This window comes from Dendronalium phyllosphericum CENA369 (assembly GCF_016056275.1).
Lineage (GTDB): Bacteria > Cyanobacteriota > Cyanobacteriia > Cyanobacteriales > Nostocaceae > Dendronalium > Dendronalium phyllosphericum.
In genome coordinates this window covers 1-115,343 of the sequence record NZ_JAECZA010000228.1, presented here as the reverse complement: position 1 = coordinate 115,343, position 115,343 = coordinate 1, and the positions used below count along the sequence as shown (strand labels likewise).

The window sequence follows — 115,343 nt, the reverse complement described above, 5'->3', positions numbered from 1 at the left end:
CCAGCCAAAAGCTTTGCACTAGCAGCCTTAAGCAGTGAAACAAGAGGATTTTTCACTCTCGAAAATCGCTTACTACGAGTGGTCAGAGTGCCAATCGATGTTTCCCATCGTTGGCATCACCGTCAAATTGATGAAATTAATAGTGCAAATAGACGAGTTCTCACCCACACAAGGCCAGGAAAACCCTTATTAAAGCAATTTTACCAATGGGAAGTAGATACTAAAGTCCTCCCAGGAGATACTATTGCCTATATAGAGGCTACTGAAAATTTAGTTGCTCGTTCAGCACGACCTGTCACAAGTATCAGGCAATTGTGCGCTGCGCTACTTACCGGGATGACGCGGCGAAACCTACGTAGCAAGCTGACCCTGTTTTGGGAAGAGAGCAGCCAAACGCGTCGTGTAGCCTTTGTCAGTGGCATTTTCATCGTCATCCTATTTCTTTGTGGAACGCTGCTATATAAATCGCAATATCCTAATATCACTTGGCAAGATGCCCTAAATGTCGCCCTCGTTCTGAGCATTGGTGGTTACGATAACTTATTTGGGCAACTACAACTATCCTTTCCAATTCCCTGGTGGCTGCATTTGTTCAGTATCAGCCTAACTGTTGCGGGAACAGTTTTTGTTGGTATTCTCTATGCCATTATGACTGAGCGTCTCTTAGCTGCCAGATTCCAGTTTTCTAAGCGTCGTCCTCCGGTTCCCAAAGCAGACCATGTAGTGCTGATTGGTTTGGGGAGAGTAGGTCAACGAGTAGCACAACTGCTGCAAGAACTCAAGCAACCGTTGGTGGGAGTTCACGCTACCGACCTAGAACCAAGCGTACTATCCCAGATGCCGCTAATTTCGGGGAATATCAGAAATGCTCTAAATAGAGTCAATATTACCACTGCCAAAAGTGTAATTGTTGTCACCGATGATGAGGTAGCAAACTTAGAAATTGGCTTGAGAACCCATGCTGTCAACCCCACAGCCAATTTAGTCATCCGCACCTTTGACCCGCGTTTCAGCGAAAATGTGGCTCGGATGCTGCCATATGCCAGGGTTTTAGGTGCTTATGCAGTGGCAGCCGAAGCATTTGCGGCGGCAGCATTTGGGGAAAATGTCCTAAATTTGTTTAGCTTAAACAAGCAAACCACACTAGTCACGGAATATTATATTGAAGCAAATGATACCCTCAACGGCAAGTTGCTAGCGGAGATTGCTTACGGTTATGGAGTAGTACCAATTTACCACGCTAAAGCTGGGCATCAAAGTGCTAAGTTTATGCCTTCTGATGATACCAAGCTGATTGTAGGCGATCGCTTAGTAGTTTTGGCCACAATTGAAGGACTGCAACGAGTGGAACGGGGAGCGATCGCAGTTACTCAATGGTTTGTACGAGTTGAAAGAGCTAATTCATCAGAAGCGGTATTTGAAGGGGCGGCGATAATCTCTCGAATTGCTGGCTGTGATATGCAGATGGCAAGAACGCTGATGAACCAACTACCTGCAACGTTACAGTATCCGCTCTACAAACACCAAGCATATCGTTTAGCGAACGAATTGAGCAAATCCCAAGTTTCTGCTCGCATAGTTCGCACCCCGAACTAGTATAGCAAAGTGCTGAGTGCTGAGTAAAAACCCGTCTGCTGTAAGGCTTTGAGCAATCGCAATTGTCCGAAAGAGTGTGAATACGGCTATAGCCCTCTTTTGTCAACAAAGGAACAGATCGGCAGCAGAGGAGCAGGGGAAACAGGGGAGAATAACTACTGACTACTGACTATTGACTCTTATTTCAACAATCTAAGTCCACTGAGGGTAACTAATACTGTAGAACCTTCATGACCAATTACCCCGATAGGTAAGTTTATATTGCCTAAAAAGTTACCAACTAATAGCAAAACAATAAATCCCAAGGCTACGACTATATTCTGTTTAACTATACTTTGCGATCGCCTGCCCAATTTAATTGCGGTGGCAATTTTCTCTAATTTGTCTGCCATCAGCACTACATCTGCGGTTTCCAAAGCTACATCACTACCTGCTACTCCCATTGCAATACCCACAGATGCTTGAGCTAAGGCTGGTGCATCGTTGATGCCATCTCCCACCATTGCCACTGTTTGATACTGCTTCTGCAAACTCCGAATGACATCTAGCTTATCTTCGGGTAAAAGTTCTGCATACACTCGACTAATTCCAACAGCTTGGGCGACACTATCAGCAGTGCGCTGATTGTCACCTGTAATCATCACGATTTCTGCAATTCCCAGCTTTCGTAGTCGGGTAATACTTGCTACTGCTTCTGTTCGGATTGTATCTGCAATTGCGATCGCACCCATTACCTGTTCGGCTTGTGCTACCCAAACAACAGTTTTACCTTCCTGTTCCAGAGATTGAGCCAAATCCAATAATTCCTCTGGTAACTGGGTCAGATGTTGCTGTATAAAAGCTACCTTGCCTACAATTACTTTTTGGTTGTTGACAATTCCAGTAATTCCCTGTCCGGGTATGGCTTGCACTTCTACTCCGCGCACCCAGTCTAAATCATTAGCTGCCTGCACGATCGCCTTACCAATGGGATGTTCTGAAGAAGATTCTAAAGCTGCTGCTGCTTTCAATACATCTGCTTGCGAGTATTCACTAACAGCAATTACCTGGGATATTTGTAGCTGTCCTGTGGTCAGAGTACCAGTTTTATCAAAAGCGATCGCTCGGACTTTACCAATTTTCTCTAACTGCGCCCCATTTTTAAACAAAATCCCTTGTCTTGCACCATTGGCAATTCCCGACAGCAGTGTGGGCATAATAGCTGCCATCAACGCACAGGGAGAAGCTACCACCAAAAAAGTTAAAGCGCGATAAATTGTCGTTTCCCAGTCCCAACCCCAAATAAACGGCGGTAAAATTGCTAGCAAAATCCCAGCTAGCACAATTACTTTTGCATATCCCCGTTCAAAGCGATCGATAAACTGTTGGGAAGGCGGTTCTTCCGTTTGTGCTTGTTCTACCAAGCGAATTACACGCTGAATCAAACTACTTGCAGCTGGTTTGTGTACTTGAAGTTTCAGTGCCCCATAACCGTTGAGTGTACCTGCAAATACTTCTTCACCTACCGTCTTTTCTACAGGTAACGACTCGCCTGTAATTGCAGCTTGATTGAGAGTGCTGTAACCAGACACAATAATGCCATCTGTAGGAATTAGTTCTCCAGGTTTAACGACTATCTCATCCCCTACCCTTAGTTGCGAAATGGGAACTTCTTCTTCTCCTTGCTGGTGTAAAACTCTGGCTGTATCTGGTGTCAAACTCATCAAACTGCGAATACTCCGCTCAGTTCGCCGCATAGCGTAGCCTTCCAGTGCCCCACTAATGGCAAAGATGAGTATCAAAATTGCCCCATCAATAATTAGATGATATTCCCTACGCCACAAACCTAAGCTAGCAGCACCGACAGCTGCCACAATCATCAGTAAATCTACATCCAGTTCCTTTTCTTTAATTAGGGTAGTCAGTCCTTCACGGGCACTTTCGTAACCACCAATCACATAAGCAGCAGGTAACAGCAGTAATGCCCATCCCAAAGCGCCAAGATGCAAAGCAAACCAGCCGAGAAATAGTAATAACCCACATAATAGGGCTGCTAAGGTATCTGCATGTTCTCTAGTGAATTGGGTAAAACGTTGTGGGTAGAGCATGAGAGTTGAATTAACAAGGACATCTCTCAAGCTAAACCTTAACATTAATGTCAAGGTCAAGGCTTAAAATTAAAAATGCAAAGCATGAAAGATTTTAAAGTATTATTAAGACTCTAATTCGTGAAAATTAACAGCACAGAGCTAACAATTAAGCAGTTAACGCATCTAGTCGGTGGCGGTTTAACTCCGCGGATGGTGCGACATTACCATCAATTAGGATTACTACCGCAACCAGTGCGATCGCTCAGCAACTATCGCCTTTACACGCAAAAAGATGTCATCCGCCTGCAACGAATTGTGGCACTCAAACAGCAAGGGTTCCAACTCAACCACATTCGCCACATTTTAGAGGTGGAACCAGAAGCAGACGCTACAACCTTGACGGCACAACTTCAGCAACAATACCGCGCAGTCATACAGCAAATTTCTCAACTCCGGCAAACAGCATCGGCACTCGAAGGATTATTGGGACGCGATCGCCATTGTCAAATTATGCAGGCTGAGGTGCTGGCACAACTCAAGTTACTGGAAGTAGAAACTCAAGCCGGATTGGGAGGACTAGAAAAACTTTGGAGTGGCTTAGATGCACAAGTCCATACACATTCAGAAGCTTTTCAAGAATCGTTGCAACACTTGTTACCCGATTTATCTGACCGTTCGGAAATCGAACAACACCTGATTTCTCAGTTGGTTTTGGCTTGTGGCGATGTCAGCTTAGTGTCTTTTGTCAGATTGAGTCGAGATGCGATCGCAGCTAGTCGAGAAGCCCTCAAGTCAGGTTGTGATATTTTTGTAGATATTCCCACGGTAGCGGCTGCCCTAGACCAAACTAGATTAGTTCACTTGGGCTGTCGAGTTACAACGTTGATCGATAATCCCCACATCACTACTGCCACAGAAGCAGAACAGGAATTTTGGCAGCGTCAAGAATGGCAGGAAAAATTACAGCAAGTCACAAAAGATTCCGTGTTAGTCGTTGGTTACGCTCCCTCAGTACTGTTAGAAGCTTGTACAGCCATTAACAAACAAAAAATTCAGCCTGCGTTAGCGATCGCTATGCCCATTGGCTTTAGCCATGCTCCCGCAGCCAAGCGACAACTAATGCAACAAAATATACCTTACATCACAATTGAAGGCACATTAGGAGGTGGTTTGTTAGCAGCTACTTCCCTGAATGCTCTGGTTGAATCGTTGATTGAAAAGCCAGATTGTCATTGTTATTTAAAAGACAATAATAGTTAACCGTCTTACAGACAACAATAGAAGTCGGAGTGCGAGATATTAACTGCTCAACGCTATTCCGTTATGATTAGCAAAGTTACAGCTATAAGCATTTATGGATAACGATTTACTACCTTTTTTCGCGGGTGTTGGATTACTTATCCTTTATCTGATTTTTTCAGCATTGACTGAAATGGGTACTAAGCTACCTTGGAAGAAATAAGCTCATAGATAGAATTTCTCATTTAACTATTGAGTTTACACTTTTCAACCTAATGGAGCTTTAAAAAAGAAGCAAGCATCCTTTAGGCTGGGTTCAAGTACCGATAAACTGAGAAAGTGTCAAATGCGAGATCAAGAGAAAAACATTATTAAAATCGATCCCGGAACCTTCGTTTTGATTGTGTCTGTCCTTCTACTCTTGCCCCTTTTATTTGCTGGGTTTTTCTGGCAATGAGTTTGTTTACAGTCAAAAATCAACAATTTCAAGCTGAATTGTTAATTTTTTGTAGTTCCCTATTTACTTGATTTATTTCAGTTTGTGAGGAGATATTAAGTGTAGTTTTGCTACCATCTCAGTGCGAGCTGAAACTTCCAATTTACGAAACATCCTTTTTAAAGCTTGCTTGACAGAATTTTGCGTAATCCAAAGTTTTTCACCAACTTCGGCATTTGTTAACCCTTGTGCCACCAACTGAGCAATTTCTAACTCGCGGGGTGTGAGAGGGCTTTCTAAGAGAGTGTTAGGGATTTTTGATGGTGTTGCCCTTAGAGTGGCAAGTTTTGCTGATAAATGAATGCATAAAGCGCTTAAATCAGCTAAATCGTTGCCATTAAAGGCAGGATTTCCCCTGTCTCTGGCCAAATTAAGCGTGCCAACCAGACGACCATCACAAACTATTGGCCCGGTCATCACGTGTTCGTGGTCGTGGCGCGAGCAAAAATGCTTCCAGTCTCCTGGAGATAATATCAGTTGCTCGTGAGCGGGAGCGTGACGCTCAACCACATAGCGACCAACAGGATTGCTTTCTAAGCAGACTGCTGGAATGGCTGGAATGTTATCAACCTCAGTCGCTGGGTCGTCTAGAAAATAGATACCCCAATGTTGCACGCCAAAATGTTCGCTAATTTTGTCTGCTAGAGCTAGTTGTAATTCTTGCTCATTGCCAACATTAGCGATCGCTTGAAATATAGCGTGGAGAAAATTAGGCATAAGTGTACCCAGTTGGGGTCTATGCGAGACTCAACAATTACTTCTATGCTAATACCAGCAACGCTAAAACGCTAATCTAACTGGTAACGCTAGGAGAAGCACATGACAGTTACAAAACTCTCTGCTCAGGAACTTTTCCGGGCTGCTTATGAAAACCGCTACACTTGGGATCAGAATTTTCCCGGTTATACCGCAGATATTACTTTTAAGGATGACGATAAAGTAATTACAGGTCAAGTTCGCATCAATGCCAATCTCAAAGCTGAAGTTTTAGGTGTTGATGACGAGCAAGCAAAGCAAGCGATTCACGGCCAAGCGTGGGAAATCGCAATTCACCGCATCCGTCGCAGCTTTGAAGAAACCCACGGCGAAAACACTTTTAGCTATGGCGACACTGACTTAACAGATGCTGTAGAGATTTTAGTTGGTGGCAAGTCTGAAGGCGATCGCTACAAAGTCCGCAATAATGAGGTGTGCTTAGTTCACCGTCAAATTCACGGCGTTGTAGTGACAATTAACACTTTCAGCAGTCACGACACTGGCGAAGGCTACCTATCCCATACTTATGACTCTATATATCGCGACCCCAAAACTGGGGAACAGAAGGGAGGCAGAAGTGAATTTACCGACGAGTATGAAAAGGTTGGCAATTATTTTATTTTGAATCGCCGGGAGATTCGCACTGAAACAGCAGGTAAACTGTCAATTCAGGAATTTATCTTCTCAAACATCAAATTGTTAGAGTCTGCTGCTTAACTCGACTTCATTCATTTTCCAGGCTGCGATGCTCTTTGAGATCATCGCAGCCTGAATTTTTATCGTCGATATTCGTCGCCACAATCACCAATGAGTTGATATAAGTTACGCGATTTTTGAGATATGGTATCGATGCGATCGCTATCTTCAGCGTCTAAAGTAAAATTAAAGACTTTGGCGTTATCTTCTATATGTTCGGATACACTCAGCCTTGCACCAACTATTACACCTCCTACGGCTGGTTTATCTAAGATATAACGTACTGCCACATTAGAAATGCTAACTCTATGTTTGTCAGCAATTTGTTTGAGGATAGAAAGCAACTCCTGAAATAATTGCCAACCACCCCAAGCATCAATCATATTCTTATATTTTCGCAAGCTCACTGTGCTTAATTCTAAGCCTCGCGGTTCCGATTTTCCTAGATACTTTTCTGATAGCAAACCGCCGCAAACCGTACCATAAGTAAAAAGTTTTATATCATGCTGTTGACAAAACTCAAGCATATTCATTTCCGGACGGCGGTCAACTAGCGAAAATTGCACTTGATTTGAAACGATTTTAATGCCTGCTTCTATAATAATTTTCAAGTGTTCTGTATCAAAGTTAGTTAATGCGAGATGCTTAATTTTTCCCTCAGTTTGTAGTTCTGTCATATACTTGAGAGCATCCAGGTAGTTTTTATCTTGATATTCCCACCAATGAAATTGCATCAAGTCTAAGGATTCGACATCCATCCTTTTTAGGGAAATATTAATATTTTCCTCGACCAATTTTTTCGTCATTTTACCGGGACGAGGAACCCATTTTGTAAAAGCTTGGATATTAGCCAAAGCTTCTTTACCACGATTAGCAATTATTTGACGGCGAAATTCCCCAATAAAATCTTCTGCGGGGCCATAATGGTCTGCTAAATCCCAAGTTGTAAAGCCAGCATCCAAATATTTAAACATAGTTTGAATAGCTGCTTGGGAATTTATGCGTCCGTGTCCGCCAGACACTTGCCACATGCCATTTAATATCCGACAAATATTTAAATCATTGGTAAATTGAAGACGGCTTTCTGCTGGTAAATTCATTTTTTTATTTTTAATTCTTTAACGCCAATCTTTATTAGCTTGTTCGAGAACGTAAGCAGCAACATCTTGGATTTGCTGTTGGGTGAGACGGTCTTTATAGGCTGACATATTATTTTTACCATTGGTGACAATAGATGCGATCGCTTCTACCGAATCCATACCATATTTTTTGAGTGCTTTCTTTTTCAACGTCTTTCCCCGCCGAACAATATTACCGCCATTGACATGACAACCAGCACAATGAACGTTAAAGATTTCTGCACCGTTAACTGTATCTGCTGCACTTGCAGGCAAAGTAAAAGTAGTTGTGAATAATAAAAGCACCACTAGTATTAATGTTAGTAGTTTTTTCATTTAGCTTATCCTCAGATTTTTCTTGCTGTTTGTAAAAATCAATAATCGACAGAGGTAAGCTTACAAAGATTCAAAGTCAGTTGTAAAACCTACAAAATTTGCACAATCTTCCTGAAAAGCTTCAGCATCGCTGACATCTTCAATTTTATATGCCATAATCCGCGTTCCATCTGGCATTTTTTTAGAGGCAATACAATCAGCTTGGTATTTCTCAGCCGTCGTCTTAAAATCACTACCGTACTGCTTCCATGCATCGTTTGAGCAAGTGATATTTACCCGCCACATACTTAATTCTCATTTACTACCAACAGATACTAATCATCCCATGAATAGGCAACTGATTACACATCACCTGTTGCTGCATTTAAGTATCAGAGTAACTCAGCTAAAATACAGCGAGTTTCTATCTAAAGGAAGTGCCTGCTACCAAATGGCTACGTCATAATGTGGATAGAGCAGCATGTCTATAAATTTTTATCCAAATTAGTTAATTCTCCAGAGTAAAAATGGCTAACAACATCAAAGAACAAATTCAAACCGACCTCAAACAAGTTAAAGAAACTGGACAGTTAAGAACCGAAAGAATTCGTGAAATTGTCAAAGCGGCTGTTTCTCAGGTAGCATCTGAGTTTAAAGAAGGTTCCGGTGAAATTCGCGTTCTTGTCAAAGAAGCTGTTTCTGCTGTGATTGAAAGCTTGCAAGGTAAAGGCGCAGAAATTAAAGAAGATGTAACAGCATCCATCGAAGGAGCGCTAGAAGGTGTCAATAGTAAAAGACATGAATCTATTGCGAGAACTCAATTAGAATTGCAAAAATTACAAGCTCAACTTGATAGTGAAGAAGAACAACTTCAGCAAGATGTTGATGTAATTTTGGCTGAAATTGAAGAAACAGGCCAACAAAAAACAGATGGTACTAAAACTGTAATTGATTCAGCTGTAAATTCGGTCAAAAATAGCGAAGAAGTCTCTTTACTCAAGAAACGTTACGCTCAACTACAAGCGCAATTAGCTATTGTCCGAGCTAACTTAGCAGCACGTTATGGCGGACGCTCGGAGGAAGTCAAGGTTTATCTAGATGATGCCAAAAAATGGTACAATCAAGCCCGTCCTCAAGCCGAAGCTATAGCTACACAGGTAGAACAGAAGCGATCGCAGTTAGAAGATAAACTAGGTGAAGCTGGTACATCCATTGCTAGAAAAGAGCGCCAAATCAAGCAAACGTTGAGGGAGTTACTCCTAACAGCGGCTGATTTATTCAAAGATAAAGAACCTGCTGATAAACAACGCGAGACTATTCATAAGTAGACGGTTTCATACAATTGATTTCATAAGATAGGGTGGATAACTTCCACCCTATTTTAATGCAACAGATAAATTGGACTTCTTGCAGAAGTCGGGAAAAGGGTAAGGGGGAAAGGTGAAAGGAATAAGAAACCTTTACCTTTTCCCATAGGAGTGCAAAAGTTACTTTTGCTCATAGGTCTATTGAATTACAATTGCTCCTTTTCAAATAGAAGAATACTAAAATCTGTTTTATCTGGGGTAAAAGGTATTCTCAGTTAGTAACGCCATAATTTTAAACATAAAAAAGAGATAATTGTTAAAGCACAATTACCCCTTAATAAAATGGATTTTGCGGATTATGAAATACGTCCTTCTCTATTTAGTTGTTCTTCATGTTTGGCAATAACCCAAACTGCATGAATACTACCAGGAAGCCAACCGAGAAGTGTCAGCAAAATGTTAATAATCAAAGTTGGGCCGACTCCGACTGTCAAGAAAACGCCTAAAGGAGGCACTAACAAACCTAGAAGAAAATTGACTAATTTCATGATGTTGTTACTGTGACAAATTTGTGATTTTGTTTAATGACATTCTCTAGAAAACACCGAATGACGAAATTCATCTCATCAGTTATGTCAATTCGGAGATTTTACTTGGAGTAGAGACGCGAACGAGTTAGCGTTTCTACCCCTGCTGATACTTATCTAGAAGGTAATTCACCTTGGGTTTTTACATTCTGACCGCTAGTTAGAAGGTTTCTTTCCACAAAGTAGTTATTAATGAAGGTGTTAGCCAAAGATAGAATCACCGGCCCAAGAATAAAACCGATAATTCCATGAACTGAGAACCCAGGAACTAACACTGCTGCTAACCAGAAGCACAAACCGTTAACGATGAGCGAAAACCCTCCAAATGTTAAAAAGTTGAGTGGTAGAGAAAGAGTAGAAAGAATCGGTTTAAACGAACCGTTAATTAAACCAATAACTAAAGCAGCAATCAAAGCTGCGGGAAAATTAGCAATATCAACATTTGGAACAACTAAATCAACTATTAATAAGCTTAAAGCTGTAGCTAACGCGGTTAAAAATGGAGTCAACATTGTTTTTACCTAATAACTAGAGATTTTTTATTTGAACCTTCTGATCTCATCTTTAACAATGTGCTAGATTTTAACCTCTCTTGGAAGGTAGAATTCACTTCTACCGTTAGGTCTATCATCGAGAGAATTGTAGTAGTTATCGTATGCACATTTGACTGTGCGCCCCTACTCGTAAGTGCTATAATGCAGTATTTTTCAGGGTGCGTTAAATTTGTTTAACGCACTCAAAAAATTAAGATTAATTTAATGTTTACACAGCAAAAATTACTCAGATTTTCCAGACTCAGACTTATAATAAAGGGCTGATTCATATAAGACTTGTTCTTGATGAGTTTCTAAAGTGCAATCAGACAAGGGGTAAGTTACACAAGTAACAACATAACCAGCCTGTATTTCACTTGGTTGGAGAAATTTTTGTTCGCTTTGATCGACTTCACCGCTGATAAGTTTGGCAATACAGGCCGAACATTCGCCTTGTTTGCACCCAGATGGTAGACGAATGCCAGTTTCTTCTGCTATGTCCAGGATATATTGATCGTCGGGTACTTGAATAGTGCGATCTAATCCTATAGCAGGATTGATGAGTCGAACTTGATAAACTGTCATACTAATTCGTAATTCAGAAATACAAAAAGATATTTGGTAGAGATTGTTCTCTCTTACTCCCTACTCTCTATGATTGTTTGAGTGCTTTCATTGACAAACTAATCCGCTTTAATTTCGCGTTGACTTCCAATACTTTGACTTTCACAACTTGTCCAACTTTGACAACTTTTTTAGGATCGTCTACAAATCTGTCGGCTAGTTGGGAAATATGCACTAAACCATCCTGATGCACGCCAATATCTACGAACGCACCGAAGTTAGCGACATTGGTGATGATTCCCTCTAATTCCATTCCTACCTGTAAGTCGGTAATTTCCTTAATTCCTTCTTTAAAGGTGGCATATTTAAATTCCGCACGGGGATCTCTACCGGGTTTTTCAAGTTCGCTGAGAATATCGCGCAGTGTGGGTTCGCCGACAGTATCAGTAACGTATTTTTTGAGATTTGTCTTTTTAAATTTTTCCGCAATTTGCGTTACTTGATTTAATGGCACATTGAGATCGGATGCGATCGCTTCCACAACTGAGTAACTTTCGGGATGCACAGCTGTATTATCAAGAGGGTTGTCACCACCGCGAATTCGCAAAAAACCCGCCGCCTGTTCAAATGCTTTCGGCCCTAACTTCGGCACTTTCAAAAGTTGTCGGCGATTTTTAAAGGCTCCATACTGGTTGCGATAGGCGACAATGTTGTTGGCAACCGCTGCTGTAATTCCAGAAACAAAGGTCAAAAGTTCCTTGGAAGCAGTGTTTAAGTCTACACCAACATAGTTAACGCAGCTTTCAACGGTTTCATCCAGCTTCTTTTTCAGCAACTTTTGATCGACATCGTGCTGATATTGTCCCACGCCAATCGATTTAGGATCGATTTTCACAAGTTCCGCCAAGGGATCTTGCAAGCGGCGACCGATACTGATCGCACCGCGCACGGTAATATCTAAATCGGGAAACTCTTCTAGTGCCACTTTACTAGCAGAATATATAGATGCACCGGACTCATTCACCATTACTTTAATTGGTTTGCGGTCTATTGCTTGTAATACTTGCAAGACAAACTCATCTGTCTCGCGGGAAGCTGTACCGTTCCCAATGGCAATTAACTCAATTTTGTACTTTTCAATTAGATTCTTGATTGTTTGTGCAGCTTTAGTACGTTGTTCGGCTGCTTGGTGGGGAAACACCGCTTGATATTCTAAAAATTTCCCAGTTTGGTCAAGTACTGCAACTTTGCACCCAGTTCTAAAGCCGGGATCGATTGCCAAAGTCGGTTTCATTCCCGCTGGTGCAGATAGTAACAATTCTCGCAAATTAGTTTCAAATGTCTTGATTGACTCAACATCTGCATAAGCTTTCTTTTCTGAAATTACTTCCCCCACGAGTGAAGCCTTCATCAAGCGATTAAATGCATCTTTCAGCATAGCTTGATAAAAATCCCGAATTACCCGGACTTTTGTTTTAATTTCTTGGTTTTCTAGATAAGAAAGTACTAAATCTTCATCAAAGGCAATTTCATAGTTTAATACTCCCTCAGCCTCACCCCGACACAATGCCAACATGTTGTGAGGTGCAATATTATTCACTTTAGCTTGATAGTTACGGTACATCTCGAATTTAGTTGTACCTTCTGGATAATCATCTTTGATGCGGGAGATGAATACTCCATCTTCTAAAAGATAATCGCGTATATATGCTCGTAAATCAGCTTTTTCTGCTATTTCTTCCGCTAAAATGTCAGCAGCGCCTTTGAGCGCTTCCTGTGGGGTTTTTACTCCCTTTTCTTCCGAAATATACTTTGCTGCTGCTTCTTCTAGCGAAGCCGACACAGCATTTTTCGCATTCAAAGACTTGATAAATTCTGCTAGGGGTTCTAGTCCTTTCTCTCTAGCAGCAGTGGCGCGGGTACGTCGCTTGGGTCGATAGGGTAAGTATAAATCCTCAAGTTCAGTTTTTTGTAAACAGGATGCGATGTTCGTTTTCAGTTCTTCGGTGAGTTTACCTTGTTCGGCGATCGCATTCAAAATTACCGATTTCCGCTCTTCTAGTTCTGTTAAGTAAGTATAGCGTTCGGCCAAATCGCGCAGTTGGACTTCATCCATTTCATTGGTGCGTTCTTTGCGATAACGCGCAATAAAAGGAATTGTCGCACCTTCTGCCAAAAGTTCCAGCGCGTTTTGCACCTGATAAGGTTTGAGGTCTAGTTCAGTTGCCAGTAGTTGGGGAATGTTCAGCATCGGGTGTTTCAGTTGAAAAATTTACTCCTAAAGGTTATATGCTAAATCTTTCTCATAATACTAGCAGCGAGTGTTAAACTTATTTACCGAATAATTACCCGATCTTGACTTTACTAACGATTTATTTCTATAGACTGTTGTAACTAAAACATGCTTGGAGGTAGAATTAACCACAATTAGAAAAAACAGTCTTAATCTAGTTTGTCTCAATTTCTACTTTTAGTTCAGAGGTTAGTAAAATGCCTTTGTTTTTTTTAATTCCCCTCTTTACAGGTTTAGCAACTGGCTATTTATCTAAAAAGTGCGATCGCGAAATAGCTTATCTTATAGGTTTGTTCACAATTATCAGCCTCATTTTCAGTTTGATTTTGGCTCCTTGGCAGATCCAATTGATGTTATTAATTTTAGCGCTTGTTAGTTCTAATAGACTCTTACAAGAGTAGCGATCGCCAATAAAAAAGCTAGAATAACGGATTGGGTTTTTACCTTAAATAACGAGTAAAAAATCACACACGTAATGTTGGCTTCATAAGTGAAGCCAAAAGCCTTTTTATTTAACTTCTATAAACCACAGCCTTCATTTCTTAATAACTGCTGAAGTTGCTTTTCTGACCGTTACCCACTATCCCTAAGATATTTAACCGCGAATTTTTAAGATTATCTAAAGCTCTATCCAGTACAGAAGCATCTGTTTTGTCTATCTTTACCACCATTAAAATCCCATCTGTGTATGGTGCTAATAAAGTCGCATCAGCTAACCCACTCAAGTGGGGAGCATCATAAATCACTAAGTCAAAAGCATTATGGAACTCTGCCATTAATCGCTTCATCCTGTCAGACGAGAGTAATTGTGTAGGATCTGGTGGTATTGGCCCGGCTGTAATAGCACATAATCTACTCATATAAGGTAGCTGGCGAATCACTTCTCCTACTGGTGAGTTTGTAGAAATTAAATTACTCAACCCCCATAAGTTATTTAATCCTGATAAAGTATGAATCACAGGTTGACGAAGATTTGCATCTACAAGAAGTACTTTTTGTCCCATTGCTGTAGCTATTTGAGCTAGATGAAAAGCAACTGTAGATTTACCGTCACCTGCCATCGCCGAACTAACAATTATAGAGTTAATTTGCCGCTCGGCACGGAGCAGTTGAATATTCGCATAAAGTACTCGTAAAGCTTCTAAAAACTGATTAGAATAGTTATTGTAATCTTGTGCGGATACAGTAGTAGATTTATTAATACTCTCAATTAAGTGATTTGGAACTCTTGCTAAGGGGCTTTCTTGAGCAAAGGTACGTTCTTGATGTCTGGGAACTTGCTTTTCCCATTGATTATTTGTTAACAAAGACTCTTGACCGTTTTCTTTTAAAGAATGGGCATGAATGCGGTTTTGATGTCTGGGAATTTGCTTTTCAAATGGAATATTTCCTAATAATGGTAATTTCACCTTGTCTTTCAGAGCAGAAGCACTATGGTATGTATTGTCCAGCTTTTCTAATAATAAAGCAACGCCAATTCCTAAGAGGATACTTGCAACTAATCCCAATATAAAGTTGCGTTTAAGATCGGAAGCAGCAACAGGATATTCTGGTTTAGTAGGTGCTTTAAGTAACTGCCAACCTAGTTCTGTCTGAGATATTTGAATGCTCAGGGTTTCGCGGGTAGAGAGAAAACGATTTAGGCTATCAGTTGCAATTTGTAATTTGCTTTGAAGGTCGGTGTATTGCCGTGCTAATATCGGCCATTGCTTGCGTTTTTGTTCGAGTGTTTGTTCTGTTTTCGCCAGTTCTCGGCTCTGCACTTCTAGAGTCTGAACTTGATTATCTAATTCTGCAAGTTTTGTGCCTAAAACGCGTTGTGCTTCCTGGACAACTAAAGGTTTTAAGCTTTCCCTTTTTTCCTTCAATGCTTGGAGAGTTGGGTTGTCATCTTGGAAGCGCGTTGACTCAGTAGCAATTTGAACGTCTAATTGTCGCACCTGAGCAATCAACTGCTGATATAAAGAAGAGCTATTCAATGCTGCCAATTGACCGTTTTTTTCCTGGAGAATAGCAAGATTAGCACGAGCTTGTGCCAAATCTCGGTTAACGGCTTGTCGTTGCTCAGTCACAGCCCTAACTTGACCAATAACTAAGTCAACCTGGGTATCTGGATTAATAAAGTCATATTTTTGTCGGAACGTTTGTAGCTCTTTTTGTAGTTGATTGACACGATTTTGAGCCACTGGCAGTTTTGCTTCAACAAACTGAATTCCTTGACGCAACTTAGTCTGCTTTTTTTCTCGACTGTATTCTAAGTATTCTTTCGCAACTCGGTCTAGTACGACTTTAATTTGATTTGGATCGTTACTTCGATAGCTAACTTCTATAATTTTAGTTTCACCTAGCCGAGTAATATTGAGAGATGCCAGCAGAGAATCATAGTTAATTTCTGGATATAAGATTTGTAACTGCTTAATAACACTTCCCATTAATTCGGGACTCTTAAGAACCTGAATTTGACTTTCATAATCGAGAGTAGACTTGTTTGAACTAGTAGTGTCTTTGACAATATCTACCGTACTGCTGTCATCATTAACAGGTTCCACTAACAACTGAAAATTGCCTTCATATTCTGGTTGCTTTTGGTTGAGTGCCAAATTTATAACAACTGTTGCCATTACAGTAATAGCTACCCCGACAACGACCAGCGCTCGTCGTCGTAAAATATTCAGAAAATCTTGCAAACTCCAGTCGTCTCCTTGTCCTTCAGACCAGGGAACAGGTTGAGCTTGAGGAAATGGAGAAACATTGTGAGTGCGATCGGAATTTGAGGGTTGAAAAGGATAATCATCCATCGTTTGTTAATATTTTGTGACACTACTGACAAAATTCGTATATGCGAATTGCATGGATGCACATTAGCTTAACAGTTTTTAAAAGCTTGAGTCAGGTAGCTGAAAATATCAGAGGCTATGTGTAAATTATAGAAAAAATAGATTAATAAAGTCGTTCTGGTAGTTACACTGGATGGACTTGCGGTTTACGTATTTCTTCGGTTATACTCCACAGAAAGTGTTATCGTTGATGCGCTCCGCATGACTTTCATTACTCCTTCTCCTCGATCGCGGTAGGGGTAAGAAGAACCCAAAAAATAAGCCACAATCAGCTAAGGTAAGTGGTTTCAGTAAAAATCGCTGAGTAATTACCTTTTACATTTCTCGATTGAAAACCTTTTAATGTTCAGAATCAGCAGCTAATTATTTAGTATGAATATTTTACTTCGCTTTAGATGAGAAATACTTGAAAACTTACTAAATAGAAAATCTCAAAAATATACAAGTGTGAAAAAATGAAGTTGCCTATCCTGTGCGCTAACTCGATCTCAGGATATTCAAGTATTCTTCTTGCCAGTCAAGAAAATTTGTAATAAACTCACTATAAATATTGGCTATCAGTTATTATTAATAATAATTATACATAGGAAAAGATACAGAGTAAAATATCAATTTTGTAAAGATTTTGTTTAAAAAAAAACTAATAACATAAATTTTTGATGAAGTATAAGGGTTAAATTTGAAACATGGTATTCTAGGGTTCAAAATAGCATGTAGTAAAAAAATTAGGGGATAATACTCTAAGCAGAAACTACAATGTCCTTAAGAACAATAAAGCAAAAATAAGGTGAATAAACAGCAAACACAATCACATAACCGTAAAGTCCGAATTTTTCAACTGACAGTCAGTATTATTGCGAAATAGTGGTTGTTACTATTGAAGTATCTCTTTGGACATAAAAAGTTCCCTAGAAGCCTGTAGAACAGTTTGCGATAGGGAAAGCTGTATCCCCTAGCAGTAAACTGTACGTAGCTATTTTCAGACTTCGTTTTCCTCCTCGTTGTGTTTCTTGTTCCAAAGAGTCGCATCTACCAGATCCAAACAAGTACGCAATTTTGTCTTAATCAAGCTGTGTTACCAAGAAAGCTGGTATACACAAATAAGCCAGAAAAAATACTTGTATAGCAGTTGTTAAATACATTAAGCCTAGAGAGATTGAAAATTGCGATCGCTATCAGGCAAGTTTTTTGTGCAAATTATTCAGTTGTATTTTCAATAAAATTTCTAAATTCTAAAGTAGGGCACAGCCGATGAGACTTAATCAATGGATTAATGGAAAATTTTTACAATCCATTTCTACTCGGTTAGAAGATAAAAATGAGCATTGTAATACTATAAAAACTCAGCAATCACTCAAGTTATCTGTAGTGACTCAGTTTTTTCCTCCAGACTATGCTGCTACAGGACAGTTGATTGAAGAACTCGTAAAACAGTTAGGGCAGCAAGGTGTGGATATTGAAGTATTCACCAGTCAGCCTGGATATGCGTTTCAATCTCATACAGCTCCAGCAGTTGAACGAAAAGACAGAATCCGAATTCAGCGATCGCGCACTGCCCAACTCTGGCCGGGAAGAATTCGCGGTAAAGCTGTCAATGGTGTTTTATATACCTTACGTGCAGCACTCTATTTACTCAGAGCTTGGCGGCGCAATAACGTATTATTGTTGACCACAGCTCCCCCATTTTTGCCAATTATCGGATATCTAGCTTACTTGTTGTTCCGTCTACCTTATGTATGCATTCTTTATGACCTTTATCCAGATATCGCGATCGCGCTGGGAGTAGTGTCAAAGCGTAGCTGGGTTGTGCGATTATGGAAGGCACTCAACAGACAAATTTGGCTAAACGCTAAAGGTATTGTGGTTCTTAGTCCAGGCATGAAACAACGGGTAGTAGAAAACTGTCCGCAGATAGCCGATAAGATTTCTGTTATTCACAGTTGGGCTAACCCTGACTTGATTGTGCCAATCAGCAAGCAAGAAAATTGGTTTGCCTGGAAGCATAACCTAGTGAACACATTCACCGTACTTTATTCTGGCAATATGGGTCGCTGTCATGACATTGAGACCATGCTGGAAGCCGCCAAAGAACTGCAAGACGAGCCGATTCAGTTTGTGTGCATTGGCGGTGGAGCAAAACGCGATGAATTAATTCAGGAAGTGAAACGATTAGGGCTAAACAATTTCACATTTCTTCCATATCAAGACAAGCAGGTATTGCCTTATTCGCTGACGGCTTGCGATTTGTCATTAGTAAGTGTGGATGCATCTACAGAGAGTTTGGTTGTTCCTAGCAAGCTGTATTCAGCCTTCGCCACCGGAAGACCAGTAGCAGTAGTATGTTCGCCTTATTCATACTTAAAGCAACTAATTGCAGAAGCTGATTGTGGTGCTACTTTTGATAATGGAGATAGTCATGGTCTGGCTCAATTCATTCGCTTGCTTAGTCGCGATCCCCAACTAACAGAACGGATGGGTAAAGCAGGTCGTAAGTATATGCGATCGCATTTCACACCCAAAGTTATTTCTCAACAATACCTTGATGTTTTGCAGCAAGCAATGTTGTCTGATTCTGACGAGTTAATAACTATGTCTGAAAGCCCTACAAAATAAGCTTTTGGAATATTTAATCCAATGAAATCATCAATTTAACAGATTAAAAGCTGTGTGCTTTCAATTTGCTTCTCGTTAAGCTGTTGTGCATTATAAATACACAACAGCTTAACAGTAAGTAGCTCTTCAAGCTAAGTACCGTATTCCAGTTTATCTGCCCTTCCAGAATTTTTCAGGGGACAGTTCATAAAAGAAGGCATTTATTAATATTAGTTTTAATTGATTTTCTGAGTTTGGTGGCACTTTCTCTATAATTAATCCTATACAGATTAACTAAAAGAGAAAAATTCTTCTTTTAGAGGAACATTTACTTTTATATTTGAATCTAGGCTTTTGAATATATACTAATTCACTACTTTTACAACTATAAATTTTTTCTCAACTCCATCATAACAATTGTTACAGCGCAGAGCTTTGGGTTACTAGATCGGGGTACTGACAGTTGAACTCTAAGTTTTAGTGCCTTCTCTGTCTCTGCTGTCTGTTATCGAGAGCAATCTGAAAGATCAACTATCTTATTTGAAGGTTTAATAAAACTTTATCTCTGTTTAATAATTAGCAAAAACGAACATCTATTGTGACAGTAATTAAAAATTAATTCCTTAAATTTTTCATGAACAAGTTTGAATTCACTTTATAATATTTTCACAGTAATAAAAAATATTTTAATTTTAAACATTATATTAATTTTCTATAAAAAAATCAAACAGTGTCAAAACATGTTATCATTTGCGTATATACAAGGAGGCAAAAAGTAACAAAGTCATTCTATATATGAAATATTTTATACAGACAAATTAAACCGTACAAAATACTTGAATAGGAAACTTCTACGAGAGCCAAAAAATTAACTTCTTTTTCTAGAATATTTGTCAAGAAACAAAGTTACCAAATAAAGGGATTGATTTAATTCCTATACTTTAATAATAAACTGTAAGTTTTCGGAGTTGGGCTTCGATGGTCATTTCGATCTCAGTCCCTCCAACGTAACCTTCCTTGTTTTTTGTGTTGTATTTATATGGGAGGTAGAATTGCAGAGAAGGTGCGATCGCAATCGGAAACGCTCAAAACGAAGGGCTATCTACTGCCCAATTCATGGCTGCTATCTAGATAGCGTTAGTCAGAAATATCAGATATTTGCCGATCGACCAAGTCAGTTGCAGCAACGAGGTATGAGTCGGCGAAATGCATCAATGCTAGTAGCAAATAAAACCGCAGTGCCTATAGAAGGCGAGTGGCTAGAAGCTTTCTGGTGTGAATATTGTCAGCAGAAAAATTGGTATTACGTTCGTAAGTCCGACGGAGGTACTTACGAACTATCTTTAGCGCCACAAGAACTGTGGCAGCAGGTGACAGGAGTAATCGATCCTCAAGGCAACCCTTCCGTCAGCGAATTTACTCGCAGACATGCAAGGCTGGTTAGCTTTCATGGTGTGAAAGATTTCCAATTTATAGTTTAAACATTAAAAATAATAGTCTTCTTAATTAATAGTATGAGTAGTCAAGGTATGCCATCTGAGCAGGTATTGGTGATTGAGGCTGGGCGTGCTGAACGCCAATATTGGCAAGACCTGTGGCGCTATCGAGAACTGTTTTATTTTCTGGCTTGGCGAGATATTTTAGTGCGCTACAAGCAAACATTCATTGGCATAGCTTGGGCACTAATCCGACCATTTTTAACTATGGTGGTGTTCAGCGTAGTCTTTGGAAAGTTAGCAGGATTGCCTGCACCCACCGGAGTACCCTATCCAATTCTAGTCTTTGCTGCCATGTTACCCTGGCAGTTTTTTTCCAGTGCTTTAAGTGAGTGCAGTAATAGTCTAATTAGTAATTCAAATCTAATTTCTAAGGTCTACTTCCCGCGTTTGATTGTGCCCATTAGTGCTGTAATTGTTAGCTTTGTAGATTTCATGGTTTCTGGAATCATTTTGCTGGGGTTGATGGCTTGGTATAACTTTGTGCCTGATTGGCGGATACTGACACTGCCATTATTTATTGGTATAGCCTTTGCCGCTTCCATGGGGGTAGGGCTGTGGCTAGCAGCGTTAAACGTGGAATACCGTGACTTTCGCTATATTGTGCCATTTATTGTGCAGTTCGGGTTATACATATCACCCGTAGGATTTAGTAGTGACGTTGTGCCAGAGAAGTGGCGTTTACTCTACTCTATGAACCCAATGGTGGGCGTAATTGATGGGTTCCGTTGGGCTATTTTAGGTGGGGAGTCAAAAATTTACTGGCAAGGATTCATACTATCTTTGGGATTAGTTGTAATTTTGCTAGTAAGTGGTATCTGGTACTTCCGCAAAATGGAACGGACTTTTGCTGACGTAATTTAGGCTGGATATAGTATAGATGGCTAATAGTATAATTCAAGTAGAAAATCTGAGTAAAAAATATATCATTGCTCACCAGCAAGACGATTCAAGTCGTTATCGCTATAAAGCTCTACGGGATGTGCTTGCTAATAGAGCAATGTCTCTAAGCAAGAAATTTATTCAACCTAATGGTAAAAAAATGCCTAATCCCTCTCGTGAGGAATTTTGGGCACTGAATGACGTATCTTTTGAGATTAAACAAGGTGAAGCCATAGGTATTATTGGACGTAATGGCGCAGGTAAATCGACACTATTAAAAATATTGAGTCGTATTACTGAACCTACAAAAGGACAAATTGTCATCAAAGGACGGGTAGCAAGCTTATTAGAAGTTGGTACAGGCTTTCACCCAGAACTAACCGGGCGAGAAAATATCTATCTCAACGGTTCTGTATTGGGAATGAGTAGATTTGAGATTAAGAAAAAGTTTGATGAAATTGTTGCCTTTGCCGAAGTTGAGAAATTTTTAGATACTCCTGTTAAACGTTACTCTTCTGGGATGTATGTGCGCCTTGCTTTTGCCGTAGCAGCTCACTTGGAGCCAGAAATTTTAATTGTGGATGAAGTTTTAGCAGTGGGCGATTCTGCATTCCAAAAGAAGTGCTTGGGAAAAATGGGGGATGTAGCGACAAAAGAGGGGCGCACAGTATTGTTTGTCAGTCATACTATGCAAGCTATTGCCCAACTTACCAAGCGTTGCATACTCCTTTCTAAAGGTAATATTCAGTTTGATGGGGATACCGTCAAAGCTATACAGTTATATATCGCTGGACAAAAAACCTTTAACGAGCAATCAGCCTACTATGAAGCTCCTTTGAATAAAACAGGCAATCATGTAGCTTGGGCGCGAGTATATGCCTCGGAGGGAGACGGTATTCACTCTTGGGGAGAACCGATTACTTTCGAGTTTGCGTTACAGGTAACTAAGCCGCATGAAAGTCTGTGGTTCTCTTTTCAAGTGGTAAATGAGCTTCGACAAGCTATGTGTATTTTCTGGTTTTACGATCCTCAAGCACCATATCGTCGAGAGCCAGGAACATTTATTGTCCGATGTGAAATACCAAAGTTTAGGTTGTATATGGGTTCGTATACCGTAACAACATGGTTTTCTGAGCGTCGCAGCGATACTCTGCTAGAAAATCTCACAGAGATTTGTCCGTTTGAAGTTACCATGCACAACATTGAGCGTGAAGAATATCAATGGCAAGCTGATGAGTGTACTTATCTAGAAGACGCTGTTTGGAAAACTGTTGAAAAGTATTAATTGAGCTTTAGTGAAATAGGTAAATAAGTAATGGCAGTAAATGATGATGTCAAGTTGGGCAGTAACGTGAAAATTTTTCATCCCAATCTCGTCAATCTATATGGTTGCGCGATCGGTGATGATACGAAAATTGGTACTTTTGTAGAAGTTCAAAAAAATGTCACCGTAGGCAAACGGTGTAAAATTTCATCCCACAGCTTTCTGTGTGATGGGGTCATTCTTGAAGATGAGGTATTTATTGGTCATGGAGTGATGTTTACCAATGACCTTTATCCGCGTGCAACTAATGAAGATGGGAGTTTGAAAACTGAAGATGACTGGTATGCAGTCAAAACTTTAGTAAAGAATGGTGCATCTATTGGTAGTAACGCTACGATTTTGCCAGGTGTAACTATTGGTGAAAAAGCGATAGTTGGGGCTGGAGCGGTAGTGACTCTTGATGTTCCGGACTATACAATTGTAGCTGGAGTACCAGCTCGAGTGGTTGGTGATGTGCGCGATCGCTGCCAAAATGCAGAAATAACAGCTAGTAGTTTTAGCTAATACTAATTAGCTAGAAAATCCAACTATATAGTAAGCTGATTTCAACCTACACATTTGGCATTGAGCATATATCCACTCAAAATAAATATATGAACTTTTCTTCTTCAAATCATTACCAAAATAACAACATATAGTCAAGTATAGAAGGTACGATTTTTGATATTCTGTAATCAGTGAGATGTGAGATTACTCCTTACAATGATTACAGAAACAGGTTTGTTCTACCAAAATTTAATTAGCTCAAAATTAGTATTGGGTGTAGCTTCTGTTATTAGCTTTGCTGCTACCTTTGCTACTGTTACTCAAACTCAAGCTGCTCAGGTAAAATATCGTAGTCCAGGTAATGTAAGTGCCATTGATGGTTTAGTAGTTGATGGCATAACTTATGACGTTACTTTTAGGTTTGACACTTTTACAAACTTGTTTGGTTCTCCTGATAGCTCTAATTTTAAAACGCCGACATTTTGGAACAATTCCCAAGGAGCAACAAATACAGTAGATAGTTTTATATCTCTATTCAGTAACGAATCATCAATCCCCCAACAAATAAATAATTTTTCCTATGTTTTGGTTCCATATCAAAGCATAAAAGCTGAAGATAAATCATGGTATACCATCAACAAAATAGATGACTTTATTACAAATTGGTCTACTGTTAAAGGAGAAAGTAAAGACATTTTTGTATTAAGTAATGAAAAAGCAAACTATGCTTTATTTCAAGCTAAAGCATCGCCAGCAGTGCCAGAACCAAAATCATCAATAGTTGGATTAGGATTAGCATTAATCCCAGGGATTAAATATTTTAAAAACAGATGGATGAAAGTTAGACATAAATAATTTTATTGAGTAATCTAATCTCTTGAAAGGAGGTTAAAAATGAGATATTTTTAAATGCTTGTGAAAAAGCGATAAAACCCTTTTTGTTTTGAGATTTTGGATGAGCGAGTGTTTGCTGCTAAGAGGAAAGTATAAAATTATTTTACCCAACTTTTTGTCATATTTCAATCGTTTTAATACCTCAGATGTATTGGGAAACTGCTAGGTAATTCTGATATATGTTGCAAAGATAAAGTAAATTGAGTAGAAACCTTGTAAAATTTTGTACTAAACTGCGGTCAAATAGCGCTCGTCTAAAAAAACGACCACCTGCGTGAATAGTAGAGTTTACTAGTTCATTCAAAAGAGACTTCGATTAGTTAAAAACAATAAAAAACATGGTTAATATCGGTGTAATTGGCTATGGTTACTGGGGCCCTAACCTAGTGCGGAATTTTGCTGAAATTCCCAATGCTCAAGTCACAAAAGTCAGTGATTTTAAACCAGAACTTTTGGCAAAGGCGCAGGCCCGGTATCCTTCCATCCAAGTGACAACAGACTGTCAAGATATATTTAAAGATCCTAAAATTGATGCTGTAGCGATCGCCACACCAGTTTCAACTCACTTCGACTTAGCGTTGGCAGCATTGCAAGCAGGCAAGCACGTACTAGTAGAAAAACCGATGACAGCCTCTTCTGAGCAGGCAAAACGGTTAATTGAAGAAGCTGAAAAACGCAACCTAGTGCTGATGGTCGATCATACCTTTGTATATACAGGTGCTGTCCGCAAAATGCACGATTTAATCGCTAGCAATCAATTAGGAGATATTTACTACTACGATTCTGTGCGTGTCAATCTGGGACTTTTTCAGCATGATGTCAATGTGATCTGGGATTTAGCAGTCCATGACCTCTCAATCATGAACTACGTATTGCCGTCCCAGCCTTACGCCGTTTCCGCAACAGGTGTCAGCCATGTTCCCGGAGAACCCGAAAACATCGCTTACTTGACATGCTTTTTTGAAAGCAACTTAATAGCTCACTTCCATGTCAACTGGTTAGCACCAGTAAAAGTGCGCCGCACACTGATTGGCGGCAGTCAACGTATGATTGTTTTTGATGACTTGGAACCCAGCGAGAAACTCAAAATTTACGACAAAGGAATTACTGTTAATGGTAGTTCTGAAAGCGTCTACCAGATGCTGATTGGGTATCGCACAGGAGATATGTGGTCGCCCAAGTTAGATGTGACAGAAGCATTGCGGACAGAGGGATTGCACTTCATTGAATGCATCACACAAGGCAGTCGCCCCATTACTGATGGGGAAGCAGGTTTACAGACAGTGAAGATTCTTGAGGCTGCTACTCAATCAATGAAGCAGCGCGGTCGATTAATTGAACTAAATTTAACAGAGGTAGCAGCATGATTCCATTTTTAGATTTAAAAGCTCAATATTTAAGTATTAAAGACGAAATTGATACCGCAGTATTGAAAGTACTAGAGAGTACGCAATTTGTTTTAGGGAATGAAGTCACAGCCTTTGAACAAGATTTTGCAGACTATTGCAATGCAGATGATGGTATTGCCGTCAATACAGGTACTAGCGCCCTACACTTAGCACTACTAGCAGCTGGTATTGGTGCTGGTGACGAAGTAATTACCGTACCCTTTACCTTTGTTGCCACCGCAGCAGCAATTTGTTATACCGGAGCCAAACCTGTTTTCGTAGATATCGACCCCGTTTCATACACAATCGATGTTACCCAAATTGAAAAAGCTATAACCGAACGTACAAAAGCCATTTTGCCCGTGCATTTGTATGGTCAACCAGCGGATATGGAACCAATTTTGGAGATTGCCCGTCGTCACGGCTTGACTGTAATCGAAGATGCCGCACAAGCTCATGGGGCTGAGTACAAAGGGCAAAAGGTAGGTGCTATTGGTGATATTGGTTGTTTCAGTTTCTACCCTGGCAAAAATTTAGGGGCCTATGGTGAAGGAGGTATGATAGTCACCAACAATCCAGAATATGCCCATACTATGCGGATGCTGCGCGACTGGGGTCAAGAACGCAAGTATCACCATGTACTCAAAGGGTACAACTACCGTATGGATGGCATTCAAGGAGCAATCTTACGGGTAAAATTGCGCTATTTAGAGGAATGGACAGAGGGCAGAAGGGCACATGCGGCAAAGTATGATGCATTAATTAAAGACTCTAGCTTAACCGTACCCACAGTCATGCCCTACAGCCGCCACGTTTATCATGTCTACGCCATACGCTCGCCCCAACGCGATGAATTGCAGCAAAAGCTCAACGAGCAGGGTATCCAAACAGGTATTCACTACCCGATTCCCGTACATCTGCAACCAGCTTATGCCGATTTAGGGTATAAGCCAGGTGATTTTCCACACTCAGAATTAGCAGCCAGAGAAGTACTTTCACTGCCCATGTTTGCCGAACTCACACCAGCACAAATTAATATTGTTGCTGAAAATCTGCAAAACATTGTTAGGGGAGTAGCTGTTTAATGTACGATTCCCGCCCTGGTTTAAATTCCCATCGGCTTGTCAGGTTAATACAGCAAGCGATTGGGCGCTGCGAACTGCAACTCGATAACTTAACTGTATTTACAGAAGCAGCCACAGGAGCCTATGCAGTTACGCCTGTAGTAGCAGCGATCGCTGGAGCAAAAAAAGTATTTGCGATCGCTCGCAGTAGCCGTTATGGCACTCTAGAACAAATCAAAGCCCAGACATTAGAACTAGCTGAACTAGCAGGGGTGGGCGATCGGATTCAATTTCTCGCTGAGAAAACCGAAGATATTGTCGCCCAAGCTGACATTATCACCAACAGCGGCCATGTCCGTCCCATTAATGCAGAGATGATTGCTTGGATGAAGCCTACAGCAGTCATTGGCTTAATGTATGAGGCGTGGGAGTTTAGATCAGAGGATGTGGATCTGATAGCTTGTCGCCAACGCGGTATCAAAGTAGCAGGTGTCAACGAACGGCATCCTGGCGTGGATGTCTTCTCATTTTTGGGAATTATGGCAGCCAAGCTCTTGCTAGATGCAGGCGTTTCCGTTTATACCAGCGATATTTTATTACTGTGTGACAACCCCTTTAGCTCATTCATTGAACGCGGTTTAGTAAATGCTGGTGCTAGTGTAGACACTGTTGACAGTATCTCAGCAGCACCTACCGATCGAACCTATGATGCAATATTGGTGGCTTTACAACCGTGCCCGGAGCCAGTATTAACTGCCACAAATGCCGCTCTCATTGCCAAGTATTGGCCAGGAGCATTGGTAGCTCAGTACTGGGGAGACATCGAGCGTTCAGCCTTGGTCTCCCATCATATACCAGTGTGCCCAGAAATAGAGCCAAAACCGGGGCATATGGGAATTTTACCATCCGCAGTAGGCCCAGAACCGATTATTCGACTGCAAACAGGAGGGCTAAAAGCGGCGGAAGCGATTTGGCGAGAATCCTCACAGTCCAGTAAATCAGCTATGGAATTTGTGCAACTGCTGTAAACGTAGGTGGTGAATGGTTAATGTACTTTTGATCGGGATAGGTACGACTACTTTCAGCGCACTAGAATCTTTATTATCGAAGTGCAACGTGCAAGGAATAGTGAGAAATGTAGACAGTGAATCAGACCCTGTTGTCAGCCTTGCCCAACAAGCAGGTTTACCGATATTTTCAGATACTTCTCAGCAACAAATTAAATCGCTACTCTTAAAATTTCAACCGGATTGTGTAGTGGTTTCTTCCTATAACCAAATATTGCCAGCAGAACTGATTGAACTGTCTACATTTATCAACGTCCATTATTCACCCTTACCTCGTTATCGCGGTCGTGCTAATGTCAATTGGGCAATTATTAATGATGAAACAACTGCGGCGATAACTATCCATAAAATATCGCCTGGTTTAGATGAGGGAAATATCCTCTTTCAACAGCTAATTTCCATTGGTTTTGATGATACTGTCGCTACTATCTATGACAAGTTAAATGCAATTCAAGGGCAACATTTAGGAGATACAGTTGTTAAAACTTTTCATGGTTATGAAGGCGTACCGCAAAATAGTGCTGAAGCAACCTATGGCTGTACTCGTTTGCCTGAAGATGGTGAAATTAATTGGTCAGCTGCCACTAGAAGTATAGACTGTTTGATTCGGGCATTAGTATCTCCTTTTCCTGGCGCTTATACATACTTTAAAGGTAAAAAATTACTGGTGTGGCAAGCCAAGCCTGTAGGTAATCCTCCCTCTTATGTGGGACGCATTCCGGGTCGAATTATCGGTAGATCCAAAACAGAAGGTTTTGTCGATGTCCTCACAGGTGACGGCGTACTCAGAATTTTTGAAGTGCAATTTACAGGAGGAGAAAGAACAGCAGCAGCAAATATAATTAAGTCAGTAAAAAGTACTTTAGGCTTACGCACGTCTGATTTACTAAACCATATTCAACTTCTAGAAGAACAAATTACCAAACTAAAAGAAAATGCAAAATAGTCGAGTATTAATTACAGGTGGTGCAGGTTTAGTTGGCTCTCATATTGCCGATTTATTGGTAAAGGAAGGAGTCTCTGAGATTGTTGTTCTGGATAACTTCACTCGCGGACAACTGAGCAACCTTGCTTGGGCCAAAGAACACGGGCCTTTAGTAATTGTAGAAGGCGATATCCGCGATCGCAAACTTCTTGGGGAAGTCATGGAAGGCGTAGATATAGTCTTTCATCAGGCAGCAATCCGCATTACTCAATGTGCTGAAGAACCGCGTTTAGCATTAGAAGTTTTAGCAGATGGTACTTTTAATGTTTTGGAAGCAGCGGTAAAAGCCAATGTGAAAAAGGTAGTCGCTGCTTCATCAGCTTCAATATACGGTATGGCGGAGGATTTTCCCACCACGGAATCCCATCACCCCTATAACAATCGCACCATCTACGGCGCAGCTAAGGTTTTTAATGAAGGCTTATTACGCAGTTTCTACGATATGTATGGGTTGGACTATGTAGGATTGCGCTACTTCAACGTCTACGGCCCGCGTATGGATATTTACGGCGTGTATACGGAAGTATTGATTCGCTGGATGGAGCGTATCGTCGCCGGACAGCCACCATTGATTTTTGGCGATGGCAAGCAGACAATGGACTTTGTGTATATCGAAGACATTGCTAGAGCAAATATTTTGGCCGCCAAAGCTGATGTCACTGATGAGGTGTTTAATATTGCTAGTAGTGTGGAAAGCAGCTTGAATGACCTCGCCTATAGTTTAGCTAAAGTTATGGGGTCGGACTTGCAACCAGAATACGGCCCAGAACGGAAAGTCAACCCCGTACAGCGTCGGCTTGCTGATGTGAATAAAGCGAAGAAATTGCTGGGTTTTGAGGCAGAAGTGTCTCTAGAAGAAGGGTTGCGTAGATTGGTTAGTTGGTGGCGCGAACAAAAGCTGACAAAGGAAGCAAGCAATGTCTGAGAAAATGCAGTATATCCCGATCGCCAAACCCTGGATGGGCGAACCCGAAGCTGAAGCCGCCAAGCGGGCTATCATGTCCGGCTGGGTAACTCAAGGCCCAGAAGTTACCGCCTTTGAGCAAGAATTTGCAGCTTACGTAGGTTCAAAATATGCTTGTGCTGTCTCCAATTGCACCACAGCATTGCACCTAGCGCTATTAGCCGTAGGCGTGCAGCCTGGAGACGAAGTGATTACCGTCAGCCACTCTTATATTGCCACCGCTAACAGCATTCGTTACTGTGGCGCAGTACCAGTGTTTGTAGACATTGAACCGCAAACATATAATATCAACCCAATATTAATTGCAGATGCAATTAGCGATCGCACCCGCGCCATTCTTGTTGTTCACCAAATAGGAATGCCTTGTGACCTCAAAGCCATCTTAGATGTTGCCCACAGTCACAATTTACCAGTAATTGAAGACGCAGCTTGTGCGATTGGTAGTGAGATTCTCTGGAATGGGCAATGGGAAAAAATTGGCAAGCCACATGGAGATATCGCTTGTTTTTCCTTTCATCCCCGCAAAATCATTAGCACCGGCGACGGTGGGATGTTGACAACAAACAATCCCGAATGGGATAAACAGTTTCGCCTCTGGCGACAACACGGAATGAGCGTTCCCGACACTGTGCGCCACGGAGCCAAGCAAGTTATTTTCGAGTCATACCCGATGTTGGGCTACAACTACCGCATGACCGATATCCAAGCCGCAGTCGGACGGGAACAACTTAAACGCCTGCCGGAGATTGTAGAACGTCGCCGTTACTTAGCGCAGCAATACCAAGAAAAGCTAGCAGATGTGCCAGGATTAAAATTACCCACAGAGCCAGCTTGGGCAAGAAGTAATTGGCAAAGTTACTGTGTACGCTTGCCAGACAAGTGCGACCAAGTCGAAGTTATGCAGGTGATGCTGGATGCTGGCATTGCTACGCGACGCGGGATTATGTGCGCTCACCGCGAGCCAGCATATCAAATTGAAGCGTGGTCTTGTAGCACTAGTCGGGAAACTTGTAATTGCGAACCAGGAAGTTGTCAGCGCCTTACTGAGAGCGAACAAGCCCAGGATCGCGCCATTATTTTACCACTGTTCCATCATATGACCGAAGAAGAACAGAATCGGGTGGTTGAGGAGTTGAAAAAGGCATGTCAGGTTTGAGTTTAGAGTTAGGAAAGATTAGCAGGAGTGAGCATAATGGAAACCATGCCTAAAGATACACTCAGCCTTTGGCGAGAAGAAGGCAACCGCCTCATTCCACAAAACTTTGAAGTATTCCGCACCCTAGTTGCTCAAGCTCAAGACTTTGCAAAACGTGGTAAGTACGATATGGCAGCTGTGTATGGAGAAATGGCTGCCTTTTATGCTAATTGGAAACATTGCGGTCTTTTTGTCAGTCCAGAGCTAGAACAAGTCCTCCTTGATATTGGCAGAAAAGTTATACCATCGCACTCTCATCACCGAAAGAACAACTCTGCGTCTGAAAAACCAAAAAATATACTGCATGTCGCAACTTCTGTACAATCCATTGGCGGACATTCTAAAATGATTGGACGCTGGATTCAGCAGGATAGCGATCGCTGCCATTCATTAGTTCTTACAAGGCAACCCAGGAAAGACGTGCCTAAAACTATAGTAGATGCAGTCAACAATAGTGGTGGCAAGATATACAAGCTAAACCAGACAATGGGCAGTATTATCTCATGGGCAAAAAAACTATGGGAAATTGCCCTAGCAGCAGACATAGTGGTACTGCACATACATAACTATGACGTTATTCCTATTATTGCCTTTGCAAATAAGGAACAATCTCCACCAGTAATTTTATTGGATCACGCGGATCATGCATTTTGGTTAGGAGCAGGCATTAGCGATGTAGTAGCGAATCTGCGCGAGTCTGGTATGCACCTAGCACAACAGCGTAGAGGGATTGAACCAAAGCGCGTTGCACTTCTACCTACTATTTTGGAACCGATTCACAGAGAGCTTTCCCGCGAAGAGGCAAAGCAAAAACTGGGTTTTGCCAAAGACAGTATAATACTACTTTCTATCGCTAGGGCACCTAAATACAAAACTATTGATGGCATAAGTTATGCTGATGCTCATGTTCAATTGCTGAAAAAGCATGAAAAAGCCACATTGATAGTTGTTGGAGCCGGGAACCGAAAAGATTGGTCGCAAGCGATCGCACAAACACAAGGAAGAATTATTGCACATCCAGAACGGGAGGATACTGCCGTATTTTACCAAGCTGCTGATATTTATGTTGACTCCTTTCCTTTTATCTCAACTACATCGCTGCTAGAAGCAGGAAGTTATGGCGTGCCTTTAGTAAGTCGCTTCCCATATTCCAATGCCTCAGTGATTTTTGGTGCTGATATGCCCGGACTGACTGGTAATTTAATCGTGGCGCGTAATTTGGAGGAGTACACAGTTGTTCTATCACGTTTGATTGAAGATGAACAATTTCGGCTATCTTTAGGGGAATTAACTAGGAAAAAAATTGCAGATACACATTTACCAAACAACTGGCAGCATTTGTTAGAAAATTTATATATTTTTGCCGTTACTCTACCTAGGATAACTGCACAGTCAACATCGAGCGATCGCATGTTTCTTGACGAACCAGATATCTTCGTGCCTAGTATTCATGGCGGTACGGATTTCAATTTAGACTATTTAATCCAATCAAATCTCACAGTTATGCCACTGACCGAACGTTTACATTATTGGTTTAAATTTTTCAAAACCAATAGATTGAATAATAGCTTCGGTCGCTTTGGTCAGTTCAAATTACTAGTACCTGAATGGCTTTACTGTCGCTATGTGCGGTCGCGTTATGGTTCTTAAAATAGAAAAAATAGAAGACACTCTTCTCTTTGCTTTTATATCATAAATGAATATTCTTCATATTAATCAATATGACATTCTTGATGGTTCTGCCATTGCAGCCCACCGCCTCCATCAAGGTCTACTGAATCAGGGTATTAACTCACGATTATTTGTTGGTAGGGCTACAACTCGTGATGATAGAATTGCTGTAATTCCCGATAAATTCCCTATTGCTACAAAACTCAATCACTTGCTTTGGCATTTAGGTTTGAACTATCTTACTATCCTTAATACTTTTGATATTCCTAAACATAAATTTTATCAGGAAGCAGATATATTAAACTTTCACGATATTCTGGGCGGATATTTTAACTATCTGGCACTTCCTCATTTAACTACAGACAAACCTGCCGTGATGACACTCCACCAAATGTGGAGTTTTACAGGACATTGTAGTTTTAGCTATGAATGCGAACGTTGGAAAATAGGCTGTGGTAAATGTCCTTATCCTGATGAGTATCCACCTATTGGAATAGATAATACTCATTTGGAGTGGAAATTAAAAAATTGGATCTACAATCGCTCTAGCCTGACAATCGTGGCTCCTAGCAGCTGGCTGGCCGAGCAAGCACGGCAGAGTATGCTCAACCGTTTTCCCATTCATCACATTCCAAACGGCATTGATACAGAAGCTTATCAGCCTATAGATTCAGAGCAGTGCCGTTCATTACTTGGTATTCAGCCTGGGAAAAAAGTTTTGATGTTTGGTGCTATCGATCTCAACTATACCCGTAAGGGTGGCGATTTACTATTAAAAGCTATCCAAAGCTTGCCAGAATCGCTTAAAGCGGAAACTGTGTTGCTAATTATCGGTCGTGGTGGTGAGGCTATCTCAAAAGTTGTAGACATACCAACAGTAAATCTTGGCTACGTTAGCAGCGATCGCATCAAATCCATTGCCTTTTCTGCTGCTGATTTATTCATTTTTCCTACCCGTGCTGATAATCTTCCCTTGGTTCTGCAAGAAAGCATGGCATGTGCGACCCCAATGGTATCATTCAAAGTTGGTGGTGTTCCCGATATGGTGCGCCCAGGGATAACAGGCTACTTAGCTGAACCAGACAATGTCCAAGATTTATGTAATGGTATTATTCAACTGTTAGAAGACGAAAAATTGAAGGAGAGCATGAGTCAAAACTGTCGGGAAATAGCTCTTGCAGAATATTCTTTAGAATTACAAGTGAAAAGTTATTTAAAACTGTATATAAATATTTTGCAAAATTAAAACTGAAGAAAAATAATACAAAATTTTAACTTATTTATATCTTTTTCTCTCAAAAATACTCAAAATAATAATTTTACGATGCTCGTATAAATTTAGGTAATTAATATGCAAGTGACAGTAGTTATACCTATATATAATCGTGCCAGAATGCTGGCACAAGCTTTAGAATCACTCAGACAGCAAACTTACAAGGATTTTGTTGTCATTATTTGTGATGACGCTTCTAAAGAAAATCTTCAGGAAGTAGTAGACAAATTTCCAGATGTCAAAATCGAATACCACCGTTATGAAGCAAACGCTGGTCAATTTAGAAATGCTATGCGTGGTTTGGAACTCTGTCGAACTCCATTTATCAAATATCTAGACAGCGATGATTTGCTTTTTCCAGAAGCTTTAGAGAAGCAAGTTAAAGCTCTTCAGGAAATGCCTAATGCAGCCATTTGCTTAGGAGGAATGGTATCTTTTGAGGAACTTCCAGCAAAGAATCAAATTAACGTATTTGATTACACAGATCCTTATATTCCTGAACCAAGAACTCAGAGACAGTGGGCAAGACTTGAAGAATATAGAGGCTCTAATCCCAGTGCTTGTATGTATCGTACCGAGTGGTTTCGCAATCTTGGAGGCTTTAACACTGGTCTAGTTGGCATAGCAGATTGGGAGATATGTGTTGCTTTATCCTCAAAATATCTTGTTACCGCTGTTAACGATCCTGTTTGTGCTTATCGGATGCATACTGCTCAGATAACACAAAATTATTCTGTGAATTCCAATGCAGTGCTAATCAAAGATGTATTCTGGTTGACTTCCAACGCTAATCCTTATCGGGAACGATTAGGTATTCCCTTGTCTCAACAATTTTTCATGCGGCTGGATGTATGCTGGAGAGAACTGCGAATTGCTTTAGTATCGAATCAAAAAAATTTATTACTAAAAAAATGGTGGGAAATTGTTGTTTTAAATAAGATGCTGACACCATTTATTTTTTGTTTTCCTTGGTTTTTTATTTTAAAGTTAATCAGAAAGCCCAAATCACAAGCAAAAATATTTCATAGTTTCAATTTAGAAAAATACAAAAACTCTATTTGTTCTGCCCTCTTTAATGAAAGAGCAATTAGTTTATAAAGTATAAAAAAATATATGAAACTCTGTTGGCTAATTCCTGGCGACAAGAGCGGCGGAATATCTCCTGTCGCTTTGTCTTGTTGTCGGCAAGCTGCTAAAGCTGGATATGAGACAACAATGCTAATGCTTACTCAACCTAGCTGGATGAGTAGTAATGATGATTTTCGAGTATCATCTTTAGGTTTATATGGTTCTGCGCCAGAAACACCAAAAGTTCTGCTGCAATGGTTAAATGAAAATCCCCAAGATGTACTACTTTTTAATGCTTGTGGAGAGTTAGATGCTGTTATTGCCTACTTACCTCCCAATATTAAATGTGTTTTTGTCGTCCACGACACTATGCCTGGCTATTGGCAAAGAGCGGTGGCAGAGGAAGACAATTTAGAGGCGATCGCCGCTGTTTCGGAAACTGTAGCAAGTAAGTTCCGACATCGCTTAAAACAGAAAACGAAACTTTCTGTGATTTACAATGGCTCTGTATTTCCCGAACGGCCAGAATTAAATGTTACGCGCCCAAATAACTTAATATTTCTAGGTGGTGAAAATCCCACAAAGGGAGCATTTGATGTTCTCAAGTTATGGAAACATTTAATTAATTTAGGGTTCGCTGGTAAACTGCACTGGTTTGGTCAGGTGAAACCAGAATTTCAGTCTCGCATTAACCAATTACCAAATTCTGAGCGCATTCATGTTTACGGCCACGTCGAACGCGATCGCATATTTTCCACCGCCGCATCGGCAAAAGTTTTGCTGATGTTAAGTCGCGTTGAACCATTTGGTATGGCTACAATAGAAGCCATGAGTATGGGTTGTGTGCCAGTGGCTTGGGATGTTGAAACTGGTACAAAAGAAATTACTGCGGCGAACAAGACAGGACTGTTTGCTCCCTTAGACAACACTCAAGCCTTAGCTCAACAAGTTTTATCTGCTTGCGACAACTACGAACTTTTTCAGAATGCGGTAATCGAACGCGCCCGTTCTGATTTCGATGAGGCAGTAATGTGGAGAGGTTACGAATCTCTCATCAAACATATTTCCACCCTTGAACCAATTGAAAGAAGTAAAAAAGGTCAACAACCAGCAGCTTATCAAGCTCCTGTCTATCGGTTTCAGCTCCTACCCCCTGGTTTGCGTTCGGCAATTAGAGAATTGATTGGGCGATCGCCTGTTCTTGGCTACTGGCTGCGAGATATGCGTGGGTGGTAAATATATTAAAAACATACTATGGGAAAACTCAGTTTTCTATTTTTAGCAGCAAATAGTCCTTGGACTTATGGTCTAGCAGAAGCTTTAGCTCAAAATTATCCGACTCATGCCGTGCAATTTTATGATTGGAGAACTTACTATCCTCATAAACCTACATGGTCTAAAAGAATCCCGCCACCGTTACTAAATCGTTCAATTCATGTATTGCCTAGCGGTTATGCTGGGCGGTTAGAAAAATTATTTAGATTTTATTTACAACAGCTCATCCAAAACTGGTGTCGCCAACTCAACCAGAAATCAGGCGAACATCCTTGGCTGATAGTTCCCCATCCCGATTTTGCTCCTTGGGTACGCAAAATACCAAACGAGCGATTAATTTACTACAACTTTGATGACTATGTTCTTTATCGACCCGACCGTAAAACTAAGATTTTGGAGCAAGAAAAAGAATTAATTGAACGCGCTAGTATTACTCTGTGTGCTTCCAACTCTCAACTGCTGACTCTGAAGAAACGTCACGAGCAAAGTTCCTCCAAGATTCATCATTATCCACACGGATTTGTAAAGACTTACTTAAATTGCCAACCAGAAATCCCTCCAGAACCAATGACTGTGGGTTATGTTGGCAACTTAGGCGATCGCTTAGATTGGCAATTAATTTATCAAGTTATCAAAGCTTGTCCCGAAATCACATTTATTTTTGTTGGCGGTTTAGACGAGCAAATCATGCTAGACCAAGGAAATTGGCAAGCAATCCGCCAAGCAGTGCTAGCATTACCCAATGTTCGTCATATTGGGCAAGTACCGTCCGATAAAGTGGCAGAGTACTACTGGTCTTTTGCAGTCAATTGGATTCCCTACGTAGTAGATCATCCCTTTAATCAAGCATCTTGCCCTACCAAAATTATGGATGGTATTGCTAGCGGTCATCCGGTTCTCAGTACTGATATCCCGGAATGCCGTTTATATCCAGAGTGGATAAGTATCTTTAATTCTGCCGAAGATGCGAGCGATCGCATCCGCAAGCAATTCACCTTAGTAGAAAAGCTTGACATCTACGAAAAAAGCCTCAAGCAACTAGAGTTCGCCCGTCAGCATACTTGGCAAATACGCGCTCAAACTCTAGAGAACTGGCTATTGCAATTATATTAGTAAATAATCAGTATAAATAGTATTTACTTTAGGGTGATATGTCACAATCAAAACTAGTTCTAGTGACAGGAGCAACTGGCTTTATTGGTCGCTACATTGTACGCTATTTTTCCAAGCAAGGTTGGTCTGTGGTTGGTCTAGCTAAAACTTCTCCTGAGAATGCTCCAATAGCCGATCTACAAGCTTATCACTGTCTCGATTTACCCAGTACAGAATTGAATAATTTACTAGATAAATATCATCCCGATCTATTTATTCACTGTGCTGGACGAGCTTCTGTAGGTTTATCAATTACCACTCCTAGAGAAGATTTTAATGCTAATACTGCATTGACCTTTGAAGTGTTGAATTCTTTACGAACCAGCGCTCCTAATTGTCGATTTATTTTTCTCTCTAGTGCTGCGGTATATGGTAATCCTAATTCTATACCTATAAACGAAGATAAAGTTCTAAGTCCAATTTCACCTTACGGATTTCATAAATGGCAATCTGAAAACTTGGTTTTAGAGTTTGCTAGAGTTTATGGTTTATTAAGTGCCAGCATCAGAATTTTTTCGGCATATGGCCCTGGACTGCGGCGGCAAGTAATTTGGGATATTTGCCAAAAAGCTCTTACAGAAAAAGCTGTAAATCTTCAGGGAACCGGAACAGAAAGTCGAGACTTTATTCACGCTATTGATATTGCTAAAGCCATTGAAATTGTTGCTGAATCGGCACAAATGCAAGGTGAAGTTTATAATCTCGGTTCTGGTAGAGAAACAACAATCAAAGAACTAGCAGCATTAGTTATTGATGCGTTGGAATACGATATTCAGCCTCAATTTAATGGTAATATTCGCCTAGGAGATCCACTTAATTGGCAAGCTGATATCAGCAAAATCCAAACTTTAGGTTTTGAGCCTTCTGTTCCTCTCGAAAAGGGAGTGAAAAATTTTGTAAACTGGTGTAAAGCAGAATTACATATAATTTAGATTTTTTATATAAAACTACAATATTGTTAACATGAAAAAGATTTTAATTAGTGGCATTTTAGCAGGAGAAGGGGGAATTCAAACCCATTTAAATTGGCTTGCAAATGCTTTAGAAGAGGAAAAAATAGATACAGCTTTCATTGTCAAAAAGCCTATTGAAGAGCGATCGCGACAATATGCATTCGTGAAGTTCTTTTCCTTTGAGTCTAGTGACGAACAGCAAAATAAATCAATCATTTCATTTTTTCAAAAAATTAATAAAATTAAAACAATTATTGAAGAATTTGCACCAGATGTTTACATTGCTGTCGGCACTGGCTTTTACTCTGTAATACCTGTTTGTTTGGTAAGACATAAACCACGCACGATTTTTCATGAGGTGATGTCAGGTTTAAAGAGTGGTTGGAAAGATCCTCGGTGGATTGTCCGTTGGTACTTTGATGAAGTAGCTGCTCATACACCAACGGTTGCAGCAAATTTTGCCAATTGCTTTGGTTGGAAAAAAGAGATTCCCGTGCTTTCGGCAATACCAGTACCACTGGAAATTGTGACATCATTACCCCAGCCTGTTTATAAAAAAGTTCCTTTAGGACAAGCTAAAGCAGCACTATTCAGCCGTTTAGTTCCTCATAAGAGAGCTTTTTGGCTAGTTCAGCAGTGGGAATCTTTAAAAGATGTACTCAGCGAACTGCACATTCATGGCGGAGGGCCGGAGGAGCCTTTAATACGGGAGTATATTGAAGCACAGGGAATAGGCGATCGCGTCAAATGTTTTGGTCGCTATCCAGAAGGTCAAGCTTATGTAGACCTCATCAGCAGCTACGATTTGACTTTGTTACCGACTCTTGGTGATGAAGGCGCACCGCTTGTGTTACTAGAATCTTTAGCTTGTGGCGTTCCCTTTGTCACCTATGGTGTTGGAGGTATTGCCGATTATGGTGTGGGTAATCCAAATGTAATTATTGTTCCTCCAGAACCCTGGCAAAACGAACAAGCAAATTCTACAAATAACTCATTTATTAATGCTGTCAGAAAAATGCTATTCCAATTGGCAGAAGGAGAGATTAACCAAGTAGAATTGCAAAAATATTATCTGGATAGATATTCCTACTCCGTTCTCAAAAAAGCTTGGCTATCTTATCTGTGTGGTTGAAACGGAGAAATATATATGAAAATTCTGTTTTATTTTGGTGGATTTGCTCCAATTGGAGGAATAGAGACTTTCTGTAAAAATCTTCTCTGTTATCTTCAAAGTCGCAACTACGATTGTCAACTAGTCTGTTGGGGGCCAAATTCTTCTCTACTTCAGTCTATCGAACAAGCAAAAGTTAAAATTGTGCGTAACCCTTGGCAATGGGGTTGTCGATGGAATTTACCAGATTGGCTGTTGTTGCCTCTGGGAATTCAACAAATTAAACAAAGCAATATAGTCTTATTTGGTAAATTATTCCCCGTCGAAATTTTAAAAAGACTAAAATCACAAATTGGTAAGAGTACAAAATTTGTTTATATTACTCCCTATCAACCTTTACCTCCAACCACAACTCCAGAAAAAAACCAACTTTTAGAGGCACTAAATCTATTCGATTTAATCTTAGTACAAGCATCTGCATTTACAGAAGATTTACATCAAATTGGCTATCAAGGACGAGTTGAGGTTATTTCTTATATTCCCCAGCAGCCTAGTAATCTCAAACCATTGCCAGCAAACGAGCAACTAAGAATAGGCTTTCTCGGTAGACTCGTAGAAGATAAAAATATTCCCTTGTTACTAGAAACCTTTCGTTGCTTTCAAGAAAAATACTTACAAACGTCTATTGCTGATAATAAGCAAAAGCAAAAACCTAGCCTGCATCTATTTGGTGATGGTCATTTGCGAGAACAGCTAGAACAGCTAACCCAAAACCTTGGTATCGCATCTTCTGTGGTCTTTCACGGCAGCATTCCTAATAATGAAGTAGAAAATGCGATCGCCTCATGTCACTTATTTGCTTTTACTTCCCGTACAGAAGGCCAATGTTTAGCAGCTTTGGAAATTTTGGGTTGTGGTAGACCAATTGTGGCTACAAATGTAGGTGCTTTACCAGATATTTTGTCTGATGCTCGTCTGGGTAGAATAGTGAAGTCTACTAATGCCAATGAATTTGCCGATCGCTTGATGGAAATAGCGAAATTAATAGAGCAACAGTCTATATCACCAGACACGATTCGTTCGGCTTATCTAGAAAGATATGCTCCGGAAAATCTGGGCGATCGCTACGAAAAAATCTTCAATTCTTTATCACCCATGAATTCATAATTTTATAATTTTTATTTATACATGAATAGTAAACCTAAAGTTTTAGTAGCACAACTCGGTGCTAGAAAGCATTATCAAGAACCTCTACTATTTCATCAATGGGGTATTTTAAATACCCTTTACACTGACTTCTACTCAGGACATAACGTACTAACTAATTTATTACGTCATCCTCACCTCTATAACCGTCTTCCCAATTTTTTAAAAAAAGGTTTAGAACGCCACGAGCCAAATCTTAAAGGTGCAAAAATTATCCATTTTCCTATATTTGGCTATAGTTATGTCAAAGCTCTCAACAAAGCTTCACCGCAAAAAGCATCAGAAATATTTATAGAGGGAGGAAGAGAATTTTGCCAGCGTATTATTAAACATGGTTTAGGAGAAATCGATACTATTTATGGATTTAATAGCGCGTGTCTAGAATTATTTGAATATGCCAAATCCTATGGAATTCGCTGTATTTTAGATCAAACCCTAGCTGATTACTCACTTGTACATGAACTTTTACTAGAAGAAGAAGAACGTTGGCAAGGATGGTCATTAACGCCTTTCACTGTTAGTGATGCTGATTTAGAACTGATGCAGCGAGAACATCAAGAGCAAGACTTAGCAAATCGTATTATTTGTGGTTCTAATTTTGTGAAAGACTCTCTAATAGCTAGGGGAGTAGATAGTCATAAAATATCTGTTGTACCATTAGGTCGCCTCAAAAATGAAAAATCAATACGGCATCAACCTCTCACCCAAACCCCACGAGAGCAAGGAGACGAGTTAAAAATTTTATTTGTCGGTTCAGTTGGACTGCGGAAAGGAATTCCTTATTTACTGGAAGCTCTACGCCAGATGAAAGGAAACATACCTTTTACTTGTAAAATTGTCGGCTCTTTGGAAATCAAGCCTGAGCGTATTGCTGAATACAGCGATGTCTGCGAATTTCTAGGAAGAATTCCTCGCTCTCAAGTCAAGGATTTATACACTTGGGCAGATGTCTTTGTGCTACCTTCAATATGTGAAGGTTCGGCAATGGTGACGTATGAGGCATTAAGTTCAGGAGTTCCTATTATTACTACTTACAATTCGGGTTCTATTATTAGAGATGAAATAGATGGTTTTATTATACCTATAAGAAATATAGAGGCTATTGTTGACAATTTAATAAAAATTTATGTAAAAGGTAATTATTTTCAAAACATAGCTAATAATCAAGAATATTTAAAAGGTATACTGCAAGAATCAGAGAATCATTTCCAGGAAGTTATGATGTCGCAGTAATTTTGAGTTAACTTAATATACTTACTGAAATTTTTAAAGAATTTATTATATATAAATAACTATGTTGAAATATTATAAAGTTTTTTGTTTTTACTTTTATGGTTGAAATCTATCAATATTTGTTGATTAGCATCTGTATAGGTTTATTAGGTTGGGGAATAATTCGCGTAGAAAGAATTTACCAATATCCATTTTTCATGGGTAGTATGTTTACTTCTTTTGTGCTGCCTCAAATATTTTCCTTAATTCATAAACCTGGAGCAGTCAGTCAAGAAGCTTTAGAAAGGGTAATATTAGTATCATGTTTGTGCGCTGCTACTTGTTGGATAGGGTACGCAAGTAAACCAAGTAAAAAATGGTTAGCAAAGTTAAATGTTCCCATCGACGAAAGCAAGTTATTTAAAGCTGGGCTAGTGCTGATGGCTCAGGGACATTTGTTTAATTTTTTACTTTCTCGTACAGTTGTTCAACGCGCGGACAATGGTGGTACCTGGACAGGGCCAGCTACTATATATCTATTTTTTTCTCAAGTTACCAATATTGCTTTTGGGATTTTTCTATTACAAGCATTAAAACGACCTAAACCAATTACTATTATTTGTACGCTTATATCGGCTTGGCCTTTAATATCTAGCATTCTTGTCGGACGTAGACAAGGTACTATGACATTTATCATCATCATAGGTCTTTCATTTTACTTAGTTCGCCGTTATGTACCTCCCAGAGTTTTAGTCGTCACAGCTATACTGATGATGACTTTGATTATTCCTGCACTAGGTGTAATCCGAGGAGAATTTTGGAATTTACTCTTTAGCGGTCAATGGCAACAATTATCATCGATTATTCAGTCAGCGTTTGAATTTCAACAGAGTGGTGACATCTTAGAAATGAGAAATGCGGCATTATTAATGGATGCAGTGGAAAAGACTGGTTTGTATGGATATGGGTCTGGATGGTGGGATAGTATTATATTTCAATATGTACCAGGACAAATTGTCGGACAGACCTTTAAAGAATCTCTACAATTTCACCTCTTAGACTTTGATTTACTACAAAAGTTATATGGTTATACAGTTCCTACAGGTTCAACAATAACTGGTATAGGAGACTCATTTATGGAATTTAGTTTCCTTGGGTTTCTGATTTTTGGAATAATAGGGTATGTATTTAAAACTCTTTGGATCTCATCTTTGTATTATCAAAGTACTTATAGTAGATTACTTTATATGGGATTAGTTAGTCCAGCAATGGTGGGGTTAACACATGGTATAGGAAGATTTTGGCAAGAGGGAATATTTCAAGTTTTTTTCGTAAGCGCAGCTATTTATTATTCTCGAGTTAAATATAGATTTAAATAGAGTTTTAAACATAAAACACTAGGATATATCAATGAATATTAGTGTTGGTATTTTATTTTCTAACTATGGGCCTTATCATCTTGCTAGAATTGAGGGATTGGTCGATTATTCTGAAAAACTTCAAAATCAAATAGTTGCTATAGAGTTAGCACGTTCCGAAGAACAATATCCATGGAATACAAAAATTGATAACCTCAATTTTTCTTTCGTTTCAGTAATTCCAGATCGGTCTCTTGAAAAAACTAATATTTTTTATCTACTAAAAAAACTTAATAACGTACTTAATGCAGTTAATCCGAATGCTATAGCAATTGCTGGTTATTTTCAACCTGCAATGCTGTTTACATTGATTTGGTGTTTATTGCATCGCAAATCTGCAATTCTCCTTTCAGAAACTACTGAAAATGATGTTTCTCGCTCTTGGTGGCGGGAGGCGATCAAAAGTTGGATCGTCAAAAAATATAAATCTGCTTTGGTAGGAGGACAGCCGCACAAGCGATATTTAATTAAGTTAGGTATGCCTCCAGAAGCAATATTTTTAGGTTACGACGTAGTAGGCAATAATGCTTTTAGTCCAGATAAGATTAAGCATCTGCCCAAGCCTATTGAAAAACCTTTCTTCTTAGCAATTAATCGCTTCATTCCCAAAAAAAATCTTTCATTCCTGATCTCATCTTATGCAGCTTACTGTCAAATGCTTGGAGACAAGGCTTGGGATTTAGTTATTTGTGGTGATGGTCAACTACGTCCCCAGCTAGAACAACAGATTGGTGAATTGAGCTTAAAAAATTATATTCACCTACCTGGTTTTCTTCAGCAAGACCAACTCTTTCCTTATTTTGCTCATGCAAATTGCTTTATTCACGCTAGCATTCAGGAGCAATGGGGATTAGTAGTTAATGAAGCAATGGCAGCAGGCAAGCCTATTCTTGTCTCTAATCGTTGTGGATGTTTTGAGGATTTAGTTTTAGAAGGTATTAATGGGTTCGGTTTCGACCCGGAAAATCAAAATCAATTAACACAACTTATGGTTAAAATCAGCTCAGATGAAGTGGACTTACAAGCAATGGGTAAAGCTTCATTGGAACACATTCAAAAGTTTTCTCCCAATTACTTTGGTCAAGGCTTGATGCAGGCAGTTGAATACGCTTTGATGCATTGTTAATTGTTTATGAAAATTTTAATAGTTATTCCTGCCCTTGGCCCTGTTTATGGTGGCCCAACCAAGAGTGTAATCGAGCTAGCTCAAGCATTAGGTAATCGGGGGATAGATATTGATATTGTAGCCACAACTGCCAATGGTTCTACTAGTATGGATGTCCCGATTCTCACTTGGATTAGGGAAAAGTATTATCGAATTCAATACTTTCCTTATTGGAATTTTCTCGATTATAAAATTAGTTTGTCTCTAACTAAATGGTTATTTAAAAATGTAACTAATTACGACTTAGTACACACTAACGCTGTTTTTTCTTATCCTGTTTTACCTGCTCATTGGGCTTGTCAGAGACACAAAGTACCTTACATTATGACTCCTCATGGGATGTTAGAACCTTGGGCGCTAGCTTATAAATCTGGCAAGAAGCGTTTTTACTTTGCTTTGCTGGAAAAGCCAGCTTTCCAACGTGCAAGTGCTATCCAAATGTTGGCATCTACGGAGGCTAAAAGGATAGAACCGCTTCAATTGAAAGCGCCTTTAGTAGTTGTTCCTAACGGAATTCATCAGCAAGATTTTGAAACACTACCCAATCCAGAGCTTTTTTATCAACAATTTCCTCAAACTCGCAATAAAACATTAATTTTATTTTTAGCGCGGATCGATCCCAAAAAAGGACTAGATTTACTTGCCACTGCCTTTGCGAAAGTTCATACTCAATTTCCTCAGACTCATTTAATTATTGCAGGGCCTGATAATATCGGCTTTTGTGAAACTGCTCAGAATTACTTTGCTGATGCAGAATGTTTGAATGCTGTCACGTTTACCGGAATGCTTTCTGGCTCTCTCAAATATGCTGCACTTGCCGCTGCTAGTCTCTATGTTGCGCCTTCATATTCCGAAGGCTTTAGCGTATCTGTGTTAGAAGGAATGGCTGCAAAATTGCCTTGCGTTATTACTACAGGTTGCAATTTTCCAGAAGCAGCAATAGCTAATGCAGCTCTTGTGGTTGACATTGATGCCGAGCAAATTGCTAACGCTTTGAGTAGTTGCTTAAAAAATCCGCAACAGGCAAAGGCAATGGGCGATCGCGCTCGTGAATTTATATTTGAAAAATACACTTGGGAAAAAATTGCTTACCAAATGCAACATGTTTATATAAGTATCATCCAATAAAAACCTTTGCCTACGCTTTATTGAATCAGATTTTTGGAAGTTAATTATATTAAGTTAATTATAAATAAACCTTATGTATTTTTTAGAAAAAATTACTCCTTTAATTCTTACCTATAATGAAGCACCTAATATTAGTCGCACTCTCCAATGTCTTACATGGGCAAAACAGATTGTGGTGATTGACAGTTATAGTACAGATGAAACTTTGAATATTTGTTATTCCTATCCTCAAGTACAAGTTTTCCAAAGAAAATTTGATTCTTTTGCTGGACAGTGTAACTATGGTTTAGAAAAAATTGTATCTGAATGGGTACTATCTCTAGATGCTGATTATGTCTTAACTAATGAGCTAATTAATGAAATTAAAACACTACCAGAAGAGGCTGACTTAAATAGCTACAGCGCCAAATTTAAATATTGCGTTTTTGGTAAACCTTTACGTGGCACTTTACTTCCACCCCGTAAAGTTCTTTATAGAAGAGAAAAAGCAACTTACAAAGATGATGGACACGCTCATCGAGTTTTGGTAGAGGGGAAGTCGAGAATACTCCTTGCCTATATTCATCACGACGATCGCAAATCCTTGAGCCGTTGGTTCTGGGCACAGGATCGCTACATAGCTATCGAGACTAAGAAGATACTAGAAACTCCAGTCAGCGAACTGAGTTTGAGCGATCGCATTCGCAAACAAAAAATCTTCGCTCCTTTCATCATCTTGATTTACTGCTTGATTCTCAAAGGCGGTATTCTCGATGGTTGGCATGGTTGCTACTATGCATTCCAGCGTGTTTTGGTAGAAATTCTGCTCTCCATTCGTCTAATAGAGTCGGAAAAATTGCAGTACACAGATTCCAGTACAAAACAATAGTTTTTAATAAAAATACTTATATTTGACACGGCGATCGCTGCTCTGTAATCCTTGTACGCTCGATATTTGAGCGAATTCCGGTATCAAAAATTAAGTCAGTAGGTATTAGTGAAGATATATGTAGAAATTTTAAGTTTATTAACTAATAAATTAAATTAATAGAATTTTCACTCCTAGCCAAATTAATTCAAAATTTCCTTATGTTCCACACTGTTATTATCCCCTCAGCCAAACGCCCCCAGATACTTCACGAAACCATTGCTTCCATGCTTCAACAGCAGACTCCTGCTGACCAGATCCTGATTACTGTTGCCGATAAATCCTACGTCTTGCCTGAAACCCTTGCTTTTCCTAAAGTTCAAATTGTGCTTGCCCGTCCCGGATTATGTCAGCAGGTCAATGATGCTATTCCCTACATCGACTCTTGTGCCACTTTTGTTTCGATTCTTGATGATGATGTTGAACTTGCTCCGGATTACTTCACTCATGCTCGTATTTTTAGTGAAGAACACCCCGAAGTTGCGGCTTTTAGTGGTTTTTTAGTTCGTAACGGCAATGTAGAACGCTCTGAAGGACGCTCTCTACTCCTTTCTTTTACTGACGAACCCGATCGCTCCTTTGAGATCCAATCTACAGTTTACGGCTGTAATATTAACACTCGCCCTGAAGTTCTCCGAACAGTCAAATTTGACGAACGCCTTCCTCTCTACGGATGGCTCTGCGATGCTGATTTTGGTTTTCGCTGTAGAAAATTTGGCATTTGCGTCAGCTATAACGCCTGTCGTCTCGTTCACCTCATGACCTCTTCCGGGCGAATCTCCGGTACTCGTATGGGATTTGCCCAAATTATGAATCCTTACTACCTTTATCGCAAAGGTGTTATCCCCTTTTGGGAAGTGCTTCAGAGCCACTGGTTAATTGCTACTCGTAACAATCTGATCAAGCTATTTTTCCTTGACCAGAAAATAGATCGTCAGGGCCGCCTCAAAGGAAATATCATTGCTTTTTTCATGATTTTACGCGGTCAAATCGAACCAGAATTTATGGAAAAACTTTCTTAAAGTTAATATAAAAATTACGTAAAGTTAAGCCTTTGCGGCTTTTTTATTAGAATAAAATAGTGGTAGTATCAGCCTAACAGCTACATAGTGCAAATACTGCCCTAAAAATTACAAATTGTTACGGTTCCCGTTGTATGGTTTATAGTGACATTGTTCCAACTATCAAACCACAGGTTGCCGTTTTTTTGTATTTTTTTAGGAGCAACTATGAATCGAAGGCTGCGTTTATTGAGCCGTTTCGCGATCGCGATTGGTGTCAGCTTGCTCGTTGTCGTTATGCAATTACACATAACACCGAATTTCGGGCAAGCCCCAACCGCGTCTGCGGCGGTTCCTTATCAGCTTCCTCCAAGTAGTGCGAAATTGAGTTACTCATACGGTTTGTGGACACCAACTAAGTTTGATACATGTCCCAAATGGTTGCATGATACTTACTGGGTGTACGGGCCAGACAACAAGGTGTATCCGACTTGGCATCCACCAACCGACACCGATCCAAATACTGGCAAGACTTGTACCTATGGACACGAGCATGGAAGAAATCCCAACTCATCAAAACTCGTCTCCTGGGGATTGCCTTTTGGATATGTCAACGAACAACTCTCTCTAAGCGACCCACAGCATCCTCGCCATGAAGATCATGTTGGTCACAAAATTGAGTGGAAGAATGACGTGAGAGTAGGTTTACCGGGTGGAGGCACAGGTCCCTTGTGCCAAATACTAGTCAAACTTCATCAGGGCACTCATTCAAAAGATGCATTCACTAACAACATGCACGAACTCTTCTACTACGTCAGTTGTGACAATGGGGCGAAGATTAAATGGCAAGGAATGCATTTATTTGGTGGGGCAGGCAAATTTAGTGGTGTATGTGGAGGAGAAAAGACTCTTGGTTACTTCGATCCAACTACCTCACCTACTATAGACAATGAAAGCGCACGCATTATCCCTGATAAACAGTGTCTGGATAACCTTGTTGCTAAAGTTAAACAAGGACAAAATGCATCCACCGAATACTACAAAAATTATTTTGAAGATTGGACAGCAGGATTTATCCACGGACTCTACCGCAAAAATGACGGTCAATTGCTAGACCACTACGGTCAAGAAGGGTTTAACCGAAATTACTCTAAGCTCTTTGACATGACTGCCGGTACTTATTTTAGAGTGTCAGTACCAAGCCGTTACTTCGATCCGACCAAAGTAGATAACTTAGGAAGACGCATTGACATGTGTTCTATTCCGGAAATTGCCACTTTGCAAGGCGATTGTATATACGTGAACAACTTACTCAAGGCAGGTCAGAAAGTCACATGGGACGATCCGCGATCTCCGTTTAATGGAACTACTCGCGTAGTACATTTTGATTGGGTTGCCGTTCGTAATAGTACAAATACGGATACGTGGTATAGTAACGCTATGGGAACCATAATTAGATCGCAACCCGATGCTTCCAAAGGGATTACTATTCAACAAACCATCTCCAAAACGCGCGATGCCATGTATTACTTTGGGAATCAAGAGGGCAATTTTGATGCAGATGGTGTCCATGCTCCGAATTAAACATAGGCTTTGAATAGAACATCACAGCAGATCCCATAACTATTAACATTCATGCATTCGCACCACTAAAAAATTATCACGTCCGTCCTGTAAGGTCATAAATTTATTAGACCGCATAGCAAAGCAGACTACCCTGTAAATTCGCCTTAAGGTATTTTTCAAGAGTAGCTGTCGCAAGGGCATCTAACAGCCGTAGATATTCTGCTAGTTCGCCTTTAGGAGTTCTCAAAAAGTACGCTATCTATAGTCTAACGAAATTATGAGCATGTAGCCGGACGCGATCGGCTAAGTGCATTAAGAAAGCATAAATATTTGTAGTGGTTTTGGCTGTAAACCTATGACTGTTGACTGTTAGTGGTCAACAGTCTACTTTAGTAAATATGCAATTTTCTTGACATCGAAACTAATGACAAAAACGCTAGTTCTGTAAATTTTTGGTTAAAGAGGAATTTGTTGATTCTGTGAAGCAATTTTTTCACCTAATTAGAAGATATTGGATTTTTGCTCTCACAGGTTTTATCCTCACTTTGGTGCTGATAATTCCCCTGCGTTTGGCAATAGCATACACTCACGCACCCCAACCTCAAGCTTTTTTTACTTTAGGTGGTGAGCCAGCTAGAGAGCAATTTACTGCCGAACTAGCCCAGTGGTATCCATCTTTAGAAATTTGGGTGTCTTCTCCCCCAGTTCCGGAGAAAACACGTAAAACTTTTCAATCCGTGGGTATTTCGCTTAAAAAATTACATATTGATACTCGTGCTGTTGATACTGTAACTAACTTCACTTCTCTAGTGGGTGACTTTAAAAAACGACAGCTTCAGCATCTTTACTTAATTACTTCCGATTTTCACATGCCTAGAGCGAAAGCGATCGCTACCCTCGTCTTTGGTAGCCGAGGTATCGCTTTCACTCCACTATCTGTACCATCAGACCGACCCAAAGAAAATATCCTCCACGTTCTTCGCGATATTTCTCGCTCTCTACTTTGGATAGTCACAGGTCGTACAGGTGCTAGTTTTAATCCAGCTATTGATTAACTATAAATTATGCGTTTAGATAGCTATACCCTAAGTACTTATACTCCAGGCGCACCATATTGGAAGCAACTTCTTTGGTATTTTGTGGGGTCGCCCCTGGTTGAGAGTTATTGGTTACCCATATCAGCCATAAAAGTTTTGACACTGCGTTGGTTTGGAGCAGAAATTGGTCAAGGTGTCCGTATTAAACCAGGAGTAAGAGTAAAGTTTCCTTGGCGGTTAACTGTTGGTGATTTTGTTTGGCTGGGAGAAGATACTTGGATCGATAACCTAGCTCATGTCACTATAGAAAACCATGTTTGCCTATCTCAGGGAGTTTATCTCTGCACTGGTAATCATAACTGGAGTCATCCCAATTTTGAACTGATTACTGCTCCAATCCAGATTCAGGAAAGTAGTTGGATTGCAGCAAAATCAGTAATTGGCCCTGGAGTAACTGTTGGTCGGGGAGCAGTGCTGACTTTGGGTGGAGTTACTGGACGTTCCTTAGAGCCAATGACAATTTATGCAGGTAATCCCGCTCAACCTATCAAGCAACGAAAACTTGAAAACTTAAGTTCGCATTCAGCAAATAGGTAAAAAACTTTTTTATCAGATAAGTCTTTCAGGTATTGATATAAGCTGGCGATCGCAATGCTAATATCCTGATGCTAACATCCTATAGCAATTATGAATTGAGGACTTATTAACGCCATATATTATTATTTCTAAAGCGATCGCATCCATACTGAAAAAATGAATATTTGCGCGTTTATCAATTTCAATCATAAAGCCAGAATCCTGACACGGGCTATTTATGATGAAATCCTAACAAAAAAATTTTGAGATTGAGAAAAAATCCCTAGATTTAGGCTTAAACACGCTTAATCTAGGTTAATTATCATAAAATTAGTTTAAAAAAAACCTTTTAACTACTATCTGAAAAGTGCATTTAATTATATTCTTTATATTAAATGAAAAATTCTGATATTCTATCTTTTTACACTTAATCGACATAGTGTAATCTGTCAGATTTTTCTTTGATACAAATATATTCAAAATATAGAAAAGCTTCAATGACAAGCCAGAAAATTACCTACATCTATGCATTGGATGGACTCAGAGGAATTGCCACATTAATGATCGTCTTTTTTCATTTTAACTGGCAACTTTTTAATCCTTTATTAGTTAAAATTGCAGTTTTTGGTCAAACAGGTGTGGATCTTTTTTTCGTACTTTCCGGCTTCTTAATCACTAGAATTTTACTTAATACAAAATCTCATGATAATTTTTTTAAAAATTTTTATATTAGACGATTGTTAAGAATATTTCCTTTATATTATGGTTTTCTCATAATTACTTACTTTATTTTACCACTGTTTAAAATAGGTGATATACCACCGTTAAGTCATCAGCTATGGTATTACCTTTATATGCAAAATATTCCCGCTACATTTATAGGTTTTAGCAGTAGTGGGCCTGGGCATTTTTGGTCGTTAGCAATTGAAGAACACTTTTACTTTTTTTGGCCAGTTCTCGTATATTTATTACCAACAAAGCGATTAATATGGGCTGCTACTGGAATTATTTTATTATCAATAGTTGTCCGCATTGTGTTAATCAATTTTGATATAGGAGTATTTTTCTTTACTCTATGTAGATTTGATGCATTAGCTATAGGTGCATTACTTGCATATTTTGAGTATACAAATAAGCTGATATCTTACAGAAAGTATTTTTTAAATATAGGAGTTTTCTCTTTTGTCTTACTGCTAATTAGCTGGCTATTTACTGGTGGTCAACATCTGGATTGGTTACAAGTTGTTAAGTTTACAATTATAGCTGTTTTTTATTTTTGTGTTGTAGGTTATGTAGCAATTCAATATCCTCACAATTTGATATCTCGAATTGTTGGGAATCGTTTTTTTGTATTTACTGGTAAGATCAGTTATGGCTTATATGTATTTCATCCTCTGATTTTTACTTTCATTCAAAATCAGAATTATAATTTTTATGTAACTCTTTTGCTTTCTATTTCATTCAGTTATTTAACTGCATATGTAAGCTATGTAATGTACGAGAAACCTTTCTTAAAATTAAAACGCTACTTTGAGTATGTTTAAGAATATATTGGAGATGCTTGAGGTTTAGTTGTTATTTTAGAATGTGGGATGCTCGTACCTTGCATCTGTTGGGTATAATACCAGAGCAATTCAAGCTTATCGAAGATGTTCGCAACTTAGCAAGTGATGAAGATATTCAAAAGTGGAAAGATGCGATCGCCCAACAACTTACACAAATTGAAGATGAGATTTGTTTAGTGAAACTGCAACGTATTTGAAAGATGCCGATAGTGGAGGTCTGGCTAGGATTGTTGCTAGGTAGTTTTACGCTACAACAAAGGGAAGATTTTTATAGCGATCGCAACGTCTGGGTTATTGCAAATTTCTGGTACTTGGCAATAAGTTGGTCAGGCAAAAGTACGTGCATCACTAAATTTAGCTTATACGCTAGAACGCAGTCCTTTTTATCTCACCATTATAGTAATCTTTGTCCAACTCCTAAGTTAATTGATGCAACCAATCGGTATATTGCTGATTTATGGGATAAAATTTGTGATTTCTTAACTATCCATTTTAAATTTAATCACAGGTTAGACACTCCTTTCTGGAAGCATTGTCAAGAATAAACCGATTTGGGTTCTTTGCAAAGTCTTGTAGAACTCTATCAAGATAGTGGAATTTGTCACGCGATCGCTCAATTAATTCCTAAATCAAGTATCTTTGAAATATATGGATATTAACTCTTTTATGCGGACAACAAGTCTCCGTCCAGGGTTCTCAGGTTGTCTTCTGTAATGGTATAAATCTGGTTGCTCAACAAGAGCTTCTGAGCTTCACAGAAGTAATTGGTACTAAAGATATTAGCGAAATACATATACCAGCGATCGCTCACAATTATGTAAAAGCACCACCAAATGTGGAGTACAAAGCAGTAGGTATCGATATTAGAGGTTACATTACTGCAAATCAGTTAAGTGGAGAAGCAGGGGTACAAAAGTTTATGAATACCTTGCTCGCTTCAGCTCCTTGGCAGGAAGTAGGTAATGCACCTGTGAAAAAGGTGGAGACTGGGATTTAGAAACTAAAATTGGTGCCATTGAAACCAATTTAGCTTTTTCAGATAATGCGATCGCCACATATGATTCCGTATTCGCTTCAATTTCGGGGAATATCAGTGGCACAAAGTCATATGGCACAGATGTAGTTAATCCTGAAGATGTCAGTGTTAGCGGCGATACCGAAAAAGCTGGCGATATCTCTATCACCTCTGAAGATATAGAACATAAATTGGCATATACAATTGATGCGGCAGCCAGCGGCACTGCGATCGATTTTGTGGAGGATGCTCAAGGTTCTAATAAAGCTAGCGGTACAGGTACATCCCACCTATTTAACTACAACCAGCAAGTTCAGACGACAACTACCTTCGATCCTACTGGTACTGGGGTAGTAAATATTAACAATGACACGATCGCGATCGCTAACCACGGTTTCGCCACATGTCAAATTATCAACTACTCCAGTGGTACAGGCGGCACGGCAATTGGCGGACTGACTAGCGGATGGGGCTATTTTGCCATTGTGGTAGATAAAAACACTATCAAGCTAGCTAACACCATATAAGCAGCAGAGAATGGGAATGCTATTAACCTCCTAGCTGGGCCGGCGGGGACTGCTCACAAATTTACCTCCATGAGAAGTCCCATTGAATTCGATCCCTCCGATGATGCGATCGTTGATAGTGCGAAAAACACAATTAAAATTGCCAATCATGGTTTTACCACAGGTCAGACACTCTACTATCAAGTAGATCCGACGGTTTCCACAACTGCGTCCTTGCCTTACAACTTGTCATTTGAACCAGAAACAGCAGTAGATGTAACGAACGACCAAATCACTGTGGAGTCACATGGTTTGCAGACAGGAGATACCGTTACCTACGAGATTGGTTATCTAGGTGAGAGTGCAACTGCAATTGGTGGGCTAACAGCTAGTGCCACCTATAAAGTACAAGTAGTCTACATGGCGCGTACAGCTTGAACAATTTTAAAAATAAAACTCAAGCCTTCATTATTAGGGCAACAGTCACAGCTGGTGATGTGGAACTGAAAGCACTGGAAGATGTAATAGTAGTTTCTGGTTCCATTGGTTTAGCTGGAAATTATGTGACCAACCCAACTGGAGGAGCTACTACAGTCAATGTTGCTGGTTCAGTTTCTCAAAATATTGTTGAAAATACTACAGAGGGATTCTTGCAAAATGCCTCTGTTAATGCTATAAGAGATTTGCAGTTACCTGCTGATGATACCTCACAAATCTGTGCGATCGCCATCTCCCCAAATTCAACAGTTCTTACTGGATTTGGGTAAAGAAAGTGGAGCCGATCGAACTGTGAGTGAGCCGAATGGTGAGCTTGGTCTAACCACTTCTGGAGAAAATGGATCGCCACGCGATCCCCAAGGCGCTCCTCAAGACGATCGCAACACCGCGATTCCTCTAACTTGAGGTGCTAACAGCAACCCGCCAAACAACTCTCACACAACCTTCTCAGTAATTCTTATATTCCTACTTGGGTGTTAAATGAGGCATATCTGCGTTGAATTAAACTCCTGACAACAGGTGAACAGATAGAGAAACCTCTTCCTTGGATTCGAGCAACAGCTTATAACATTATTGGAGAACAGAGTCGAGAATCTAGCAGATTTTTACAGTTTGATGAAAACATAATTGAATCTCATGTAAATTCAACGATGTGACAATTAAGCCAGATAATACTGGCTATGTTAGCAATGAGTAGCTGAGTAACCATGTTGGGTATATCGCGGTGGGCAGGAATGGGCAGTAGTTATCGGATGATTTTAAGATTCTTTCATACAGTAATACCTTGAGCTACATTGTTTTGGTTATTCTTTCGTAAGCATTTCAAGAATAGAGGCTACTTGTTTTTTGAAGGTTAAAGGATATTTAAATAGATATTAATAATTGAATTTATTCTTGATTTACTAAGCGTATAAAACAAAGATTGAGCTTTAAATTCTGCTCGTAATTAAAATTTTATACTTAGTTCATTAATACATTTTATACTTATTAAAAATAAGACGTGGTTTTGCTTAAAGAAGATAAATATATAATATTTTCCTACCAATTCCACGTAAATAGAAGCAAATATGCTTAATTTATTTACTCTCAAGGCGTGAATTTTTTCAGTATTATAACTTATATAATGTAAAAATTTTTACAATAATTACTTAATTTTAAAATATCTTGTTCTCTGGTTATAATTCAGTGATAATTATCTTTTTCTTAAATCAATCTTGCATAATTATTAATGAATTAAATAATTATTACATAGTTAGTTAAAGTGTAATTTATTAAGTAAACTTTTGTATCATATTCAAAATTTGGGATGTGAATGTATTGACTTATAAGATGACAAACATATAACATTACGGTCGTGATCTAGTTAAGTGTGGAATAAATTAATCAGATCATTAAAACAATAAATTTTCCTTTTTATCCATACTGACTGTCTGATATATCAATAATTCGTGTAAATATTGCACAAATCCTGATTGTTGTGGTCAAGCAGAAATTAAACTGGTCAAAAAAGGAATCGTTCGCAAGCCTATAAAACCACTGCTGTTTACAAATACAAGGAAGATATATATTAGGAATTCCTCAGATCCACATATAAGCTAGGCAGAATAGCAAGTGAAACATTACTAATGGTTCATTGTGAGGTAAAAGCCGAGATAAATAGAAGGCAATAGTAGTCTGCCAAAGCAACTTTGATAGCTTAAAATCTTCTGTATCCCAGTCTCGTTGCGTTACCATACCTAATTCGCTGCCTTGTGCAATTTGGATGATTACTTGACTTGGTGATTGGTCTGTTAAAGTTCTAATAAAGCTCTTAGAATGACAACTTTGATTCGTAGGTTTTGCCTGTTTGAATCTGCATTTTGAGGTTGGAAACATACACTGCAACTACATATTACGCTGTCCATCTAGTGTGAGGTTTTATTATGTGAATCTGCAATCAAGAGGACTTTGTTGCATTGGCTTGTTGTACCGAGCAAGCAAGGCTCACATGTATTTAGAAGAAAATGTTTTCTAGCAAAAACTTAAACAAGTTAGTAAGGAGTTACAAATGTATAGCGTCCAGACACAAGAGTACGATGTTGTAATCATGGGTGCGGGTCTTGCTGGCAACTGCCAGGCTCGACACCTACTGCTTAACGTTCCAAATATCAAGATTGCCTTAATCGATCCCCGCCCCGAAGAGCGCACAGAAAAAGACCTGAAAATTGGTGAGTCAACAGTCGAAGTTGCTGCTCTGTTCATATGTAAGGAGTTAGGCCTTTATGAGTACGTGATTGAGAACCACCCACCTAAGTTTGGACTGAACTTCCATTGGCCTAAAGACCCGGCCAAAACCAAAACTATCGACGACTACTATCACATCTGGACTAACCGACAACCTCCTATGACCGCCACTCAGTTAAACCGCGCCAAATTCGAGCGGGATTTGCTGAAGATGAATAAAGATATGGGTGTAGTCTTTTATAACGGTCGTGTGGTTGACGTGGATCTGACACCAGGTGATGCCCTTAAGATCGTCAAGGTCAAGGTCGGTACTGAGTCTATGGAACTCAAGGCCAAGCACGTAATTGATGCTGCCGGTCGTAAGTTTATTATTGGTCGCAAGACAGATAATGTCTTGTTTGGGCCGGATAATCTCTGTGGGATCAATACTGGTTCAGCATGGGTGCGCGTTAAAAATATAGACCGCACCATCTTCCACGATGGTTACGATCCAGCCGGTGCTTCATGCAGTCATTACTATGCCACAAATCACTGGTTTGGGCATGGTCACTGGCTGTGGATGATTCCGACTGACACCCAATCGATGGAGTTGTCAATTGGGATCGTGCAACATCATGACGTAATTCCGGCTGAGAGCATCAATACCCAAGAGAAGTTTTACGCTTTCTTGAAGGCGAACCATAATATGCTCTATCAGTTGCTTAACAGTGGTGAGAACATCGACTTCCACTATTGGCCAAGGCTGGCACACACTAGTAAAACGATGTTCTCTCCAGACAACTGGTATGTGATTGGTGATGCTGCCTGTATCTTTGATGCTTTCTATTCAATGGGATCGTCGATGACTGCATTTGCCGTTGAGAGCGTAACAGAGATTATTCGTGCCAAGTTGGCAGGTGAGGCTGATGCAGAGGAGAAGCGGTCTGCTTACAACGAGTTCAATCTCATACAAACGGGAGGCATCAACCAACTCATGAGCAATCATGCCAAGCAGCTAGGTAATGCTAGCGTTATGAGTTGGCGGATTTACTTTGAATATATGTTGTGGTTCGGGATAGTTGTACCTTTGTATGTTGGTAAATGGCATTTGAATCTGACGTTCATCAATAGTTTCATGAAGGTCTATCGCGACACTGTCACCGGACTATTCGTTGATGTGTACAAACAGTTCAATCAATTAGTAGATCGGGGATCAAACATTGGATTTATGGACTGCTATCGGGCAGATCAGTTGCTTGGTGACTATAACACGCTGATGCACTTCGATCATTTCTTGGAGAACGCCAAGTTTGAGCCTTGGCGATGCAACATCTTTGCTAGTCTGAAGTACACCCACTTCTACTTCGCCATCTGGTACATGAAGTTACAGTGGAAGGGCTTTGGACTCCCTGGCTTGTTGGCTCCACGACACCTCTACCACTTCTTCCGATTGTTAATATTGGCAGTCTACATTTCTATAAGCGAGTTGGTCTATAAACACAAGATCAAGGGCGTGCCAACCAATAGCCAAGTAGCCAAAATGCGCCAAGACTTCACAAGTTACCGCTACCAGTCTGAGCTACAGCCTTGGGACGAGGGCGTAGTTAATTTACCTGTGCAGAACCAGAAGTCCACTCACCAACAGTTAAACGATCGAGAGATAGCAAAAGTTCAAGAACTATCAGTATCGGGTTGAGCTTCCGTCTTAGCTTCAGGGCATAAGGTTTCCAGGACTTATGTACAAGTCATAGACATGATTATCAAAGTCAAACGATACAATGTCGTCAGTATTGTTGATAAGCTTTCTGCCATTGGTTTTCCCATTCTGACAAAAGCGTCTGAAGAATGCAATGTCTCCTAACAAAGCTATTATTCAAGTATAAATATTTACTTATTATGTAGCTTTGTTCCATCCTGAAGGTGCGCCCCGCACATGGACTGCTGACGAAAAGCCGCTTTGCATCTAGGTATTCCTAATGGATATAAAGAAACATAGTTGTTTCTCAGAAAAAACATTGCTGTTTCTCAGAAGAATAGGTTAGAAAAATAATACTCGAAAAGCAGTAGTGACTGACCTAGCGTTTATTTCCCGATAAGTCTAATAAAATGGGAGAAGCATAAATATGTTTGCTAAAGCAAACACGCCTGCTGTTGCGGTTGTTGGCATGGGTTGCTACTATCCTGGTGCCAATAACTTAAAACAACTTTGGGAAAATATACTTGCAAGAAGACGCGAGTTTCGCCAATTTCCGGACATCAGATTGCCAGTCTCTGAATATTACGATCCAGACCGAAAAGCACCAGATAAAACCTACGGAAGTCGTGCTGCTGTTATAGATGGCTTTAAGTTTGACTGGGCGAATCAGAGGATTCCCAAAACAGCTTTTGAATCGTCTGACATTGTTCACTGGTTGGCTTTAGAAGTCGCCTTACAAGCTCTAGAAAATGCCGGATATACTCGTGGAAATGTCCCTACAGAACGCACAGGGGTTATTTTAGGAAATACCTTAACTGGAGAACAAAGTCGTTCTCAATATATGCGACTGCGTTGGCCCTTTGTCCGCAAGGCCCTCCAGGCTGCTGCGAATGCAAAAGGTATGACCGCACAGAACACAGAAGTGCTAGTAGAGACAATGGAAAAGTACTACAAGTCTGTGTTTGCGCCAATTACAGAGGATACCCTAGCAGGAAATCTGGCAAATACAGTTGCTGGTAGAATCTGCAACTACTTTAATTTTGACGGTGGCGGCTATGTAGTAGACGGGGCCTGTTCTTCTTCTCTGATTTCTGTAGCTACTGCTTGCACCCAACTAGCAACCCAAGAACTAGATATTGCTTTAGCTGGAGGGGTAGACATTAGTCTAGATACCTTTGAATTAATTGGCTTTGCTAAGGCAGGTGCGCTCACAGAGGGCGATATGAATGTCTACGATCGCCAGGCTAGTGGCTTTATTCCCGGCGAAGGATGTGGCTTTGTCGTTCTTAAGCGTTTAGAGGATGCGAGAACGGCTGGAGACTATGTATATGCAGTTATTCAAGGTTGGGGAATCTCATCCGATGGTAAAGGCGGAATTACAGCCCCATCTAAAATTGGGCAATCAAAAGCCCTGCGTCGTGCTTACGATAAGGCCTATTACAGCAGTCACGATCTAGACTTTATTGAGGGACATGGTACGGGAACACCAGTAGGCGATCGCACGGAATTAGAAGGCATTGCTTTAGCGATTGCCAAGGATGGTGAAGTTAATCCTCGTTCTGTAGGGGTGACTTCTTTTAAATCTCTAGTGGGACATACAAAAGCCGCCGCCGGAATCGGTGGCTTTATTAAAGCTGTCATGGCTGTTAACCAAAGGATTATTCCCCCCACTGCTGGTTGCAAAGAACTTAATCCCATATTTGAAACTACTGCTAAGTCTCTTTATCCAGTACTTTCTGGAGAGGTGCGTCAGCCAACAGATATCCTCCGGGCTGGAGTTTCCGCTATGGGATTTGGGGGGATCAATTCCCACATCACCTTAGAATCTGGGGATGCACCTGCACCCCAACTGAAACCTTCTCTTCAAGAAGAAGCACTCTTAGTTTCCAATCAGGATACAGAGTTGTTTGTTCTCAGTGCCAAATCCATTACAGATTTAATTGAACGCACCCAAATTGTTAGGGTAATGGCACAAGGGGTAAGTATTGCAGAAATGGTTGACTTGGCGGTGCAGTTAACACAGGAAATAGACTCGTCACAACGCATACGTGCTGCATTGATTGCTGACACTCCTAAAGTTTTATTGGAGCGTTTATATGCGTTAGAGCAAATGCTTCATGATATGCCTCCTGCTATTGGAGATACGAGCATTTCTCCAGAAAAGGATATCTGGATTGGCAACAATCTCTCAGGCTGTAGAGTGGCTTTTCTATTTCCTGGGCAAGGTTCGCAAAAATTGAATATGGCTCGCACCTTAGTAGAACGCCATTCCTGGGCAAAGCAATTTCTAGAGCAAGCTGATAGTTGGTTAGAAGAAGCTGGATGCAAACCTATCAGTAAATACATATATCGTCCTCTAGAACGGGCTGCTGATGGAGAGCAAATCCAAGCATGGTCAGAACATTTAACCAAAGCAGATATAGCTTCACCAGCCATCTGTTTTGTTTCTCTGTTGTGGCAAAAATACTTGGAATATGTCGGGATTAAGCCTGTTGCTGTGGGCGGTCACAGCTTGGGCGAACTGACGGCATTTTGTGCTGCTGGTGCTTATGATGAGAAAACCCTCATCTGTCTAGCAGCCATGCGGGGCAAAGCCATGTCTGCTTCTGGGGATCGTATTGGTGCAATGGCTAGTCTAGGCTGCGATCGCCAAACTGCCGAGCAATTATTAACTGGAGTATCTGGTTATGTAGTTATCGCCAATATCAATAGTCCTACACAGATTGTCATCTCTGGCGAGAGTGCAAGTGTAGTAGAGGTAGTGCAAAAAGCTCAGGCGAAAAATATCCAAAGTCGTCAACTACCAGTTGCTAACGCTTTCCATTCGCAAATGATGTCCTCAGCAGCAGCATTTTTGCAAGAGCAAGCTCAAATACCACAAAGACTCACCGCAACTTCCATACCCTTATTTCTCAGCGGCGATGGAAAACGCGCAACACAAGGGTTAGAATTACGACAGCACTTTGCTCATCAGATGCTCTCGCAAGTAAACTTTATCTCCTTAGTGAAAACAATGGAGAGCGAATGCGATCTGATGGTAGAAGTAGGGCCGGGAAAAGTGCTAGCTGGTTTGGTAGAAGCAACTACCACCTCGCCAAATCTTGTATGTCTTCCCTTAGAATCAAAACCAGGACGCGATCGCGACCTCAACACAGTTTTAGGTAGTTTCTTTGTCCGTGGCGGTGAAATTAACTGGCAAGTTGTTTATGGCAATCGCTTAGTCCGTCCTTTTGTTGAAGCATCACAACGCATCTTTATTGAGAACCAGTGCGAACGACCTTTTCAAGTGTCCGATGCAGAAATAGCTGCGATCGCTCCGGTTGGAAATGGCTTGGTGGAAAACGGAACTCAGACTAACTTATTACATCAATTTGTAGACTCAGAAGAATTAGTAGAAGCTTTAACCGAGTACTTCTCAGAACGCGGTCTTTTCTTAGCTGAGTTAATTCGGGCTGACTTGGAAAGCTTACCTTTGCTATCAACTATCACTCAAAATCGTTAAATAATTCTATGAATTCATCCAACAACGAGGAACTGATCGAGTTACTGTCTAGTTACTTTTCTCACCGAGGTCACTTTCTAGCTCAAGTCATTCGAGCCGACCTCCAAAGTTCGCCATATTTAACTAGTAAGCCGAAAAATTCCAAAAAGATTAAATCTAACGGCACGCAAAAGCTTGAAGTTCAGGTTTCCACACCTCTGACAACTCATCCAGTTGATAACGGACATCAACCAAAGCATACAGTTGATAACACAAATCAACAGCAGACGACTTCTATACAAGATATTCTCGTTAATTTAGTTGTCGAGCAAACTGGATATCCACGAGATAGTATTAACCTGCAAGCAAGATTATTGGATGATTTAAATCTGGACTCGATTAAATCCGCAGAATTAGTTGCTCAAGCAGCTAAACAAGTAGGAGTTCAAGGACAGGTAGATCCATCACATTTTGCCAATGCTAGCCTTACCGAAATTATAGAGGCTTTAAAAGAGCTATCTAAACCCCAACACTCACAACAGCAAACAACAGAAAACGCGCCTACTGTAAGTGAAGAATTAACCTCCTGGACGCGTAACTTTGTCGTTGAATACGTTGCAGAGTCAGCCGCCTCTATCTCCCGTCAGGAGGAGAATTGGCAAAATACTCACTTGTTTGCAGTCGATGACTGGAAAACTGCCAGAGTCTTAATAGTTGCAGAATCAGAAGCAGCAGATTTCGTTACAGTAGTTACTCAAAAACTTCAGCAGATCGGCGCTCAAGTAGAGGTGACTAGCTTTGAAGAAATCTTAGCAAACTCCCTAATTCAAAAAGTGGAGTTTACTCACTTCATCGCCATACTACCCCGCAATGTCAAAGGTGAGGCATCGCCAGAAACACAGCTGAAACGAGCTATGGCTAGACTTCACGCTGTAGCGACTCCACCGCCATCATCTCAAAGACAACGGGAGTATACCAGTGTCAGCTATATCCAGTTTGGCGGTGGTTATTTTGGCAAGTTACAACAAATCGGCGATATTGAACAAGGTTGCACTATTGGCTTTGTATCTACACTCCATCTTGAGCGTCCAGACTTGAAAGTGAGAATCATCGATTTGCCTGCTGATGTAGAACCGAGTACTGTTGTAGAACGTGTAATTGAAGAAATCGCTAGACCAGATGCCTTCTTGGCAGTCGGTTACGATTCGCAATTGATTCGCCGCATTCCTCGCCCAAGAATCCAAGACAGATCGCTATATGAAAACCGCAATCTCACTTGGTCAGCCAATGATGTATTTTTAGTTACAGGAGGAGCAAAAGGGATTACAGCTGAGTGTGCTTTAGCTTTAGCTAGAGTAACTGGTGTAAAAATGGCTTTAGTGGGTAGTTCACCACATCCCCAGGATAATCCGATGGGTAAGAGTAGTCCCGAAATTGCTCGTATTTTGAGAAGATTTGGCGATGAAGAGTTAACTTGTCAATATTACCAGTGTAATATAGCTGATGCTCAAGCTGTAGTAGAATTAGTGGAGCAGGTTGAGAAAAATTTAGGTAATATTACAGGGATTATTCACGGAGCGGCAGTTAATAAAGCACGGCGGGTAGAAAATTGTTCTTTGGCAGAAGCCGAAGTAGAAATCGCACCGAAAGTAATGGGTGCAATCAATCTCTGTCAAGCACTCCAGTCCAAGCCACCCAAGATGTTTGCAGGTATCTCATCCATCGGTGCGGTGGTTGGTTTACCTGGGAATTCTTGGTACAGTTTTTCCAACGAAGTACTCGATCTAATCCTGCGGCGCTTTGCTCAGGAACATCCAGAAACTTCAGTTATTTCCACTGCCTACAGTGTTTGGGCGGAAGTAGGTATGGGAGCGCGTATGGGAACTGTTCACAACCTGCGTCGGATGGGGATCAAAGCCATTCCTAAGAATGAGGGTGTGAATCGTTTTGTCCAACTGATGCAAAAAGATCCCGGCGACGCTCAAGTTGTGATTACTTCGAGTCTGGGCGGCGTGCAGACATTAGGACGTGGTTTTGATACTTGGCGAATCAAACGGGTTCCGCCTCCAGAAACATCTAAATTTATCGAGCAGCTACAAATTATCGATCCAGGGATTGAAATCACTGCTCGTACCCACCTTACCTTAGAAAAAGATTCCTACGTCAAAGACCACGTATACAAAGGTTCTTATCTATTCCCCACGGTGTTTGGTCTAGAAGCAATGGCACAAATCGTTGCCTATACTGTAGCTCAAGAACGCTTTTATACCGTGCGAATCGAGGATATTCGTCTAGAACGACCCATTGTAGTAGATCCTCAAAATGGCGTAGAAATTGAACTGCGTGCAGAGGTATTGGAACGAGAATCTAGCAATGCTCCGCTGCGAGTCCTGGCAGAAATTAGAACCGAGCAGACAGGGTTTACTACAGCTCATTTTGCTGCTACCTTTATCTTGGGCCAAAAAGTGGAAGCTCCGATTCAGAAGTTGGAACTGCCGACAGAACCTCTAGCGATCGCCCCCAAAGAAGACCTCTACAGTTGGTTGTTATTCCAAGGGCCGCGTTTCCAACGGTTGCAACAGATTTACACCCTTAACTCCACAAAAATGGTTTTCCGCACTCAAAGGAATGCTGAGGAGGAAGTGCAAGATTCTGCGGATCGAGCTGATGGGCCTTTCCTGTTAGGAGATCCTTATTACCGGGATTCACTACTACAGTCAGTGCAGCCAATGGTTCCCCAGGATTTAGGTTTACCCATCGGCATCAAAAGCATTCAGATTTATCAAATCTATAGCAAAGGTGTAGAGTCTTGTATTGGTGTGGCTCAAGCAGAAGCTAAAAAAGGCAAGCAGTACGATACCACAGTTTTCAGTGTCGATGCAGACAGACGAGTAATTGAAAAGCTAGAAGGTTATCAGTTACGGATAATTGAGCATCGTCCCGATCATCCAACTGCGGAAGAATTGGCAAATCGCGGCGATCGCCACGAACAACTTTTACATCAAGAATTGGTTGAGCGAGCCGCAGCGTTTGATGTCACCGTACCGCAAATATCCCTGGTAGAGATGCCTGGTATGCACAACTTATCTGCCCAAGAACGTCACCAACGGCAATTACCAATTTTTTCTAAAACTGTTGGTAAATTTTTAAACTTGCTGGTTTTGCTTCTAATATTCACAGTCACAGCAAAGGAGTTGTTTTTCAGACTGTTGGAAAATTTTTGAACACTTTTAAATAATTACAAACAAACGGTCAAAAGCAATGACAACTCTTGTACAATCCGTCATATCTGAGACAGAAGCAAACCATCCTACTCAAACTGAATCCAATTCAATACCGCTATTTAGTTCAGAAAGCCCACAAAAAGTACAAATCAAATGGCTTGATTCTGGGAAACCAGTACTTGAAGGACTAGAAAGCCAACAAGTAGAAGTATCCCTTTCCCATGATGACAAGTTTTGTTTATGCGTTGTCGGTCAAGGGCCCCAAGGTTGTGACATTATTCCTATCAACCATCGCTCTCAAGCGGATTGGATGTCTCTGTTCAGTAGCGATCGCCAATTGCTGCTCAATCAACTATTAGCAACTGATTATGAGTCTGTAGATATTGCAGGTACGCGCTTGTGGGCAGCAATAGAAGCTCTGCGTAAAGCTTTTGATACTAAAGACATTAATTTGAACATAGACTCTCAACAAGGAGATACAGTCTTGTTCCAAGGACAAGCTGCTGGTAATGAGCTATACGTCATGACTTTTCCAGTCAGCTTTACAAAAGATTCCCAGAGAATGATTGCTGCGATCGTGAATAAAAAATAGAACGTTAGGCGGGTATTACCCACTTAACAATTATCAAGACTACAAAGCCATTTCAAGGAGATAAAGACAGAGTATGGTTCCCAATTTCGGATATTTACGCCGCTCAATATTTGGGATCTCAACAGAAGTAATGGATAGCTGTTGGCAAAAGTTGAACGTTTCTGATAGTCCTACTCGTCAGGAATTAAGCAAATCTAGTGGTGCTTTTATCAATGGCTATAACATCGCCCTAGAAACTGGTTTGTCAGAGAATTTAAGTACCAAATTAAAAGCCTTTGATGGCGATTTGCTTGGGTTTGCTTATACGGGAGCAGCTATGGGCTTGGCAATACTAGACTATATTCCTCCCGGAAACCAGCATAGAGTCCAACAATTTGTGCATGAAAATCCTGAGTATACAAGCTCGGCTCATATTGGTGCAGGTTTTGCGATCGCAGTTTTGAAGCGGGATGTACAAAAGTCTTTATCCCAAATGATTCCCTTGCAAAGGTGGTGGGCAATTGATGGCTTTGGTTTCCATGCCGGCATCCTTAACTGGAAAAATTCTGTACATAAGCAAATTGTTCCTCAGAGGCTTGCAGGCTATGCCATTCGAGCATTCGATCGTGGGTTAGGGCGGGGAATTTGGTTTGTATACGGTGGGGATGTCCCCAGAATTGTCAAGCAAATACAATCTTTTCCTGAGAACCGTCATGGGGATCTTTGGAGTGGAATCGCCTTAGCTTGTACCCATACTTGCGGAGTTAATGAAGAGACTTTGCAACATCTCAAGGTAGCAGCTGGCGATGAAGCATCTTATTTAGGCTTAGGTGCTGCATTAGCAGCACATCCTTGTTATCTAACTAACAACATTTTCGACCACACTAACCTTGCCTGTTCAGTTCTTTGTGAAATGTCAGCAACAGATGCAGCACAACTGACATTGAGAATTATCCAAGGGCTAACTATTGATGAACAAGAAGCAGTTTTCGTAGACCAACCAATCTATGAAACCTACCGAGAAGGCGTTCGTAGAGAATTTCTCAAAAATACAGTTGCTGTCTAATTGTCAACTCAATTGCCACGCATTTTTTGGACAAATTTACCCAACATTATCAGCTAAAACGGGAGTAAATTATGATTTTCACCATTGGATTTTTGCGCCGATTCTTATTCGGTCTTCCTATAGAAGGAATGGATAAATTTTGGAAAGAGTTTCCGGGGCCTGAAACAGAAGCAAGAAAGCTATTGAGATTGTCTAGTAACGCTTTCATTAGCGGTTATAATACAGCCCTAGAAGTTGGTTTATCACATATCATACTTAGCGAACTCCAAGCTTTTGATATTAATCTACGTGGCTTTGCCTATGAGGGAGTTGGTATGGGCTTGATTATGATCGATTACACCAGTTTTGGAAAAGAAAGCAATTTCCAAAAATTTGTAGACGAAAATCCTAACCACACAAGTTTGGCTCACATTGGTGCGGGTTTTGCCATTTCTGTACTCAATAAAGATATCGAAAAATCTTTAGCACCTATGAACCCCATGCAACGGTGGTGGGCTATGGATGGCTATGGTTTTTATAATGGCATCTTTAAGTGGAAACAATCCGTTCAAAAACAAATTGTTCCCAAGAAAGTTAATGGTTATGCCCTGCGAGCATTCGATCGGGGATTGGGCAGAAGTATTTGGTTTCTCTTCAGTGCCGATATCAAAACAATTGTTAATGAATTGCAGAAGTTTCCAGAATCTCGCAGGAGAGATATTTGGAGTGGTATTGGTGTAGCTAGTACTTACGCTGGTGGAGTTAGCGAAGAAACATTACGAAATTTAAAAGCGGCAGCTGGTTCTTATGCGTCTTACGTATCTCTAGGTTCTACCCAAGCTGCAAATGCTCGTTATTTTGCTAACAACATTGTTGAACACAACGATTTAGCTTGTTCAATACACTGCGGTATGTCTGCTGAGAGTGCTGCCAAACTTACTATCAAAGCGATGGAAGGGCTAAACGTTAATCCAAAGGAAAAGGTGTTTGTAGAACAACCAATCTACGAAACCTATAGAGAAAACATTCGCCGTCAATTCATAGAAGTGCCAGTTGCAGCCTAAAGTTTTCACTGGAAATGCAAGGTAAAAGTAATAACTACATGCTGTCTCATGTGCAAATAAAAATTTTACTATTTTACTGCTATCAGACAGCATTCACTCAATTCATTCACCAGAGAAAGGATACTAAGTAAATGAACTCCACTCAAGAACTAGTTTATGATGTCGTGATTATGGGAGCAGGTTTTGCAGGTAACTGTCAAGCTAGACACCTATTATTAAAGATTCCCAATATCAAGATAGCGATTATCGATCCTCGTTCTCCAGAAAGGACTACAAAAGATTTAAAAGTGGGTGAATCCACGGTAGAAATTGCTGCAACTTTCTTAAGTAAAGAATTGGGACTTTATGAATATCTGATTGAAAACCAAGCACCTAAACATGGACTTAGTTTCCACTGGCCGAAAGATCCCAATCAAACAAATAGCACAGATGATTACTATAATATTTGGACAAATGGTCTTCCTCCCACCGAAAGCTTTCAACTCAATCGGGCAAAATTTGAGCAAGATTTACTCCAAATGAATCGCAATATGGGAGTAACTTTCTACAACGGTAGAGTTGTAGATTTAGACTTAACTCCCAGGGACGAACTTCATACTGTTGAGGTAAAACTTGAAGATGGTAAAATTAACCTCAAAGCCAAGCACGTAGTTGATGCTGCTGGTCGCCGTTTTCTAATCGGTAAAAAGTTAGACAATGTAATTTTAGACCCGGAGGAATTATATGGAATTAATACTGGGTCATCATGGATTCATGTAAAGGGAATAGACCGGAGCATAATTGATAATGGCTATCATCCCGATACTTCAATCGCCAGTCATTATTACACCACAAATCATTGGTTTGGTCACGGTCATTGGATTTGGATGATTCCTCTTGGTAAGTCTGGCAAAGAGTTATCAATTGGGGTTGTCTATCATAAAAATGTGATTCCTACTCAGAACATCAACACTGACGAGAAATTCAAAGCTTTCTTAAAAGAGAATCATACTCTTCTTTATCATCTCATTGAAAGTGGCGAATGTATTGACTTTAATAACCTACCGAGACTAGCACATAAAAGTCGCAAAATGATTTCTGAAGATAACTGGTATGTGTTAGGTGATGCGGCTCATATGTTTGACCCTTTTTATTCTCCTGGGTTAAGCCTCACAGCTCTTGATATTGAAAGCGTGACTGAGTGCATTCGTGCTAAACTTGCCCAAGAAGCTGATGCCGAGAAAAAGCAAGCTTTCTACAATCGATTTTTAGTTACTAACTCTAACTCATATAACTACATTTATCAAAGGCATGAAAAACATTTGGGTAATGCCTGTGCAATGAGTTGGCGTACTTACCTAGAGGATATGTTATGGTTTGGTGTCTTGCTGCCAATGTATATTGGTAAGTGGTTTCTCGACTTTGAATTTATTTCTCAATATGAGAGCATAGCCAATTTTCTTTTCTTCAGAAAAAATAGTCTGTTCGCTGGTATTTATAAAGTTTTAGACCAGGTAGTCGATCGCAACCTCAATATTGGTCTAATGGACTTTACTCGGAACGACCAATTATTCTTCAAGTACGGGCCTCTGCAATTTTTTGATGATTACTTGAAAAAGACCAAATTTGAGCCTTTACGTTGTAATGTTTTTGCTGGAATTAAAGGAACTTTCCTGTTCTTTATTCTTGCCTCTGCAAAATTACGCTTTGCTGCCTTTGGCATTTTAGGAGTGTTATCTCCACGTAACATTTTCTTGACAATTCAATTATTAGCTTTATATCTCTACGTATCTATTGGCGAACGAATTTACCTGTTTAAGATGCGTAACGTGCCAGCTAACACCGCCGTTGACAATCTGAGGAAAGAGTTTAAAACCTACCAACATCAACCTCAGCTACGTTCTTGGAAAGAAGCAATCAAAGCTTAAAAATATTTGCTGTCTGATGAACATCAGACAGCAATTCCCAGAATTTGTACAACAAAAAGGAGAAATATTTCATGAACTCTACTGAAGAATTAGTTTATGATGTCGTAATCATGGGAGCAGGTTTTGCAGGTAACTGTCAAGCTCGACATCTGTTATTAAAAAATCCCAATATCAAGATAGCTATTATCGATCCTCGTTCTCCAGAAAGGACTACAAAGGATTTAAAAGTTGGTGAATCTACTGTAGAAATTGGTGCAACTTTCTTAAGTAAAGAATTAGGTCTGCATGAATATCTAATTGAAAACCATTCTCCTAAACATGGATTGAATTTTCATTGGGCAAAAGATCCCAATCATACCAAAAACATAGATGACTATTATCATGTCGGAAATCGTACTGTTGCTATTGATACGTTTCAACTAAACAGAGCAAAATTGGAGCAAGATTTACTCCAAATGAATCGAGAAATGGGGGCAATTTTCTACAATGGTCGAGTTGTCGATGTGGATTTAACACCCAAAGACGAACTGCATACAGTTCAGGTTAAACTTGAGGAAAATCAAATTAACCTGAAGGCCAAGCACTTGGTTGATGCTGCCGGTCGTCGCTTTATTATTGGTAAAAAAACTGATAATTTAATCTTCGACCCCGAACAGCTTTATGGAATTAATACCGGTTCTGCGTGGTTGCGGGTGAAGAATATAGACCGCAGCATTATTGACAATGGCTATCATCCCGCAACTTCCGCAGCTAGCCGTTACTATGCTACTCATCACTGGTTTGGTCATGGTCATTGGATTTGGATGATTCCTATTGACAAACATGACAAAGAGTTATCGATTGGAATTGTTTATCACAAAAATGTCATTCCTAGCCAAGAGATCAATACTTTAGAGAAGTTCACTAATTTCTTAAAAGCTAACCATACCGTTGTCTCTAATTTGATTGAAAGTGGTGAACTGGTTGATTTTAATCACTTACCAAGATTGGCACATAACAGTAAGCAAATTATCTCGCAAGATAATTGGTATGTGTTAGGTGACGCAGCTCACATGTTCGATCCTTTTTATTCTCCTGGCTTAACCCTAACAGCTCTGGCAATTGAAAGTACCACAGAAATCATTTGTGGCAAACTTGCTGGCGAACCTGATGTTGAGAAAAAGCAAGAATTTTACAATCGGTTTTTGCTGACAAATGCTCGCACATATAACCAAATTTATCAGAAACATGATAAGCATTTGGGAGATGCCAGTGTGATGAGTTGGCGAATTTACATGGAAAATATGTTTTGGTTTGGCATATTAGTTCCCATGTATATAGGTAAATGGTTTTTGGACTTTGATTTTGTTTCGCAGTACCAAAAAATTGCTGATTTTATCTTCTTTGGTAAAAACAGTATTTTTACTGAACTATATCAGCTATTCGATCGATTGGTTGAGAGACAAATTAATATCGGCGTTATAGATTATACACGAGCCGATCAATTGTTCTGGAATTATGCCCCTACCAAAACCTTTGATGATTTTCTACCAAATACAAAGTTTGAGGCTCTGCGTTGTAATGTGTTTGCAGGGATGAAAGCAACTTTCTTCTTCCTGATTTTTTATTATCTAAAACTACGTTTTAAAGGATTTGGAATTTTAGGTGTCTTATCTCCACGCTGCATATTCCGCGTATTGCAATTATTTGCATTGTATATATATGTTGGAATGGGCGAACAAATTTATTTGTTTAAAACTCGTACTCTTCCAGATAACACCTTCATTAATCAAATGAGGCAAGACTTTAAAAATTACCAATATAAGCCTCAACTACAACCGTGGTTTTAAGGTATGGGAATCTCGAAGTGTCTAGATTTATCTAAATACGACATTTTCCATAGCATTTGAATAATGTAGTTCTCCGAGGATGTTTGAGAAATAGTAAATTGGACTCTGCTAGCATTTTACAAAATTCCGACTACACCAGGGCTTCAAGAATGTAATCCTATGCCTCTGCTATCAAATTTGCTAAGAATTGCTGCACTTGAGTCTGTAATTGCTCAACATCCTCAAACACTCATCACGGTATTGAGTCTTTCATATCAATCCCGTTTCCAAACTTTAGTGGATAATCCTCAGTCGATGAGTAACTTTGAGATAACATTAATCTTTAATTCACACTGGAACGAATTAAAAAAACTACCATACCAAGTCGAACAGCAAGTTAAGTTTCTACGTCTAGCAGCAGAAATTGAATTGTTATTGCAGCATCTGCAAAAGATAAATCAGCAACGTTTGACTACTGCTAACTGCGATCGCAACCCCGTAAAAAATATTTTATAAAATATACCCAAACCCTGCGTGTAATCAAGGAAAAAAATCCTGCTGTGACTTATTGATAAAAATTAGAGGAGATAGAATATGACTCGTTTACTGAAGCGTCGTCAATTTATTCAAGGTACGATAGGTGCGGCCGCAAGCATAGGTTTATCCAATCTGAGAGCACAGGCTCATAAGTTTCATCAGTCTGATGAATACATTGAAGCACTCGTGATTGGTAGTGGTTTTGGTGGAGGGGTGGCCTCATTGCGCTTGGGTGAGGCGGGAATTGAAACTATTGTATTGGAGCGCGGCCGACGCTGGAATATTACTGATGCTGGCAATACTTTTAGCCCCTACGACAAGCCTGATGGTCGCGCAGCTTTTTTAAATCCAACATCCCTATTCTTTAATGCTGGCGCTCCGATAGACATTTATACTGGCATTCTGAGTGGGAAAATAGCAGTAGGAAATACTATTAGTGCTTTGAATGGAGCTGGTGTCGGCGGGACTTCACTTGTATACGGCGGTATTACCTATCAGCCGCCAGAAAGGTTCTTTTACCAAGTTTTTCCAAATTCAATCAAGTACTCCGAACTAGATTCTATCTATTATCCACGAGTACGCTCCATCCTGAAGGCAACTCCAATTCCAGATGACATTCTCCAAAGTCCTTACTACTTATCCAGCAGCATTTTTCTAGAGCAGGCAGCCAAAGCAGGTTTAAAAACCCGAAAGATTCCGATCGCTTTTGATTGGGATATCGTTCGGCAAGAAATCGCAGGTAAAAAGAAACCTTCGATTATTTCAGGTCAATATTACTACGGTGCTGAAAGTGGAGCAAAAAACAGCGTAGACCGCAACTATCTGAAAATGGCAGAGAAAACGGGTTATGTCGAAATCCGACCCTTGCACGTAGTAACTGAAATTAGCGAATTCAGAGATAAGCTCTACCGGGTTGTTTGCAATCAAATTAACGAGAAAGGAGAAGTGCTTGCCCAAAAGCATTTTATTTGTCGGTACTTGTTTTTAGCTGCTGGTTCAATTGGCACTACAGAGTTATTGGTACGTGCCAGAGAAGAACGGACTTTACCCCGCCTCAGTTATCAAATTGGGTTCGGATGGGGAACTAATGCCGATTCAGTAACTACCGTGATTAGCAACAAACAAACCAATCCGACTTTTGGAACTCCGGGCGTAGTAGCAATCGAGCATTTTGATAACCCCATTGCTCCAGTACTACTCGAACCATTTCCTGTTCCCTCAGTACCACAAGGTGCTGCAATTATTCTCGGTCAGGGAATCACTAAGCCAGAGGGTTATTTTACTTACAATGCTTCAACTAAGTCAACGGATCTATTCTGGCCTTCTACCTCCCCTAACAATCAAAAACTGGCTAAGGCTATTCAGTATACATATCAACTAATTAATCAAGCAAACGGTACAAGTTTGGCTGGGCCGCCTGACTTTAGTTCCACAGGTCACCCCTTGGGCGGTGCAGTTATTGGACAAGTATGCGACACCTATGGGCAAGTTTACGGTTATCGTAACTTGTTTATTGTTGATGGTTCTCTGATTCCAGCCTCCTCGGCCTGTGTTAATCCCTCACTGACTATAGCGGCTTTAGCCGAACGCAGTATGGATCGCTTTCTCAATGACATAGGTAAACATTACCGCAGGTGGTAAATATGACCACGAGTGGACAACAGAATTAGCGATCGCTTGACAAGGTGAGATTATACAGGGTTGCTCCAGGTCATCAGTGCAAAAAGGTCAAAATCAGAGGATATCCCTCAATGTTCATCAACACTAAAAAATTAATTTTCCATCAGCAGTTTCAGTCAATTATTGCCCCTGCTGTTGGTATTGCAGTCATGTTATTTGTGTGGTATTTACTCAGTTTAAATCCTCAAACATCGCTGCCTTCTCCATTCCAGGTGATAACTGATACTTGGGGTTTAATTATCGATCCCTTTTTTAATAAGGGAGGCAATAACAAAGGATTCTTCTGGCTGATTCTTGCCAGCCTGCAACGAGTAGCTTTTGGCTACTCCCTAGCTGCAATAGTAGGTATTTCCATTGGTTTTATCATTAGTCTCAATAAATTTCTAAAAGAAGCGATCGACCCCATCATTCAAATGTTGCGTCCGGTCGCGCCTCTAGCTTGGCTACCTCTAGCTCAAGCAATCTTCTTGAAACCAGATCCTTCCGCCATTTTTGTCATCTTCATCACGGCAATTTGGCCGATTATCCTTAACACTGCTTTGGGCGTACAACTGATTCCCAAAGATTACACTAATGTCTCCAAGATTTTAGGACTGACAAGTTTTGAGAACTTTCTGCAAATTCAATTACCTGCTACACTTCCCTACATTTTCACAGGATTAAGAATTGGGCTTGGTTTGTCTTGGTTGGCTGTTGTTGCAGCTGAGATGTTACTAGCTTACGATGGAATCGGCTTTTTCATTATAGATGCCTACAACAACTCCAACATTAGCGAACTCATCTTGGCAATTATTTACTTAGGTGGAGTAGGTTTGCTTCTAGATAAGATGATGAATTATTTATCCTTCAAACTAACTCCACAAGAGTAAGTTATGAGAAGGCACAACAGCTTAACTTTATTGCAGAGAAAAATACTCAAGTTATAACAGTAAGGATCGTCAAATATGTCTAGTTTTGTGGAAATTAGAGGGGTGGCGAAGGAATTTAAACTTGCTAATGGTAGTAAAAATCTTGTCCTAAAAAACATAGATTTGGAAATCAGACCAGGAGAATTTGTTTCCCTAATTGGTCATTCAGGTTGTGGTAAATCTACCTTACTCAATATTGTGGCTGGATTAGATAAACCAACACAAGGCTATGTGCAAGTTGATGGTCAATTAATACTTAGGCCAGGTTCAGACCGGATGATGGTGTTTCAGAACTATTCCCTCTTACCTTGGTTAAGTGCTTGGGATAATGTTGCCTTAGCTGTCAATAAAGTCATGCGCCACAAATCCAAGAAAGAACGCCATCAATTGATTGCCCATACCCTGGAAATGGTCGGACTCAAAGATGCCATTCATAAGAAACCCACACAACTTTCTGGGGGGATGAAGCAACGAGTAGCGCTGGCGCGTGCTTTAGCTATTAAGCCCAAGTTGCTATTGTTAGATGAACCATTTGGAGCCTTGGATGCACTAACTCGTAGTAATTTGCAAACTGAATTAATGTATATCTGTAATGCAAACAATATTACTGCAATCATGGTTACTCATGATGTGGATGAAGCCCTGTTGCTTTCCAATCGTGTAGTGATGTTGAAAAACAGTCCTGGTGCTACCATTGAGCAAATTTTAGCAGTGCCATTTCCGTATCCTCGACGACCAGTAGAGATGATGGATAGCAGTAACTATCATCACCTACACCATCAACTCATGCAATTCCTGCATCAGCAGCAACAAGTTAAGTATATAGAGAGCCAAATAGTCCAACCTTCACCTGAAGCTATTTAATATTTCGCCACAGAAACTTTGAGCGGTAAACCATTTTTGAGATTGATTGTTCGCTTTTCTACTTCTGACTTGAGAATGCTGAGTAAAAATATCAGTTCCCAGTCCCCAATCCCCAGTCCCCAGTCTCTATGACAAAGTTTTCCAGACGCAGATTTCTCTTAACAACAAGTGCAGCAGCCCTACTGACTCAAACAATAACCCATCGCCCCACTTCTGGCTCTACTTTTAACCAGTTGAGTTCAGGTGTGTATGCTGGTGACAATGATACTCCTGAAGTGACAAAAGCAACACTGGGCTTCGTCCCTGTTACCAGCTGTTGTCCTGTAATCATTGCCAAAGCAAAGGGCTTTTTTGCTAAATATGGTATGCCTGATGTCCAGGTCAATAAGCAGCCTTCTTGGGCTGTGACCCGCGACAAACTGATGTTAGGTGCAGCCAATGGTGGCTTGGATGGCGCTCATGTACTTTTTCCCATGGCATATTTAATTGCTACGGGAGAGATTAGCTATCGTCGTAAAATCCCTATGTACATATTGGCTCGCATGAATGTGAATGGACAGGGGATTTCACTTGCCAATGCTTATAAGAATTTAAACTTGGGTTTAGACAGCCTTGCGATTAAATCAGTTTTAGCTCAGAAGGCCTTGCATGGAGAAATCTCTCGCTTTGCTATTCCCTATCGACGGGTAACAGGGGATTTTTTCATGCGTTGGTGGCTTGCTTACGGTGGTATCGATCCAGAACGAGATGTATCGCTGATTGTAGTCCCACCACCTCAAATGGTAGCTAATATGCGGGGTGGTACGATGGATGGCTTTTGTGTGGTCGATCCCTGGCATCATCGTTTAATCAAACAGAAGCTTGGTTATTCAGCTGTAACTAGTGGCGAGTTGTGGAACAATCATCCGGAAAAAGCACTCGCTGTGCGTGGTGACTGGGTAGATAAACATCCCAAGGCGGCTAAAGCCTTGCTTGCAGCAATTTTGGAAGCTCAGATGTGGTGCGATCGCCCTGAAAATAAAGAGGAAATGTTTCAGATTCTCTCACAGCGCCAATGGATGGGAGTCAAAATTGATTTCCTTCGCGATCGCTTACTGGGCAAGATTGATTATGGAAACGGGCGTGTGGTAGAAAACAGTCCTCATGCAATTAAATTCTGGCGTGACAGTGCTTCCTACCCCTACAAAAGTCATGACCTGTGGTTTCTAATTGAGGATATGCGCTGGGGACATCGCTCGCCAGAATTTGAAACTAAACCTTTAATTGATGCTGTGAATCGCGAAGATTTATGGCGAGAAGCAGCAAAATTGATTGGTCAGGAAAAAGCAATTCCACCAAGTACATCACGAGGTGTGGAGAAATTTTTTAATGGTTTAGAATTCGATCCAGAAAATCCTCAAGCTTATTTAAATGCTCCTACCATTAGAAAAATTAGCTGAATTCTTCACAACACAAAATTATGTCAATAAATGCAACTCCACGATCGTGATATTTTCATATGAGGCATAGGAATTTTGTCAAAGAATATCTATCGAGTTTATTCGATCGTCAGTTGATGCCAACTGCTTTTAAAGTAGCGCTATTTATCGGATCTCTGCTGTTCACAATCAATCATGGTTGGGCACTTTTGACTGGTCATATGACATCTGAGCGTTGGATTTCTGGAGGTTTGACTTACATTGTTCCTTATATGGTTAGTATTCACGGTCAATACATTGGTAGAAAAGGGCGTGTTGCCAAAAATTTGAATTAAATAGGTAGATTTGGGAATTTAAAAACGTCAAAGCCAATCTGCCGCCACAATACCCATTTAAGGTATATAACTACCAGTGGACTTAAGCGATCGTAGAAATTTTTTTCGACTCTTACAGGATAGCTCCATGAAAATACAGCTAGCTTTCAAACCAACAGGATGGGCAAAAACTGGTGTTTTAGTTACTGCCGCTTTAGTAACTGGTGCTGTGACTACTTACTCTGTAATACATTTCCAGTCAGTAAATTCTAGCCCTCCAGTTATTTCCCAAGCTGCTGTAATTACCCCCAATGCTGTGGCTGCGACAGGATATTTAGAACCTCAAGGAGAAGTGATTAAAATTTCAGCTCCAGCTTTTATGGAAGGTGCAAAAGTTCAACAACTGCTTGTTAAACAAGGAGAGCGAGTCAAGTCAGGACAGGTGTTGGCGATTTTGGATAATCGCGATCGCTTACAGGCAGCTCTTAAACAAGCGCAATCACAAGTTAAAGTTGCCGAAGCTCGTCTTTTGCAAGTCAAAGCCGGAGCAAAAAAAGGTGATATTAACGCTCAAGATGCCAAGTTTGAGGGTACTCAAGCTGAATTAGAAGGGCAAATTGCTACCCAAAGAGCGACTATTGCTAGCTTAGAGGCAAAGTTAGCAGGGGAAAGAAACGCTCAAAAAGCAACTATTGAACGTATTAAGGCTGAATTGGAAAATGCTCGGATCGATTGCGATCGCTATCAAAGCTTATATCAACAAGGGGCGGTTGCAACTCAACAGCGAGATAGTTTTTGCTTACAACAAAACACCACACAAGAAACTCTCAAGGAAGCACAAGCAAATCTCGATCGCATTGTTAGCACAAATCAAGAGCAGATCGCGGAAGCTCAAGCCAACTTAAATCGCACCATAGCCACGAATCGCAAGCAAATCAAGGAAGCACAAGCGACTCTGAATTCAGTAGCAGAAGTCCGTCCGGTGGACGTACAACTAGCCAAGTCGGAACTTGAAGCAGCGCAAGCAGCTGTGCAGCAAGCGCAGGCTGAATTAGATTTAGCTTATGTGCGATCGCCTCGAAATAGTCGGATTATCAAAATTCATACTTGGCCCGGCGAACTAATTGGTAGTGACGGAATTTTAGAATTAGGTAAAACTGACCAAATGTATGTAAAAGCCGAAGTGTATGAAACGGATATCACTAGAGTCCGCGTCGGTCAAATAGCAACTATTAAAGCGCAGGGAGTCATAAAAGAATTAAAAGGAACTGTCGAGGAAATTGGCTGGAAGATTAGTACTAAAAATGCTCTAGGTACTGACCCCGTTGCAGATGCAGATGCCAGAGTAGTGGAAGTAAAAATTCGCTTAAATCCAGAATCTAGTCAACAAGTTGCTAGCTTAACTAATTTACAGGTGAATGTAATCATCAATACAGTTGATTCTCAGACCAGTAAAAGTAATTAATTCAGTAATCCTCATAGAACAACATATAAAAAAATCTATGTAAAGAAAAATCAAATAAATTCACATCCTCCTACCTGCTCCCAATAATTAATATTCACGCCTACCGAACTCTAATCAAATAGTATGTTTAGAAAATTACCTATAGCTTGGTTACAACTTAGATATCAAAAAGTTAGGCTGATAGTAGCACTTTCAGGAGTAATTTTTGCTGTTGTGATTATCTTTATGCAGCTTGGTATCCGCGATGCTTTGTTTGATAGTGCCGTCCGTCTGCATAAAGGATTGGAGGGAGATTGTTTTTTAATCAGTCCCCGTTCTACTTCTTTAATTGCTATGGAAACATTTTCGGAAAGACGTTTAGATCAAGTATTGGCGTTTGCAGAAGTTGATTTTGTCGCACCTATATATTTAGACTTTGCTCAATGGAAAAACCCTGAAACTAGAAATTATTGGCGTAATCTCTATGTAATTGGTTTTGATTTACGTTATCGCATATTCAATTTGCCAGGAGTTAATCAGAATATTGAAGCTCTGAAAATACCTGATACAGTTCTATTTGACCGCAATTCTCGCTCTGAATTTGGCCCTATTGTTTCTGAATTTGAACAAAAAAAGACTGTGACTACAGAAGTTAATAGCAGGGGTAATAATCGCAAAATTGATGTAGTAGGTTTATTCGAGTTGGGAACATCTTTTGGTTCTGATGGGAATTTAATGGTGAGTCATGTAAATTTTTTGAGAATTTTTAGTAACCGTAAAAAAGGTTTTATTGATGTTGGTTTAATTAAATTAAAACCAGAAATAGATATTCAAAAATTTATAAAACAGGCTGAAAATTACTTACCTCCAGATGTTAAAGTTCTTTCCAAACAACAGTTTATTCAATTTGAGAAAAACTATTGGCAGAGTAGCACAGCTATTGGATTTATCTTTAATTTAGGAGTGGGTTTAGGATTAATTGTCGGGATGGTAGTTGTATATCAAATTCTCTATACAAATGTTTCTGAACATTTGCCTGAATATGCAACACTCAAAGCGATGGGATATCGACATAAATATTTATTATCGATAGTTTTACAACAAGCTTTATTTATTAGTATTTTAGGTTATATTCCAGGTTTATTAATTTCTATATTTCAGTATGAAATTACTAAAAAAGCTACGCTTCTTCCTGTGGAAATGACATTTAATCGGGCGATATTTGTCATAATAGCAACTATTATTATGTGTTTTATTTCCGGTGCAACTGCGGTAAGTAAACTCAAATCGGCAGATCCTGCTGATATTTTTTAATAATATAGATAACTATGAAATCTGTAATTGCTATTCAGAATCTCAACCATTATTTTGGTAGTGGTGCTTTAAAAAAGCAAGTCTTGTTTGATATTAAATTATATATAAATTCTGGAGAAATTGTGATTATGACTGGCCCTTCGGGGTCGGGAAAAACTACTTTACTATCATTAATTGGTGCTTTACGGTCAGTTCAACAAGGAAGTCTCAGCATTTTCAATAAAGAAATGAATGGTGCAAACGAGGAGCAAATGGTGCAAACTCGACGTTTTATTGGTTATATTTTTCAAGCTCATAATTTATTGCCATTTATGACAGCAAGACAAAATATCCAAATGTCAATTGAACTACATAGACATGTTAATAAAGAAGAAGCAAGAACTAAATCTGAAGCAATACTTGCAGAAGTGGGACTAGGAGAAAGAAGCAATTATTACCCCGAAAATCTCTCTGGCGGACAAAAACAACGCGTAGCGATCGCTCGTGCATTAGTTAGTCATCCCAAGTTAGTTTTAGCTGATGAACCAACTGCTGCATTAGATAAAAAAACTGGTCGAGATGTTGTCAACCTTATGCAGCGTTTAGCAAAAGAACAAGGTTGTACCATCTTGCTGGTGACTCACGACAATCGTATTTTGGATATTGCCGATCGCATTGTTCAGATGGAAGATGGTCGCTTAATATCATGACTGGATTTTAGACGAGTTTCCGGTGCGAAACTCCAGAAAAATCAACTTAAAAATAAATGGAGCTAAATATGGGCGTAAGATGGCAAAAGCGATTGTATACCCGCTATGGCCCTTGGGCAGTAGTGACTGGTGCATCCTCCGGCATCGGTCGTGAAATGGCATTCAAGTTGGCTGAGGCGCGGCTGAATCTCGTATTGAGCGCGCGCAGCCAAGAAATCCTGGAGCAAATGGCAACCGATCTCATGACTCGGTATGGTATTGAGGTTCGGGTTGTTGGACTCGACTTAGCTCTAGAGAAAGCAGCCGAAACCCTAGAAACTGCTACCCAAGATTTGGATGTCGGTTTGCTAATCGCATCTGCTGGTTTTGGCACTTCAGGATCGTTTCTCAATTCCCAACTCGAACAAGAGATAGAAATGCTCAACGTTAACTGCCGTGCACTCTTGAAGTTGAGCTGGTACTTTGGGCAGCGGTTCGCAAAGCGTGGTGGCGGTGGCATGGTGCTGATGAGTTCTATCGTGGGATTCCAAGGTATGCCCTTTGCCGCTCATTATGCAGCAACCAAGGCCTACGTGCAAACACTGGCTGAGGCACTGTATGTTGAACTTGCGCCTATGGGAGTTGATGTCATCGCATCCGCCCCAGCCCCAACAAATAGTGGCTTCGCTACTCGTGCTGGTATGCAGATGGGCATGGCACTAAACCCTGCGGACGTGGCTCAACCAACTTTGAATGCCTTGGGCCGTAAGCCCACAATTTTGCCAGGGCTACTGTCGAAGCTGCTTACTTACTCGCTTGTCCTGTTGCCGCGGTGGGCGCGGGTTCGGATCATGGGTGGGGTGATGGACAGCATGACGAAGCGTCAGCGAAGCAACAACGATCTCGGACTTGGCAATGGTGGAATAGTATGAGTTTTACATATTGACAAAATTAGTCACTTGTCTTTGGCTTTACTGTGATTTGCCTTCGTAAACGCGATCGCTCAAATCTTGCATCTCATCAAATAAACCCGCAAAAGCACCAGGTACGAGCGACTTTACAAAAATACCATTGGGCTGGGTATTAAGAGCGCTACGCGATACCATGTTCAACAGCTTTGTAGTCTCCAGCAGTAAGAATTGGAAATTGAAGACGAGTTAGCCAAAATGCTTACAGGTGACTGCTTTGCACCTTACATTCAGGTGTTTTCTGATTTTCGTTTTGGCGATCGCCTAACTCCGATTATTATTTCCCAGATTTACCCGTTTGAGGGGTATTTGGGAGAAGACGGTAAACCAGAAGTGCGATCGCCGACGAGTGCCAGATCTGCCAAAATGCTGTTTAAGCAGCTAGTCAAGATGTAAATTTGCTAGAGTGAACACACCAGGATTTTTCAGTCAAATCTCTGATAATGCCAGCAGACGAGGCTATTCATGCTTACAAGTACGCTACTTCTGTCGAACCAACTCCCCACCCTACAATATTCCTCCACACTAGAGCGATTCGATGAAACCTGGGAAGCCCCTCTGGCTACCCTCTTAGGACTAGGACGTGCCGCTGGCGCTGACTTCATCGAATTTTTCTTAGAGCGTCGCAACTATATTAGTTGTCTTGCAGAAGACGACGCTATTACCAGTATTTCACCGAGTCTAGCTACAGGCGCGGGAGTTAGGGTATTTCGCGGCAAAGCTGATTGCTACGTCAGCACAAATAATCTTTCGTTTTCAGGTTTAAAAGCTGCTTTAGAGAAAGGTCTTTCTATTCTAGGATTACAACTACCTAATCACAATGCTTTTATACCAGAAATCAATTTAGAATTACTGAGAGACTATGCCACTAAACGAGGTAAAGATGGATGGTTGCCTCTATGTAGTTCCATTCGAGAAATGGGAGAAATCCTACTTGACGGTACTAGCCGCCTGAAGCAAAAAGCTAGCCACGTGCAATCGCGCCGCGCTACTTATTTTCGGGATTGGCAAGAAGTATTAGTGGCTGCCAGTGATGGCACATTTGCTCGTGATATTCGCCTTACCCAGTCGGTAGGATTTAACCTCCTGTGTGCTGATGGTGCTAATCGCGCCTCCATTGGCGAGCGCGCCGGTAATACCAGCGATGCTAACTTCCTGAGAACTTGGGATTATCAGCAAGCTGCCGAGCAAATAGCAGAATCTGCTGGTAAAATGCTCTACGCAGATTATGTAGAATCAGGCACTTACCCGATTATCATGGCAAATCACTTCGGTGGAGTTATCTTCCATGAAGCCTGCGGACACCTACTAGAAACCACTCAAATCGAACGCAATACCACTCCTTTTGCAGATAAAAAAGGTGAAAAAATTGCTCACGAAAGTTTGACAGCATGGGATGAAGGACGAGCTGACAATGCTTTCGGTACAATTGACATGGATGACGAAGGTATGCCCGCTCAAAGAACCCTATTAATTGAAAAAGGCGTTCTCAAAAACTTTCTAGCAGATAGAGCTGGTTCTGTGCGTACCGGACACCCCAGAACAGGAAGCGGCCGTCGCCAGAATTATACCTTTGCTGCTGCTAGTCGGATGCGTAATACTTATATTGCTCCGGGTGAATATACAACTGAGGATTTATTTGCTTCTGTTGATAAAGGTATTTACTGTAAAAAGATGGGTGGTGGTAGCGTTGGAGCTACAGGTCAATTTAACTTTAGTGTTGATGAAGCTTATTTAATTGAAAATGGCAAAATTACCAAACCGCTAAAGGGAGCCATTCTCATTGGTGAAGCTAAGGAAATCATGAATAAAATTTCCATGTGTTCCCAAGATTTGGAACTTGCACCTGGTTTTTGTGGTTCCGTTAGTGGCAGTATCTACACCACAGTCGGACAACCCCACATTAAAGTTGATTCCATAACCGTAGGCGGACGCTAAATAATTTTAGATTTTAGATTTTGGATTTTGGATTGTGAATGAGCAACAGTTTAAAACTAGAACATAGCAGCTTGCATTGCGAGTTATTTGTCTAGTTGAGGCACTGCCACAAACCAAAACTGCTAATGTCATGAGCAAGCAATTGTTACGTTCAGCTACTTCTGTAGGTGCTAATTATCGAGCAGCTTGTCGGTCTAAATCAGTAGCCGATTTGATTGCTAAACTCAGCATCGTCGAAGAAGCTGATGAAACACTTTATTGGTTAGAGCTTCTTGTTGAATCGGGATGAATGATAGCAGAAAAACTGAAAAATCTGATGCAAGAAACTACCGAAATTCTGGCTATGACCGTTGCGTCAATAAAAACGCTACGAGAAAAGCAAAATAAGTAAAATCCAAAATCTAAAATCTAATCTCAAAAAGCTACCTAATTTCTAATCCAAAATCTAAAATCTAAAATTGACTATGCCGAATATTAATGAGATTGCAACTTATGCCAAGGACAATGCTGAGAAGCTTGGTATTAAGAAGTTCGATATTTATGGCTCAACAATAGATGAAACTAGCGTACAAGTAGATCGAGGTGAGCCAAAACAAGTTAAAGCCTCAAATCGTTCTGGTGTCACTGTTCGTGTCTGGAATGAAGACAAGACAATGGGTGTCACCAGTACTACAGATGTAGACCCCAAAGGACTGGAATTAGCTTTAAAAACTGCCTATGAAGCTAGTTTTTTTGGTGTGAAGGAAAATGTGCCTGATTTCAGTCCAGAAGCTACTATTCCTATTGACAATACATCTCACAAAAAAGCGCCCCAATCACCTGTTTCTGAAATAATAGAAAAACTCATCTTAGCTGAAAAAGAACTCTTGGTTGCTCATCCGGCTATTCAAGGAGTGCCTTACAACGGTCTAGCTCAAAGAGATATTGATAGGTTTTATCTCAATAGCGATGGCGCAGTTAGAACTGAATCTCACTCCATAGCATCGGTTTATTTATACAGCAAAACTGAGGAAGAAGGCAAAAAACCGCGCAGCGCGGGTGCTTTTAGAATCAACCGAAGTTTAGATAATTTAGACATTAACGGTTGTATCAAAGAAACTGTGGAAAAAACTATCAGCCACTTGAATTATGAGAAAATCAAGACTGGTAAATATCGAGTTGTTTTCTCACCAGAGGCTTTTTTAAGTCTGTTGGGTGCTTTTTCTAATTTGTTCAATGCTCAAAGTATTTTGGATAAACAAAGCTTATCTACTACTGACGATTTAGGTAAGCAAATTGCTTCTCCTTTACTTTCGGTTTATGACGATGCACTCCACCCAGGAAATATTGGTGCAGAAAGTTTTGATGGAGAAGGAACTCCTACTCGTCAGGTTTCGCTGATTGAAAATGGCGTTTTAACCAGCTTTCTCCATAGTGCTGGGACTGCTAAAAGAATGGATGCTAAACCAACAGGTAATGCAAGTATTGGTGCAAAAGTTAGCATCAGTCCCAACTTTTATCATGTTTTTGCAGCGGCAACTCCTGAGCAGGAATTGAGCTTAGAAACTGCTGACAATGTAATTTTTATCGATGATTTACACGCTCTCCACGCAGGTGTGAAAGCTTTACAAGGCTCTTTTTCTCTGCCTTTCGACGGTTGGATAATTAACAAAGGGGTTAAGACAAGTATTGAATCAGCAACCGTTGCTGGTGATTTCTTGGAACTCTTGAAGTCAATAATTTATGTGGAAAAAGAGGTAGAGTTAACGCCAGGAGGAGTTGCGCCTAAAGTTTGGGTTGATGAACTCTCAATTACTGGAGAGTAAAGGTTAAAAGTTAGGAGTTTTCACTTTTAAACTCCTAACTCATCATTTTTACTTTCATTCTCCTCCTCCAATACCGAGATTGATATCAAACCCTTTAACACCCTCTATGTTAGTTCCAATCATGATAGCGCCATCGACTTGAGCATTATGTAAGTGAGCCTCGCTCAAATTAGCATTAGTCAGATTAGCGTTGTTTAAAGTAGTATCAGTGGCAAAGGCTTCTTTGAGATTAGCACCTTCTAAATTAGCACCTGTTAAATCAGCACCTTCTAAATTAGCGCCTTCTAAATTTGCACCTTTTAAATTTGCATTTCTTAAGTCAGCACCTATTAAGTGAGTGCCTTTGAGGTTCACGCTTGTTAAATTACATCCCGAACATTCTCTCGTTTCTAATAAACGCCGCACGGTGATGTTTTCAGCTTTTACATGCGTAGGAACAGCTAGAGATAGAGTGCTGAGTAAAACTGCCGCCGTCAAAAAGATTGGTTTCATAGTTTTTTATATTTCGATACTTGCAGAAGTTATTAACTACTTAACTTCTACAAAACCATTTTCTCAAATTCCAGATTTTTGTCTTCATACGAGCGGACGAGTTTATCGAATCAATTGCATTAGAGTATTCTTTCTTGAGCTAGAGCAAGAATAACAAAATAGTATATCTATTACTATTGCAACTAAAGCTATTTCTAATGAAAGATGCGATCGCCAAACATTTTCTCACATCAGTTAGCACAGTAAATTTTAAATTCCCGAAGCCTTGCCGCTACCTAACAAATACAACAATGCCATGCGAACAGCTACTCCACTGGTAACTTGTGATTGAATCAGACTAAATTCCGGGTCATCCATCAATTCAGAACTAATTTCAACACCACGGTTAACTGGCCCTGGATGCAAGACTTTAACATTAGGCTGACACAGTTGTAGCTTAGTGCGTGTAATGCCAAACATTTGATGATACTCTCGCAAACTAGGCAGCAAATGAGCAGTCATGCGTTCTTTTTGCAAGCGCAAAGTCATGACGAAATCAGCATCTTGTAAGGCAGGTTCTAGCTGCCAATGTAGAAATAGTTGACGGTTGGGAATTGAAAGTGAGGGGGATGAGGGGGATGAGGGAGATGAGGGGGATGAGGGAGACAAGGGAGTGAGGGAGAATAACTTGCGACTTGCGACTTCTGCCTCCTGCCTCCTGCCCCCCTGCCCCTCTGCTGACTCTGCTGACTCTAAGACGTACTCAGTAAATAACTTGGGTAAAAGTGTGGGTGGCGCTGCCAGATGCACTTGAGCGCCACTGGCTGTTAAACTCCAAATATTAGATCGCGCCACACGAGAATGGAGAATATCTCCAACAATGGCAATTTTTTTGTCCTTTAAAAGTTCCAGTCGGGGGCGATCTGGGTCAATTAGAGTACAAATAGTAAATAAATCTAACAGTGCTTGGGAAGGATGTTCGTGTTGACCATCACCAGCATTCAGAACGCTAACTTTCACACCAAGGCGATCCATTTCAGCCGCGATCGCATTTGGTACTCCTGCCTCTTTATGGCGAATTACCATAATATCAGTTCCCATGGCCAAATAGGTTTTCGCCGTGTCGAGAATTGTTTCTCCCTTGGTCATAGAAGAAGTAGATGCAGCAAAGTTGAGCGTATCTGCACTTAAACGTTTGGCAGCGAGTTCAAAACTACTGCGAGTGCGGGTAGACGGTTCAAAAAATAAATTTGCCACCACCTGTCCCTGTAAGGTTGGTACTTTCTTTGTCCGCCGTGATAATACTTCCTGAAAACTAGCAGCTGTTTGCAAAACAGTATCGTATTCAGCGGCAGTGAAGTCAGCTAAGGAGAGAACGTGATGACGATTCCAGGTGGTAGTAGGCATAAATAGCGATCGTTGTGCGTAGAGATCCGAGCTAATTTCCTTGCTAGGGAGCGGTGCTACGCTTCTCTACAACTTTTTAATTTATATATGCAGAGGCAATGATACCACCTGTCTTCTATCAAAATAGATACATCTTTTTGGATTGGGGCTTATGTTGGTAAATGGAAAACCTTCAAAGCGATGGAAATCAGGCTGAGGAATGTTAAGAATCCAATTGTATCCAGCATAGTTGTTACTAACGGCCCGCTCACTAAGGCAGGATCTAGCTTTAGCCGCTTCAAAGCCATTGGCAGTAAAGTACCAAGAGTCACAGCAACAATTGTATTCGTCGCCATAACCAATCCTGCAACTAAGGCTACCCATCGCTCTTGAGGGTGTGCCCAAATTAAGGAAAGCAGGAACATAGTTAAGGATAAAGCTATGGCTGTGCCAAAACCAGCAAAAATTTCCTTGCGAAGAATTTTTAGAGTATCTTTAGGTGTCACTTCACCTACACCCAAGCCTCTAATTGTTACAGTTAATGCTTGAATACCTACAGTGCCACCAGTATTAGAAAAAATCGGCATGATCACCGCTAGAACTGGCACGGCGGCAATTATAGATTGGAAAGGCGCGATCGCACTGGCTGCACCGATATACAATGCCATAATTCCCAACAACCAAGGCAAGCGCTTGCGGATGGTAATTTGAGGAGGAGATAAAGCTGCTTCATCGCCACTCACACCTGCCAGTTTTTGAATGTCTTCTGTGGCTTCTTCTTCCAAAATATCAATTACGTCATCAATCGTGATGATGCCAACTAATCGGTCTTCCCGATCGACTACAGGGATAGCAATTAAGTCATAGCGCTTCATGATTTGGGCGACTTCTTCTTGGGATGTTTCTGTTCGCACCTTAATCACGCGATCGCTAGCAATATCTCGGATTAAAACGTCGGGAAAGGTGAATAGTAACTGACGCAATGAAACAACGCGAACCAAGGTGCGGTTGTCGTCCGTGACATAGGCATAGTAAATCGTTTCTTTGTCTTCGTCCTGACGGCGGATCTTGCTTAAGGCTTCTCCGACAGTCAATCCTTCCCGTAACCGCACGTATTCTGTTGTCATCACCCGCCCGGCTGTACCTTCTGGATAGCCGAGAATTGTGGCCGTTGCTTGCCTTTGTTCTGGACTTAGTTCCTGCAATAGTCGTTTGATGACTCCGGCGGGCAGTTCGTCAAACAATTCTGCTCGTTCATCAGGACTCATTGCCTCTACAATATGCACTACCTCTAGATCGTGCAGAGAATTAATCAGTTCTTCCTGGACTTGTGTTGGCAGATATTCAAAGACATCAATTGCCTGTGCTTTGTTGAGTAGCCGAAATGCGATCGCCCGCTGTTTTTCCGGTAATTGTGTGATGTATTCTCCTACATCTACAGGTTGTAAACTGTTTAAATCCCATTTGAGCTGGTTTAAATCGGTCGCCTCAATGAGGGAATTGCGAATATCTTGTGTAAGCATGATACCTCCTAATGTCTCCCCCGCGCTGGGAGACTGCCTCACCAGCTTAGAGGAGGATAATACTGCCATCTTGTGGACTTTTGTCCATAAAATCTCAACGCAACAATTTATTTAGTAATATGTAATTAAGGCGTTCCCAGGCTATAATAACCCGGAATGTTTTGAGCCGATGAATGTTGATTATTAGTATGCATAATTTGTGGTGTTACGCACAAGTACGCTACTTTATTTTATTGCCTTAATTTTTGTGTGATATTGTAAATTTTACTACTGTTATAATTTGTGTCAAGCTAATCTAGGAATATACTGGCAAACTTCACACAGTTAAAAGATTTACAAACCCATTACATCTTACACTTAGTAGTCTGCCAAAGTCTTTTTGACAGACGGGAAAAGGGTAAGGGGTAAGGGGTAAAGGTTTTAAACCCTTCCCCTTTTAAGAGCCTACACCTGTCATGGGAACTCTCCGAAGTTCGCTTGGAGGGAAACCCGCAAGAGCGACTTCTCTCTGCACGCAGTGTCTCCCCAACGCACTTGCTTGGCTATACAAATGTAGATGCGTTAGCAGCTTCTTGAAGGGTAGTCCGCCTGCGCGGAGAGAAAATCAGCTAGAGATTATTCTTTATTTAAAAATCCTCAAGGGGCTTTGGGTTTGACGAACTTGAGGGTCATGCGATCGCTCTCCCCAATGCCGAGGAAGCGTTGTCTATCCTTTTGACCTTGGCTCAAGGTCGGAGGTAGCGACCAAACTCCACCTGGATAGTCTTTAGTATCCATGGGGTTGGCGTTAATCTCTGATTTGCCCACCAATTTGAAGCCGGCTTTCTTGAGAGCAGCAATTACCCCATCTTCAGACATATAGCCAGTTTTGTTACTCTCCTCTGAAGAAATGCCCGCTCTAGCCCGGTGTTCTTCCACTCCCAAGATGCCCCCTGGTTTGAGTGCTTTGTAAGCTGCGGCGTAAACTTGCTCGGCATAGCCAGCTTTAACCCAGTTGTGAATATTGCGGAAGGTAACAATCATGTCCACGGAATTGTCGGGGGCTAGGATGAGTTCGTTTGGAGGATTAATTTGGGCTACTTTGACCTTACCAAAAACCTCTGGATCTGCCGCTAGCTTTTCTTGAAAAGCCAAGGCTTGTTTATTCTTGCTGTCAGCAAAGTTAGTAACTATAAGTTGCCCTCTTTGCTGTAAAAATGGAGCGAGGATCTCAGTATACCAACCATTCCCCGGCCACAATTCAACCACGCTCATATTAGGGCGCAGACCGAAGAATTCAAGGGTCTGGGCTGGATGGCGATATTTGTCTCGCAGGCGATTTTTTTGCGAACGATGACTGCTGGTAAGTATAGTTTGAAGTGTGGTTGTGCTGTCCAAAACTGGAGCTTTTTCGCTGGCGTTAGCTTGAACAGTTGGTGGCATTATGGATACCAACAAAAAGAAAGCCAGAATCAGTGTTTTAAGCCAGCTATGACGACGCTTGCCTGAAGTGGGATTTCGTGTAAATTTCATAGTCGTTTTTAACTTTCCGTTTCAGGATTTATGGTGGCGATCGCAGTACTTTGAATTGAAGAAGAATTCAGAATTCAGGAGTCAGAATGCAATCAGTGGCGGGTCTGAATCCCCCACTGATTGAAGACCACCAAATTTTCAATTTGGTGGGGGTGCAAAAACGCCGATTATTCATCCGCGGCTTCGTACAGAATTCATTCTGAATTCTTAACCTAGGAACCAATATGAATCCGATTTTCAACTTCTGTAAATTTTTCCTGTGCCTGCTGTTCTTTGGTCAGTAGAGATACAACAATTGCGACAATAAATGCTAGCGGAATAGTAATTAATCCAGGATTTTTTAGAGGGAAAGGTGCTGTAGCGTGCTTGAGAATTGTAACTTGAATAGTAGGCGAAAAGTAAATCAATACTAGAGCGCAAATAGTACCTACCAACATACTTGCTACTGCACCACTAGTAGTAAAACGTCGCCAAAGCATTGAAAGCAATAAAGCGGGAAAATTTGCACTGGCAGCGATCGCAAATGCTAATCCTACCATATAAGCAACATTTTGCCCTTTGAAGAGAATACCTAATACTATTGCGATCAGTCCTAAAAGCATTGTTGCACCGCGAGCTACCTTTAGTTGTTCTGACTCATTAGCATGACCCGAACGCACTACATTCACCCACAAATCGTGAGATAAAGCTGCTGCACCTGAGAGTGTCAACCCTGCCACTACTGCCAAAATTGTGGCAAAGGAAACAGCCGCAATAAAGCCCAAGAAAGCATCACCACCGAGAAAGTCTGCTAACATTGGCGCAGCCATATTACCACCAGTGCCAATTTGCTTGATTGCATCTTGACCTACTAATACCATTGCACCAAAACCCAAAATAAAGGTCAGAAGATAAAATAAACCAATCAAAGCTGTGGCGTAAGTAACAGATATCCGCGCTGTTTTCGCATCAGGTACTGTATAAAAACGCATGAGAATATGAGGTAATCCAGCCGTACCAAACATCAACGACATCCCCAAAGATATAGCATCAAGTGGGTCTGAAACTTGCTTCCCAGGAGCTAATACGCCTGGATATTTATCAGCAGCAGCCGCAAACAAAGCCATTGGGTTGAAATTAAATTGGGCTAATACTAAAACAGTTAGTAAAATTGTTCCACCTAATAAGAGAACTGCCTTAATAATTTGTACCCAAGTAGTAGCTATCATCCCACCAAAAATTACATAAGCCATCATCACACAACCAACGATGACTACAGCCAATTCATAATCAAAGCCAAATAGTAGCTTAATTAGTTCTCCAGCTCCTACCATTTGGGCAATTAAATAAAAACTGATAACTGCCAATGTCCCAATAGCTGCTGCAATTCGTACAGGCTTTTGTTGCAATCGATAAGCTATAACATCTGCAAAAGTATACTTACCTAAATTTCGCAGCGGTTCTGCAATTAAAAACATGACAATTGGCCAGCCTACCAAAAACCCAATAGAATAAATTAAGCCGTCAAAACCGTTTAGAGCTACTAGTCCAGCAATGCCTAAAAAGCTAGCTGCGCTCATAAAGTCTCCTGCTAAAGCTAGCCCATTTTGGAAACCGCTAATTTCTCCTCCCGCTGTATAAAAATGGGATGTATTTTTAGTCAGCTTTGCTGCCCAAAATGTAATACCAAGGGAAGTTGCTACAAAGAAAATAAAGAAAGCGATCGCCAAAGGATTAAAGCGACCGAAATTAGAAATATCTATTGCTAGCAGCAGATTTGACAAAAGATGATTCATGCTCATTTAAGATTTGATATTTTGGATTTTGGATGAAAATTTTCTAAGGACTAATTTCTCGATCTGTCAACTGGGCGATTTTGTTGTCATAATAATTATTCGCCCAACGCACGTAAAGAAAAATTAGTATCCACGCTGAGACAATTACTAATGCTCCTAATAAAATACCTAGACTCAGCCCAGGAATCACCAACGATCCCAACAAAGGCTTATTAAATGCAATTAGTAAGATAAACCCAAAGTAAATAAACATCATGGCTCCACTTAAAAGCAGGGATACTTGCCAGCGTTTAGCTGCAAGAACCCGCAGAGCCTTTTCACGCTCATTCATGTCTTTCTTTGCCTTGATTAAAGCTTAGATTGTCTCATTTAAATTGATTTATACATAATTTTCTTAAAAATTGTTAGTAAATATAGCTAAGTAGAAGGCAGAAGGCAGGAGGCAGAAGGCAGAAGGAAAAAGCCAAATTATGAGCGAATTTCACAGGTTGGCGTTTTACATTTACTGATGTCTACCTACTTATCAGATTTGATTCTTGAATTATTCATAGAGACTAAGAATAAGGAACATTAAAGAAGTAATAAAAGTGTATTTAGCTTCGTCAAAAGCAAATACGAGCTTTACATATCACTGTAAAGACTCAAATTAAAAAAATCATATAATAATTTAACAAAATTCTAGATTTGTGATAGCAATCTTAACTGTATATTTGGGGCGATCGCCAAGCAACTTCGATATTTACCTCAATAATTTCATCAAGAAATTTAGCTAATTAGAATGCGAAGTATTCGCGTATCACCTCAAAATAGAATATGACACGTGAGGCAACCTATTACAGCTTTGTCGGATTCCCCTATTAGCGATCGCTTATTAAAATTAGCTATCACCACCCTAGTTGTTCAATAATCCGATCGGCCAGTTGCAAAACATTGAACGGTTTAAGGATGGCTCCGGCAACGTTAGCAGGGTCAAAATTGAGTGAATCAGATGATGGTTCTGTTGCGGTAAACAAAATTACTGGAATTGATTGCGTAGTCAAATTGGTTTTTAAGCTTTGCAGCAGGGACAGTCCATCTCCATTAGACAACGTTAAATCGAGTAAAATCACATCGGGCTGTTGCGTTTGCGCTTGTGCCAGTCCTGCCTGTGCAGATTCGGTGGTAAGGATTTTCCAACTTTTGAGCTGTTCTAGAGCGATCTTGACAACGCGGCACAGGTCAGGTTCATCGTCTATCACTAGAATGCATCGATTTACATAAGAGGACATAATAAAAATTCTACTGAAATTGACTAGACTTCTTGCAGAAGTCGGTAAAAGGGTAAGGGGAAAGGAATAAAAAACCTTTTACCTTTAACATGAGTCCCTTTACCCACAAGAGTGCAAAAGTTACTTTTGCTCATAGGTCTACTGATAACGTTCTTTATTTTTACCTCAAATGGTTATTAAACAACTTGTAAGTGCAGCAGCTTAGTATACGTAAACCTAACAACAGAAATCTCAGCGATTAAAATTCAAAATTCGCTGAATCAAATCTGCTTCCACAATCGGCTTTAAGATGTAGTCATCTGCCCCCACAGAAAATGCTCGATGCAAGGTATCGGCATCGGCACGAGCTGAAAGAAATAATACAGGTAACTGACTCCAGCGCGGATCGTTCTTGACTACTTGGCACAGTTCAATGCCACTGAACCTCGGCATAAATACATCTAGCAATAGTAAGTCAGGAGTCGTTGCTTCCAGAAGTTGCCAGAACTGGCTGGAGTCTGCCAAAGTGGTGACTTGAAAGCCCCAAGGTTGCAGTTGGGCTTGCAACAAACTCAAAAATTCCGGATCGTCATCTACCATCAGCACTTTGGCAGCGATCGCATCAATCCGTTTAAATAGTTGAGTAACGACCTGAAATACTTCGGTGGGTGTAGCAGGCTTTTGCAAAAAAGCGTTAGCTCCCAGATGGGTGACTTCCACGCGCTTGGTCAAATCGCCCTGTTTGCTTAATACCAGGACGGGAATGCTAGGAAACTGGCGCTTCAACTGTGCCAGCAGGGTCAAGCTGTTGTCGCTGGTATTAGGAAAACTCACATCCAACACGATCGCATCGGGTGTAATGTACTGAAGGCGTTGGCGGGCGATGGTGAGGTCGGTGGCAATTTCTAGGCGAACGCCCCAGTTTGGTGCATCTGCCTGCATTCGTTCGATTGAGTCTGTGTCGTCATCAATCAACAACACCTGGGAGTTGGTGGGCTTGAAAAGGACATGGAAAGAAGTTGCGTGCGAAGATTTTTGAGGCAGCGCGTTGGCAAAGATAACCGGGTCAGCCGGTCTGCCGATTTGAGCGAACTGTCTGTTGGCGTTCTCGTAGAGAACTCCTGCAAACAAGGCAGTTCCTTCAATTTTGGGAACCAAAGCAACAGACTGCTCGCCGCATCTTTCCAAGGAAGTAGGCAATGGTGCAGAAAAAGTGGGTAGTTGCTGGGTGGCTTGCTTTAGTTGCTGAAACAGCAATGCTAGTTGAGCTGCTTCCTCTGATTGCACAGCAGTTGTAGGTGTTTTTAGAGTGCATTCAATTTGGCGGGCAAGTTCTGCCGCTTGCGGAATGCTAAATGCCCCCAAAGAGCCAATTAGCCTATGGGCAAGGCTATGAGCCTGCTGCCGCTGCTCAGAAGTGAGCGTGTTGGTAAAGAGGTGGGCGATCGCTTCTTCCAGCTTTGCCAATTGTCCCTGCAACCGCAACTGAAACTCCTGCCACATCTGCTGAATCGCCGCCGCTGTTTTTGCCTGTGCATCAATAGCAGTACTAGATTCAGAAGCCAACAACTCTCTAGAACAATTCTGCGATTCTACTTCCCTACCCTTGAAAGGTTCCCCCGCCCCCCTGCTTCCCTGCAACTCTGGCACAGGTTTCAACCGATACCCCAGCCCATACAATGTTTCAATCGGATTGGCATTCAGCCCTGCCATTTGGAGTTTTCGCCGCAACCCACGAATTTGGGTTGTTACAGCTTCTTCACCCGGATATTCATCAATCGACCAGATGCGATCGAGCAAAGTCCGTCGGTCAAAAATCCGGCGCGGATGCCGTAAAAATAGCTCCAGCAGTTTGTATTCTTTAGGCGTGAGATGTACGGGTCGATCTTGACAGGTCACTTCACAGTTATTCGGATCGAGCTGCAACCCACCCCAGCAAAATACTTTTGTTAATAGTGTGCCGCGCCGCCGCAGCAATGCCCGAATCCGAGCCAGCAATTCCGATAGCTCGTAGGGTTTGGTAACATAATCATCAGCTCCTGCCTCAAAACCCGCCACCCGATCTGCCACATCCACCTTGGCTGTAAGCAACAAAATTGGCTCTTGCTGATTCTTTTCCCTCAGTTGACGACACAGGTGGATGCCATCCTTCTCCGGCAGCATCACATCCAGCACGATCAAGTCATACTCTATCGCTTCAGCTAGCTCCAATGCCGATCGACCATCACTAGCAGTATCGACCGTAAACTGCTGTGCTACCAGGGAAGTGGTAAGAGCTGCTGCCATATCTCGATCGTCTTCAACGATAAGCAGTTTCATAAAACCTATTTTCAGGTATTATCACCACTAAACTATTTTTGACTTATTTCTGATTAAGTTTTGATATTGCCTATTTGATTACAAAAAAAACAATTTTGAACATGTTTACTCCTTTAATTTTGCTCTAAGAAATACATTCATTAAAAATGATTTGGCTGGACATCATTGGATTTACATATTTAATATTTTTAATTTTAAGTGAAGAGATATTTTCGATACTGCTACATCATATAGTTTGCAATAAATGTTATACAAACAATATTTTCAACGTAGAAGTTGATTCAGTAATGTAACTAAGCTTAAGTTACATACATTTAGCTATTCATCTACCCAATGGATTGAGAATAACTTATATCTAACGGTATAAATTCGTGTGTGTTGATTTCATTTTGGGGTACTTATTTAAGGTAACGTTGTAAATACTATGTAACGCAACATCAACCTGAAATTTTATTTTGGGCTGTCAAACTATGCGATCGCATTTGGGTTGTTATTAATAGACATCTGGTAATAATTAATTCTGCGTTGCCCGAAATCTTTAGTAGGGGCGCTGTTACGTTCGCCCTGACATCATTTCTAGAGATATTTATTGATTGAGGTCAGTTAACAGATCATACATGACAGCTAAAGTGCTACCATAGTCGATCGCTAGCTGAATCTGACTATGAAATTAGTTTGCGCCCAAAGCGACCTTAGTACAAACCTCTCACTCGTCAGTCGTGCAGTACCGTCACGACCGACTCATCCGGTACTTGCCAACGTGCTACTGCAAGCGGATGCTCAAACTAGCCAAGTAAGTTTAACAGCCTTCGATCTCAGTTTAGGTATTCGTACCAGCTTTAACGCAGATATATGGCAAGGAGGCGCGATCGCACTTCCGGCAAAACTGCTTGTAGATATTATCTCTCGTCTTCCAGAAGGAGAAATTACCCTAGACGATGAATCTGTACTAGAAACTGAAACCTCAACAGGAGAAGGTTTAATTGTCACACTCACACCCAAGAGTGGACATTACCAAGTGCGAGCAATGGGAGCGGAGGAGTTTCCGGAATTACCTATAATTGAAAATACTGAACCTCTGCATCTGACTACCGCTGCATTAATTGAAGGATTACGAGGTTCGTTATTTGCCACCAGTGGCGATGAAACAAAGCAAGTACTCACGGGAGTGCATCTCACAGTTAAAGAAGACACGTTGGAATTTGCAGCAACCGATGGACATCGTTTAGCAGTGGTAGAAACCATTAATGAGCGTCCCCTTGGAGATAGCGGTCAACTAGAGGTTACAGTACCAGCTAAGGCTTTACGCGAATTAGAACGTATGTTAGCTCATAATACTGCTACGGATGAATCAATAGCCTTATATTTAGATCGAGGTCAAGTTGTGTTTGCATGGCAAAATCAACGCTTGACCACCCGTACCTTAGAAGGGCAGTATCCTGCTTATCGGCAACTTATTCCCCGACAATTTGAGCGACAAGTAACCGTTGAACGACGACAATTTTTAAGTACTTTGGAGCGAATTGCCGTATTAGCCGACCAGAAAAATAATATTGTTAAACTCACTATTGATAGCAGCACCCAAGAGCTTACCTTATCTTGCGAAGCTCAGGAAATGGGTAGCGGCCGAGAGTCAATGCCAGCACAAATATCTGGACAAGATATAGAAATTGCTTTTAATGTCAAGTATTTAATGGAAGGTTTAAAAGCCTTGCCATCTTCGGAAATTCAAATGCATTTAAATCAAAACCTGACTCCAGTAATTTTTACGCCACTGGGTGGTTTGAAAATGATCTATTTAGCCATGCCAGTACAAATTAGAAATTAAGAGAAGTCAGCATAACTGAGAACAGAGGTATTTGCATTCATGAGGTAAAATATGAGAAAAAAGGGCGTGAAATATATATAAATTAAGCAAGAACAATAGTTTCAATTCTTGCCCACGCCCAAAGGCTAGTTTACACTTTCCTGTCGTTTATGCCTTCTACATACCAACAACAAAACCTAGAAGCTATGTTGTGGTTATTTTTAGAGGCGCAAGGATATCCGTTACTTGAGCGTACAAAAAGTAAGTCTGCCAGAAGCGTTATACTTTGCAGATTTAGAAGAAAGGATAACCATAGCCAAAACCACGACCATAACCGCCATAACCACCAAAGGGGCCATAGCCGCCGAATCTACCATAACCGCCATAACCGTAACCGAAGAATCCTCCAGTTACAAGCTGCTGTTGTTCTGTAGATAAATCCACAAGGCAATCATCTTTTTTGATTCGCTCTGACATAATTATTTACCTCACTTACTTACAAAGGTTTTACACGCATATGTATTTATGAAAAACATAGTGTGTAATTCCTGTTCTTTTATTTTTAAAGGACTTTTATATCTCCTAAATTATCCTAAGGTTATAAACATAAAAAAATAAATTTAATACTTTCGATGATGATTGTTAGTGTTACAAATTAATTATAATTAGATGAGTAATTAACAATAAAAAATTATCTTGGCTATTTGAACAAATTTAATTAGTTCTGTAGCTTTAGCCTGCGATCGCCTTTCATTAAACTTATGAATTAATATTTGTTTGTATATCAAAATATTTGTATCTATAAAAAAAGGAAAGCAGAAAGTTAAAGACTACAGCTAGTACTTTACTTTCTGCTATTTGGCTCTTTCATGTAAAACCTTAGAAGAAGATGCTTAACCGCGTAAACTTTCTCAAAACATAAATTTATTTTGAGGCAGTTATACGCGTCTTTTTTGATCGCTAATTGCTAAAATTAGCAATTAGGGTTTATTGAGCAATGAAGCCTAAAATACGGACAGGAAAACTTTGACCGCTAGAATCAGTGAGAACACCACGGACAGTAATATCGGGTGTACCTTGAGAAAACTGTCCGCCGCCACCTCCAGGAAATCTACCAAATTGTCCGCCAGATATAAGCTGTTGTTGTTCTGTAGATAGTTCTACAAATAATTCAGGTTGGATGGATTGAACTGACATAATTGATTGCCTCACTTACACAAATTACGATTATTGGACTGATTTATCTTGAAAAAAATGTAAGTTTCAAGAAAGTAATTCCCCTGCGATCGCTAAAGCCACCGCCACTAAAGTTGTCCCCACCACCTAACCGGAGACTTCCCGATCTCAAGCGAATATTTCTCGTGTTGTTACCAAGGTCGCTTTCATCGGAGTCACCTTCATCTTCACCAAAGCCACCGAAGTCACCTTCATCATTGTTGTCACCAAAGCCACGGTTGCCAACACTAAAGTTGCGACCTCCAGCTAGAAGTTGCTGTTGTTCTGTGGATAATGCCACCAGCAAATTAGATGTGATGATTCGATCTGACATAATTGATTACCTCAATTTCGTACAGAAAAATTCCTCGGTTTATACAAATTTACGGCTACTACATTGAGTTATGCCGTAAATATATGTTCATCAACTAATCAAAACTATTTGCATTTGAAGTCAGGAGAGAAGAGAAAGGAAAGTGCTTGTTATAGTACTTTCCTTTCTGATTCCTAAGTGATTGGTTTAATCTCTTAAGAGAATATAGGAGACTATCTCAACTTACTCAAAACCTAATTTGTTGAGAGAAAGTTGTGAGAATCTTATCTTCTCTGACGAATTGCTAAGTTTAGCGTAGTCTTCGCACGCGAACGAGGCTTCTGCTCCTAATTTTGTAAAGGCGAGTGCCTCCAATGGGAATTAAGGGAGAACTTCCATTATTGTCACTTTCATCATCTTCTGGACGACCTTCTTCGCCGCCTTCTTCATCAGGTGCTTTAGTTCCACCAGCGAGAATTTGTTGTTGCTCTGTGGATAAATCCTCAAGTAAATCAGACATCATTTGTATGGACATAATTTTTTACCTCACTTACGTAAATAGGTGCTGATCACCTACGCTTTTATTATTAACAATTAGTCTATATTTTAAATTATTCTCAGGTTATATTTTTTATCAAGGAATATATTTCTTTTGGCTCATGATATTTTTTAGATATTTTCAATAAAAGCTAACAATACAAGATTTGAGTTAATTGCATTTCTAGAAAAACTTTGATTCATACTCCATTCATTACAACTAGATAATTAAACATTAAAAATTAGATATATACACAAGATTGTAGAGACAAAGTATTTTTGTCTCTATAGCTATCTATTTTATTTCACTTATTAAAAATCTCGGTTTAAATGAGTAACTATCGAGTCATGAAAGCGAAATTTCATACTGATAAAAACTGTAAATGCTCTCCTGGTTGCGAGGTAAAAGTCTCTAAAGTACCTTGTATTTGCACTTGACCTTTATCTATTAACACAATCCAATCAGCACGATTAACTACACTGGGACGATGGGTAATTAAAATTGTAGTTTTACCTTTTCGAGATTCCAAAAGCCGATCCATCACTTGAGATTCACTAACTGGGTCTAGTCCCGCTGTTGCTTCATCTAATATTAGTACGGGTGGATCGGTGAGAATTCCTCTAGCGATCGCTAGTCTTTGTCTTTGTCCCCCAGAGAGATTTGCTCCAAATTCTCCTAAAACAGTTTGATAATTATTTGGAAGTTGACTGATAAAGCCATCGGCATCAGCAATATAGCAAGCTTTGACAATTTCTTCAAAAGCAATGTAAGGCGTACCTAAGCGAAAATTATCTACAATCGAGCGACTCCAAAAATGAGGTTCTTGAGGTACATAAACTACTTGTTGTCGCAAACAATCTAAAGAAAGGTCTTGCATGTTATACAAACCTATACGGATATTGCCAGAATTCGGTTGATATAAACTTGCTATTATTTTTGCTAAAGTACTTTTGCCACAACCAGATTTACCAATCAAAGCAATAACTTGTCCCCCAGGCAAGTTAATAGAAAAATCCTCTAGTAAGTCAACTCTGCCAGGATGATGAAACGTGATATGAGAACAACAAATATCTGCATTACTAGGAATTTGTGCAATTGGTTTTTGACTACCTCCAACTACTTCCGGAGTAGCATCAATAACTTCTAAAAGTCGAGATATAGCTGTCTGCGAACGAAAATACTCATCTGTTAAGCCAACTAAGGAATCAATTAAATTCAAAACATTAACTTGTAAAGTATTAAAAGCTAGCATTTGACCGATGCTTAATTCCCCCTGAATGACTAAGATGCTTCCTAGCCCCAGTAAAACGACACCACCGATGGTAGTCAGCAAACTAGCAACAGTATTGTTGATAATTCCAATTTGAATAGTGGTGAAATTGAGATTAGCAAGGCGACCAAAACGGCTTTGAAATTCATCCCAAAATTGAGGAGCCGCATTTGTGGTTTTTAATACCTGTGCTCCTTTAAATGTTTCTACTAAAACACCTTGATTTTCAGCTCCTAAGACTAAAAGATTGCGGGTTTTTTGTTGTAAAACGGGTAAAAAAGGCAATGTAGAGAGGGTAATTAAAATACCGAAGAGAACAACTGCTAATGTTAGTTGCCAGCTATAAAACAACATGAAACAGAAAGAAACCACTGCAACGAAAAACTGGCTAGGTAAAAGAACCACAATCTGCGATACCAACTGATTGATCTCATTAATATCTCGCAATCGGCTAGTGATTTCGCCACTACGGCGGGCTTCGTAAAAACTTAAAGGTAATTGCAGAATTTTTCGCCCAAACTCTAAGACAAGCCCTAATTGCAGCCGTTGCCCGAAGTGAGCAATCATTGTACCTTGCAGTATTCGCAGACTACTACTAAATAAAGTCATCACCACAACAGCTGTTACTACAACTGTGAGTAACTGGGTATCTCCACGCACCAAAACATCATCTGTAAGGAGTTGAATCATGACGGGAGTAGCTAAAGCCAGTAAGCCGAGGACAGCGTTAATGATTAAGACATGAGTAAGCAACCCACGATAAGGCCAAATGCGCTGAAAAAAGCGTCCTAAGCCACCCTTTGCTTGTTCTTGGGGCTGCTCAAAAAAGCTTTCTATTGGCTCTAGTAAGAGCATCACCCCATTCCAAGCTGTTTTTAACTCTTCTCGATTGACATAACGAATGCCCACAGATGGATCGGCAATGACGTACTTTTTGCCTCGTTGAGCATATAAAACAACCCAATGGTAGCCTCGCCAATGTAAAATTGCTGGCAATTGAACTTCTTTGATTCTGTCTATAATTGCCGGCGAAGCTTTCACAGCCCTAGTATTAAAACCTAAAGCCTCAGAACCACGTTTTAGACCCAACATAGTTGTTCCTAGCTGTCCAGTTCCTACAGCTTCTCGGCTGCGATTGATGCTTAAGAAGCGTCCGTAATATTTGCAAATCGAAGCTAGACAAGCTGCTCCACAGTCTTCTTCACTCAACTGTAAAACGCACTGGTAATTTTTCTGGAGTTTGAATAAACCAAACATGGTGCAAACCAATGAGGTAAAAGGGATAAGGGGTAGGGGGAGATGAGGGGGATGAGGAAGATGAGGGAGATGAGGGAGTGAGGGAGAATAACTTCCGACTTGCGACTTGCGACTTCTGCCTTCTGCCTCCTGCCTTCTGCCTCCTGCCTTCTGACTAATGACAACTGACAACTGACAACTGACTCTCCTAGATATCTGCGATTAATCTTGCTTTACGAAGAAGGAAGTGGAGTACTGTTTCTTGACGAGAGATAATATCAGCTCTGCCTTCCATCCCAGATTTCAGCTGACACTGGCGATTGCTTTTACCCACATACATAGTTTGTGGTTCAATAGTTACTTCATAAGCTTTAACCTCTGAAGTGCTTGGAGTTGCATTGTTTTTTTCGACTGGTAGAGCATCTGGTGCAATTGTTTTAACAGTCCCTTTGAGAGTGCCATAGTCTGGATAAGGACAAGCAGAAACCTGCATTTGCACTTGTTGATCGACTTTTACCTTATCAATATCTTGAGCTGGCACTTGAGCTTTGATTTGCATTGGCACATCAAGAGGAGCAATCTGAGCAATGGCTTCACTCGGTTGTACTACCTGTCCGGGGTTGCGAAGTTTTAATTGTAATAAAGTACCTGCGATCGGCGCTCGAATCACACTTTGATTCAAGTCGTTTTGTATTTGTTGCAGTTCTTTGGAAGTGCGATCGAGTTGTTTTTGGAATTCTAGGCGCTGCTGTAACAAAGTTTCTCTTTCTTTTTTCAAAGCGGCTAAGGTAGCCTCACCTTGTGCTTGTTCTTGCCTAATTTTTTCAGCCGCCACAGTTACGGAAGCGTTACTAGGAGCGATCGCAGTTTTAGCCTTGTCTAGGTTCGTTTGCGCTACTTGCAAGGCTTGGTCTTTTTCCTCTACGAGATTTTTAGCGTTAGCTTTCGCCTCTTCTAACTTCGCCTCAGCCGATTTGATTGCTTGTTCTTTTTCCTCTACGAGATTTTTAGCGTTAGCTTTCGCCTCCTCTAGCTTTGCCTCAGCCGATTTGATTGCTTGTTCTTTTTCCTCTACGAGATTTTTAGCGCTAGCTTTCGCCTCTTCTAGCTTTGCATCAGCCGATTTGACTGCTTGTTCTTTTTCTTCAAAGAAATTGCGAGAAATAGCTCCCGATGCAACTATCGGCTGCAAGCGATCGCGCTGCACTTTAGCTAATGTCAAAGCTGCTTGCGCTTCTTGCACGGCTGCTGTTAAAACTTTGTCTCGCTGCAATCTGTCTCGCTGCACTTTCGCTAAGGTTAAGCCTGCTTCTGCTTCTTGTAAGGTTGTTGTTAAGAGTTTTTCTCGCTGCAATCGATCTCGTTGGACTTTAGCTAAGGTTAAGCCTGCTTCTGTTTCTTGCAAGGTTGCTGTTAAGAGTTTTTCTCGCTGTAATCTGTCTCGTTGCACCTTAGCTAATGTCAAAGCTGCTTGTGCTTGTGCCATATCTGCTGTGGCTTTAATTTGCTCATCTTCATAGTTGCGTTGAGTACCACGTAACTCAGCTTGTGCAGCGATAATTGTCCGGTTAATTAAGCTTGTCTGGGCTGCAATCTGAGTATTGATTTCACCGATTTGAGCATCAATTTGATTTAGTTGTAATTGAGTCTGCCGACTATTGTTTTCTAATTGACTTTTTTGAGTCCGCAGGCGGGAATCATCAACATAGGCGATCGCTTCTCCCTGAGCTACTACTTGATTCTCTTTAACCTCAATCTTTTGCACAGCTCCAGTAATTACAGATTCAACAAAGCGCAGTTCTCCCACAGGTCTGATAGTTGCAGGGACTTTAACTGTAACTTTGTAAGTGAGAATAGATGTCAGGCTAATTCCTGCCACAAAGATACTTAACAGTACGCCCCCACCAATATTTGTCCATTTACCAATATGGGGGAGAAACTCATTAGCCTCAATTACAGGCAACTGCTCTAGAATCGGTTCATTTAAACTATGCCAGAAATTGTTTTCTTCTTGGCGTAGGATGTTCACAGCACTGCACCTTTAATAGGGTTTGTCAGTTATCAGAAGGCAGAAGGCAGAAGTCGCAAGTCGCAGGTCAGAAGTTATTCTCCCTCATCCCCCTCATCCCTCATGTCGTGAAACGGTAACAAATGCAGCTAAAAATAGCCGCGTTCGTTGTTGACAATGGTTTATAATCAAAAAAGGGGAACGAGAAGGGTATGTACGACGTTTAAAAATTATCTTTCTCAAGTCTCAAATGCGGGCAACGCATTGAGAAAACGGAGGAAAAAGCTCAAACTCCCTCAAAGTCCTCACTTACGTTGAGCGAGTAGTAATAACTTCCTCCAACCCCCTTTCCATATCCAAAAAAAGGATTGTAGCGATTGAATCGCAGATTTAGTTTTGTTTGCAGCATTTAGTTAGTACAGCACAGCGAAAATAAACTACCCATTTGAAGTATCTGAAACCCTTGCAAAAAAGTAATTATGAATTCACGCAGCGATAGTTTCTACTTAGATAGGCAAAAGTTTCTACTGTTATAGATGATTTCCATTTCACCTATAACAATTGTTATGGGCTAATTGCAAAATCTAAGTCTGTAATGCCTGTATGAATGACTCCATACAAGCATAAAAAATCTTGTAATCCACTGTTGATTGCATTATTCTAGCCAAGGAAGTTTGTGAGTGCTGCCTTGGATATTAAAGATGATTGTCTCATCTAAAGTTGCTATTAATGCTACCTTGAAAGTCATCAAAAGAATTTTATTATGTAGCTTTTGCGCTATTTTGTTGGCGCATAGCGGCTGACTGCAAGGTATAATAATTTGGTTTATGCCGTGCTGTACTAATTGTTAAAGTTACTCATATCTGAATTAGTACTGCCAACTAAAAATTTATGTTGCTTATCAGATAAGGTGATAAACAATACATCTGCAATTATTTGATGTGACATGATTTTTTGCCTCATTACGCGATCGGGTGGACAGACCACCTAAGTAACCAACTATAAGCACTGTTTGTCAGGAATTCATAAATCCAGAGATAGAAATTCAACCTGTACATTTACTTCTCAAAGTAGATATTAAATCTTTGATTTTCTGTAGATATATCCATACCCTAAGAGTGGGTATAGTCAATATTTGGTATTTCTGAAGCTATTTGAAGAATTTAAATAGATACTTCCAGATTTTAGCCAACTAATATCATGTTCGGATGAATGCTTATAATTAGGGCTGACGCAGGGACACGGGGACGCGGGGACAAGGGAGAATTTTGAATTATAAGTAATTAAGCGAACTTGATATTAGTAGTGGTTAGGGCATATGGGTTTCATTTGTTAGGGGTAAAACAGAGGTTACTTCTTCAGAGTTACCCACATCCCACACCCCACACCCTACACCCCAAAACCATTAATATTAATGATTTCTGCTTAACAAGCGTGCCATTCGTGTAAAGGTTTTGAACACCTACACCCCATATCTTTGCATCTTGACCCAAACCCTTGATTTTTCGTCTTCATGCATAAGTCCTATGTTATTGCGGAAAATTTATCAAACAGCTAATTGCCGACGCTGGTGTTGCTGTTTGTTAAACAGCTTTTGTTCTGGTGTTAAGATATCGTTGTCAATTGGGGGGCGCATATCCCACTGCAACTCTGCTAGTATCAGTAAATTGATTGCCATTACTACGCCCGTGGCGAGAAACTGCCATTGACTAAAGCAGGGAATAACTGCACCTGCTAATAGATGGATAAGTGCTATTAGTAAAAAGGCCCGCGATCGCAATGCTAGTGCTGTACATAAATAACCAATACTGCTTAATCCCAGCCACAACGGACACAAACGCATCAATACTTCTCCCCAACAAAGAAAAATACTTGCGTCAGTGAGAACAATACCCCCAACCATCAAAATTATCCAAGAATAAACTAGCCAACGTACCCGTTCTACACTCACCCAAAACCAAGTCAAAACCACCATAGCAATCGTGCCGACAAAGGTAAGGACTGACCACCAAATTGCTTGTGTATACCAACTGATGGGTAGAAATTGAGCTGTCACAAATATACCCGCACATATTAGACCCCAAAGGATAAATACTTGATCTATACGGGTATAAAATCCCGAAAACAGTCTAATCTTGCCAATCTTCAATTCAAGACGTAATAGACCTTGCAAGTCTTGAAAATCTAAAGCTTCTTGTTTATCTCGCAATAGCGGCTGAGAAAAAGGTATAACTGTCATCCTAAATATATGTCTAAAGATAGTGGCGATGATAAACAATTTTAAGGTATAGCTTGAAAAATCTTCACAAAAAATCAAGTTATTTACTGATAAATCATTAAAAAATCGTTAGGCTTTGATTGCTACTAGCGATCGCACTCAGCCGTTACGCCAAGAAAATGGCCCATCAAATTAAATCAAGAGTGCTGAGTAATCTTCTTGTTACTCAGCACTCAGCACTTTGCTATATCATTCAAAGGGTGTAGGGGGTGGCGCAACGAGTGTGGGGAACCCACGTTTTAAAATGTGGGATTGTAACAAGGACACTGTTTTTCTCGTACCCTTCGGGTGACGCTCGCAAGCTCGCTAACGCTACGCTAACACCAGTCGCATACATAAGGAAGCCTTCTTGCAGCGCTGGTTCACTACGTATCTCGAAAAACATCTTTTTTTAAACGGTGCTGTTACTCACAACTGAAGTTTTTATTTAAACGCCTACACCCCACACCCTACACCCCACACCCTGTTTTTGTAATTAAAAAGACAATAGCTCAATTAACGCAAACGCTAAAGCAGCAGTACCTAAAGGAACTGTCAAATTATCAATACCCAAAAATGATACAGCTTCTAAAGCAGTAGCGACTAAAGCGATCGCCAATGATACTACCCAGCTTTGCCACACATTTCCTTCTACACCCAGCAAAATCAAATTACTGACAGCATAGCTGACTGCGGTCATAGTTAACGAGCCTTCCCAGCTTTTTTGACTTCCTAAGACTTGATACTTATGTTTGCCAAATTTTTGCCCAATTAGGGCTGCTAATCCATCTCCCCATGTCATCACCATAATTCCGATAACTGCGTACTGAGGCTGGCGCAAGTACCAAAAACAAGCGACTAAGATACCAAAACTGACAGCATAAAAAAAAGTTCCTAGACTTTGGCGGCCTACACTATTAATTGCAGGAAGAATGGGGAATCGATATGACAACAAAGTTATAGCACTCGCTACAATTGAAGCCGTAATACCTACACTAGCAGGCATGTCTAACCACCAAGCCAGCAAAATTACATTGCCAGTGCCAATGTGAACTATCTTACGTACTATTTCTGGTTCGTCTGTGGCAAAACGCTTGACTAACCAAGCAATTAAGAGGATGAGTGATACCCAAGCTGCAACTATGATAATTTGCAGCCATAAGGGTGGAATAAAGCTTAAATCGGCAACTAAAGTCAACAACGATGTTACAGGATAGGGATTTTTTACCTTTGTTTCTAATTTATAAGATATGGGTAACTGCAATGAAATTATTATTCATTAGTCTGATTCGAGGTTACAGAATGTTTATTTCGCCAATGTTCCTGCCGACTTGTCGCTTTCAACCAACTTGTTCTATGTATGCTATTCAAGCAATTGAAAGATTTGGCGCGTGGCGTGGCGGATGGATGGCAATTAGGCGAATTTTGCGTTGTCATCCATTTCATCCGGGCGGTTACGATCCAGTGCCAGAGATTGTAGCAAAAGATACGACAAAGCATTGCTGTAGTAACAATATCTTGGATTCTGGAAAAGAGCAAGGGAAGTAAGGGATAACGACTAAACAGCATGAAATGGCAAAAATTAAAGCCTTGCCCCACCCACGAAACGGAAATTGACGATACAGCAGCGTTAACTTAGCCAAAATAGAATAACAGTTACTACTCTACTTATTCAACTGATAACCTGGTGAAAGGAGCACTAATAGCATTGCAACTTCTCAGCCTCAAAGATTGATAGCTCTAGCTCCCAGTTTTTTACTGCTTTTGTCGGAATACAATTTTTCGCACTTAACTATAATCATCCATTCCAATCCTCAGCTTTTTTTTACTATTTTTTAACTGCTCCCACAACGCCTCAATTTGATTGTAAGCTTCTTCAGGAGAGAGTTTTCCACCTGTTTCTAGATTAGTAATGAAGCTAATTTTTTGAGCAAATTCTTGAAGATTTGCATTGAATATTAAGTTTTCTGGCTTGACTTTACCGTAATAGCGATTGTAAGGGTAAAGAAATTTGTTTTTGCTTTCCCAACTTGAATGTGCCATTTAGTTTCTCTATTGATGTCTTTAATTTTTAAATTTGTCAAAAATTGTAGTTTTTCATGTATTAATAATTTACCAAAAGCTTGATAAATATACAAGAAATTTGAGAGGCGTATTCTTTAAATAAGCTGTATGAGAAGGCTCTTTTCTCTTACTACTGTATTAGTATCATTTAAAAAATGAAATAGCATATTTAACACATATGTCTAAATGATATGACAAAGTGTTGAATTATGAGTGCTGAGTAAAAACCCAGTTGCTTTATGGCTTTTAGCGATCGCAACTGTCCTAATGTGACTACGGCTATATATTTTGATATCTTCACCAAACATATTTATTAAAATAGTTAAGAATTTGAGATATCAAATTTTAAATATTCCTTTAAAGTTTAACTATCTCTGAGATTAGAAGAAGATTCTAATAATAGCTGTTCCTGCTTTTTGAGATTATTTAAATAATTATCAGCGTAGCGATAAGCTGCTGCTTTATCGTAAGCAGCAATAGCTAGAGCTTGCAACAAAACCTTTAACGGAACTTCCAACTCTGAAAGTTTTTCAGCTAAAGCTACCAAATCATTATCTGTTGCAAGTACACTTGTCTCTAATGGCTGAGATCCTATTTGTTGTGTTTTTTCTAGGTTGAGTTGGATATTCGATATTGCACAATAGGTCATAACTACATCCTCATAACTTGAATGAGTGTAATTCTCCTTAAAAGCATAATCTAATGTAACCGTGTTTTTGCGGTATTTGCTAATTGGCAATCTCAGACGATCCGCGTAATTGCAGTCATGTATATCAATGTTGTTTGGTAAACCATTATTTGTGATTGAGGAGCAATTAACCGAGTTTTTATATACTTACTTAGTCGTTTATTATGCAATATGACCGCAGAATGGCATGAGGGCTTTCGTCCATTCTCAAGCTGGGAGTATCAGCCGTTAGTAGCAGATATCCCAGCTGGTGTATCTGACTTTTCACGGTATGTGGACGCATGAGCGAGGGTGTGGGGTGTGGGGTGTAGTCCGGCTTTCTTGTTTTCCCTACCCCCTACCCCCAGCCTTAACAAGAGTTTGAGGACTTCCCGTGAAAAGTCAGGCTGGTGTATGAGTTTCTAAAGGTGATGTGTCGCTAGAAAAGCTTCAACTTCAGCGGTAGTAGGTTGGGATGCGATTGCTCCTGGTTTGATAGTAGTCAGCGCCCCAACAGCACTAGCATAAGTCACAATTTGTTTTGCTATTTCTGCATCTCTTAATTTTTGGATACCTTGTTGAGCTAGCTGGTTGATAAAACCTGCGAGAAAGCTATCACCCGCACCAGTTGTATCAACTACAGAGATAGAAAAAGATGGTAATATGCCTTCATTTTCACCCAAGCAATAAGAGCAACCGTTTTCTCCATCTGTAATTAGCACTCCTTCAACTGAATCTAGACGGTAAGTGATAGCTCCTGGATCTGTGGTATCAAATAGCCATTGGGCTTCTTCTTTGGCAAGTTTGAGAAAATCGACTCGCTTAAATGCGGCTTGAATTTTTTGTCGAGCAGTGTTTTCATCTTTCCAAAACACAGGCCGCCAATTTACATCTAGCACAATCTTTAAATCGTATTGTTCTGCTAGTTCTAAAGCGCGGTTAATTGCCTGTTCGCTTTCAGGATAGGCTAATTCTAAAGTACCCAAAACCAGAAAATCTGCCTCTTGAAACAGCAAATTTGGTAATTGTTTGACTTGCAGACGAGTATCGGCAAATTCAGTGGTATCATACTGACCAAATCCAGCAAAAGTGCGATCGCCCGCTAGATCCCGCGTCACATAAACTTGTCGCGTTGGTGCTGTGGGATGGCGCTGCACTCCAGTTATATCGACACCTACTTCTTGTAATAACTTGACTAGCTCATTTCCTGGTTCATCTTCACCAACAGCTCCGATAAATCCTGCGGTCGTTCCCAACTTTACCAAAGCACAAGCTACATTAGCTGGTGCTCCTCCTGGATAAGGAGTCCAAGATTTTACTTCTTCCAACTTTAGCCCCAATTGATCGGCTAAACAATCAAATAAAATTTCACCGAGGCACAAAACACGGGGATTGCTCATCTGATTCTAGATATTAAATTTTCGATGTTGAATTAGAAATTCCAGTATAAAATCTATAACACTCTTTACTCTTCTGTCGTCAGTTTTAATAGAATTAAATAGCAAGTTTTGCTACTACCAAAAGGTACATATCATCTAATTTTCTGTTTTTTTATCTCAGTAGTTATGTAATTTTTATCTCCAAAATAGTACTTATTGTTACTAATACTGGTTTATATTGCCATTCAACTGAAATCTAAAGAAAATATTGTCAATTGCATTACTGTTAACACTTGAAACGCCTACAACAAAAGAATCTTCTAGAATTAGAGAGAGCGATTAAGTACATATACCAAGGGAGGATAGAATAAGTCATGGCTGGTGGCGAGTCTCAGACCCCTGTTAGTCTGTCAGACAGAGAACTGCAAATTATCGACTTAGTGGCCGCTGGCTTAACTAACCAAGAGATTGCAGCGAAACTGGAAATTAGCAAGCGAACAGTTGATAACCATATCAGCAATATTCTCACCAAAACCCAAACGGACAATCGAGTGGCTCTTGTCCGCTGGGCTTTGCAGTGGGGCAAAGTCTGCTTGAATGATGTCAATTGTTGTCCATTGCCCAACCAGAACGATTAGGCCGTTTGCGAATAGAGATTGGTCGATAGCGTTTGGCAGACGCTAGCGATCGCATCTAGTATTGCGATAAATTTCGTCTGGTATGCAGCAAGCGCCAATTTTAACGGTTTACTAATTGTTCTCCTCCTCACGCCTTTATTTTTGTGTGAATTGATAGCGTAAATTCTCATTGCTGTGAAAAAGAGAATGGGGAGATTAGAGAGATGAGGGGGATGAGGGGGATGGAGATAAATTATCTGATAATTGTCTCCTGTGTCCCTCTGCTCCCCTACCCCTCTGCTCTTACTCTCCACCCTCCAGCCCCCTAGCATAGATATTTTTCAATCATCAACAAAAATTAGCAACAATCCACTGCCTCAAGCGCTACATTTGTAAGAAATCTATATTGCTCCATCGACTAGGGGAGCAGTGTTCTTATGAATACTTCTGCTTCTGTTCAAAGTAGCTTGTCTATTTTTGACTTTTTTAAGTTTGATTTGACTACACCTCAACCCACGCAAGATGCCGATTTACTTAAGAATCTATCGTTTGTTCCAGGGTTGAAAGAAATTATCATGCTACGGCAGGTTCACGCCCTAGAACATGCTACAGTTTGGGTTCTAAGTGAATCAAAAAGCCCTCATAATCCCACACTACTCACCAAGGTTCAAGTAGATAACGAACTATTAGGCGGGCTGTCTACTGAACAGGGATTTTACCTCTATGGTGAAGTAAACATCAGTGATTTACGGCGTGCAGTCACACTAGGTCTACATCGCCTGACTAGTGGTGAGTGGGATTTAGCCGTACATCCTCGCTGCGGTACAAATTTATCTGTAGCGATGCTATTGACTGCTGGATTAGCGATGGGTGTATATTTTTTACTGCCATTTCGACCAATCGAACAACTGATAGGTTTGGGCGTAGCAGCTACAACAGCCGCTGAAATTTCACCTGATTTAGGTTCTATGGCACAGCGGTACTTAACAACTGCTATTCCCTTTAATTTAACAATTGAAAATATCACCCGTACACACGATGTTTGGGGGCGCGAAGCACATTTTGTCAAAGTAAACTGGAAAGAGTGAAAAGTAAAAGATTTTGTTAATTTTTGCTTTTTTATAATCTTGAGTATAGAAGGAAACAGTCATGCATTTTGATACCCATATCAGCCTGAAGAAAGTACTTCGTAACCAGCATCGACCGGGCTTTACCGAGCCTTTTCACAAAGTTGTGTTTCAAGTAAAATCAGACGGAATTGATACCTAAGATATTGGTATATGGGTGCATCGCTGCTATCCAGATGACGAACTCATTAAGGTTGCACGTACATTTCTGGCTGGGCGGCTTGCTGACATGACTACTGCGGCATCGGCAGACGCATATACGCCATCTGAAGTTGATACTTTGTGGCAAACGGTGAAGCCAGCCTAAATACTCTAATTCAACTTTTTTGGTGAAAGTAAACAGGGAAAGGAAAATTTACTCTACTTTTCCCACAGCGCAAGCGAAATTGTAATACTAGCAAGTAACGTTGGGCATTCTGTCCGCCCCAAAATATTAAAGACGGGCAAGATGCTCATCCACAAAAGTAGTAAAATTATCCCACAAAAATGCAACACTAACTAACTGCTACATGTCTGTGCGTTCATACATTTGAAATAATTGTGTAATGAGAAAACTTTACTTTTTACTCCCTGGAACTGACGGTAAATTTGCCTGTGGTGGTCTTTGGGCAGAGTTGAAAACAATGCATCTCGCTCAACAGATTTGTAGTGCTGATGTTGTAACTTATCGTCAACGAGAAACAGGCAAGCTATTTATAGACGATTTGCTCTTAGAAGACAATTTAGATAATGTAATTTTTGTGATTAGTTGGGGATTTGATATCGCTAAACTTGTTACCAAGCTCAAATCCTACAATGTCGTTTATCATGCCCACAGTGCGGGTTACAATTTCCAACTGCCTGCGAGTATCCCAATCGTCACTGTTAGCCGCAATACAATGGGATATTGGGGGCAAAAATCTCCTAATTCTCCAATCTATTATTTGCCTAATCAAATTAGTAACGAATTTCAAAATCTGCATCTCGAACGGGATATTGATGTTTTAGTTCAAGCTCGCAAATCTTCTGAGTATTTAATTAAACAATTAATTCCAACATTGCAACAGCAATGTCAAGTATGTGTTGTTGATTCCTATGTAGAAGATTTACCCGGACTCTTTAATCGGGCTAAAATTTACCTTTATGATTCTGCTGAGTATTGGGCACAAAGAGGTGTAAGTGAAGGATTCGGGCTGCAACCGATGGAAGCTCTTGCTTGTGGTTGTCAGGTCTTCTCTAGTGTTAACGGTGGACTCTCGGATTACTTAGATCCGGGATTTAATTCCTACAAAATTGCTGCATACTCAAAAGAATATGATGTGCAACGTATCCTCAAAGTTCTGAAATCTTCAGTATCCCTAACTTTACCCGAAGAGTTTTTTGCAGAGCATCGGACTGAAAATATTATTCAGCGATTTCAAGCGATCGTAAATGAATTAAACGATTTTTTTGACCACAAAGCACATTATGAATCTAATATTAAAAGCTTGTCAAAAGGTCATCTGACAAAATTACTCGTCCAACAGCTATACAGTAAGGTAAAGAAGAAATATTTTCAGAGCTTGTCGCGGTAATTTATACCAATTGTGATTTTAAATTTTGGAGCTACTGTCTTGCTTTAGTTGGCAAAATTGTAGCAAATAATGCGATTGTGAAAGATTTAGCAAAAGCTATTTTAAACTTTTCATTTGTCGCAATCATTCTTCAAATTCGGATAAATTTCTTAAGTATAAATTAAGTTACGCAGTGAAGCGCGAGTCCTCGCGTGATTACGAATGACAAATAAGTATTTGCTGCGGATAACATGGAATTGCACCCGCATACCTGATTTAGAGGTTTAATTATGAAATGTTCGCTTCTAGCTTTACTTGTTGCGATCGCACCCTTCGCTCTGGCTTATCCTGCTAATGCTAGTGAAGAGGAGATTCTTCCGGCGATCGCTGATGGCGCTCAAGCTGCTGCTTTAGTCACTAAACCAATTACCATTAATACAGGAGCAAGTAATACTCTCGACCGAACAAGCAATTTTAGACAAATCGCTGGCTCAATTGGTTCAGCACGCCAAGGAGAATGTAAAAAGATTACTCCTTTTGATTTAATTAACGATCCGTCTGCTATCTTCAAGCAATGCCAAAAGCCAACAAATCATCAAAGTTCTCAAAGTAACGCCGAACCCATAGAATATTTCAAGGTTCCTCGACTTGATTCTGGCATTAGTGTGACAGTCACCAAATTTTAATCCAGAAAATCTCTTTTTAGCTGCCCTAAAAAAATGAGTAAGTTTCAAATCGATATTGATTTCAGCAATGTAGACTTAACCTCTCTGGAAACAGATGATGATTTCAAAAGAGAAGCAAAAATATTACTGCCTCAAGCTCTGGTTAAACTAGGCGAAACCGTGGGGGAAAAGACTTGGGATGAACTAAATAAAACCAAGGGAGCAGGAACTAAACAAAAATTTTCTCAAAGCGAAAAACGTAAATTCGTTCAAGAAACAGGAAAAAACTATCAGCGCCAAGCCAGTAATCGAGAAAGGCAAGAACTAGAAAATTATATAGTTGAGCAATTACGTACCCACAAAGAAGGTACTTAATACTAATTCGTAATTTGTTAGGCTCAATCGGCGATTTCAAAGTCACTTGAGAAATTGTTAGAAACACACCTCATTTAACTTCCTGTAATCCCGATTGAGATATACAGCAGAATTGGGAAGTGAAACTGGCTTGATGCTTGGCTTTGAGACTGAAGTAGTGTACTTCATCGTTTATAAAGGATGCTGTAGATGGTTGCCCAAATTCAAGAATTAGATGCCCTGCATTGGGTGAAAACTCGTTCCTCTCTTGACCCTAGTCAATCCACATTCCTCATGTGGACAGGTAAGATTTACAGTTTTATCCCTACAGAGAAAAGAAAACTTCTATTTAAGATCCTGGGGTTAAGTATTAGTAGGTGCATTCCCATAGCAGAAGGTAGCTGGTATTTTACTTCTAGAGAACTAACTTACTACCTTGACCCTGAGACAGGTGAAATGCTGCGGAAATGGGAAAATCCCTGGACAGGTGAGATCGTACCAGTAATACACGTTGCCAATAATCCGGTGCAGGGTAAGTTTCAGGGTAAATTTCCCGCCCATGTAGAAGGTGATACTACAACTTTTGTTTTTGATATTTTTCCCACTTACCCCAATCTACTGGCAGAAGATCCGAAATTTGCTGAATATAGCCCTTATGCAACATATCAGGCAGCGGAATTATTTAAACTGACAGTGCCAACCGCAGATTTATTTAACTCAGAACTTCTTTCAGTTTCTCAACTCAGACTTAGTTGGGATCGGATTGGTCAGTGGCTTCCTTGGATGAAGATGGGCGATCGCCCTGGTAATCTCATCTACAGTGCTACAGGAGGTAAAGTCGGTGGTTTAACAGAATTACCTCAGTTGTTGCAAGATGAAATTAATAATCGCATTCCTTTATATAAGCAAGCTCCAAAAGCTTATCTAGAAGGTGAAGATATGACTTCTTGGTTGTACTTTCAAAAACACTTTCAGGCTTACTTGGCTGGCGAAATCTTCCCAATTCCCGAAACAGAAGATTTTTGAGTGCTGAGTGCTGAGTGCTGAGTGCTGAGTTAGAAGTAGAGACGCGATGAATCGCGTCTGTACAAGAGTCAGTTGTCCGTTGTTTTATTTCTTCTGCTCCCCTACTCCCCTGCTCCCCTGCTCCCCCTACTCC

Annotated in this window: 105 protein-coding genes (1 of these 105 running past the window's edge); 73 read left to right on the top strand and 32 right to left on the bottom strand. The window is 40.4% G+C overall.

The features are described from left to right. Positions 1–1,596, top strand: the 3' portion of a protein-coding gene (locus I8752_RS25805) for a potassium channel family protein (protein WP_214435084.1). The gene continues 402 nt to the left of window position 1, outside the view; 1,596 of the gene's 1,998 nt are visible here — the last part of the coding sequence; its start codon lies off the left edge, out of view; the stop codon is at positions 1,594–1,596. 179 nt (positions 1,597–1,775) lie between these two features. Here I8752_RS25805 and I8752_RS25800 read toward each other — a convergent pair whose 3' ends face one another. Then, positions 1,776–3,683 (bottom strand): heavy metal translocating P-type ATPase, encoded by a 1,908-nt coding sequence (locus I8752_RS25800; RefSeq protein ID WP_214435083.1) that lies wholly within the window; start codon positions 3,681–3,683, stop codon positions 1,776–1,778. A 126-nt stretch (positions 3,684–3,809) separates the two neighbouring features. On the opposite strand from I8752_RS25800, the gene I8752_RS25795 reads away from it, so the two are divergent. Continuing rightward, positions 3,810–4,925 carry a precorrin-8X methylmutase gene (locus I8752_RS25795; RefSeq protein WP_214435102.1) on the top strand — a complete coding sequence of 372 codons (1,116 nt, stop codon included), beginning with the start codon at positions 3,810–3,812 and terminating at the stop codon, positions 4,923–4,925. Between the two features lie 508 nt (positions 4,926–5,433). Here I8752_RS25795 and I8752_RS25790 read toward each other — a convergent pair. Then, entirely contained in the window at positions 5,434–6,117 is a 684-nt protein-coding gene (locus tag I8752_RS25790; RefSeq protein ID WP_214435082.1) for a helix-turn-helix transcriptional regulator, read from the bottom strand. Positions 6,118–6,219: 102 nt separating this feature from the next. Here I8752_RS25790 and I8752_RS25785 point away from each other — a divergent pair, with 102 nt between their 5' ends. After that, entirely contained in the window at positions 6,220–6,873 is a 654-nt protein-coding gene (locus tag I8752_RS25785; RefSeq protein ID WP_214435081.1) for a DUF3386 domain-containing protein, read from the top strand. Between the two features lie 59 nt (positions 6,874–6,932). Here the strand turns inward: I8752_RS25785 and I8752_RS25780 are convergent, their stop codons facing one another. From I8752_RS25780 to I8752_RS25770, 3 genes are read right to left on the bottom strand one after another with little or no spacing between them, the layout of a single operon-like run. Further along, positions 6,933–7,952 carry an aldo/keto reductase gene (locus I8752_RS25780; RefSeq protein ID WP_214435080.1) on the bottom strand — a complete coding sequence of 340 codons (1,020 nt, stop codon included), beginning with the start codon at positions 7,950–7,952 and terminating at the stop codon, positions 6,933–6,935. A gap of 18 nt (positions 7,953–7,970) precedes the next feature. Beyond that, complete coding sequence (gene petJ / locus I8752_RS25775; protein ID WP_214435079.1) at positions 7,971–8,306, bottom strand: cytochrome c6 PetJ; 336 nt, start codon at positions 8,304–8,306, stop codon at positions 7,971–7,973. 60 nt (positions 8,307–8,366) lie between these two features. Further along, positions 8,367–8,591, bottom strand: a complete 225-nt coding sequence (locus I8752_RS25770) for a hypothetical protein (protein WP_214435078.1) — start codon at positions 8,589–8,591, stop codon at positions 8,367–8,369. A 221-nt stretch (positions 8,592–8,812) separates the two neighbouring features. Here I8752_RS25770 and I8752_RS25765 point away from each other — a divergent pair, with 221 nt between their 5' ends. Continuing rightward, on the top strand, positions 8,813–9,613 hold the full coding sequence (locus I8752_RS25765; protein WP_214435077.1) for a histidine kinase: 801 nt from the start codon (positions 8,813–8,815) through the stop codon (positions 9,611–9,613). A 335-nt stretch (positions 9,614–9,948) separates the two neighbouring features. Here the strand turns inward: I8752_RS25765 and I8752_RS25760 are convergent, their stop codons facing one another. From I8752_RS25760 to I8752_RS25745, 4 genes are all read right to left on the bottom strand, one after another. Beyond that, positions 9,949–10,140, bottom strand: a complete 192-nt coding sequence (locus I8752_RS25760) for a YqaE/Pmp3 family membrane protein (RefSeq protein ID WP_214435076.1) — start codon at positions 10,138–10,140, stop codon at positions 9,949–9,951. Positions 10,141–10,292: 152 nt separating this feature from the next. Further along, positions 10,293–10,691, bottom strand: a complete 399-nt coding sequence (locus I8752_RS25755; RefSeq protein WP_214435075.1) for a phage holin family protein — start codon at positions 10,689–10,691, stop codon at positions 10,293–10,295. 264 nt (positions 10,692–10,955) lie between these two features. Beyond that, positions 10,956–11,297: a 2Fe-2S iron-sulfur cluster-binding protein gene (locus I8752_RS25750; protein ID WP_214435074.1), complete on the bottom strand. Its 342-nt coding sequence runs from the start codon at positions 11,295–11,297 to the stop codon at positions 10,956–10,958. 67 nt (positions 11,298–11,364) lie between these two features. Continuing rightward, a complete protein-coding gene (locus tag I8752_RS25745; RefSeq protein WP_214435073.1) occupies positions 11,365–13,527 on the bottom strand; it encodes a Tex family protein in 2,163 nt (720 codons plus the stop codon). Positions 13,528–13,766: 239 nt separating this feature from the next. Here I8752_RS25745 and I8752_RS25740 point away from each other — a divergent pair, with 239 nt between their 5' ends. Next, complete coding sequence (locus I8752_RS25740; RefSeq protein ID WP_214435072.1) at positions 13,767–13,970, top strand: hypothetical protein; 204 nt, start codon at positions 13,767–13,769, stop codon at positions 13,968–13,970. Between the two features lie 141 nt (positions 13,971–14,111). On the opposite strand, the gene I8752_RS25735 is transcribed toward I8752_RS25740, so the two are convergent. Next, the gene (locus I8752_RS25735; RefSeq protein WP_214435071.1) at positions 14,112–16,367 is read right to left on the bottom strand and encodes a GumC family protein; all 2,256 of its coding nucleotides are present in this window, start codon (positions 16,365–16,367) and stop codon (positions 14,112–14,114) included. Between the two features lie 1,290 nt (positions 16,368–17,657). On the opposite strand from I8752_RS25735, the gene I8752_RS25730 reads away from it, so the two are divergent. From I8752_RS25730 to I8752_RS25550, 37 genes are all read left to right on the top strand, one after another. Then, entirely contained in the window at positions 17,658–19,019 is a 1,362-nt protein-coding gene (locus I8752_RS25730; RefSeq protein WP_214435070.1) for a glycosyltransferase family 4 protein, read from the top strand. Positions 19,020–20,050: 1,031 nt separating this feature from the next. Then, positions 20,051–20,479: a hypothetical protein gene (locus I8752_RS25725; RefSeq protein ID WP_214435069.1), complete on the top strand. Its 429-nt coding sequence runs from the start codon at positions 20,051–20,053 to the stop codon at positions 20,477–20,479. A gap of 33 nt (positions 20,480–20,512) precedes the next feature. Beyond that, positions 20,513–21,358 carry an ABC transporter permease gene (locus I8752_RS25720; RefSeq protein ID WP_214435068.1) on the top strand — a complete coding sequence of 282 codons (846 nt, stop codon included), beginning with the start codon at positions 20,513–20,515 and terminating at the stop codon, positions 21,356–21,358. A 16-nt stretch (positions 21,359–21,374) separates the two neighbouring features. Next, a complete protein-coding gene (locus tag I8752_RS25715) occupies positions 21,375–22,661 on the top strand; it encodes an ABC transporter ATP-binding protein (RefSeq protein WP_214435067.1) in 1,287 nt (428 codons plus the stop codon). 30 nt (positions 22,662–22,691) lie between these two features. Next, positions 22,692–23,204 (top strand): acyltransferase, encoded by a 513-nt coding sequence (locus I8752_RS25710; RefSeq protein WP_214435066.1) that lies wholly within the window; start codon positions 22,692–22,694, stop codon positions 23,202–23,204. Positions 23,205–23,402: 198 nt separating this feature from the next. Then, the gene (locus I8752_RS25705; RefSeq protein WP_214435065.1) at positions 23,403–24,041 is read left to right on the top strand and encodes a hypothetical protein; all 639 of its coding nucleotides are present in this window, start codon (positions 23,403–23,405) and stop codon (positions 24,039–24,041) included. Between the two features lie 368 nt (positions 24,042–24,409). Continuing rightward, complete coding sequence (locus tag I8752_RS25700; protein WP_214435101.1) at positions 24,410–25,447, top strand: Gfo/Idh/MocA family protein; 1,038 nt, start codon at positions 24,410–24,412, stop codon at positions 25,445–25,447. Then, the gene (locus I8752_RS25695) at positions 25,444–26,553 is read left to right on the top strand and encodes a DegT/DnrJ/EryC1/StrS family aminotransferase (protein WP_214435064.1); all 1,110 of its coding nucleotides are present in this window, start codon (positions 25,444–25,446) and stop codon (positions 26,551–26,553) included. Before I8752_RS25700 ends, I8752_RS25695 begins: the two co-directional genes overlap by 4 nt. Continuing rightward, positions 26,553–27,560 (top strand): Rossmann-fold NAD(P)-binding domain-containing protein, encoded by a 1,008-nt coding sequence (locus tag I8752_RS25690; protein ID WP_214435063.1) that lies wholly within the window; start codon positions 26,553–26,555, stop codon positions 27,558–27,560. The genes I8752_RS25695 and I8752_RS25690 overlap by 1 nt, the downstream gene beginning before the upstream one ends. 13 nt (positions 27,561–27,573) lie before the next feature. Beyond that, on the top strand, positions 27,574–28,545 hold the full coding sequence (locus I8752_RS25685) for a methionyl-tRNA formyltransferase (RefSeq protein WP_214435062.1): 972 nt from the start codon (positions 27,574–27,576) through the stop codon (positions 28,543–28,545). Further along, entirely contained in the window at positions 28,535–29,509 is a 975-nt protein-coding gene (locus I8752_RS25680) for an NAD-dependent epimerase/dehydratase family protein (protein ID WP_214435061.1), read from the top strand. The genes I8752_RS25685 and I8752_RS25680 overlap by 11 nt, the downstream gene beginning before the upstream one ends. Then, entirely contained in the window at positions 29,502–30,704 is a 1,203-nt protein-coding gene (locus I8752_RS25675) for a DegT/DnrJ/EryC1/StrS family aminotransferase (protein WP_214435060.1), read from the top strand. Before I8752_RS25680 ends, I8752_RS25675 begins: the two co-directional genes overlap by 8 nt. Before the next feature lie 36 nt (positions 30,705–30,740). After that, positions 30,741–32,393 carry a glycosyltransferase gene (locus tag I8752_RS25670; RefSeq protein ID WP_214435059.1) on the top strand — a complete coding sequence of 551 codons (1,653 nt, stop codon included), beginning with the start codon at positions 30,741–30,743 and terminating at the stop codon, positions 32,391–32,393. Positions 32,394–32,439: 46 nt separating this feature from the next. Next, the gene (locus I8752_RS25665) at positions 32,440–33,660 is read left to right on the top strand and encodes a glycosyltransferase family 4 protein (protein ID WP_214435058.1); all 1,221 of its coding nucleotides are present in this window, start codon (positions 32,440–32,442) and stop codon (positions 33,658–33,660) included. A gap of 105 nt (positions 33,661–33,765) precedes the next feature. Next, on the top strand, positions 33,766–34,785 hold the full coding sequence (locus I8752_RS25660) for a glycosyltransferase family 2 protein (protein ID WP_214435057.1): 1,020 nt from the start codon (positions 33,766–33,768) through the stop codon (positions 34,783–34,785). A gap of 15 nt (positions 34,786–34,800) precedes the next feature. Further along, on the top strand, positions 34,801–35,991 hold the full coding sequence (locus I8752_RS25655; RefSeq protein ID WP_214435056.1) for a glycosyltransferase family 4 protein: 1,191 nt from the start codon (positions 34,801–34,803) through the stop codon (positions 35,989–35,991). Between the two features lie 18 nt (positions 35,992–36,009). After that, a complete protein-coding gene (locus I8752_RS25650) occupies positions 36,010–37,143 on the top strand; it encodes a glycosyltransferase (RefSeq protein WP_214435055.1) in 1,134 nt (377 codons plus the stop codon). 38 nt (positions 37,144–37,181) lie between these two features. Then, positions 37,182–38,114, top strand: coding sequence for an NAD-dependent epimerase/dehydratase family protein (locus tag I8752_RS25645; protein WP_214435054.1), 933 nt, complete (start codon positions 37,182–37,184; stop codon positions 38,112–38,114). Positions 38,115–38,145: 31 nt separating this feature from the next. Further along, on the top strand, positions 38,146–39,267 hold the full coding sequence (locus tag I8752_RS25640; RefSeq protein ID WP_214435053.1) for a glycosyltransferase family 4 protein: 1,122 nt from the start codon (positions 38,146–38,148) through the stop codon (positions 39,265–39,267). A 15-nt stretch (positions 39,268–39,282) separates the two neighbouring features. Further along, positions 39,283–40,413, top strand: a complete 1,131-nt coding sequence (locus I8752_RS25635) for a glycosyltransferase (RefSeq protein ID WP_214435052.1) — start codon at positions 39,283–39,285, stop codon at positions 40,411–40,413. A gap of 21 nt (positions 40,414–40,434) precedes the next feature. After that, entirely contained in the window at positions 40,435–41,685 is a 1,251-nt protein-coding gene (locus tag I8752_RS25630; protein ID WP_214435051.1) for a glycosyltransferase family 4 protein, read from the top strand. A gap of 98 nt (positions 41,686–41,783) precedes the next feature. Further along, on the top strand, positions 41,784–43,043 hold the full coding sequence (locus I8752_RS25625; protein WP_214435050.1) for a hypothetical protein: 1,260 nt from the start codon (positions 41,784–41,786) through the stop codon (positions 43,041–43,043). Positions 43,044–43,074: 31 nt separating this feature from the next. After that, positions 43,075–44,208: a glycosyltransferase family 4 protein gene (locus I8752_RS25620; protein WP_214435049.1), complete on the top strand. Its 1,134-nt coding sequence runs from the start codon at positions 43,075–43,077 to the stop codon at positions 44,206–44,208. Between the two features lie 6 nt (positions 44,209–44,214). Next, entirely contained in the window at positions 44,215–45,375 is a 1,161-nt protein-coding gene (locus I8752_RS25615; RefSeq protein ID WP_214435048.1) for a glycosyltransferase, read from the top strand. 73 nt (positions 45,376–45,448) lie between these two features. After that, a complete protein-coding gene (locus I8752_RS25610) occupies positions 45,449–46,243 on the top strand; it encodes a glycosyltransferase family 2 protein (protein ID WP_214435047.1) in 795 nt (264 codons plus the stop codon). A gap of 200 nt (positions 46,244–46,443) precedes the next feature. Next, the gene (locus I8752_RS25605) at positions 46,444–47,304 is read left to right on the top strand and encodes a glycosyltransferase family 2 protein (RefSeq protein ID WP_214435046.1); all 861 of its coding nucleotides are present in this window, start codon (positions 46,444–46,446) and stop codon (positions 47,302–47,304) included. Positions 47,305–47,511: 207 nt separating this feature from the next. Next, entirely contained in the window at positions 47,512–48,867 is a 1,356-nt protein-coding gene (locus tag I8752_RS25600; protein WP_214435045.1) for a hypothetical protein, read from the top strand. Positions 48,868–49,328: 461 nt separating this feature from the next. Beyond that, complete coding sequence (locus I8752_RS25595; protein ID WP_214435044.1) at positions 49,329–49,904, top strand: YdcF family protein; 576 nt, start codon at positions 49,329–49,331, stop codon at positions 49,902–49,904. Positions 49,905–49,913: 9 nt separating this feature from the next. Continuing rightward, complete coding sequence (locus I8752_RS25590) at positions 49,914–50,483, top strand: WcaF family extracellular polysaccharide biosynthesis acetyltransferase (protein ID WP_214435043.1); 570 nt, start codon at positions 49,914–49,916, stop codon at positions 50,481–50,483. Between the two features lie 476 nt (positions 50,484–50,959). Continuing rightward, positions 50,960–52,006, top strand: a complete 1,047-nt coding sequence (locus I8752_RS25585; RefSeq protein WP_214435042.1) for an acyltransferase family protein — start codon at positions 50,960–50,962, stop codon at positions 52,004–52,006. A 41-nt stretch (positions 52,007–52,047) separates the two neighbouring features. Continuing rightward, entirely contained in the window at positions 52,048–52,224 is a 177-nt protein-coding gene (locus I8752_RS25580) for a hypothetical protein (RefSeq protein WP_214435041.1), read from the top strand. Between the two features lie 3 nt (positions 52,225–52,227). Beyond that, the gene (locus I8752_RS38850; protein WP_214435040.1) at positions 52,228–52,572 is read left to right on the top strand and encodes a tryptophan 7-halogenase; all 345 of its coding nucleotides are present in this window, start codon (positions 52,228–52,230) and stop codon (positions 52,570–52,572) included. A 290-nt stretch (positions 52,573–52,862) separates the two neighbouring features. Next, positions 52,863–53,024 (top strand): hypothetical protein, encoded by a 162-nt coding sequence (locus I8752_RS25570; protein ID WP_214435039.1) that lies wholly within the window; start codon positions 52,863–52,865, stop codon positions 53,022–53,024. Between the two features lie 209 nt (positions 53,025–53,233). Beyond that, positions 53,234–53,569 carry a hypothetical protein gene (locus tag I8752_RS37620; RefSeq protein ID WP_225895905.1) on the top strand — a complete coding sequence of 112 codons (336 nt, stop codon included), beginning with the start codon at positions 53,234–53,236 and terminating at the stop codon, positions 53,567–53,569. Between the two features lie 69 nt (positions 53,570–53,638). After that, on the top strand, positions 53,639–53,986 hold the full coding sequence (locus tag I8752_RS25560; protein ID WP_214435038.1) for a hypothetical protein: 348 nt from the start codon (positions 53,639–53,641) through the stop codon (positions 53,984–53,986). Then, a complete protein-coding gene (locus I8752_RS25555) occupies positions 53,983–54,315 on the top strand; it encodes a hypothetical protein (protein ID WP_214435037.1) in 333 nt (110 codons plus the stop codon). Before I8752_RS25560 ends, I8752_RS25555 begins: the two co-directional genes overlap by 4 nt. Beyond that, positions 54,248–54,451, top strand: a complete 204-nt coding sequence (locus tag I8752_RS25550) for a hypothetical protein (protein WP_214435107.1) — start codon at positions 54,248–54,250, stop codon at positions 54,449–54,451. The genes I8752_RS25555 and I8752_RS25550 overlap by 68 nt, the downstream gene beginning before the upstream one ends. Positions 54,452–55,624: 1,173 nt before the next feature. Here I8752_RS25550 and I8752_RS25540 read toward each other — a convergent pair. Then, the gene (locus I8752_RS25540) at positions 55,625–55,921 is read right to left on the bottom strand and encodes a hypothetical protein (protein ID WP_214435036.1); all 297 of its coding nucleotides are present in this window, start codon (positions 55,919–55,921) and stop codon (positions 55,625–55,627) included. Positions 55,922–56,093: 172 nt separating this feature from the next. On the opposite strand from I8752_RS25540, the gene I8752_RS25535 reads away from it, so the two are divergent. The 18 genes from I8752_RS25535 (at position 56,094) to I8752_RS25450 (ending at position 81,123) form a co-directional block, all read left to right on the top strand. Next, positions 56,094–57,944: an NAD(P)/FAD-dependent oxidoreductase gene (locus tag I8752_RS25535; protein WP_214435035.1), complete on the top strand. Its 1,851-nt coding sequence runs from the start codon at positions 56,094–56,096 to the stop codon at positions 57,942–57,944. A gap of 427 nt (positions 57,945–58,371) precedes the next feature. After that, a complete protein-coding gene (locus I8752_RS25530) occupies positions 58,372–61,446 on the top strand; it encodes a type I polyketide synthase (protein WP_214435034.1) in 3,075 nt (1,024 codons plus the stop codon). Between the two features lie 8 nt (positions 61,447–61,454). After that, positions 61,455–64,649 carry an SDR family NAD(P)-dependent oxidoreductase gene (locus tag I8752_RS25525; RefSeq protein ID WP_214435033.1) on the top strand — a complete coding sequence of 1,065 codons (3,195 nt, stop codon included), beginning with the start codon at positions 61,455–61,457 and terminating at the stop codon, positions 64,647–64,649. Between the two features lie 37 nt (positions 64,650–64,686). Continuing rightward, positions 64,687–65,241 (top strand): 4'-phosphopantetheinyl transferase family protein, encoded by a 555-nt coding sequence (locus tag I8752_RS25520; protein ID WP_214435032.1) that lies wholly within the window; start codon positions 64,687–64,689, stop codon positions 65,239–65,241. Positions 65,242–65,314: 73 nt separating this feature from the next. Continuing rightward, on the top strand, positions 65,315–66,286 hold the full coding sequence (locus tag I8752_RS25515) for a DUF1702 family protein (RefSeq protein WP_214435031.1): 972 nt from the start codon (positions 65,315–65,317) through the stop codon (positions 66,284–66,286). Between the two features lie 71 nt (positions 66,287–66,357). After that, entirely contained in the window at positions 66,358–67,329 is a 972-nt protein-coding gene (locus I8752_RS25510; RefSeq protein WP_214435030.1) for a DUF1702 family protein, read from the top strand. Between the two features lie 131 nt (positions 67,330–67,460). Continuing rightward, positions 67,461–69,236 carry an NAD(P)/FAD-dependent oxidoreductase gene (locus I8752_RS25505; protein WP_214435029.1) on the top strand — a complete coding sequence of 592 codons (1,776 nt, stop codon included), beginning with the start codon at positions 67,461–67,463 and terminating at the stop codon, positions 69,234–69,236. Positions 69,237–69,307: 71 nt separating this feature from the next. Next, positions 69,308–71,065, top strand: a complete 1,758-nt coding sequence (locus I8752_RS25500) for an NAD(P)/FAD-dependent oxidoreductase (protein ID WP_214435028.1) — start codon at positions 69,308–69,310, stop codon at positions 71,063–71,065. Positions 71,066–71,224: 159 nt separating this feature from the next. Continuing rightward, entirely contained in the window at positions 71,225–71,560 is a 336-nt protein-coding gene (locus tag I8752_RS25495) for a hypothetical protein (RefSeq protein WP_214435027.1), read from the top strand. Between the two features lie 78 nt (positions 71,561–71,638). Beyond that, positions 71,639–73,222: a GMC oxidoreductase gene (locus I8752_RS25490; protein WP_214435026.1), complete on the top strand. Its 1,584-nt coding sequence runs from the start codon at positions 71,639–71,641 to the stop codon at positions 73,220–73,222. Between the two features lie 110 nt (positions 73,223–73,332). Beyond that, positions 73,333–74,130, top strand: a complete 798-nt coding sequence (ntrB, locus tag I8752_RS25485; protein WP_214435025.1) for a nitrate ABC transporter permease — start codon at positions 73,333–73,335, stop codon at positions 74,128–74,130. 75 nt (positions 74,131–74,205) lie between these two features. Beyond that, positions 74,206–75,033 (top strand): ABC transporter ATP-binding protein, encoded by an 828-nt coding sequence (locus tag I8752_RS25480; protein WP_214435024.1) that lies wholly within the window; start codon positions 74,206–74,208, stop codon positions 75,031–75,033. A gap of 128 nt (positions 75,034–75,161) precedes the next feature. Then, entirely contained in the window at positions 75,162–76,472 is a 1,311-nt protein-coding gene (locus I8752_RS25475) for a CmpA/NrtA family ABC transporter substrate-binding protein (protein WP_214435023.1), read from the top strand. 59 nt (positions 76,473–76,531) lie between these two features. After that, positions 76,532–76,786 (top strand): nitrate/nitrite transporter NrtS, encoded by a 255-nt coding sequence (nrtS, locus tag I8752_RS25470; RefSeq protein WP_225895904.1) that lies wholly within the window; start codon positions 76,532–76,534, stop codon positions 76,784–76,786. Between the two features lie 127 nt (positions 76,787–76,913). Further along, positions 76,914–78,230, top strand: a complete 1,317-nt coding sequence (locus I8752_RS25465) for an ABC exporter membrane fusion protein (protein WP_214435022.1) — start codon at positions 76,914–76,916, stop codon at positions 78,228–78,230. Positions 78,231–78,353: 123 nt separating this feature from the next. Beyond that, positions 78,354–79,523, top strand: a complete 1,170-nt coding sequence (gene devC / locus I8752_RS25460; protein WP_214435021.1) for an ABC transporter permease DevC — start codon at positions 78,354–78,356, stop codon at positions 79,521–79,523. A gap of 14 nt (positions 79,524–79,537) precedes the next feature. Continuing rightward, positions 79,538–80,212, top strand: a complete 675-nt coding sequence (locus I8752_RS25455; protein WP_214435020.1) for a DevA family ABC transporter ATP-binding protein — start codon at positions 79,538–79,540, stop codon at positions 80,210–80,212. A gap of 68 nt (positions 80,213–80,280) precedes the next feature. Continuing rightward, positions 80,281–81,123 carry an SDR family NAD(P)-dependent oxidoreductase gene (locus I8752_RS25450; protein ID WP_214435019.1) on the top strand — a complete coding sequence of 281 codons (843 nt, stop codon included), beginning with the start codon at positions 80,281–80,283 and terminating at the stop codon, positions 81,121–81,123. A 39-nt stretch (positions 81,124–81,162) separates the two neighbouring features. Here I8752_RS25450 and I8752_RS38180 read toward each other — a convergent pair whose 3' ends face one another. Then, complete coding sequence (locus tag I8752_RS38180; RefSeq protein WP_263986154.1) at positions 81,163–81,297, bottom strand: hypothetical protein; 135 nt, start codon at positions 81,295–81,297, stop codon at positions 81,163–81,165. 33 nt (positions 81,298–81,330) lie between these two features. Here I8752_RS38180 and I8752_RS25445 point away from each other — a divergent pair, with 33 nt between their 5' ends. From I8752_RS25445 to I8752_RS25430, 4 genes are all read left to right on the top strand, one after another. Beyond that, complete coding sequence (locus tag I8752_RS25445; RefSeq protein WP_214435018.1) at positions 81,331–81,555, top strand: hypothetical protein; 225 nt, start codon at positions 81,331–81,333, stop codon at positions 81,553–81,555. Between the two features lie 69 nt (positions 81,556–81,624). Continuing rightward, positions 81,625–83,097: a TldD/PmbA family protein gene (locus I8752_RS25440; protein ID WP_214435017.1), complete on the top strand. Its 1,473-nt coding sequence runs from the start codon at positions 81,625–81,627 to the stop codon at positions 83,095–83,097. A 76-nt stretch (positions 83,098–83,173) separates the two neighbouring features. Further along, positions 83,174–83,386, top strand: coding sequence for a four helix bundle protein (locus I8752_RS37615; protein ID WP_225895903.1), 213 nt, complete (start codon positions 83,174–83,176; stop codon positions 83,384–83,386). Between the two features lie 175 nt (positions 83,387–83,561). After that, positions 83,562–84,902: a TldD/PmbA family protein gene (locus tag I8752_RS25430; RefSeq protein ID WP_214435016.1), complete on the top strand. Its 1,341-nt coding sequence runs from the start codon at positions 83,562–83,564 to the stop codon at positions 84,900–84,902. Between the two features lie 54 nt (positions 84,903–84,956). Here I8752_RS25430 and I8752_RS25425 read toward each other — a convergent pair whose 3' ends face one another. The 8 genes from I8752_RS25425 to I8752_RS25390 all read right to left on the bottom strand — a co-directional run bounded on the left by I8752_RS25425 (position 84,957) and on the right by I8752_RS25390 (position 95,135). Continuing rightward, the gene (locus tag I8752_RS25425) at positions 84,957–85,394 is read right to left on the bottom strand and encodes a pentapeptide repeat-containing protein (protein ID WP_214435015.1); all 438 of its coding nucleotides are present in this window, start codon (positions 85,392–85,394) and stop codon (positions 84,957–84,959) included. Between the two features lie 249 nt (positions 85,395–85,643). Next, positions 85,644–86,780 carry an aspartate carbamoyltransferase catalytic subunit gene (locus tag I8752_RS25420; RefSeq protein ID WP_214435014.1) on the bottom strand — a complete coding sequence of 379 codons (1,137 nt, stop codon included), beginning with the start codon at positions 86,778–86,780 and terminating at the stop codon, positions 85,644–85,646. A gap of 149 nt (positions 86,781–86,929) precedes the next feature. Further along, entirely contained in the window at positions 86,930–88,282 is a 1,353-nt protein-coding gene (gene mgtE / locus I8752_RS25415; protein ID WP_214435013.1) for a magnesium transporter, read from the bottom strand. A gap of 636 nt (positions 88,283–88,918) precedes the next feature. Beyond that, entirely contained in the window at positions 88,919–89,794 is an 876-nt protein-coding gene (locus I8752_RS25410) for a class I SAM-dependent methyltransferase (protein ID WP_214435012.1), read from the bottom strand. A gap of 212 nt (positions 89,795–90,006) precedes the next feature. Further along, positions 90,007–91,569 (bottom strand): sodium:solute symporter family transporter, encoded by a 1,563-nt coding sequence (locus tag I8752_RS25405; RefSeq protein WP_225895902.1) that lies wholly within the window; start codon positions 91,567–91,569, stop codon positions 90,007–90,009. 43 nt (positions 91,570–91,612) lie between these two features. Next, the gene (locus tag I8752_RS25400; protein ID WP_214435010.1) at positions 91,613–91,900 is read right to left on the bottom strand and encodes a DUF485 domain-containing protein; all 288 of its coding nucleotides are present in this window, start codon (positions 91,898–91,900) and stop codon (positions 91,613–91,615) included. Positions 91,901–92,453: 553 nt separating this feature from the next. Further along, positions 92,454–92,837 (bottom strand): response regulator, encoded by a 384-nt coding sequence (locus I8752_RS25395; protein WP_214435009.1) that lies wholly within the window; start codon positions 92,835–92,837, stop codon positions 92,454–92,456. 231 nt (positions 92,838–93,068) lie between these two features. Next, on the bottom strand, positions 93,069–95,135 hold the full coding sequence (locus I8752_RS25390) for a response regulator (RefSeq protein ID WP_214435008.1): 2,067 nt from the start codon (positions 95,133–95,135) through the stop codon (positions 93,069–93,071). A 664-nt stretch (positions 95,136–95,799) separates the two neighbouring features. Between I8752_RS25390 and dnaN the strand changes: the two genes are divergently transcribed. Beyond that, positions 95,800–96,963 carry a DNA polymerase III subunit beta gene (dnaN, locus tag I8752_RS25385; protein ID WP_214435007.1) on the top strand — a complete coding sequence of 388 codons (1,164 nt, stop codon included), beginning with the start codon at positions 95,800–95,802 and terminating at the stop codon, positions 96,961–96,963. 273 nt (positions 96,964–97,236) lie between these two features. Here the strand turns inward: dnaN and I8752_RS25380 are convergent, their stop codons facing one another. The 8 genes from I8752_RS25380 to I8752_RS25345 all read right to left on the bottom strand — a co-directional run bounded on the left by I8752_RS25380 (position 97,237) and on the right by I8752_RS25345 (position 106,980). Continuing rightward, a complete protein-coding gene (locus tag I8752_RS25380) occupies positions 97,237–97,419 on the bottom strand; it encodes a hypothetical protein (protein ID WP_214435006.1) in 183 nt (60 codons plus the stop codon). 510 nt (positions 97,420–97,929) lie between these two features. Beyond that, complete coding sequence (locus I8752_RS25375; RefSeq protein ID WP_214435005.1) at positions 97,930–98,139, bottom strand: hypothetical protein; 210 nt, start codon at positions 98,137–98,139, stop codon at positions 97,930–97,932. A 43-nt stretch (positions 98,140–98,182) separates the two neighbouring features. Then, entirely contained in the window at positions 98,183–98,491 is a 309-nt protein-coding gene (locus tag I8752_RS25370; protein ID WP_214435004.1) for a hypothetical protein, read from the bottom strand. A 289-nt stretch (positions 98,492–98,780) separates the two neighbouring features. After that, positions 98,781–99,005 carry a hypothetical protein gene (locus tag I8752_RS25365; RefSeq protein ID WP_214435003.1) on the bottom strand — a complete coding sequence of 75 codons (225 nt, stop codon included), beginning with the start codon at positions 99,003–99,005 and terminating at the stop codon, positions 98,781–98,783. A 364-nt stretch (positions 99,006–99,369) separates the two neighbouring features. Further along, positions 99,370–101,535: a peptidase domain-containing ABC transporter gene (locus tag I8752_RS25360; protein ID WP_214435002.1), complete on the bottom strand. Its 2,166-nt coding sequence runs from the start codon at positions 101,533–101,535 to the stop codon at positions 99,370–99,372. 187 nt (positions 101,536–101,722) lie between these two features. Then, positions 101,723–103,543 carry an HlyD family efflux transporter periplasmic adaptor subunit gene (locus I8752_RS25355; RefSeq protein WP_214435001.1) on the bottom strand — a complete coding sequence of 607 codons (1,821 nt, stop codon included), beginning with the start codon at positions 103,541–103,543 and terminating at the stop codon, positions 101,723–101,725. Between the two features lie 1,525 nt (positions 103,544–105,068). After that, positions 105,069–105,761 (bottom strand): hypothetical protein, encoded by a 693-nt coding sequence (locus I8752_RS25350; RefSeq protein WP_214435000.1) that lies wholly within the window; start codon positions 105,759–105,761, stop codon positions 105,069–105,071. A 514-nt stretch (positions 105,762–106,275) separates the two neighbouring features. Then, positions 106,276–106,980 (bottom strand): diacylglycerol/polyprenol kinase family protein, encoded by a 705-nt coding sequence (locus tag I8752_RS25345; RefSeq protein WP_214435099.1) that lies wholly within the window; start codon positions 106,978–106,980, stop codon positions 106,276–106,278. Between the two features lie 62 nt (positions 106,981–107,042). Here I8752_RS25345 and yidD point away from each other — a divergent pair, with 62 nt between their 5' ends. After that, complete coding sequence (yidD, locus tag I8752_RS25340; protein WP_214434999.1) at positions 107,043–107,327, top strand: membrane protein insertion efficiency factor YidD; 285 nt, start codon at positions 107,043–107,045, stop codon at positions 107,325–107,327. Positions 107,328–107,567: 240 nt separating this feature from the next. Here the strand turns inward: yidD and I8752_RS25335 are convergent, their stop codons facing one another. The 4 genes from I8752_RS25335 to I8752_RS25325 form a co-directional block, all read right to left on the bottom strand. Beyond that, a complete protein-coding gene (locus tag I8752_RS25335; protein WP_214434998.1) occupies positions 107,568–107,822 on the bottom strand; it encodes a DUF7219 family protein in 255 nt (84 codons plus the stop codon). A 203-nt stretch (positions 107,823–108,025) separates the two neighbouring features. Continuing rightward, entirely contained in the window at positions 108,026–108,151 is a 126-nt protein-coding gene (locus tag I8752_RS38175; RefSeq protein WP_263986144.1) for a hypothetical protein, read from the bottom strand. Between the two features lie 56 nt (positions 108,152–108,207). Next, entirely contained in the window at positions 108,208–108,492 is a 285-nt protein-coding gene (locus tag I8752_RS25330) for a hypothetical protein (protein WP_225895901.1), read from the bottom strand. Between the two features lie 440 nt (positions 108,493–108,932). Further along, on the bottom strand, positions 108,933–109,910 hold the full coding sequence (locus I8752_RS25325) for a carbohydrate kinase family protein (protein WP_214434997.1): 978 nt from the start codon (positions 109,908–109,910) through the stop codon (positions 108,933–108,935). A 353-nt stretch (positions 109,911–110,263) separates the two neighbouring features. Here I8752_RS25325 and pedR point away from each other — a divergent pair, with 353 nt between their 5' ends. The 7 genes from pedR to I8752_RS25290 all read left to right on the top strand — a co-directional run bounded on the left by pedR (position 110,264) and on the right by I8752_RS25290 (position 115,210). Continuing rightward, the gene (gene pedR, locus I8752_RS25320) at positions 110,264–110,527 is read left to right on the top strand and encodes a photosynthetic electron transport-dependent transcriptional regulator PedR (RefSeq protein WP_214434996.1); all 264 of its coding nucleotides are present in this window, start codon (positions 110,264–110,266) and stop codon (positions 110,525–110,527) included. A 416-nt stretch (positions 110,528–110,943) separates the two neighbouring features. After that, positions 110,944–111,594: a DUF6391 domain-containing protein gene (locus tag I8752_RS25315; protein WP_214434995.1), complete on the top strand. Its 651-nt coding sequence runs from the start codon at positions 110,944–110,946 to the stop codon at positions 111,592–111,594. Between the two features lie 196 nt (positions 111,595–111,790). After that, positions 111,791–111,940 (top strand): hypothetical protein, encoded by a 150-nt coding sequence (locus I8752_RS25310; RefSeq protein WP_214434994.1) that lies wholly within the window; start codon positions 111,791–111,793, stop codon positions 111,938–111,940. Between the two features lie 238 nt (positions 111,941–112,178). Further along, a complete protein-coding gene (locus I8752_RS25305) occupies positions 112,179–113,186 on the top strand; it encodes a glycosyltransferase (protein WP_214434993.1) in 1,008 nt (335 codons plus the stop codon). 269 nt (positions 113,187–113,455) lie between these two features. Beyond that, positions 113,456–113,851: a hypothetical protein gene (locus I8752_RS25300; RefSeq protein ID WP_214434992.1), complete on the top strand. Its 396-nt coding sequence runs from the start codon at positions 113,456–113,458 to the stop codon at positions 113,849–113,851. A 33-nt stretch (positions 113,852–113,884) separates the two neighbouring features. Beyond that, complete coding sequence (locus I8752_RS25295; protein WP_214434991.1) at positions 113,885–114,205, top strand: hypothetical protein; 321 nt, start codon at positions 113,885–113,887, stop codon at positions 114,203–114,205. A 189-nt stretch (positions 114,206–114,394) separates the two neighbouring features. Continuing rightward, positions 114,395–115,210 carry a DUF1838 domain-containing protein gene (locus tag I8752_RS25290; RefSeq protein ID WP_214434990.1) on the top strand — a complete coding sequence of 272 codons (816 nt, stop codon included), beginning with the start codon at positions 114,395–114,397 and terminating at the stop codon, positions 115,208–115,210. The last annotated feature ends 133 nt before the right edge of the window (positions 115,211–115,343 follow it).

What these genes read in the sequence shown, in the direction of transcription:
- I8752_RS25800 (WP_214435083.1), bottom strand. Translation starts at nt 3,683, where the DNA reads ATGCTCTACCCACAACGTTTTACCCAATTCACTAGAGAACATGCAGAT.
- I8752_RS25790 (WP_214435082.1), bottom strand. Translation starts at nt 6,117, where the DNA reads ATGCCTAATTTTCTCCACGCTATATTTCAAGCGATCGCTAATGTTGGC.
- I8752_RS25785 (WP_214435081.1), top strand. Translation starts at nt 6,220, where the DNA reads ATGACAGTTACAAAACTCTCTGCTCAGGAACTTTTCCGGGCTGCTTAT.
- I8752_RS25780 (WP_214435080.1), bottom strand. Translation starts at nt 7,952, where the DNA reads ATGAATTTACCAGCAGAAAGCCGTCTTCAATTTACCAATGATTTAAAT.
- petJ (WP_214435079.1), bottom strand. Translation starts at nt 8,306, where the DNA reads ATGAAAAAACTACTAACATTAATACTAGTGGTGCTTTTATTATTCACA.
- I8752_RS25770 (WP_214435078.1), bottom strand. Translation starts at nt 8,591, where the DNA reads ATGTGGCGGGTAAATATCACTTGCTCAAACGATGCATGGAAGCAGTAC.
- I8752_RS25765 (WP_214435077.1), top strand. Translation starts at nt 8,813, where the DNA reads ATGGCTAACAACATCAAAGAACAAATTCAAACCGACCTCAAACAAGTT.
- I8752_RS25760 (WP_214435076.1), bottom strand. Translation starts at nt 10,140, where the DNA reads ATGAAATTAGTCAATTTTCTTCTAGGTTTGTTAGTGCCTCCTTTAGGC.
- I8752_RS25755 (WP_214435075.1), bottom strand. Translation starts at nt 10,691, where the DNA reads ATGTTGACTCCATTTTTAACCGCGTTAGCTACAGCTTTAAGCTTATTA.
- I8752_RS25750 (WP_214435074.1), bottom strand. Translation starts at nt 11,297, where the DNA reads ATGACAGTTTATCAAGTTCGACTCATCAATCCTGCTATAGGATTAGAT.
- I8752_RS25745 (WP_214435073.1), bottom strand. Translation starts at nt 13,527, where the DNA reads ATGCTGAACATTCCCCAACTACTGGCAACTGAACTAGACCTCAAACCT.
- I8752_RS25740 (WP_214435072.1), top strand. Translation starts at nt 13,767, where the DNA reads ATGCCTTTGTTTTTTTTAATTCCCCTCTTTACAGGTTTAGCAACTGGC.
- I8752_RS25735 (WP_214435071.1), bottom strand. Translation starts at nt 16,367, where the DNA reads ATGGATGATTATCCTTTTCAACCCTCAAATTCCGATCGCACTCACAAT.
- I8752_RS25730 (WP_214435070.1), top strand. Translation starts at nt 17,658, where the DNA reads ATGAGACTTAATCAATGGATTAATGGAAAATTTTTACAATCCATTTCT.
- I8752_RS25720 (WP_214435068.1), top strand. Translation starts at nt 20,513, where the DNA reads ATGAGTAGTCAAGGTATGCCATCTGAGCAGGTATTGGTGATTGAGGCT.
- I8752_RS25715 (WP_214435067.1), top strand. Translation starts at nt 21,375, where the DNA reads ATGGCTAATAGTATAATTCAAGTAGAAAATCTGAGTAAAAAATATATC.
- I8752_RS25710 (WP_214435066.1), top strand. Translation starts at nt 22,692, where the DNA reads ATGGCAGTAAATGATGATGTCAAGTTGGGCAGTAACGTGAAAATTTTT.
- I8752_RS25705 (WP_214435065.1), top strand. Translation starts at nt 23,403, where the DNA reads ATGATTACAGAAACAGGTTTGTTCTACCAAAATTTAATTAGCTCAAAA.
- I8752_RS25695 (WP_214435064.1), top strand. Translation starts at nt 25,444, where the DNA reads ATGATTCCATTTTTAGATTTAAAAGCTCAATATTTAAGTATTAAAGAC.
- I8752_RS25690 (WP_214435063.1), top strand. Translation starts at nt 26,553, where the DNA reads ATGTACGATTCCCGCCCTGGTTTAAATTCCCATCGGCTTGTCAGGTTA.
- I8752_RS25685 (WP_214435062.1), top strand. Translation starts at nt 27,574, where the DNA reads ATGGTTAATGTACTTTTGATCGGGATAGGTACGACTACTTTCAGCGCA.
- I8752_RS25680 (WP_214435061.1), top strand. Translation starts at nt 28,535, where the DNA reads ATGCAAAATAGTCGAGTATTAATTACAGGTGGTGCAGGTTTAGTTGGC.
- I8752_RS25675 (WP_214435060.1), top strand. Translation starts at nt 29,502, where the DNA reads ATGTCTGAGAAAATGCAGTATATCCCGATCGCCAAACCCTGGATGGGC.
- I8752_RS25670 (WP_214435059.1), top strand. Translation starts at nt 30,741, where the DNA reads ATGGAAACCATGCCTAAAGATACACTCAGCCTTTGGCGAGAAGAAGGC.
- I8752_RS25665 (WP_214435058.1), top strand. Translation starts at nt 32,440, where the DNA reads ATGAATATTCTTCATATTAATCAATATGACATTCTTGATGGTTCTGCC.
- I8752_RS25660 (WP_214435057.1), top strand. Translation starts at nt 33,766, where the DNA reads ATGCAAGTGACAGTAGTTATACCTATATATAATCGTGCCAGAATGCTG.
- I8752_RS25655 (WP_214435056.1), top strand. Translation starts at nt 34,801, where the DNA reads ATGAAACTCTGTTGGCTAATTCCTGGCGACAAGAGCGGCGGAATATCT.
- I8752_RS25650 (WP_214435055.1), top strand. Translation starts at nt 36,010, where the DNA reads ATGGGAAAACTCAGTTTTCTATTTTTAGCAGCAAATAGTCCTTGGACT.
- I8752_RS25645 (WP_214435054.1), top strand. Translation starts at nt 37,182, where the DNA reads ATGTCACAATCAAAACTAGTTCTAGTGACAGGAGCAACTGGCTTTATT.
- I8752_RS25640 (WP_214435053.1), top strand. Translation starts at nt 38,146, where the DNA reads ATGAAAAAGATTTTAATTAGTGGCATTTTAGCAGGAGAAGGGGGAATT.
- I8752_RS25635 (WP_214435052.1), top strand. Translation starts at nt 39,283, where the DNA reads ATGAAAATTCTGTTTTATTTTGGTGGATTTGCTCCAATTGGAGGAATA.
- I8752_RS25630 (WP_214435051.1), top strand. Translation starts at nt 40,435, where the DNA reads ATGAATAGTAAACCTAAAGTTTTAGTAGCACAACTCGGTGCTAGAAAG.
- I8752_RS25625 (WP_214435050.1), top strand. Translation starts at nt 41,784, where the DNA reads ATGGTTGAAATCTATCAATATTTGTTGATTAGCATCTGTATAGGTTTA.
- I8752_RS25620 (WP_214435049.1), top strand. Translation starts at nt 43,075, where the DNA reads ATGAATATTAGTGTTGGTATTTTATTTTCTAACTATGGGCCTTATCAT.
- I8752_RS25615 (WP_214435048.1), top strand. Translation starts at nt 44,215, where the DNA reads ATGAAAATTTTAATAGTTATTCCTGCCCTTGGCCCTGTTTATGGTGGC.
- I8752_RS25610 (WP_214435047.1), top strand. Translation starts at nt 45,449, where the DNA reads ATGTATTTTTTAGAAAAAATTACTCCTTTAATTCTTACCTATAATGAA.
- I8752_RS25605 (WP_214435046.1), top strand. Translation starts at nt 46,444, where the DNA reads ATGTTCCACACTGTTATTATCCCCTCAGCCAAACGCCCCCAGATACTT.
- I8752_RS25600 (WP_214435045.1), top strand. Translation starts at nt 47,512, where the DNA reads ATGAATCGAAGGCTGCGTTTATTGAGCCGTTTCGCGATCGCGATTGGT.
- I8752_RS25590 (WP_214435043.1), top strand. Translation starts at nt 49,914, where the DNA reads ATGCGTTTAGATAGCTATACCCTAAGTACTTATACTCCAGGCGCACCA.
- I8752_RS25585 (WP_214435042.1), top strand. Translation starts at nt 50,960, where the DNA reads ATGACAAGCCAGAAAATTACCTACATCTATGCATTGGATGGACTCAGA.
- I8752_RS25580 (WP_214435041.1), top strand. Translation starts at nt 52,048, where the DNA reads ATGTGGGATGCTCGTACCTTGCATCTGTTGGGTATAATACCAGAGCAA.
- I8752_RS38850 (WP_214435040.1), top strand. Translation starts at nt 52,228, where the DNA reads ATGCCGATAGTGGAGGTCTGGCTAGGATTGTTGCTAGGTAGTTTTACG.
- I8752_RS25560 (WP_214435038.1), top strand. Translation starts at nt 53,639, where the DNA reads ATGAGAAGTCCCATTGAATTCGATCCCTCCGATGATGCGATCGTTGAT.
- I8752_RS25550 (WP_214435107.1), top strand. Translation starts at nt 54,248, where the DNA reads ATGATACCTCACAAATCTGTGCGATCGCCATCTCCCCAAATTCAACAG.
- I8752_RS25540 (WP_214435036.1), bottom strand. Translation starts at nt 55,921, where the DNA reads ATGTTTCCAACCTCAAAATGCAGATTCAAACAGGCAAAACCTACGAAT.
- I8752_RS25535 (WP_214435035.1), top strand. Translation starts at nt 56,094, where the DNA reads ATGTATAGCGTCCAGACACAAGAGTACGATGTTGTAATCATGGGTGCG.
- I8752_RS25530 (WP_214435034.1), top strand. Translation starts at nt 58,372, where the DNA reads ATGTTTGCTAAAGCAAACACGCCTGCTGTTGCGGTTGTTGGCATGGGT.
- I8752_RS25525 (WP_214435033.1), top strand. Translation starts at nt 61,455, where the DNA reads ATGAATTCATCCAACAACGAGGAACTGATCGAGTTACTGTCTAGTTAC.
- I8752_RS25520 (WP_214435032.1), top strand. Translation starts at nt 64,687, where the DNA reads ATGACAACTCTTGTACAATCCGTCATATCTGAGACAGAAGCAAACCAT.
- I8752_RS25515 (WP_214435031.1), top strand. Translation starts at nt 65,315, where the DNA reads ATGGTTCCCAATTTCGGATATTTACGCCGCTCAATATTTGGGATCTCA.
- I8752_RS25510 (WP_214435030.1), top strand. Translation starts at nt 66,358, where the DNA reads ATGATTTTCACCATTGGATTTTTGCGCCGATTCTTATTCGGTCTTCCT.
- I8752_RS25505 (WP_214435029.1), top strand. Translation starts at nt 67,461, where the DNA reads ATGAACTCCACTCAAGAACTAGTTTATGATGTCGTGATTATGGGAGCA.
- I8752_RS25500 (WP_214435028.1), top strand. Translation starts at nt 69,308, where the DNA reads ATGAACTCTACTGAAGAATTAGTTTATGATGTCGTAATCATGGGAGCA.
- I8752_RS25495 (WP_214435027.1), top strand. Translation starts at nt 71,225, where the DNA reads ATGCCTCTGCTATCAAATTTGCTAAGAATTGCTGCACTTGAGTCTGTA.
- I8752_RS25490 (WP_214435026.1), top strand. Translation starts at nt 71,639, where the DNA reads ATGACTCGTTTACTGAAGCGTCGTCAATTTATTCAAGGTACGATAGGT.
- ntrB (WP_214435025.1), top strand. Translation starts at nt 73,333, where the DNA reads ATGTTCATCAACACTAAAAAATTAATTTTCCATCAGCAGTTTCAGTCA.
- I8752_RS25480 (WP_214435024.1), top strand. Translation starts at nt 74,206, where the DNA reads ATGTCTAGTTTTGTGGAAATTAGAGGGGTGGCGAAGGAATTTAAACTT.
- I8752_RS25475 (WP_214435023.1), top strand. Translation starts at nt 75,162, where the DNA reads ATGACAAAGTTTTCCAGACGCAGATTTCTCTTAACAACAAGTGCAGCA.
- nrtS (WP_225895904.1), top strand. Translation starts at nt 76,532, where the DNA reads ATGAGGCATAGGAATTTTGTCAAAGAATATCTATCGAGTTTATTCGAT.
- I8752_RS25465 (WP_214435022.1), top strand. Translation starts at nt 76,914, where the DNA reads ATGAAAATACAGCTAGCTTTCAAACCAACAGGATGGGCAAAAACTGGT.
- devC (WP_214435021.1), top strand. Translation starts at nt 78,354, where the DNA reads ATGTTTAGAAAATTACCTATAGCTTGGTTACAACTTAGATATCAAAAA.
- I8752_RS25455 (WP_214435020.1), top strand. Translation starts at nt 79,538, where the DNA reads ATGAAATCTGTAATTGCTATTCAGAATCTCAACCATTATTTTGGTAGT.
- I8752_RS25450 (WP_214435019.1), top strand. Translation starts at nt 80,281, where the DNA reads ATGGGCGTAAGATGGCAAAAGCGATTGTATACCCGCTATGGCCCTTGG.
- I8752_RS38180 (WP_263986154.1), bottom strand. Translation starts at nt 81,297, where the DNA reads ATGGTATCGCGTAGCGCTCTTAATACCCAGCCCAATGGTATTTTTGTA.
- I8752_RS25440 (WP_214435017.1), top strand. Translation starts at nt 81,625, where the DNA reads ATGCTTACAAGTACGCTACTTCTGTCGAACCAACTCCCCACCCTACAA.
- I8752_RS25430 (WP_214435016.1), top strand. Translation starts at nt 83,562, where the DNA reads ATGCCGAATATTAATGAGATTGCAACTTATGCCAAGGACAATGCTGAG.
- I8752_RS25425 (WP_214435015.1), bottom strand. Translation starts at nt 85,394, where the DNA reads ATGAAACCAATCTTTTTGACGGCGGCAGTTTTACTCAGCACTCTATCT.
- I8752_RS25420 (WP_214435014.1), bottom strand. Translation starts at nt 86,780, where the DNA reads ATGCCTACTACCACCTGGAATCGTCATCACGTTCTCTCCTTAGCTGAC.
- mgtE (WP_214435013.1), bottom strand. Translation starts at nt 88,282, where the DNA reads ATGCTTACACAAGATATTCGCAATTCCCTCATTGAGGCGACCGATTTA.
- I8752_RS25410 (WP_214435012.1), bottom strand. Translation starts at nt 89,794, where the DNA reads ATGAAATTTACACGAAATCCCACTTCAGGCAAGCGTCGTCATAGCTGG.
- I8752_RS25405 (WP_225895902.1), bottom strand. Translation starts at nt 91,569, where the DNA reads ATGAATCATCTTTTGTCAAATCTGCTGCTAGCAATAGATATTTCTAAT.
- I8752_RS25400 (WP_214435010.1), bottom strand. Translation starts at nt 91,900, where the DNA reads ATGAATGAGCGTGAAAAGGCTCTGCGGGTTCTTGCAGCTAAACGCTGG.
- I8752_RS25395 (WP_214435009.1), bottom strand. Translation starts at nt 92,837, where the DNA reads ATGTCCTCTTATGTAAATCGATGCATTCTAGTGATAGACGATGAACCT.
- I8752_RS25390 (WP_214435008.1), bottom strand. Translation starts at nt 95,135, where the DNA reads ATGAAACTGCTTATCGTTGAAGACGATCGAGATATGGCAGCAGCTCTT.
- dnaN (WP_214435007.1), top strand. Translation starts at nt 95,800, where the DNA reads ATGAAATTAGTTTGCGCCCAAAGCGACCTTAGTACAAACCTCTCACTC.
- I8752_RS25380 (WP_214435006.1), bottom strand. Translation starts at nt 97,419, where the DNA reads ATGTCAGAGCGAATCAAAAAAGATGATTGCCTTGTGGATTTATCTACA.
- I8752_RS25375 (WP_214435005.1), bottom strand. Translation starts at nt 98,139, where the DNA reads ATGTCAGTTCAATCCATCCAACCTGAATTATTTGTAGAACTATCTACA.
- I8752_RS25370 (WP_214435004.1), bottom strand. Translation starts at nt 98,491, where the DNA reads ATGTCAGATCGAATCATCACATCTAATTTGCTGGTGGCATTATCCACA.
- I8752_RS25365 (WP_214435003.1), bottom strand. Translation starts at nt 99,005, where the DNA reads ATGTCCATACAAATGATGTCTGATTTACTTGAGGATTTATCCACAGAG.
- I8752_RS25360 (WP_214435002.1), bottom strand. Translation starts at nt 101,535, where the DNA reads ATGTTTGGTTTATTCAAACTCCAGAAAAATTACCAGTGCGTTTTACAG.
- I8752_RS25350 (WP_214435000.1), bottom strand. Translation starts at nt 105,761, where the DNA reads ATGACAGTTATACCTTTTTCTCAGCCGCTATTGCGAGATAAACAAGAA.
- yidD (WP_214434999.1), top strand. Translation starts at nt 107,043, where the DNA reads ATGAAATTATTATTCATTAGTCTGATTCGAGGTTACAGAATGTTTATT.
- I8752_RS25335 (WP_214434998.1), bottom strand. Translation starts at nt 107,822, where the DNA reads ATGGCACATTCAAGTTGGGAAAGCAAAAACAAATTTCTTTACCCTTAC.
- I8752_RS38175 (WP_263986144.1), bottom strand. Translation starts at nt 108,151, where the DNA reads ATGTTTGGTGAAGATATCAAAATATATAGCCGTAGTCACATTAGGACA.
- I8752_RS25330 (WP_225895901.1), bottom strand. Translation starts at nt 108,492, where the DNA reads ATGACCTATTGTGCAATATCGAATATCCAACTCAACCTAGAAAAAACA.
- I8752_RS25325 (WP_214434997.1), bottom strand. Translation starts at nt 109,910, where the DNA reads ATGAGCAATCCCCGTGTTTTGTGCCTCGGTGAAATTTTATTTGATTGT.
- pedR (WP_214434996.1), top strand. Translation starts at nt 110,264, where the DNA reads ATGGCTGGTGGCGAGTCTCAGACCCCTGTTAGTCTGTCAGACAGAGAA.
- I8752_RS25315 (WP_214434995.1), top strand. Translation starts at nt 110,944, where the DNA reads ATGAATACTTCTGCTTCTGTTCAAAGTAGCTTGTCTATTTTTGACTTT.
- I8752_RS25305 (WP_214434993.1), top strand. Translation starts at nt 112,179, where the DNA reads ATGAGAAAACTTTACTTTTTACTCCCTGGAACTGACGGTAAATTTGCC.
- I8752_RS25300 (WP_214434992.1), top strand. Translation starts at nt 113,456, where the DNA reads ATGAAATGTTCGCTTCTAGCTTTACTTGTTGCGATCGCACCCTTCGCT.
- I8752_RS25295 (WP_214434991.1), top strand. Translation starts at nt 113,885, where the DNA reads ATGAGTAAGTTTCAAATCGATATTGATTTCAGCAATGTAGACTTAACC.
- I8752_RS25290 (WP_214434990.1), top strand. Translation starts at nt 114,395, where the DNA reads ATGGTTGCCCAAATTCAAGAATTAGATGCCCTGCATTGGGTGAAAACT.